Genomic DNA, 113,007 nt, shown 5'->3' with positions numbered 1-113,007 from the left:
GAAGAAGTTGGCGTGCTCGACACCGTTGAGCAGCGGGGCGAGCCAGGGGAGCGGGTGGTCCTCGACCATGTAGATACTCGGCAGGCCGAGCTGGCCGAGGCGCCAGTCCGCGATGTAGCGGATGTATTTCTTGATTTCCTTGGCCGTCATGCCGGGGACGGGGCCGTCCTCGAAGGCGAGGTCGATGAACGCGTCCTCGAGCCGCACCGTCTTCTGGCACATGTCGAGGATGTCTTCCTTGACCGACTTGGTCAGGCAGTCGCGCTCCTTGCAGAAGGCGTGGAACAGGCGGGTGATGCCTTCGCAATGGAGGCTCTCGTCGCGCACCGACCAGCTGACGATCTGGCCCATGCCCTTCATCTTGTTGAAGCGCGGGAAGTTCATCAGCATGGCGAAGCTGGCGAACAGCTGGAGGCCTTCGGTGAAGCCACCGAACATCGCCAGCGTGCGGGCGATATCCTCGTCATTGTCGACGCCGAATTCCTGCAGGTAGTCGTGCTTGTCCTTCATTTCCTCGTATTCGAGGAACATGCCGTATTCGCTCTCGGGCATGCCGATCGTGTCGAGCAGGTGCGAATAGGCCGCGATATGCACCGTCTCCATGTTGGAGAAGGCGGCGAGCATCATCTTGATCTCGGTCGGCTTGAACACGCGGCCGTATTTCTCGTGGTAGCAATCCTGCACCTCGACATCGGCCTGGGTGAAGAAGCGGAAGATCTGCGTGAGCAGGTTGCGCTCATGCGCGGAAAGCTTCTGCGCCCAGTCGCGGCAGTCCTCGCCGAGCGGCACTTCCTCGGGCATCCAGTGGATCTGCTGCTGGCGTTTCCAGAAGTCGTAAGCCCACGGATATTCGAACGGCTTGTAGGTCTTGCGGGCTTCGAGCAGCGACATGTTGTGATCCCCTTGCGTGTCAGACCTCCAGATATAGTGATTCGGCGCCGGTAATGAAACGGGCGATTTGGGGTTGCCAACAGGGCTGTCCACGGCTGCAGCACGGTTCGTCGCATGGTTAATCCCGCACGGCGAAAGCGCCGGAACGCGCCCCCTCGCGCGCGGTTGGGTGGGCACAGGGATGCGCAGATCCCAACCCGATGGAGAAAGACCAATGTCCGAACTCGAACCCACCGACAGCCGCGTCGTCCATGGCAATGCCGAGCCGAAGAAGGGCGACGAACGCTTCGCCGAGAAGCCGACCCAGGCCGAGCAGTTCGACCGTGCCCACGAGCGGCTCGACGACGATGCCATTCGCAATCCCGAACAGGCGCCGAGCAAACAGGATGACCACGTTGGCGAGGACGGCCTCCAGCAGGAGCAGTCACGCGACAACGACGCGCGGTTCGAAGCCTCCGACCTCGATCGCGGCGCGGCGCAGTACCAGTCCGAACCGCTGATCCAGCAGCAGCACCAGTCCGACGACTGGTCCGAGCACAACGATCGCGGCGAAACGCAGCTGCGCCAGCCGCAGCAGCAAGCCAAGCAATCGCCCGCCGATCCGTCGCCCCGCAAGGACGGCGAGTTCGAGACCGGCCAGGCCGATTACGGCAGCGCGCAGGCGAAGGCGGAAGAGGCATCGGACGATTTGTCGTCCGAGGACGCGCAGGTCCGCCAGCAACTGGTCGACGATGCGGCCGAGGGCGACCTCACCGACGACGATCTCGACGATGCCGCGCCCGAACAGGCGCAGCTCGACCGCGAAGGCCGCGACATCAACGACTGACCTGGGCTTCCCCCGCCGCGGTATGTGGACGCCGCGGCCATCGAGCGCCCCCTTCCTTCGCGGGAGGGGGCGTTTTCGTGTCCGTGTCCCGTGGCTCCGGCCTGACAGAAAACGACCCGTGCACGAGCGTCGACGAGCCGAGGAACGTCCGCCCCCGTTCAGCCGTTATTTAGACAAACTCCTCAACGGAAAGGATTTTATCATGCTCGAACGGTTTCGCATCAAGGAACATATGGAAGTCACCGACTGCAAGGGACAGCATCTCGGCACCGTCGACGAAGTCGACGATGGCAAGATCAAGCTGACCAAGTCGGACAGCAAGGACGACATGCATCACTTCCTGTCGATGGACGACGTGGAGAAGGTCGACGACAACCGCGTCTACATGAAGGAAGGGACGCGCCTCCCCGAAGGACTCGGGACCAAGGCCGTCGAAAGCGCCTGACCAAGCCTAAGCGTTTCTGCCGCTCCGCGAGGAGCGGGAGCAACAGGAGCCCGGCTCTCGCTGACGCGAGGCCGGGTTTCGTATGTCCGGGGCCCCTGGTCGGGGCGAACCGTTCAGAACGGCCAGTCGAAAATGCCCGGCCAGATGTGGCTCGCGATCTCGGCGCTGCGCAGGCCGAGCCAGATCGACAGCGCGAGCAGCACCACCCCGAAGCCGTAGCCGAAGAAGGGGCGCCGGCGCCCCGCGCCCAGCCCGATCGCATAGGCGAGGAACAAGGTAAGCGCGCAGCCGGTCGCGTAGAAGATCAGCCAGAGCATGGCGGCGGCTCAGGCCCCCGAACGCTGGAGCACGAGCAGCACGGCGGAAAAGGTCATCAGCGCGCCACCCAGCAGGAAGTACCGCCCCGCGCGGTCCCTGCGCTCGGGAATGCGCCGGATCCGCGCGCCGTGCGCGACCAACCCGAGCGCGAGCAGGCCGACGATGGCGATGGCGATGACGAGATACATGGTCGCGGGGCCTCCCGCCTGCAAATGTAGGAGCGGGGCGCCCGTGCGCAAGCGCGCTCAGTCACGCGGGGTGACGTTGCGCCGCGCGAGCATCGCCTTGCGCAGCTTGCGCTCGAGCCAGGTGACCGTGAGGAACGGAAAGCTCGCCAGCCACGCGATGTAGAACCAGCCGCGCGGCCCCGCCTCGAGCGAGCAGCGCAGGATTTCGGCCAGTTCCGCCCCGCGCCCGTAATAGCGCTCGTTATCGCATTGCGTGTCGATCGCGATCAGCGCGTCGAACTGGTTCACGCCGAACAGCCACACCGCCGCGGCGATTACGATGAAAATGACGGCGCCCCAACCGATCCGGATGGTCGGCGGGGCGCTGTCGTCTGGTCGAGCAGGGTCGCTCATCGTCGGGGCAGGATCACTGGCAAGCGAGGCATTCCTCGTAATCGGTCTGCCCGCCGGCACCGGCCTGCAGTTCGAACTTGGTCGCGTCCTTGGTATTGTCGGCTTCCACGCCGCCGGCGAAGCCCGCGCGCTGCACGCTCTTCGAGCGGAGGTAGTAGAGCGACTTGATGCCCTTCTCCCATGCCTGGAAGTGCAGCTGCATCAGGTCCCATTTTTCGACGTCGGCCGGGATGAACAGGTTCAGCGACTGCGCCTGGTCGATATAGGGCGCGCGATCGGCCGCGAATTCGAGCAGCCAGCGCTGGTCGATCTCGAAGCTGGTCTTGTAGGCGTCCTTCTCCTCCTGGCTGAGGAAGTCGAGATGCTGGACCGAGCCTTCGTGCTGGAGGATCGAGTTCCAGACGTTGTTGGTGTCCTTGCTCTTCTTCTTGAGCAGTTTCTCGAGATACGGGTTCTTGACCACGAAGCTGCCCGAGAGCGTCTTGTGGGTGTAGATGTTGGCCGGGATCGGCTCGATGCAGGCGCTGGTGCCGCCGCAGATGATCGAGATCGACGCGGTCGGCGCGATCGCCATCTTGCAGCTGAAGCGCTCCATCGCGCCCATTTCTTCCGCGTCGGGGCACGGCCCGCGTTCCTTGGCGAGCATCATGCTGGCTTCGTTCGCCTTGGCGCTGATGTGCTGGAACATCTTCATGTTCATCGCCTTGGCCATCGCGCTTTCGAAACCGATGCCTTTGGACTGGAGATAGGAGTGGAAGCCCATCACGCCCATGCCGACGCTGCGCTCGCGCTCCGCAGAATACTTGGCGCGGTGCATCTCGTCGGGCGCGCGGTCGATATAGTCCTGCAGGACGTTGTCGAGCATGCGCATCACGTCCTCGATGAACTGCTTGTCGCCGTTCCACTCGTCCCATTTTTCCAGGTTGAGCGAGGACAGGCAGCAGACCGCGGTGCGATCGTTGCCGAGATGGTCGATCCCGGTCGGCAGGGTAATTTCCGAGCACAGGTTCGAGGTCGAGACCTTGAGCCCCAGATCGCGGTGATGCTTGGGCATCATGCGGTTCACCGTGTCCGAGAACACGATGTAGGGCTCGCCCGTAGCGAGGCGGGTTTCGACCAGCTTCTGGAACAGCGAACGCGCATCGACGGTCGCGCGGACTTCGCCGGTCTTGGGCGACTTGAGCTCGAACTCGGAGCCCGCGCGGACGGCTTCCATGAACTCGTCGGTCAGCAACACGCCGTGGTGCAGGTTCAGCGCCTTGCGGTTGAAGTCGCCCGCCGGTTTGCGGATCTCGAGGAATTCCTCGATTTCCGGGTGCGAGACGTCGAGGTAGCAGGCCGCCGAGCCGCGCCGCAGCGAGCCCTGCGAGATCGCCAGCGTGAGCGAATCCATCACCCGCACGAACGGCACGATGCCGGAAGTCTTGCCGTTGAGGCCGACCGGCTCGCCGATGCCGCGGACATTGCCCCAGTAGGTGCCGATGCCGCCGCCCTTGGAGGCGAGCCAGACGTTCTCGTTCCAGGTGCCGACGATGCCTTCGAGGCTGTCCTCGACCGAGTTGAGATAGCACGAGATCGGCAGGCCGCGCCCGGTGCCGCCGTTCGACAGGACCGGCGTGGCGGGCATGAACCACAGGTTCGAGATGTAGTCGTAGAGCCTCTGCGCGTGCTCCTGGTCGTCGGCATAGGCATCGGCCACGCGCGCGAACAGGTCCTGGTAGCTCTCATCGGGCAGCAGGTAGCGATCGGTCAGCGTTTCCTTGCCGAATTCGGTCAGGTTCTCGTCGCGCGCGGGATCGGTGACGATGTTGAAGCGGCGCGCATTGACGCGCTTGGAATCGTTGCGATCGTCGGCCGCGGCCTTGGCCACTTCGGCCATCGCGTCGGTGGCGGCGAGGAGCGCGGCCTCTTCGGGCGCGGCTTCCTTGGTAGCGGTCACGGGCGTTTCCTTTGCTTTGGCGGCATCCTTGGCCTTCGCCTTGGGCGCGGCCTTTTCGACGGTGGGTGCGTCGTCGGTCATATTGTCCAGCTCGTCCATCGTCGGCTCGTCCCCGTTCCTGAATTCCATTTCGTGCCCGCTCCCTGTTCCGGCGGGCCTTGCCGCACCGCCTGTTCGACCGTCCTGTTCGAGTCGTCGGGCAGGCATGCAGCCTACCATTCCCAACCCCCGGAGACCCGCGAAACTTATCCGCAACTTGTCCCCAGCCGGCGCTTGCGAAGAGCATCCCGAAGGCCCGAATCCGCCCGCACACCGCCGAAACGCTGCCGATCCATGGATCAAGGTCTTGAGGGCTCCTCCCCGAAGAGCCACTATCCATAGTGCATATCGCGGGAATCGGGCGCAAGCGTTAAATCGCCGTTTACCCTTGCCGAGCCACCGTCAGGCGAGGTGTATTGCCTCGCTGCAACGCAGCGACGCGCCGGAATTGCTTGGCTGGCGCGCGGCGCAACCCCAAAAATCAATCTGTGAAGAAAAATATGGTGATTGAATCTTTCGAATCCAGCTTTGAATCATCATGAAGGGGGTGCGCAATTTTCATGCGGGGGAATCGCGATGGCGAACGAAGTGGGGGCCGCAGATCTGACCGGACGGGCGGCGCGTTTCGCAATCCGCCACAAGCGCGCGCTGACGATCGGCGGGGCGATCTGGTTCTGGGCGAGCATGGCTGTCTATGCCCGGTTGGTGTCGCTTCCCGACCTTCCGGACTGGGCACGGCAGGGCTTCTTCTGGACCGGAGTCGCCTACAACGCGATCTGGTGGGGCTTCGTCCAGCCGCGGATCGCCGGGCATGTGAAGACGATCGAGCAGAAGGGGAACACCTAAGACATGCTGAACATCATCGGAGCCATCATCGGCGGGCTGATCATCGGCGCCCTGGCGCGCTGGTTCTATCCCGGCGCGGTCGACATGACCCTGCTCGAAACGATCCTGCTCGGCATCGGCGGATCGCTGCTCGCCGGTTTGCTGACCCATCGCGGGGCGGCAGGCTTCCACCGTGCCGGCTGCCTAGCCAGCGTGCTCGGCGCGATGGCGTTGATCCTCGCGGGAAGCCTGCTGCTGAACTGACCGTCCGCGCGGTGCCAGATCAGACGCTGACCCGGCGCCCCTTGTTCTCGTAAAGCGCGCGATCGGCATGCGCCATCGCCTTGTCGAGCGCAGCGCGTCCGGGGCCCGAAAGCTCGGCAAAACCGGCACTGAAGGCGACCGGCTCGCCATCGAGCAGGGCCGGCGGGCGACGCAGCACCGCGGCATGGACACGCGTGACGACGGCTTCGGCCGCCTCGCGATCGAGCCCGTCGAAGAAGATCACGAATTCGTCGCCGCCCCAGCGCGCGGCGATATCGGTTTCGCGGATGCCGTCGCGGATCTTGTTCGCGATCGTCTTGAGCAGCCTGTCGCCTTCTCCATGGCCAAGCCGGTCGTTGACCTGCTTGAAGCGATCGCCGTCGAGCAGGGCAAGCGTGCCCCTGTCACCACGCCGCATGCTGGCCTGCAACGATTCGAGGAACCCGCGGCGATTGGCGAGGCCGGTGAGCGTGTCGGTCGACGCGACCCCCTTGAGGAGATCGATCCGCTGGTTGGCGGATTGGGCCGCTCCGGCCGTCGCACGCAGCAGGTCTCCGGCGAGGTCCTCCCCGCCGTCGGGGCACTCGTCGACCGGTTCGCCAGCCTGCAGTTGCGCGAGCCGCGCCATCGCCAGTTCGATCGGCGCGAGCAGGCCCGCCAGCCCGATCACCGCAACGATCGTGCCCACCAGCGTGGCGATCAGCAACGCGGCAAAGGTCGACCATTCCCACTCGCCCCGCAGCCCCTGGACGACGAGGAACGTGATCAGCGGGACGTGGACCGAACCGAAACAGATCGCGAAGACACGCAGGCGATAGCTGCGCGGAAACAGAAAACGGGTTGCATTGTAGATCCGCAATGGGGTTCCCTCTCACCGCCACAATCCTTGCGGTCTGTCATGCAATAGGTCCTGTTAAGAAAGGTTCCCCACACGCATAAGTCGATATTAACCAAGGTCGATCCTGCGTCTCGACCTAGGTCGCCCTGGCATGCTCCGCGATATCGTCGGCGATCTCGTCGATCAGTTCGAGCGGGAAGTCGTGGCCCATGCCCGGATAGGTCTTGAGCCGCGCGCCGGGAATACAGGCGGCGGTCGCGTGCCCGCCTTCGCAGCGCACCAGTGGGTCGTCCTCGCCATGAAGCACGAGCGTCGGCGCGGTGACCTTCGCCAACTCCTCAGTCCGGTCGCCATCGGCCATGATCGCGGCGAGCTGGCGCGGCATGCCCGGCGGATAGAAGCTGCGTTCGAAATCGCCCGTCGCCTGCTCGAGATAACGCCGTTCGGGCTGCGGGAAGCCGCGCCCCTCGATCGTGCGCAGGATCTTCACGCCATGCGCGACCACCGTGTCCTTGTCCGAAGACTTGGGCCGCTGGGTGAGCACCTGCATCGCTTCTTTCTTCGCCGGCGGGACCTTGCTCGATCCGGTGGTCGACATGATCGAGGTGAGCGAGAGCACCCGGTCCGGATGTTCGAGCGCGACGCGCTGCGCGATCATCCCGCCCATCGACGCGCCGACCGCATGCGCCCGGTCGATCCCCAGCGCATCGAGCAGCCCGACCGCGTCGGCCGCCATGTCCGAGAGCGTGTATGGCGCCTTGATCCTGAGCCCCAGCTTGTTCCAGATCACCATCTTGAGGATGCCCGGGGCCTTCGCGCCGTCCATCTTCTGCGACAGGCCGATATCGCGATTGTCGAAGCGGATGACGCGGAAGCCGCGCGCGACCAGCGCATCGATCAGTTCGTCGGGCCAAAGCGTCATCTGCGCGCCGAGCCCGTGGATCAACAGGATCGGCGGCGCGTCCTTCGCGCCGTTCTCGTCATATTCGAGCTTGATCCCGTTGGCTTCGATCTGCGGCATGCATTCCCCCTCGGCGCGGCGCGTCAAAATCTGGGCGAGCTTGTCCCAGCGCGCCCGGCTTCGCAAGCCCCGGCGATAAGGACCGCCGCCCACCCCGTATCCGGGAGGGCGGCGGTCACCTTGGGCGGACGCGATCGACTCAGCCGATCGCGATCACCGTGCCCGTTTCGGCAGTCGCGAGACGCGCGCTTTCCATCGCGGCCAGTTCGGCGGCGAAGGCATCGCGCTCACGCTCGTTGGCGGCGAAGATGATATTCGCCTGGAAGCGCACGCCGTCGGCGGACGCCAGCGGGACGCTGTCGAGATCGCGCAGCTGGCTCACCGCCCAGCGCGCGATCCGTTGCGACGCGACACCGGCCGAATTGTGGACGGTCTCGAGCCCGGTCGGCCGGCCGTCCTCGTCGAGCGTGAAGCTGACCTGGACGATGCCGGACAGCGGACGGCCGAAGGGATCGCGATCCGACTGCAGCAGCCGGTCGAGTTCCTTGGTCCGGTCGTTCTGCCACTGCTGCAGCGCCGATTGCGACACGACGAGGACACCGTCCTGCGCGAGCGCGGGTGCCGCCACCGGCAGGGTGCAGGCGAGGGCGATGAAGGCGAGGGGAAGTTTGAAGGTCTTGGTCATTGGATCATCCTCTTATTGTGTGGATGACCGGCCATTCCGGACCAGCAGGCCGAGCACAGTCCCTAATTACTCGTGCGTGGCTTCGATGGTCGATCCGGACACGACGGCGCCTGGGGGAAAGGAGCACCGCCGCGTCCGATTACAGGCGTAAGCGACGCGCAAGAATGCTTCAATTGCGATCCTGCAAACGTTCGAAAATTTCGGACGAATGTCGATCGCAGTCGACGGACGGCTTGCCTCAGGGCACCAGCACCGTGTCGACCGGGACCTCGTCGGTTTCGAGGTAGTCGAGCGTGTAGTGCAGCCCGCGGCTTTCATGCCGCTTCAGCGCACTGCGCACGATCAAATCGGCGGCCTGGAGCAGGTTGCGCAATTCGACGAGATCGGTGGTGACGCGGAACGAGCCGTAATAGTCCTCGACCTCGGCCTTCAACAACTGGATGCGGTTGGCGGCGCGTTCCAGCCTTTTGGTGGTGCGCACGATCCCGACATAGTTCCACATGAAGCGGCGGATCTCGGTCCAGTTCTGCTTGATCACGACCTCCTCGTCGGAATCGGTCACCCGGCTCTCGTCCCATTCGCGGATCGCGGGCGGATCGGGCAGTTCGTCCCAGCGCTGGCAGATGTCCTTCGCCGCGGCCTCGCCGAAGACGAAGCATTCGAGCAGCGAGTTGGAAGCGAGGCGGTTGGCACCGTGGAGCCCGCTCTCGGTCACCTCGCCCGCCGCCCACAGGCCGGGCAGGTCGGTGCGCCCGGCAAGGTCGATCACCACCCCGCCGCAGGTATAGTGCTGCGCCGGCACCACCGGGATCGGCTGCGTGGTCATGTCGATCCCCAGCCCGATCAGCTTGTCGTAGATCGTCGGGAAATGCTCGCGCACGAATTCGGGCGGCTTGTGGCTGATGTCGAGATGGACGAAATCGAGCCCGAAGCGCTTGATCTCGGCATCGATCGCGCGAGCGACGATATCGCGCGGGGCGAGCTCCAGTCGCTCGTCGTAATATTCCATGAAGCGCTTGCCGGTGCGCGGGTTGATCAGGTGCCCGCCCTCGCCGCGCACGGCCTCGGTGATAAGGAAGTTCTTGACCTCGAGGTTGTAGAGGCAAGTCGGGTGGAACTGCATCATCTCCATGTTTGAGACGCGCGCACCGGCACGCCAGCCCATCGCGATCCCGTCTCCGGTGGCACCACGCGGCGCCGTGCTGAACTGGTAGACCCGCCCCGCGCCCCCGGCGGCGAGCACGGTGGCCTTGGCGACATGCGCCTCGACCCGGCCGCTTTCCTCGTCGAGCGCGTAGACGCCCCAGACATGGCCCGATCCAGAGTAAGGCTCGGCATGGCGCCCGGTGATGAAGTCGATGCAGGAGCGGCCCGGCAGCAGGGTGATGTTGGGATTGGCGTTGGCGGCGTTGAGCAGGGCCTCCTGCACCGCCCAGCCGGTCGCGTCGTTCACATGGACGATGCGGCGGTGCGAATGGCCGCCCTCGCGGGTGAGATGGAGGTCGCCGCTTTCGCGGTTGAACGGGACGCCGAGCTCGCACAGCCGGTCGATCGCCTTGGGCGCGCCCTCGATCACGAACTCGACCGTCTCGCGATCGTTGAGACCCGCGCCCGCGATCATCGTGTCGCGGATATGGTTCTCGAACGTGTCGCCGGCATCGAGCACCGCCGCGATCCCGCCCTGCGCCCAGGCGGTCGATCCGCCGGTGAGCGAGCCCTTGGCGAGGACCAGCACCTTGCGGCTCTGCCCGAGCTCGAGCGCCGCGGTGAGTCCCGCCGCCCCCGAACCGATGATGATGACGTCGTACTTTTCCTGTCGCGCATTCATAATTCGCTTGAACACGCCCGCCCCCCGGTGTGCAAGCGGATTGAAGGAGTTGGCGAGTGGATGCCGAGAAACGCAAGCAGTTGGAAGCAAAGCGCGTCGCGCTGCACGAGCGGCTCGAGCGCCAGGTCGAGGGCACGATCATCCCGCGTCTGATCGAACGCGGCGTGCCGCACGAACCTCGTTTCGACGGAATCTGGACCCCAGACTATATCCGCGTGGCGGGCAACGGGCTGTGGTGGCCCGACAGCACCGGGCGGGTCGAAGATGAATGGTGCGGCACGACCGACCGCGAGGACCCCGACGGATCGAAGCAACGCGTGCTTCGCCAGCGGGTAATCGCGCGGATGATCGCACGCGCGACCGGACCGGAAACGGAAATCCGCTTCAGCTACGACGCGGGTTTCGAAACCAACCTGTCCATCAAGGCGCGCGACGCCATCGCAAATCTCGACGTGCTGCTCGATTTCGGCTGGACGATCTGGATCACCTCGCGCGCCGAGAACTGGCTGATCGAGCTCTCGCGCGATGGTGTCGCGCGGCTGGCGATGGAACCGTGCCCATAGGCGATCGGGGATGGCCCCGCTTGGCGAAAATCCGATTGCGGCTGGCAGCCGATTCGCATCACATTTCTATAAAACAGCAATAATCACGCGACATTAAATTGCGGAATTTCGCTAGGGCGCGAAATTTTTTCCGCAGATTTTGAATATGTTGCGCTGCAGCATGCCAGGATTTGGGGCAATTTTCCCCCAGGCACCGATTCCCGTGCTATCATGGTGTATCGCCTTAATTAACGGCGCATTCTCCTTATTCGGGTCAGGAGGCGGCGTCGCTTTGGCTAAGCGGGGTAAGCCATGATTATTCAGCGTGTCCGATGCCTTCTGGATCGCCATACTCCGGTGCGAAACCGGGTGCATTCGGAGGGCCGCCGCCTGACCGGCACCTGCGCCGCTTGCGGCGCGCCGATCTGGCGCAGGATGCACGGCGAATGGCGCAAGATTCTGGAACAGCAGGACCAGTCCGAACCGGTCTGAGCGACCGGCGGTCGTCCTGATCGGCTTCAGGCGCTTTCGGTCAGCTGGACGAACACGTCCTCGAGATCTGCCTCGCGCGTGGTCACGTCCTCGATCGCGTAGCCGTGCTGCTGGATTAGCGCGAGCACCTGTCCCGCGGTCGCCCTGTCGCGATCATAGGTCACCTCGAGCACGCGGTCGCCCACCGCCTCGCTCTTGGTGAAGACCTCTTCCATCGGCGGGCCGGCGAGGTCCTTGTCGACCGAGACGCGGACGATCTTCTCGCGCGCCATGTCGATCAGCTCGCGGGTCGGCTTGTTGGCGATCAGTTCGCCGTGGTTAATGATCGCGATCCGGTCGCACAATTGCTCGGCTTCCTCGAGATAGTGCGTGGTCAGCACCACCGTGACGCCCTGTTCGTTGAGCCCGGTGACCAGTTCCCATAGTTGGCGGCGAAGCTCGACATCGACGCCCGCAGTGGGCTCGTCCAGCACGAGGATCGGCGGCGAATGCACCATCGCCTTGCCGATCAGCAGGCGGCGCTTCATCCCGCCCGACAGCGTGCGCGCGTAGGCATCGCGCTTGTCGGCGAGGCGGAGCTGTTCGAGGATTTCCATCGAGCGGCGCTTCTCGGGCGGCACGCCGTAGAGCCCGGCCTGTATCTCGAGCACCTCGAACGGGGTGAAGAAAGGATCGAACACGATCTCCTGCGGGACGATCCCGATGCTCGCCTTCGCATTGCGGCGATGCTCATCGATATCGAAACCCCAGATCTCGGCGCTGCCCGATGTCTTCGACACCAGCCCGGCGAGGATGTTGATCAGGGTCGACTTGCCTGCACCATTGGGGCCGAGCAGCCCGAACACGCCGCCCTGCGGCACGTCGAAACTCACGCCCTTGAGCGCTTCCTTGGGCGGCGCATTGCCGCTGGCCGGATAGGTCTTGGCGAGATCGCGGATCGAGATGGCGGCATTGTCGGTCACGGATGCGCCCATGCCCGATGCAGGCGGGGGCGCGCAACACCAATAGGACTTTTCCGCCGCGCGCGCCGTTGCTAGAGCGCCTCCATGAGCCAGGTACCCGACGCCCCCGCCCGCAGCGATCTCGTCCCCGAAACCGTGCTGGTCGACACCCGCAGCGTGTGGTGCGACGGGTCGGACCATATTCGCGCGCCCAAGGGTGTTAAGCCGGTCGCGCTGGGCCATCCGCGAGTCTACATGCAGATCGACGAGCGCGGCTTCGTCGATTGCGGTTATTGCGACCGCCGCTTCGTGCTCGAAGGAACGCCTGCCGCGCGCGGACTGTCCGAAGCCGGCGCGGGAGACCTGCCGCCGCCCTCCGACGCCACCGTCGCCTGAGGAAAGGCGGACTCAGCGACGGTTCAGGATATTCGTGCTAGCTTGCGCGTTGTTCCAGTGAACAGTCGGAGAGAACCCATGCGCCGCATCATTTCCACGCTCGCCCCCGTCGCCGCCCTCGGGCTGTTGGCTGCACCTGCCGTCGCGCAGGACGACGAGGATATGACCCGCGGCGAGAAGCAGCTCGCGCGCATGCTCGACGGTCGTGAAGCCGGCGAGGCCGAGCGCTGCGTCCGCACCTTCCCGAGCGCCCGCATCACCATCGTCGATGGCGAAGGTATCATCGTGCGCACCGGCAACCGGGTCTATTTCAACCGCACGACCAATCCCGAAGCGCTCGACGACGACGATATCCTCGTGATCCGTCGCTATTCGGGCGATACGCGCCTGTGCGAGCGCGAAACGCTCGAAACCTATTCGCGCACGGGGATGTTCTTCACCGGGATCGTCTCGCTCGAAGAATTCGTGCCCTACGAACGCGCCGACAAGGACGACGCCTGATCGCGACAGCTGCGCCGCGATGACGAGCTTGGCCCAGTGACCGTCACGCCGTGACCAACGCCCTCAGGCCCTGGGCGGCGCAGCTCCTTTATTTCTGGTTCCACGAACTGACCCCGCGCGACTGGTATCGCGGCGGCAAGGCGGTCGATACGTTGATCGAGGCCCGCTTCGCCCGCTATTGGCATGCACTGCACCAGCAACCGGTCGAGAGCTTCCTCGGTTCGCCGCGCGATGCGCTCGGTGCGGTGCTGCTGTTCGACCAGGTGCCGCGCAACCTGTTCCGCGACGATCCGCGCGCATTCGCCAGCGACGGTCTGGCGCAGGCGATTACCCTGCGCGCGATCGCGCGCGGATGGGACATGCCGCTCACCCGCGATCAGCGCCAGTTCCTCTACATGCCGCTGATGCACGCCGAGGACATCCTCCTCCAGCGGCTGAGCCTCGCCAAATTCACCAAGCTGGGTTCGTCGCAGGGGTACGCCCGCAGCCATCACCGCATGATCGCGCGCTTCGGGCGCTTTCCGCATCGCAACGAGGTGCTCGGGCGCCGCTCGACCGCGGCCGAGAAGCGCGCGGTCGCCGCAGGCTTCAGCTGGTAGCGCCCGCGCGGCGGGAATTTACGAACCACAGCGCCACAACGACCGCCAACGCTCCGCCGAGCACATTGGCCGAAAGCTCGGCCGCGTAGATCGCGTCCTCCCCCCAAGCCGCGCGCAACAGCCACGCGACCGGGATCATGAACAGCGCGACGCGGACGATCGACTGGCCCAGCGCCCAGCCTGCATGGTCGATCGCATTGAGCGCGCCGTTCCCGACGATGAACATGCCGAAGCCGGCATAGCCCCAAGCGGCGATCGAGACGTAGCGCTCGAAACTGTCCTTCACCGCGGCGTCGTCCGTGAACAATGCGGCGAGCTCGGTGCGGAAAACCACGATCAGCCCCGCTACGGCAATTCCCCAAGCCAGCGAGAAGGCGAAACTCTGCAGCAGCGCCGAGCGCGCGCGTTCGATCCGGTTCGCACCCCAGTTCTGCCCGACGATCGCCCCGATCGAGCTCGACAGGCCGAGCAGCGGCACGACCGCGAAGGACTGCAGCCTCCCCGCCGCGCCGAACCCCGCGACTGCATCCTGCCCGGCGCTCGCGAGCAGCGCGGTGAGGATCGATAGCCCTACCGGGTTGATCGAATTGGCGAAGGCCGAAGGGATGGCCACGCGGCCAAGCGCCCTGCTGTCGCGCTTCACGATGCAATGCCTGATGGCAGAAGGAGCGAAGCGGATATCGGTCGTCTGCAGCAGCGCGAAGCCGACCGTCCCCGAGATCACCCAGCTCGCAAGAGTGGCATAGGCGGCCCCGGCGATCCCGAACCCTTCGAAACCGAACGCGCCGGTGATCAGGATCGGATCGAGGATCCAGTTGGTCACCGCCATGGTGATCAGGATCGCCATCGAGCGCTTGGCCGCACCCTGCGCCCGCAAGGCGCCGTTCAATCCCATCATGAAGGGCAGCGCGAAGAAACCCAGCGCATAGGGGGCCATGTAGGCGTCGATCAGCGGCAGCAGGTCGGCCTCCGCCTGCAACAGTTCGAACAGCGGTTGCCGCAGCAGGTAGAGCGTGATCGCCAGCACCACCCCCACACCGCCCGCAAGCAGGAATCCGAGATTGGCGAGCCCGCGCGCATGGTCGTCATCGCCCCGGCCCAATGCGCGGCTCACCACCGAGGCGATCCCCGCCATCACGCCCACGCCGAGGCTGGAAAGTGCCTGCGTGACCGGGAAGATGAAGGCGACCGCCGCCAGCTGCGCCGCGCCGAGCTGGCCGATGAAATAGGCGTCGACGATCCCGATCGACATGATTGCCGCGATCCCGACGATCATCGGCGCGGTTTGCGACACGAGATGGCCGCGGATCGAACCGCGTGTCAGTCTGGCATTGGACGGGCCGCCCTCATCGTCGGACGGTGCGGCGGGATTGCTGGCGGCCATGGCGGAAGCCTTAGCAGCCGCTCAGGCGCTGCCTAGCCCTGTCCCGCTTCGCTTGCGCCCGTCTCGCACAGCGACTGCGCGACGCAGTTTGAACAATCCATGGTGCGCGGGCGGCACCAGGTCTGGCCGACCTTCTTCATCAGCAGGTGGTGTTCGTCGTAATCCGCCGCCGACCATTCGGGCGGCATCGCGGGCATGATCGCTTCGTAGGCGCGCGCGGTGTCCGCCCTGGCCGGGACCAGCCCCATGCGCTGGAGGATGCGGCGGTGATGGCTGTCGAGCACCAGCACAGGCCGGTCGAGCGTCGAGGCGTTCATCACCCCGGCGGCGATCTTGCGCCCGATGCCGGGGAGCCGTTCGAGCCACGCCATCGCCTCACCCGTATCCATTGCCTCGAGATGCGACAGGTCGACCGAACCGCGCCGCGCGATCAGGTCGGTGAGGCACGCCTTCAATCGCTCGCCCGCCATATTGGGATAGGTCTGCGTCGCCAGCTCGGCCTGAAGCTCTTCGAGCGGCGCTTCGGCGACCTTCTCCCAGCTGCCATAGCGCGTGAGCAACCGATCGGTCGCCGCATTGGAAATCTCGGACTTGGTCCGCGCCCCGATCACGCCCTGCACCAGCACCCATTCGGGCGCGCGCCACGCCGCAGCCGCGCGTTCGATCCGCCCGAAGCGCTGGACCAGCAGCGGCTGCAGCCGGCGCAGGATTTCGGTGCGCGGATCGGGACCTAGCGGTAGCTCCAAATCACTCCCACTCGATCGTCCCCGGCGGTTTCGACGTGTAGTCGTAGACCACGCGGTTGATGCCCTGGACCTCGTTGACGATGCGCGTCGCGACATTGGTGAGGAAGCCTGCGTCGAAGGGATAGACGTCGGCCGTCATGCCGTCGGTGCTGGTGACGGCGCGCAGGCCGCAGACGCTGTCGTAGGTGCGGCCGTCGCCCATCACGCCGACGGTCTTGACCGGCAGCAGCACCGCGAAGGCCTGCCAGATCGCGTCGTAGAGGCCGGCATTGCGGATTTCCTCGAGATAGATCGCGTCGGCCTTGCGCAGGATGTCGCAACGCTCCTTGGTGACCTCGCCCGGAATGCGAATTGCGAGGCCGGGGCCGGGGAAGGGATGGCGGCCGACGAAGATGTCGGGCAGGCCGAGTTCGCGGCCGAGCTCGCGGACCTCGTCCTTGAACAGTTCGCGCAAGGGCTCGACCAGCTGCATGTTCATCCGCTCGGGCAGGCCGCCGACATTGTGGTGCGACTTGATCGTGACGCTCGGCCCGCCGGTGAAAGAGACGCTCTCGATCACGTCGGGATAGAGCGTGCCCTGCGCGAGGAAATCCGCGCCGCCGATCTTCTTCGCCTCTTCCTCGAACACGTCGATGAAGGTTTTGCCGATGAACTTGCGCTTCTTTTCGGGATCGGTCTCGCCCGCGAGCCCAGCCATGAAGCGTTCCTCGGCGTCGACCACCACCAGCGGGATGTTGTAGTGATCGCGGAACATCGTCTCGACCTGTTCGCGTTCGTTCAGCCGCAGCAGGCCGTGATCGACGAATACGCAGGTGAGCTGTTCGCCGATCGCCTCGTGGATCAGGATCGCGGCGACCGAGCTATCGACCCCGCCCGACAGGCCGCAGATCACCTTGCCGTCGCCGACCTGGTCGCGGATTTCGCGGATCTTGGTCTCGCGATATTCGGCCATCGTCCAGTCGCCCGCGAGGCCGCAGACCTTGTGCGCGAAATTGGCGATCAGCTTCGCGCCGTCGGGGGTGTGGACGACTTCGGGATGGAACTGCGTGCCGTAGAACCGGCGCTTCTCGTCGGCGATGACCGCGAAGGGCGCGCCGTCGGATACCGCAACGATCTCGAACCCTTCGGCGAAGCGGGTGACCTTGTCGCCATGGCTCATCCAGACCTGGTGGCGCTCGCCCTCTTCCCACAGCCCGTCGAACAGCGCGCAGCTTTTCGTGACGGTGAGGAAAGCACGACCGAACTCGCCGCCTTCGCCGGTCTCGTGGCCGGGCCGCACTTCGCCGCCGAGCTGGTGCGTCATGACCTGCTGGCCGTAACAGATGCCGAGGATCGGCAGGCCGGCTTCGAACAGCATCTCGGGCGCGCGCGGCGAACCTTCCTCGGGCACCCCGGCGGGAGAACCCGACAGGATGATGCCCTTGGGCTTGAGACGATGGAACGCCTCCTCCGCCTGGCTGAAGGGCGCGATCTCGGAATAGACCCCGGCCTCGCGCACGCGGCGCGCGATCAGCTGGGTCACCTGGCTGCCGAAATCGACGATGAGGATGGAATCGGGGAGATGGTCTGGCTGCATGGGCCCCGTTAAAGCGCCCTACGCGGTCCTGTCCAGCCGCGCGCGACGCGAGCCCGAGCATTCGCGTCAAATGTTGCATTTTGCGCAACCCATAGCGCAGTTATTGCGCTTGAGAGTTGCACCGAACTGAACCATTTGGCGGTCACTCCAAGCGGCCGTTCGGCAACCGTCCCCTCCCCCCTTCCCCCCAGGTACCGGACGGCCGCGACCCTTCCCCCACATCGCAGGATCGTCCCCGGACGGGAAAGCGTCAGCATTCGATGACGTTGACCGCGAGTCCGCCCTGGCTCGTCTCCTTGTACTTGGTGCTCATGTCGAGCCCCGTCTGGCGCATCGTCTCGATCACTTGGTCGAGGCTGACGCAGCTTTCCGCGCCGGTCCGATGGAGCGCGAGACGCGCGGCGTTGACCGCCTTGACCGCGCCGATCGCGTTGCGTTCGATGCACGGGACCTGCACCAGCCCGCCGACCGGATCGCAGGTCAGGCCGAGATTGTGCTCCATCCCGATCTCCGCCGCGCTGGCGACCTGCACCGGGGTCCCGCCCCACAGCGCCGCGAGCCCACCCGCCGCCATCGAACAGGCCACGCCGACTTCGCCCTGGCACCCCATTTCGGCACCCGAGATCGAGGCGCGCTGCTTGTAGAGCAGGCCGATCGCGCCCGCGGTAAGCAGGAACTTGCGGCGGCTGTCGCGGCACGCCTTCTCCTCGGCATCGCGACAATAGAAGCGGATCACCGCAGGAATGATGCCCGCCGCGCCGTTGGTGGGGGCGGTGACCACGCGGCCGCCCGCGGCGTTCTCCTCGTTCACCGCCATCGCGTAGCAATTGAGCCAGTCGAACAATTGCTCGCGCTCGTTCGATTGCGGGTTGGCGGAAAGCTTGTCCCACATGTCGGGGGCGCGTCGCTGGACCTTCAAGCCGCCGGGCAGCACGCCGCGCTTTTCGAGACCGCGATCGATGCAGCCGTCCATCGCCTCGAAAATGAGGTCGAGCCCGGCGAGCGTCTGCTCGCGCGGGCGGCGCGCATCCTCGTTGGCGAGCACGATCTCGCAGATCGCGGCACCTTCGCGCTCGCACAGCGCCAGCAGGTCAGCTGCCGAGGTGAATTCGTAAGGCGTCGAGGCGCTCTGGACGCGGTCGTTCTTGGGCGGGTTGCGCAGCTGCTTCTCGCTCGCGACGAAGCCGCCCCCGGTCGAGAAATAGGTCCGTTCGAGCACGAGCTCGCCCGCCGCGTCGTAGGCGCGCAAGGTCATGCCGTTGGGGTGGAGATCGGGAATGACATGCCCCGCAAGATCGATATCGCGCGCGCGCTCGAACGCGATCTCGCGGCTGCCGTCGAGCGCCAGCCGCCCGCTCTCGTCGAGCTTCGCCAGCGCTGCCTCGCCCGCATCGGGATCGAGCGTTTCCGGGCGATGCCCCATCAGCCCGAGGATCGTCGCGCCGACGGTGCCGTGTCCCACGCCGGTCAGCGCCAGCGAGCCCTGCAGCTCGACGGCGACCCGCGCCACCCGATCGAGCCGCCCGCTGCGCGCGAGTAGCCGCACGAACTTGCGCGTGATCCGCATCGGACCGACCGTGTGCGAGGAGGACGGACCGATCCCGATCCGGAAGATGTCGAGCACCGAAAGCATGCGCGGCGGCATGACATTTGTGGCGGCAATTGCAATCGCCAATTGGTCGCGTGCCCGCCATGCCGTAGGGTCCGCTCGCAAAGGAGAACCCGATGAAGAAACGCCTCGCCTTGTTCGTTGCGCTCGTTGCCACGCCCCTGTTCGGCATGGCCCAACAGGAAGAACGGGACGATCCGCGCAAGGCGCTCGCGATCTTCGCGCATCCCGACGACGAATTGTTCGTCGCCCCCGCGCTGGCCCGCGCCGCACGCGAGGGCGACGAGGTCACGCTGGTGCTCGCGACGAGCGGCGACCAAGGGCCGGGCGTCTCGGGGTTCGAACGCGGCGACGCCCTCGCCGCGGCGCGGCGGGACGAGGCGCGCTGCTCGGCTGAAGCGCTCGGCCTTCGAGAACCGGTGTTCCTGGGTCACGGCGACGGCACGCTTACCGCGACTCCGCGCGCGCCCGACAGCCCGGCGCGACGTCTCACTGCCGACCTCGCCGCCATCATTGCCGGGGAGCAGCCCGATATCGTCGTCACCTTCGGCCCCGACGGCGGGTACGGCCATGGCGATCATCGCATGGTCAGCGCGCTGGTGACGCAGGTGGTGCAGGCGATCGACGATGATCGCCCGAGCCTGTTTTATCCGGGTATCCGCAAGGGTACGCTGCCCCCACTCCCGCAGATGCAAGACTGGGCGGAGACCGCGCCGACCCTGCTGACCATCGCCTATCGCTATGCGGACGAAGACCTCGCCGCCGCCCGCGCGGCCACCCAATGCCACGCCACGCAGTTCGACGCCGCGACCCGCGCACAGATCGCCGACCTGTTCCACGCGACGATCTGGGGCGGCGCGGTGCATTTCCGGCCTGCCTTCGGCCAGCCTCGCTGAGGCGGCATCGGCGCGCCGTGACGGCGTCCTACCGGTGGTGGGCCGGATCTTCCTTGCCGTGAGGGGTGAAGGACAATCGCCCCAGCCGCCAGCTACGGCCCGGGTCCATCAGCTCTTCGGCCCGAGGAATTTCTCCCGGGGTCTCGATCCCGTCGACCGAAGCGAGGATATAGCGGCCTGATTCGCGCAATCGGATCCGGCCTTCCGGCCATCGCTGCTGCAGCCGATCCTGCAACCGGACGGCTTCCTCCGAAACGCCGCTGCCTTCGAGCCGTCGCGGGGCACCGTCGAGCAGCTCGGCCGATGCGCTCCTGGTGGCGGTGATGCCGTCCTTCACGATCGAAATGGAAATCAGCAACGCCGCGAGGCTGTCGGCCCACCACAGGCCCAGGCCGATGCCTACGACGCCGGCGATCCCTGCCAGCCCGGTCTGCCAATCGGCCTTCTGCATGAGCGAATCGGTGTACAGGACCTTGTCCGAAATGCGCTGCGCGATCGGCTGCTTGAGCCGGCCGAGAATGACTGGCGGCACCACCGAATAGACTAGCGCCGCGATCATCAGCCAGCCGAGCCAGATCGTCTCGCCGAACACCGTCACCGGTCCGACCGTCGGATGCTCGCCCTTCATCAGGCCCATCCCGTTGGTATAGGCCAGGAAGAGCCCGAGGAAGGTCAGCACCACCGACGAGCCGAGGAAGGCCAGCGAATTCGCCCGGAGGAAGCCGTAGGGAAACTTCTCGGTCGGTGCGCGTGGCTCGAGATGGGCGGAAACCAGGAAGGTCATCGCCGGAACCAGGCTGAGGACGTCCTCGAACAGCGCGGTCTTCATCGCCTGGCTGGCGCCCATGGTGAAATACATCACAACCACCACCGAGCCCATCCAGCCCAGCGTCCACCATTCGAGTTTCTTGGCGTTGCGAAAATCCTGTTTGATGGCCGAGGGAATCTCGCTCATTTGCTCGCCTCCGATACCAGCATCAGCCAGCCGTTTTCACCGTTCATCACGGCAAACCGGGGAACCGGTTCGCTTTTCGGCGCCTTGGCAAGCAGCCCCTGCGGCGCGCTGAAGGCGACCTCGCGGCTCCACGGAGAATCCATCGCGATCTCGCCATAAACGAGATCGATCTCGCCCTTCTTTAGAAGGGCAAGGACCACCTCGCTGTCGCCGCGCTGGATTTCGGGCCGGGACCCGGTGCGATCCAGCACCCGCGCGAGCGTCCGGCGGCTGGCCTCGTTCATTTCCGCGCCTTCGATCACGCCGAGGCGCAAGGTCCCGCTCTGTTCCACCCGATCCATGGTCCCGGATGGATCGCGCGGAATCGAACACGCTCCCAGCGACAGGGCGGAGGATAGCAGGACGATGGAGAAAAGGCGGTGAGCCCCGCCTGACAATGATGAAATCATGTGCGGTCCTCGAAATTCGGCCAGGACGGTTTTCCCGCCCTGTGGATTTCAATGGGCTGCGCTTCCTATCGTTCCCCTGGCTCCCTATATGGTATCCATGACAGATATTCAGGAAAACGGCGCGGCCGAGGGGCCCCGGATGGGCGAATACGGCGCGGATTCCATCAAGGTTCTCAAGGGCCTGGACGCTGTGCGCAAGCGGCCCGGCATGTATATCGGCGATACCGACGACGGATCGGGCCTCCACCACATGGTGTTCGAGGTCTCCGACAACGCGATCGACGAGGCGCTGGCGGGACATTGCGACCTCGTCCTGATCGAATTGAACGCCGACGGTTCGGTTTCGGTCGAAGACAATGGTCGCGGCATTCCGGTCGACATGCACAAGGAAGAAGGCGTGTCGGCGGCCGAGGTCATCATGACCCAGCTGCACGCCGGCGGTAAGTTCGAGAACACTTCGGACGACAACGCCTACAAGGTCTCGGGCGGCCTCCACGGGGTCGGCGTCTCGGTCGTCAACGCGCTGAGCGAATGGCTCGAGCTGGTGATCTGGCGCGATGGCAAGGAACACTGGATGCGGTTCGAGCACGGCGACGCGGTCGCCAGCCTCGAAGTGCGTGGCGATGCGCCGCCGGTCTCATCCAACGGCGACGAGAACGGCCTCAAAAAGGGCACCCGGGTGACCTTCATGCCGTCGACCGAGACCTTCAAGAACGTCACCGAGTTCGATTTCGACAAGCTCGAGCACCGCTACCGCGAGCTCGCCTTCCTCAATTCGGGCGTGCGCATCCTGTTGCGCGACAATCGCCACGAAGAGCCGCTCGAACACGACCTTTTCTACGAGGGCGGGATCGCTGCCTTCGTCAAATATCTCGACCGCAACAAGCAGGCGCTGGTCGCGGAGCCGATCTCGGTGTCGGCGAACAAGGACGGGATCGGTATCGACGTCGCGCTCGAGTGGAACGACTCCTATTACGAAAACGTCCTGTGCTTCACCAACAACATCCCGCAGCGCGACGGGGGCACGCATCTCGCGGCCTTCCGCTCGGCGCTGACGCGGACGCTCAATGGCTATGCCGACCGCTCGGGCCTGCTCAAGAAGGGCAAGGTCTCGCTCTCGGGCGAGGACATGCGCGAAGGACTCACCGCGATCGTCTCCGTCAAGCTGCCAGATCCGAAGTTCTCCTCGCAGACCAAGGACAAGCTGGTCTCCTCCGAGGTCCGCTCGCCGCTCGAATCGCTGATGGGCGAGAAGATGTCCGAGTGGCTCGAGGAAAACCCCAACGATGCCAAGGCGATCGTCCAGAAGATCATCGATGCCGCCGCCGCGCGCGAGGCCGCGCGCAGGGCCCGCGAAATGAGCCGCAAGGGCGCGATGAGCGTCGCCTCGCTGCCGGGCAAGCTGGCCGATTGCCAGAACCGCGACCCGGCGGCGTGCGAACTGTTCCTGGTCGAGGGTGACTCGGCCGGCGGCTCGGCCAAGCAGGGTCGCGATCGCAAGATCCAGGCGATCCTCCCGCTGAAGGGCAAGATCCTCAACGTCGAGCGCGCACGCTTCGACCGGATCATTTCGTCGAAGGAAGTCGGCACGCTGATCCAAGCGATGGGCACCGGCCTGCGCGACGAGTTCGACCTCGGCAAGCTGCGCTATCACAAGATCGTGATCATGACCGACGCCGACGTCGACGGCGCGCATATCCGCACGCTGCTGCTGACCTTCTTCCACCGCCAGATGCCCGAGATCATCAAGGCCGGACATCTCTTCATTGCCCAGCCGCCGCTCTACAAGGTCGCCAAGGGCAAGAGCGAGGTTTACCTGAAGGACCAGGCCGCGCTCGATCGTTACCTCGTCGACGGCGGACTGTCGGGCCGCGTGCTCGAAACCCGCGGCGGGACGCGCGCGGGCGACGACCTGCGCGCTCTCGTCGAGCACGCGCTGCGGATGCGCAACCTGCTCGCCTTCGTGCCGCGCAAGTACGACGAAGGATTGATCGAGCAGATGGCGCTGACCGGCGCGCTCGATCCGGCGGCCTCGCCCGAAGAACGCCAGCAGCGCCTGACGGATGCCGCCGAGCGGCTCCAGGCGGGCGACACCGAAGCCAGATGGTCGACCCATATCCGCTCCGACGGCGCGGTGATGTTCGAACGCGTCTGGCGCGGGGTGACCGACGCGCACGAGATCGAGGCCAAGTTCCTCGACAGCGCCGAGGCACGCAAGCTCCACACCATCGCCGCCCTGCACGCCGATGCCTATGAACACCCCTCGCAATTCGTGAAGGGCGACACCGGCGAGGTGGTCGAAACCGAAGAAGCGGAGGAAACCGATGCCGAGGCCTCGATCGTGGCCGCCGACGGCGCGATCACGACGCCGACGCAGCTGCTCGACGCGGTACTCGCGGCGGGGCGCAAGGGACTGTCGGTCCAGCGCTACAAGGGCCTCGGCGAGATGAATGCCGAGCAATTGTGGGAGACCACGCTCGATCCCGACAATCGCGAGTTGCTGCAGGTCAAGGTCGAGGATGCCGACGTGACCGACGAGATCTTCACCCGCCTGATGGGCGATGTCGTCGAACCTCGCCGCGAGTTCATCCAGCGCAATGCGTTGAACGTCGCGAATCTCGACGTTTGAGGCCTCTTTCGTCCTGACCATTTGTTAACCATCATCGGCGATACCCCACCGTGCACGATTGGGGGTACTGACTGGTGATGGAAGAACTGCTGGCGGATTTCGTAGCCGAAACCCGCGAGATGCTCGAAGCGGTGGGCGGCGAACTCGTCGCCTGGGAAGCCGAGCCCGAGACGGGCGAGCGGCTCGATGCGATTTTCCGCTTCGTGCATACCGTGAAGGGCAATTGCGGCTTCTTCGACTTTCCGCGACTCGAGAAACTCAGCCATGCCGCCGAGGATGCGCTGGCCGATTGCCGTAACGGCGATCGCCAGCCCGACCAGCAGCTCGTTTCGGCCGTGCTGGCCATAATCGACCGCATTTCCGACATGATCGACGCGATCGAGGCGGGCGAGGATTTCCACGCCGCCGACGACGAAGCGCTGATCGACGCGCTGTCCCCCGATGCCGCCCCGAGCGCCAGCCCTGCCCCCGCATCGTCGTCCGACGCCGCGACCAAGGGTGCCGCCAAAGCCGCCAGCGGGCCGCGCTCGATCCGGCTCCCGGTCAACCTTCTCGACCGCGTGATGAGCGGCGTTTCCGACATGGTGCTGGCGCGCAACGACCTTGCCCGCCGGCTGCGCGAAAACGGCGATCAGCCCACCATCGACGGCCCGTTCGAACGGCTCTCGGCGATCCTCGCCGATGTCCGCGACGCGATTACCCGCATGCGCATGCAGCGGATCGAGACGCTCTTCACCAGCTTCCCCCGCCTCGCACGAGACCTGTCGAACGAACTCGGCAAGCAGGTCATGATCGACGTCGAGGGCGGCGAGGTCGAGCTCGATCGCGAAATGATCGAGATGATCCGCGACCCGATGACGCACATCATCCGCAATGCGATCGACCATGGTATCGAAACGCCTTCCGAGCGCCTGTCGAAGGGCAAGCGCGAGATCGGCCTGCTCAAGATTTCGGCGCGCCAGGCAGGCAACCGCATCACGATCGCGATCGAGGACGACGGCAAGGGGATCGACGGAGAACGGGTACTCGCCAAGGCGATCGAGAAAGGCCTGATCGACAGCGAGGACGGTGCCCGCATGGCGCCTGCCGAACGCCGCAGGCTGATCTTCACCCCCGGCCTTTCGACCGCAGAAGAAGTGAGCGAGATCTCCGGCCGCGGCGTAGGCATGGATGTCGTGCGCGCCAATGTCGAACGGGTGGGCGGCTCGATCGAGCTCGATTCGACTATCGGCTCGGGCACCCGCATCCTGCTGCGCCTGCCGCTGACCCTCAGCATCATCCCCGCGCTCACCGTCGAATGCGGCGGCCAGCGCTTCGCCCTGCCCCGCGCCAGCGTTGAGGAACTGGTCAGTGGCAAGCGCGACCATGTCGAATTCGCGCAGGTCGGCGATTCGCTGCTCGCGACGCTGCGCGGACGCCGCGTCGCCTGCCTCTCGCTCGCCGACATCCTCGGCGTCGAGGCCCGCAAATCGGTCGAGGACGCCACGCTGGTGCTCCTGCGCCTGCCCGGCGGCGACCTGTTCGCGATTTCGGTCGACCAGATTCTCGATCACGAGGAACTGGTCGTCAAACCGATCGCTCCCGCGGTCATGGACACCGGGCTCTATGCCGGGACCACCCTGCTCGACGACGGATCACCGGTCCTGCTGCTCGACGTCGCCGGGCTCGCGCGCGACGCCGATATCAGCGTCGACACGCGCACCCCCAATGAAGCAGACGAGGACAAGGCGGCGACCGATGCCGACGCGCCGCGCGAACCGGTCCTGCTGTTCATCGGTCTCGACGGTCGCCGTCGCGCGATCCGGATGAACGTGGTCAGCCGCATCGAATCGCTCGATCCGTCGGCGATCGACATTTCCGGGGGCGGAGCCCAGGTCGTCATCGGCGAGCATATCCTGCCATTGGCCGGGCTCGGCGAGAGCATACCCGCCGACACTGCGGACTCGGCCAAGCTCGGCCTGTTCCGGATCGAGGACGGGCAGAGCGAGATGGCCTATGCCTTCAGCGAGATCATAGACACCGCCGCGATCGAGCAGGACATCATTCCCTCCGAATCGGTCGGCGAGATCGAAGGCCTCACCCTGATCGGCGGCGAAGCGACCGAACTGGTCGACAGCCACTGGCTTTTTGCCAGCCACGCCCGCGTCGCGCGGGTCGGGGAAGCACCGGTCTGCCGGCTCCCGCTCGACGATCCGTGGTCACGGCAATTGCTGCGCCCGCTGGTCGAGGCCGCGGGCTATCGCGTGATCGGGCAGGACGACGACGAAGACGCCGCGATCGCGCTTGCCGCGGTGGAATCGGGCGGCGAAACGCCGCGCGCCGGTCGGGTGATCTGGCTGCGGTCCAGCCCCGAAGCGGCCGTGGACGGCCCCGAATCAATCTATCGCTACGACCGGGCGGGGCTGATCGCCGCGCTCGGCGATGCTCGCAGCGGAGGCGGACGATGAACCAATTGCTCCTGATCGTGACGATCGCGGATCGCGAGGTCGGCATCTGCGCCGCCGAGGTCAATTCGGTGATCGCGCTCGACGGGGTCACTCCGGTGCCGCGCGCACCCGACTATATCCCAGGCCTCACCGCGCTGCGCAGCCGCGCCCTCACCGTGATCGATTGTGCGCGCTCGATGGAGCTGGCCGACCCGGTCGACCTGTCCGGGCCGGGCGAACGCAACGCCGTCGTCATCGAACACGACGAACACCTCTACGCGTTGCTGGTCGACGGGGTCTCCGACGTTATGGAGGCGCGGACGCAGGCCGCACCGATCCCCGGTCGCCTCGCCCCGGGATGGCAGCGCTGCGGCAACGGGATGATCGAAACCGATGCGGGTCCGGTACTCGTGCTCGATGTCGGCGCGGTGGTCGGTGGTCCGCTCGCAGTGGCAGCTTAAGGCGATAGTTACCGTCGGTGGCTAGGGCGGTTGTGCAACACATGTTTCGGGACACCAAATACCCATGAAAAAATGCCTGATAGTCGACGATTCGCGCGTGATCCGGAAAGTGTCGCGACACATTCTCGAATCGCTCGCCTTCGATGTTTCCGAGGCCGAAAACGGCCAGGAAGCGCTCGACGCCTGCGAGCAGTCGATGCCCGACCTCATCCTGCTCGACTGGAATATGCCGGTGATGAGTGGAATCGAGTTCATAACCAAGCTGCGCGCCCGCAATGGCGGCGATGGCCCCAAAGTGGTGTTCTGTACGACCGAGAACGACGTTGCGCACATTCGCGCCGCGATCGATGCCGGCGCCGACGAATATGTGATGAAGCCGTTCGATCACGAGACCCTGCAGATCAAGCTGCAACTCGTGGGCATGGCCTGAGCGGAGGGCGACCATGAGCCAGGCCACGATGGATCGTCGACCGAATTTCGGGCGGCGCAGCGGCAACCGCACGATCCGTATGATGATCGTCGACGATTCGGTCACCGCGCGCGCGGTGATGATGAAGATTCTCGCCGCCGAAGAGGATCTCGACGTGGTCGAAGTCGCGGGCACGGCCGAGGAGGCGATCGAGAAGCTAAAGCAGGTCAGGGTCGACCTGATCCTGCTCGATCTCGAAATGCCGGGCATGGGCGGGATCCGCGCGATGCCGCAGATCCTCGAACAGGCGCGCGGCGCGAAGGTCCTGGTCAACTCCGCGCTGACCGACAAGGGGGCCGAGGCTACGCTGACCGCGCTCTCGATGGGTGCCGCCGACACGCTGCTCAAGCCGCGGCCGGGCAAGTTCAACGACGACTACCGCGCCAATTTGATCGAGAAGATCCGGGTGATCGGCAGCGCGCTGTCGCGCACCGAGCCGGCGCGCTTCGAGCTCTCCGATCCGCCGGCCAAGGTCGATGCGGTCCGACATCGCTCGCGGATCATCGGGATCGGCGCCTCGACCGGCGGGATCCATGCGCTCACCCAGATGCTCAAGGCGCTGCCCCAGGGCCTCGGTGTGCCGATCATGGTCACCCAGCACCTTCCGACCAGCTTCATGTCGGTATTCGCGCGCCAACTCGAGCTCGCCTATGACGGCGAGGCGGTCGTCGCCGAGGACGGCATGCCCCTGGCGGCCGACCGCATCCTCATCGCGCCCGGCGAATCGCATCTCGGCGTGCGCCGGGTGGGCGATGACATCTACGTCGCCGCGCTGACCAAGGGGCCGGTTGCATCGGGCTGTCTTCCCTCCGTCGACCCTCTGTTCAGCTCGATGGCCGAGTGCTTCGGAGAACACGCGCTCGGCGTCGTGCTGTCGGGCATGGGCCGCGACGGGTCGGTCGGGGCCCGCAAGATCCATGATGCGGGCGGAATGCTGCTGGCGCAGGACCAGGAAAGCTCTGCCGTGTGGGGCATGCCCCGCGCCGTGGCCGAAGCCGGCATCGCGGCCGCTGTCGAAACCCCCGACAAGCTTGCAACGAGGATCGGCGAACTGGCGGATCGTTCGTTCTGGCAATGACGAATCTTTCCGAACAGATCATTGCCGACCTCCTGCTCGAATATACCGGACAGGAGCTGACCGACAGCCGTCGCTGGCGGATCGGATCGGCCCTGTCCGGACTGTTCCGCGAGCGCGGGCTCGACAATGTCGAGCAGTTGGTGGTGTTGCTGTCGGAACAGCGCGACAACGTGCTGGCGAAGGAAACCGTCGACGCGCTGCTGAACAACGAGACCTATTTCTTCCGCGACAAGCCGATGTTCGACCAGCTCGAAAACGACGTCCTGCCGCGCATCGCCAAGCAGAACGAGAAACAAAAGCGGATTTCGATCTGGTCGGCCGGCTGCTCGACCGGCCAGGAAGCACTGACCCTCGCGATGATGTTCGCGGACCAGCCGATGCGCTGGAAGGGGTGGACGATCGACATCCTCGCGACCGACGTCTCGAACAAGGCGATCAAGGCGGCCCGCAACGCCAGGTATACACAGTTCGAGATCCAGCGCGGTCTCGGTGTCGGGCAGATGCTCCAGCACTTCGAGGAAACCTCGCAGGGCTGGCAACCGGATCGCGCAATCCGCGACATGATCACCTTCCAGCAGCACAACATCCTCGAGCCGATGGTCCGCGCCACGCGCTTCGACCTGGTGCTTTGCCGCAACGTCCTGCTCTATTTCTGCGCCGACACGCGCCGCCGCGCCTTCGACCGGCTGGCCGAGGCGATGGCGCCCGACGGGTGGCTGATGCTCGGCGCCGGCGAGACCTCCGTCGGACATACCGACGCGTTCATTCCCGCCCGCAAGTTGCCCGGCCTGTATCGTCCGTTCGAGGCTGCCGAAGCGACCGAGGAGCAGGAGGGGACGAACCTTGCGGCTGCTCGATAAGGCTTCGGTAACCAGTTTCGGTCATTGTCTGCCGCGGGGAAGTTCCGGGGACGATCAGCGCAAATGAACGAAGAGAAACACCTCAGCCTGGGTGCCATCGTCCTAGCGCCGATGGTGTTCCTCGCCTGCGTCATGCTGGCCTGGGGGGCTTTCGTCGCGTGGCAGTTCGGTCACTACCAGTCCATTCTCACCGTCCCGAACATCGCCGCGACCGCAGGCTTTCTCGGCGTGGGCGGAATTCTCGCGCGCTCGGTGCTGCGCGGCTTGACGCGGCTCGAAGCCCTGAGCCTCACCGATACGCTGATCCCGCTTCCCAATCGCCGCGCATTGCACCGCGACATCGCGCGGACCGACCTGAATCCGGGGGAAGAATGTGCGCTCGCACTGCTCGATCTCGACGGCTTCAAGCTCATCAACGACCATTACGGGCACACTACCGGCGACCGGCTGCTGCATTCGGTCGCCAATATCATCGAGCAAGTCTGCGGCCGCGAGGCCCGCGCCTATCGCCTCGGCGGCGACGAATTCGCGCTGCTCGTCGAGGGTCCGATCGCCGGCAATCTGCTCGAAGGCATCTGTCGTTCGCTGTTGGCCCGTTTTCACAGCCCGGTGCCGATCGACGATCGCGAGCTTGCGATCAGCGCCAGCATCGGCCTGACGCGCCGCCGGGCGAGCCGGGCGCTGGAGCCGTCCGAGCTGCTGCGCGAAGCCGACGTCGCAATGTATGCCTCGAAACGTGGCGGCAAGGCGCGCTGCACCTGGTTCTCGGGTCATTTCGACCGCGATAGCGAGGCGATGCGCCGGATCGACGAGGAAATGCGCACCGCACTCTCCGAAGGCCAGTTCCGGGTCCACTACCAGCCGCTTGTCCATGCCACGACCCGCGAGATCGTCGCGGTCGAGGCATTGCTCCGCTGGGCGCGTCCGGACGGCAAGAATGTCGGCCCCAACGTGTTCATCCCGGTGGCCGAGAGCACCGGACTCATCAATCCGATCGGGCTATGGGTGCTGCGCCAGGCCTGCACCGATGCCCGCGCGTGGGGCGACATCACGCTTTCGGTCAACATTTCCGCCGCGCAGTTGCGCAACCCCGAATTCCCGATCCAGCTTGGCCAGATCCTCGAGGAAACGGGCTTCGAACCCGAGCGGCTCGAACTCGAGGTGACCGAAACCTGCCTCGTCGTCGATCCTGTCGTCGCCGGGCGCAGCCTCGACGTGATCCGGGGCTTCGGCGTGAACATCGCGCTCGACGATTTCGGGACCGGCTACGCCTCGATCGGTTTCCTCCGCCAGTTCCGCTTCGAAAAGCTCAAGCTCGATCGTTCGCTGATCGTCGAAAGCGCCAACGACGAAGGCTCCCGTGCCATGATGCTGTCGAGCATTTCGGTCGCACGGGCCCTCAAGATGGGCGTCACCGCCGAAGGCGTCGAAACCGAAGCGCAGGCCGATCTCGCGCGCACTGCAGGGTGCGACCAGATGCAGGGGTGGCTCTATTTCCGCCCGATGCCCGCCACCGATATCGAAGATCATCTCAACCTGCCCGCTCCCCGGGCCGGCCAATCCGGAAAGACCGCAGCATGACTGCCATGAGTGCCATCACCGCCGACGATGTCGCGGCCGACCGCCCGATCGAAGCGCAGGATCCGATTTCGCCGATCGACGATGGCGAAGAAACGTCGCGCCATCGCCGTGGCCTTTCGCAATGGCGGTCGCTGAACCTCTCGACCAGGCTCAAGCTCGTCAATTACGGGCTGATGGGGCTCGTGAGCGCGCTCATCGTTGCGATCCTGTTCGGCTTCTCGACCATGGCGAGCGATCTCAAACGCGCGGGCGAGTATCGTGCGGCGACTTATTCGGCGAATGCGCTGTCGGCCGACGTCGATCGTGCCGCACTCGAAACCCAGTTCCTCGCAGCCGGCCGCGAGGGCGCGTTGGAAGAAAAAGCGACCGAAGCGATCGCTTCGATGCGCGCAAATCTCGACGGGATGGGCGAATTGTCGACCAGCGACACCGAGTTCGCACGTCTCTCCGGGTTCGTCGCGACACAGATCGACCGGTTCGAGCAGGCGGTCGTGACGGGCGCCCCAGCGGGCCTCCAGCTCGAGCGCGCCGCCGCGTTGCGCGAAACGAGCGAGGCGCTTTCGTCGCACACGCGCGCGATCACCGAGGACTTCGTTGCAAGCGGTTCGGCGACCTTCAAGACCATCTTTTTCCTGATGATGGCGGTGCTCGGCCTGACCTTCCTGATTGCCGGATTCGGGCTTTTCCTCGCGCGCGACTTCGATCGCACGTTCAAGAACCTGCTCCGCAAGGTCCGCCGCCTCGGGCGCGAGATGCACTATGAAAGGGTCACGATCGACCATCAGGAGCGGCCCGACGAACTCGGCGACCTAGCGCGCAGCCTCGAGGTATTCCGCCAGGGCGGCATGAAGCTCGAGATCCTGCAGGCCGAACGCGATGCACAGGCGAAAGCCGAGCTCGAGGCCGAGAAAGCCCGCCATACCTCGCGTGCCGAACGAGCCCGCGACCGTATCGCCTTCATCGAGAAACTGTCGCACGATTTCGAAAGCGAAGTCGGACGGATCGTTTCGGGCGTGGCGACCGCCTCGTCGCAGCTCCGTGCGACCGCCACCGAAATGGCCGATTCCGCTCAGCTTACCAATCGCGAGACCGCCGAGGCGGGCGACGCGATGGAGCGCGCGTCGTCCGGCGCGACCGCTGCCGCCACCGCCTCCGACGAATTCGCGATGTCGATCGCCGAAATCAGCCGTCAGGCTGCCACCAGCGCCGAACTCGCGCGCCAGGCGACCGAAGCCGCCGATGGTGCCGACGGTACGATCTCCGCCCTCGCCGAGAGCGCGGCCCAGGTCAGCCAGATCGTCGAACTGATCCAGTCGATCGCGCAGAAGACCAACCTGCTCGCGCTCAATGCCTCGATCGAGGCGGCGCGCGGCGGCGAAGCAGGGCGCGGCTTCGCGGTCGTCGCGAGCGAGGTCAAGGAACTGGCGAAGCAGACCAGCCGAGCGACCGAGGACGTGGCCGAGCAGATCCGCGCAATCCAGGGTTCGACCGACGATAGCGTGACCGCCTTGCGCACCATCGGCCAGCAGATCCGCGAGCTCGAGGCGACCTCGATCTCGATCGCCAGCGCGGTCGACCAGCAATCGGTCGCCGGACGCGATCTCGCCCGCAGCATCGATGTGGCCGCGCGCAGCACCGACGAGGCGTCGCGTCACGTCAGCGAAGTGCGCGACGCATCGATCGCTACCGGCACGGCGTCCGACCAGGTCCTCGCGAGCGCGACCGAGCTCGAAGGCCAGGCCGCGACCCTCAAGCGCCAGCTGATCGCCTTCCTCGGCAATACCCGCCGCAATTTCGATCTCGGAACCCGCGAGGAAATGGAGACCGCGCAGGCCGCCTGATCGCTCAGCCCCTGGCGGGCGGCCACGGAATGAAGGACGACGTCCGCGCGACATATTCGGCATATTTGTCGCCGCGCTTTTTCCTCATGCCTTTTTCGAGCAAGGCCGCGCCCGACCATCTGGTGAGCGTGAAGGTCAGGAAGATCGGCCCGGCGACGGTGTAGAGCGCCCATTCCCAGCCGATTGCCGCGGTCACCAGCCAGATACCCCACCAAGCGCAGGCATCGCCGAAATAGTTCGGATGCCGGGTATAGCGCCACAGACCGGTGTCGAGGATCTCGCCCTCGTTTTCCGGATCGGCCTTGAAGCGCGCAAGCTGCCAGTCGCCGACCCATTCGAAGAAGATGCCGACGAGATAGAGCGCCAGTCCTGCCCAGGCGAGCGGCGGGATCGCCTGCGACATCCCGCTCGCGAGGATGCCGACCTGCGCCGGGCTGGAAACGAGGAACAGCAGAACCGCCTGCCCGAGCCAGATCTTGACCAGCGCGGCGAGCGCGAAGCGCCCCTTCTCCCGCGGTCCCTGCGAAGGATGCGTTCGTAGCGCTGGTCCTCGCCCTCGCGCCGCCAGCGGCGGAACAGGTGTATGCCGAGGCGAAAGCCCCAGGCGGTGGTCATCGCCAGCAACAGCCAGGCCAGCGGGCCGGGTGCATCGACCTGCGCGAAGCTCGCGATCGCGAGCATCGCCATCCCCGCACCCCAGAACGCGTCGATGAAGGAAACGTCTCCGATCCGCACCGACACCAGCCACAGGAGGATCACGACGGCGATCAACAGAATCGCGTTGAACAGCAGCGCATCAATCATCGGTCCGATTTCCTTCCAGCTCGTCGAGCGTCTGCGTGGTCTTCTCGAGGACCTCGAAACGCGCGCAATCGGGCATCCTTGCGCGATAGAACGCCGCAAGCTTCGCCAGGTCCGCACGGTAATCTCCGGTCGCCATGATCGGTTCGCCCATCCCGCCGCGCATCGTCTCGTTGTTGACCCAGGCGGGCACGATCGGAACCCCGGCGCCCAGCGCCATGTGATAGAACCCGCTGCGCCACTCTCCGTTGCTGCTCCGCGTTCCTTCCGGCGCGACCACCAGCGCCAGTTCGTCCACCGCCGCGAAGGCCTCGATCACCGACTGCACGTAGCCGCCGCGCTGGTGCCGCACCACCGGCACCCCGCCCATGTCGAGCATGAAGCGGCGCTGCGGCCCTTCGAACAGCGTGTGCTTGCCCATGAAGCTGGGCTTGATGCCGAGCTCGTGAGTCGCACCGATGAAGAAGACGAAATCCCAGTTCGATGTGTGCGGCGCGCCGACGATCAGGAATTTGTCGCAAGCGGGTCGCCCGCCCTCGAGCTTCCATCCCTTCCAGCGATAGAGCGCGACCAGCAACCGCCGCACTATGCGCGACAAAAGCGATGGTTTGCTATGCAAGAAAAATCCCTCCCCCGATGCGTCTAGCACCGAAGGAGGGATAAGCGGAAGCCGGAGGCTTACTGCTGGTCGCGGTCGACCGAGCTGCCGAGTTCGGGACGCCGCGAGGGCATCTCGCCGTCGTCGTCGTCGCGCTGGTAGCGATCACCGGTGATGGTCACGTCGGGGGTGACCTCGAAATCGGTCCGGATCAGGTCGAGCGCGTCGTTGCGATAGATGAACCAGCCGGGCGAACCGTAATAATCCGACAGGTAGATGCGATAGCCGTCGGGCGTGACGGTGTAGGTACCCGACTGCTCGACGCCCTCGTCGTCGGTGTAGCTATAGGTCGTGTCGGCCGCGTTGAGCGTGATCGAGCGGGTGGCCCCGTCCTCGCCGGTGAAGCTGTACGCCCCCGAGACATCGCCGGCATCGGCGATCTTCGTCGGCGCTACTTCGTCGGGCTCGGAAGTGTCGGTCGCCGTGGTTTCTGCGGCCATGTCGGTTTCGGCCACAGCTTCCTCGTCGGCGCCGTCGCCACAGGCGGCGAGCAGCGCGAGCGGGGCGGCGGCGAGCATGATCGTATGTTTACGCATGTCTGTTTTCTCCTTCGCCGTCACAACGAAGGCCGCCCCCGCCGGTTTCAAAAAAGGCGGAAAAATGGCAGCAATTACATGCGGAAGACGCCGAAGCGTGGCCTGTCGGCGATCGGTGCCTCGAGCGTGGCGGCAAATGCCAGGCCGAGCACGTCGCGCGTTTGCGCAGGATCGATCACACCGTCGTCCCACAGGCGGGCGGTGGCGTAATAGGGATTGCCCTCGTCCTCATATTTCTGGCGGATCGGTGCCTTGAAGGCCTCGGCCTCCTCCTCGGTCCACTTGTCGGCGTCGCGGTGGACGGTGGCGAGCACGCTCGCCGCCTGCTCGCCGCCCATCACGGAAATCCGCGCATTGGGCCAGGTGAACAGGAAGCGCGGGTCGTAGGCACGCCCACACATGCCGTAATTGCCCGCGCCGAAGCTGCCGCCGATCACCACGGTGACCTTGGGCACGGTCGCGGTGGCGACCGCGGTGACGAGCTTGGCGCCATGCTTGGCGATGCCCTCGGCCTCGTATTTCCCGCCGACCATGAAGCCCGAGATGTTCTGCAGGAACAGCAGCGGGATCCGGCGCTGGCAGGCGAGTTCGATGAAGTGCGCACCCTTGCGCGCGCTTTCGGAGAACAGCACGCCGTTATTGGCGAGGATCGCCACCGGCATGCCCCAGATATGCGCGAAACCGCAGACCAGGGTGCTGCCGTAATGCTGCTTGAACTCGTGGAATTCGCTGCCGTCGACCAGCCGCGCGATCACTTCCTTGACATCATAGGGCGCGCGAACGTCGTCGGGCACGATGGCGTAGAGGTCTTCCGGGTCGAATTTGGGGGGGCGCGGGTCCTTGAGCGCCACATCCCTTGCCGCATCGGTATTCGCGCCGAGCTGGCTGACGATATCGCGCACGATGGTGAGCGCGTGCTCGTCGTTCTCGGCGAGATGGTCGACCACGCCCGATTTCTTCGCGTGGAGGTCGCCGCCGCCCAAATCCTCGGCGCTGATCTCCTCTCCCGTCGCGGCCTTCACCAGCGGCGGGCCGGCGAGGAAGATCGTGCCCTGGTTGCGCACGATCACCGTCTCGTCCGACATGGCGGGGACATAGGCCCCACCCGCGGTGCAGCTGCCCATCACGCAGGCGATCTGCGGGATGCCCATCGCGCTCATATTGGCCTGGTTGAAGAAGATGCGCCCGAAATGGTCGCGGTCGGGGAAGACCTCGGCCTGGTGCGGCAGGTTCGCCCCGCCGCTGTCGACGAGGTAGATGCACGGGAGTCGGTTCTCCTGCGCGATTTCCTGCGCGCGGAGGTGCTTCTTGACCGTCATCGGGTAGTAGGTGCCGCCCTTCACGGTGGCGTCGTTGCAGACGAGCATCACCTGCCGACCCGAGACGCGCCCGATCCCGGCGATCATTCCTGCGCCGTTGATCTCGTCCTTGCCATACATGCCGTTGGCGGCGAGCTGGCCGATCTCGAGGAAGGGCGAGCCCGGATCGAGCAGGCGTTCGACCCGTTCGCGCGGGAGAAGCTTGCCGCGCGACACATGCCGCTCGCGGCTGCCTTCGGAGCCGCCCAGCGCGGCCGCCGCGACGGTCGAGCGCAAGTCCGTGGCGAGCGATGTGTTGTGCTCGAACCGCGCCTTGGCATCGGGCGCCTCGCGGTCGAGGGTGGAGGTGAGAACGGGTGCGGTCATCGATCTGCTTTCCTCACTGGGCCCCGATCAGTTCGCGGCCGATCAGCATGCGGCGGATCTCGTTGGTCCCGGCGCCGATATCGAGCAGCTTGGCATCGCGCATGTAGCGTTCGACCGGCCAGTCGAGCGTGTAGCCCGCGCCGCCCAGCGCCTGGACGCTTTCGGCGGCGACACGGAAGGCGTTTTCCGATGCCAGCAGGATCGCGCCCGCCGCGTCGAAACGCGTGGTCTTGCCGGTGTCGCACGCCTTCGCCACGGCGTAGGTGTAGGCGCGCGCCGATTGCAGCGCGACATACATGTCGGCAACCTTGGCCTGCATCAGCTGGAACGATCCGATCGGCTTACCGAACTGCTTGCGTTCGCGAAGATAGGGAATGACCGTGTCGAGGCAGGCCTGCATCACGCCGAGCTGCAAGCCGGCGAGCACCACGCGCTCGTAATCGAGCCCGCTCATCAGCACGCCGACGCCGCCGTTCACCGGCCCCATCACGCGCTCTTCGGGGATATGGCAATCGTCGAACACCAGCTCGGCGGTGGGCGAGCCCTTCATCCCGACCTTCTCGATCTTCTGGCCGATTGAAAAGCCTTCGTCGTCCTTCTCGACCAGGAAAGAAGTGATGCCGCGGCTCGCGGCGTCTGGCGTGGTCTTGGCATAGACCACCAGCGTGTCGGCATAGGGCGCGTTGGTGATCCAGAACTTGGTGCCGTTGAGCACATAGCCGCCCTGCACGCTTTCGGCCTTCAGCTTCATCGAGACGACGTCCGAGCCCGCATTGGCTTCGCTCATCGCGAGGCTGCCGACATGCTCGCCGCTGATCAGCTTGGGCAGGTACTTGGCCTTCTGCTCGTCATTCCCCCAGCGCGCGATCTGGTTGATACAGAGGTTCGAATGCGCGCCGTAGGAGAGCCCGACCGAGGCGCTCGCGCGGCTCACTTCCTCGACCGCGATCACATGTTCGAGATAGCCGAGGCCCAATCCGCCATCCTCTTCCGCCACGGTGATGCCGTGCAGGCCGAGCTCGCCCATCGCGGTCCACAATTCGTCGCGCGGGAACCAGTCCTCGCGGTCGACGCGATCGGCCAGCGGGGCGATCTGTTCGTCGGCGAAGCGGGCGGTGGTCTCGCGGATCATCTCGGCGGTCTCGCCGAGCTGGAAGTCGAAATCGGGGGTGGCACGCATGGTCGTTGTCTCTCCTTGGCAGGCGCCATAGCAACCGCGCCGGATCGCGCAAATGGTGCGGTAACGCCGCGAGTGTCATTTCCATGTGTTGCGTCGCAAAACCCTTGCGCTATGGGAGTGGGATCGCAGACAATCCACATCTCGAGAGCGAGACGATCGCCCCACCGCCGCCTCCGACCGCGATCGGCAAGGATACACGTCGCGAGCGGGCGCTGTCCGCCTTCGGGCTGGACGACCTCGCCGACGATGCGGAACTTTCCTCGATCGTGGAATTCGCCGGGAAGCTGTGCGGGGCGCCCGTAAGCCTGGTCACCACGCTCGACGGCTCGACGCAGCATTTCCTCGCCAAGACCGGCATCGAGGCGAACGAGACGCCGCGCGACGTCTCATTCTGTACCTATGCCATCCAGAGCACGGAAATGATGGAGGTGCGCGACACCACGGTGGACGAGCGTTTTCGCGACAACCCTTTCGTCACCGGAGAGGAGCACGTCCGCTATTATGCCGGGGTACCGCTGGTCAGCCAGCGCGGCGACATCCTCGGTACGCTGTGCGTGCTCGATCGCGAGGCGCGGCCCGACGGGCTCGACACGTTCCAGCGCGAAGGCATGGAGTTGCTTGCCAGGGCGGTGATGCGGCGGCTCGAATCGCATCGCAAGACGCTTGCCGGCAAGGTCGCGCGCGAACGCGGCGAAGCGATGTTCCGCATGCTTGCCAATTCGATCCCCGACCTCGCCTGGTCGGCCGATGCAAGCGGCAAGCGCGACTATTTCAACAAGAGGTGGCACGAGTTCACCGGTACGAAGGATGGCGGTGACGGCCACCTGATCCATCCCGACGACCGCGACGAGACCTACCGCAAGTGGGACGAGGCGGTGAAAGCGGGCACCCCCTACGAAGCGCAATATCGCCTGCGGCATCGCGATGGGAGCTATCGCTGGATGCTCGGTCGCGCGATGCCGGTCGAAGATGCCGATGGCAGCATCCTGCGCTGGTTCGGGACGATCACCGATATCGACAGCGCGCATCGCGAGGCCGAGGGCCGCGAGATCCTCGCCCGCGAGCTGTCGCACCGGATCAAGAACATCTTCGCGCTCGTCTCGGGCCTGGTGGCGTTGAAGGCGCGCGAATTTCCCGAGGCGGAAGATTATGCGATCGAACTCGGTCAGACGATCCAGGCACTGGGCCGCGCGCACGATTTCATCCGGCCCGGCCACATGCCCGGCGGCAAGGGCGGCCTGCGCGACCTGTTGAAAGAGTTGCTCGCCCCCTACGACGACAAGGATGGCGATCGCGTCACCATCGCGGGCGACGACGTTCCGGTCACCGCCCAGGTCAGCACGCCGTTCGCGCTGGTGTTCCACGAGCTGGCCACCAATGCGGCGAAATACGGCGCGCTGTCCGACCCCGACGGGAAAGTCGAAGTAACCGTGGCCCGGGGCGATGACGGCGTCTCCATCGATTGGGTCGAACAGGGCGGCCCGCCCGCACAAGAAGCGGAGCAGGAAGGTTTCGGCACCCGCCTGATCACGATGACGGTGGACAGCCAGCTCAACGGCAAGCTCGACCGCGAATGGCGTGACAGCGGGTTGCATGCCCGGCTGACCGTGCCAGAAAGCTCGCTCTAGAACCCCAAGACCGGAGGGCCCTTGCCCGAACCGATCCTCGAACTGCGCGATCTCGCCAAATCCTATGGCGCGGTCGAGGCGCTGCGCGGCGTGTCGCTCGACGTTGCGGAAGGGAGTTTCGTCGCGCTGGTCGGCGCGTCGGGATCGGGCAAATCGACGCTCCTCAAGACCGTCAACGCCCTGATCGTCCCGGGCACGGGCAGCGTCTCGTTCGAGGGCGAGGACGTCGCCGCGCTCCCGGGACCGGCGTTGCGCCGGAGGATCGGCTACGTCTTCCAGGCGATCGGCCTGTTCCCGCACATGAGCGTCGGCGAGAATGTCGGCATCGGATTGAAGCTCGCGGGCGAGCGCAACCGCGCGGCGCGGATCGCCGAAATGCTGGAACTGGTCGAACTCGATCCGGCCATGGCGTCGCGGATGCCGTCCGAGCTGTCGGGCGGGCAACGCCAGCGCGTCGGGGTTGCCCGCGCGCTCGCGCCGCAGCCCGACCTGCTGCTGATGGACGAACCATTTGGCGCGCTCGACCCCGTCACGCGCGACAGCCTCGGCGAACGCGTGCGCGAACTGCATAAGCGCCTCGGCCTCACGACGGTGATGGTCACCCATGACATGGCCGAAGCACTGCTGCTGGCCGATCGCGTGCTGGTGATGAGCGAAGGTCGTATCGTGGCCGACGAAACGCCCGCCGGGCTGCTCTCCGGAGCGGGCGGCGAAAAAGCGCAGGCGCTGGTCGCGGTGCCCCGCGCGCAGGCCGAAAGGCTGGCGAGGATCGACCGTTGAGCGCGGTGTGGGACGCCCTGCTCGGTCTCGGAGACAAGCTCGCAGCGCACGTCCTGCTCGCCGCCGCCGCGCTGGCGCTGGGCATCGCGGTGGCGCTGCCTCTCGCGGTCTGGGCAAGCCGTTCGGCAACCGTCTCGCGGATCGCATTGGGCTTCGCCAGTCTCCGTGCAGACGATCCCCGCGCTCGCCTTGCTCGCGCTGTTCTTTCCGATCCTGTTGAGCTTGCGCGCGGTGTTCGGCGAAGGGTTGCCGACGCTCGGCTTCCTGCCCGCGCTGCTGGCGCTGGCGCTCTACGCGTTGCTGCCGATCCTGCGCAACGCCGTGACCGCGCGCGAGCAGATGGCGCCGGGCGTGCTCGAAGCCGCCGACGGCGTCGGGATGACCCCGGGCCAGAAACTGCGGCTGGTCGAAGCCCCGCTCGCGGCGCCCTATATCATGGCCGGGATCCGCACCGCCGCGGTGTGGACGATCGGCGCGGCCACGCTTTCGACGACGATCGGCCAGCCGAGCCTCGGCGATCCGATCTTCGCCGGGTTGCAGACGCAGAACTGGTCACTGGTGTTGGCCGGTTGCATCGCTTCGGCCGGGCTTGCGCTGGTCGCGGATACGCTGCTCGGCGCGGTCGAACGTGGCTTCGCCAGCCGCAGGCCCGCGCTTCTGTGGGGCGGCCTCGCGGTAGCCCTGGCCGGGATCGCGGCGTCCGCCCTCGCGCTCTACGCACCGGATGATGACGAGACGGTCGTGATTGGGGCGAAGAGCTTTTCCGAACAATACATCCTCGGCCGCCTGATCGGCGAGCGGCTTGAGGCAGCCGGCTACGCGGTCGAATATCGCGAGGGTCTGGGGTCGGCGGTGGTGCACAGCGCGGTGACCACCGGCGCGATCGACATCTCGATCGACTATACCGGGACGCTGTGGACCAACCAATTGAAGCGCGAGGACAATCCCGGACGGGCGGAAATCTATCGTCGCCTCGTCGAATGGGAACGCGAGCAGACCGGCACGCTGATCCTCGGCCGGCTCGGCTTCGAGAACAATTACGGGCTCGCGATGCGCGCCGATCGCGCCCAAGAGCTGGGTCTTGCAGGCATCGCCGATCTCGCGCGGGTCGCGCCGCGGCTGACGATCGGCGGCGACCCCGAATTCTTCGAGCGCCCCGAATGGATCGCAGTGCGCGACGCCTATGGCCTGCGCTTCGGCGAGACGCGCAATTTCTCGCCGACCTTCATGTACAATGCGCTTCAATCGGGCGAGGCCGACGTGATCAGCGCCTATACCTCAGACGGGCGGATCGCGGCGGACGACCTGCAGGTGCTCGATGATCCGCGCGGGGCCTTCCCGAGCTATGACGCGATCATACTGCTGTCGCCCGAGGCGGCGCAGGACGAGCGGTTGATCGCGGCGCTCCGGCCGCTGGTCGGTGCGATCCCGGTCGAGGCGATGCGCGAGGCCAATTATGCGGTCGATCGCGAAGAGGACAAGCTCACCCCGGCCGAAGCCGCGCGAATGCTGACCGAGCGGATCGGGCTCTAGTCGCCCCTAGTCGCCCCAACCCTTGCCCGCGATCAGGAGCGCCTTGAATAGCCGCCCCATCTGATCCTCCGCGATCAGTCGCTCGAGCCCGGCGGCGATTTCATCGGCGCGATCGGGTGCAGCCTGCGCGAGCGCTTCGGCGCGGCGTTCGATGCCGATCGCGCGCAGCAAATCGCCCTGGGTTGCGATCCCCAGCACCTGCGCGCGAGCTTCGATCGCGGTGTCGGCCAGCGCGAGGAAATCGACATGCGCGGTCAAATCCGCCTCGCCGGGATGGGCGAAGGGATCGATCTTTTCATGCGCGCGCACCGCCTGGAGGGTCGAGCCGGTGTGTGGTCGCGCATAGCCGTAATCCACCACCAGCGCCGCGCCGCCCTGCCGCGCGAGCCGCGAGCCCAGTTCGCGCATCTGCGCGACCTGCGCGGGCGCGGTTTCGATCACCGTTCCCACCGGGGCGTCACGGCGCTCTTGCGGCAGCGCCGAATCCATCGGCTGCGATCCGGCGACCGGGACCAGCCGCTCGCCCTCGAGCCCGACCATCCGCTCGCGCCATCCATCGTCGGTGGCGACCAGCTGCCGCACCGGCAGCGCATCGAAGTACTCGTTGGCGACGACGATCAGCGGGCGATCTTCGGGCAGGCCGGTGAGGTCTTCGTGGAAGGTCGCGTCGGGCACCGCCGACCCTTGTGCTTTGCGCAGCACCGGCGACCCCTCGACGAAATGAACCTCCGGCTCCAGCCCCGCCGCCGCCATCGCGCGCAGTGCATCGGCGGCAAGCGTCCCGCGCCCCGGCCCCAGCTCGACATAGACCGCATCGGTCGGAGCGCCGGCCTTCTTCCAGCGATCGGCGAGCCAAAGCCCCAGCATTTCGCCGAACATCTGACTGATTTCGGGCGCGGTGGTGAAGTCGCCGCCATGCCCCGATGGGTTGCGCCCCAGCGGATCGCGGGTGGCGTAATAATGCGCGTTGCTTTCCGCCATGTAGCGCGCGACCGGGACCGGCCCGGTGGCGCGGATCAGCCGCCTCAGGCTGGCGGCGTAATGGGTCACGCCCCGGCGGCGGGTTTCTTCGCGCCGCTATCGGCCTTGTCCGCGCCCTTGGGCAGCTTCGCCTGCAACCCGTCGATCGGCGGCTTGCGCAGCGCGCGGATCACGAAGAACACGCCGACGAAGAACAGCGGGATCGTCAGCCACTGGCCCATCGACAGCCCGGTGCTTTCGGCGAACTCGGTCAGCTGCGCGTCGGGCTGGCGGAAGAATTCCATCACGAATCGCGAGGTCGCGATACCCGCGGCGAACACGCCGACCAGCAGCCCCGGGCGCCAGCGCGCCTTCGTCAACCAGAAGAGGCCTAGCATCACGAGCAGCAGGATCAGACCCTCGCTCGCCGCCTGGTAGAGCTGGCTCGGGTGGCGCGCCTCGTTGCCGGCACCTGGGAACACCATCGCCCAAGCCAGCGAGGGATCGGCCACGCGGCCCCACAATTCGCCGTTCACGAAATTGGCGAGACGGCCGAGCAGCATGCCCATCGGTACGCCGACCGCGATGTAGTCGCACACCCGCAGAAAGGAGAGTCCGCCACGTCGGGCGACGAACACGATCGCCAGCAACACGCCGACCAGCCCGCCATGGAAGCTCATCCCGCCATCCCACAGGCGCAGGAGGTTCCAGCTGACGAAGGTATCGGGCGTGAAGGTGGTGAACAGTTCGGGCTGGTAGAAGATCGCATAGCCCAGTCGTCCGCCGAGGATCACGCCGAGCATGCCGTAGAACAGCAGGTCGTCGACGTGCCGCTGCGCCATCGGCGCGCCGGGCTGCTTGATCGCCTTGAGCGTGTGCCAATAGGCGAAGAAGATGCCGAGCAGGTAGGCGAGCGAATAATAGCGCAGCATGAACAGGCCGAAGACGTCGATCCCTTCGCGCAGGCCGAGATCGACCCACTGGATCGGCTCGCCAGCCGCGGCGAAAAACGACGGTGCAAGGACGGGTGACAGGTCCATTCGAACTCCCTAAACCCCAAGGGGAATCATGCTTTAAAGTCCGGCGGCGCCCCGCCCCTTCTCGCCACGGCCCATGGCATATCGGGAAGGCAAGCGAAAGGCGCGACAGACACGGACCGGGCGGGATCGAACAGGAGAGCGACAGGAATGGCAACGGCACTCGACGACAAGCTGGCAGCAATCATGGACGCGCTGACCGCGCCCGGCGCTCCGCTGGAAACCGGCACTTACGAACGTTACGGAGTCGAGCTGACGACCCTGAAGGCCGCGCCGCCTTCGATGTTCCACCTGATGGCGCATTACTGCAACGAGCATAAGGACAAGGAATTCCTCGTCGACGGGGATGTCCGCATGACCTTCGGCGAGACCTTCCAGGCCGCGATGGCGGTGGCCAAGGCGCTCGTCGCCCGCGGTGTGAACAAGGGCGACCGCGTCGGCCTGGCGGCACGCAATTCGGCCAACTGGATCATCGCTTACATGGGCATCATCAGCGCCGGGGGTTGTGCCACGCTGCTCAACGGCTGGTGGTCGGGCGAGGAGCTCGCCGAAGGCATCGACCTCGTCGAGTGCAAGCTCCTGATCGCCGATCGCCAGCGCGCCGCGCGGCTCGACGGGATCGACCACGGCGCCGAAGTCCTGCTGTTCGATCACGACACCGCCTGGCAGCAGGGCCTCGGCCCGGTACTCGATGTCGAAGGCGCGGCCGATGCCACCCTGCCCGAGATCGGGCCCGACGACCTGGCGACCGTGCTCTACACCTCGGGTTCGACCGGCAAGTCGAAAGGGGCCTATTCGGATCATCGCGCGGTTGTCCACGGGACACTCAGCTATGCTGCGCAATCGCTGATGGTGCTGCAGCATTTCGAAAGCACCGGCCAGGCGACCGGCGTCCAGCCGAGCGCGCTCGTCAACGTGCCGCTGTTCCACGTCACCGGCGAAGTGCCGCTGTTCCTCCAGAGCTTCGCGATCGGGCGCAAGCTGGTCCTGACCCCGAAATGGGACCCGGTCGAGGCGATGCGCCTGATCCAGGACGAGAAGATCACCTATTTCGTCGGCGTGCCGCTGATGAGCTACGAGATGGCGACGCATCCCGATCGCGACAAATACGACCTCTCGAGCTGCCAGGGCTTCGCCGCCGGCGGCGCGCCGCGCCCGGTCGATCACGTCACCAAGATCAAGGAAAAGATGCCCGACGGCTTCCCGCTGCTGGGCTACGGCCTGACCGAGACCAACGGGGTGGGCTGCGGCAATTTCAACGAGAACTACCTCGCCAAACCCGGTTCGACAGGGCGCCCCTCGCGTCCGCTGGTCGACCTCGCGATCCTCGACGACGACGGCAATCCGCTGCCGCAGGGCGAGATGGGCGAGATCTCGATCCGCTCGATCTGCAATTTCCTCGGCTACTGGAACAACGAGAAGGCTACGAAAGAGGCGATCATGCCGGACGGGTATTTCCGCACCGGCGACCTCGGTTACCTCGATGAGGACGACTACCTCTTCATCGTCGATCGCAAGAAGGACATCATCATCCGCGGCGGCGAGAACATCTCGTGCCTCGAGGTCGAACAGGCGATCTACGGGCACGACGACATCGCCGAGTGCAGCTGCTTCGGCCTGCCCGACGATCGCTATGGTGAGCTGCCCTATGCGGTCTACCTTGCCAAGGACGGCAAGAGCCTGAGCGAGGAAGAGCTGCGCGAATACGTCGAAGGACGGATCGCCAAGTTCAAGGTGCCGGTACGCTTCTTCGAGGAGAGGCAAAGCCTTCCGCGCCTCGGCACCGCCAAGATCGATCGCCGCGTCCTGCGTGATCAATACGCCAAGGAAGTTCTGCCCGAATGAGCGATCCGCGCCCGGAATCCCCCCGGGCGATCGTCGATCGTCGTGCGTTGACCGCCCGCATCGGCGAGCTGGTCGCACGCGACGGCGTGCAGGACGCGCGGCCCGCCATCGTGTCTTCGCTCAAGGACGCGCTCGCCGCCGGGCAGGCCGAGCTCGCCCAGCGGCTGGAGGCCAATCCGGGCGCCGGGCACGCGATCGCCAACGACAATGCATACCTGATCGACCAGCTGTTGCGGATCGTGCACGATCACGTCACGCACGATCTCTATCCCGGTGAGCGCGACGCCGACGATCGCTTCACGATCATGGCCGTGGGCGGCTACGGGCGCGCCGAGATGGCACCGCATTCGGATGTCGACATCGCCTTCATCGTACCGACCGCCGAGTGCGAATGGTGCGCGAAGGCGATCGAGGCGATCCTCTATTTCCTGTGGGACCTCGGGCTCACCGTTGGCCAGTCGATCCGCACGCCGGGCGAGACGGTGGCGCTCGCGGCCGAAGACCTCACCATCCGCACCGCGCTGCTCGAGGCGCGCTTCGTCTGGGGCGAACGCGCATTATACGAGGAGACGCGGCGGCGCTTCTGGGCCGAGGTCGTCCACGGGACCGAGAAGGATTACGTCGCCGAGAAGCTCGCCGAACGCAATGCGCGGCACGAGCGGATGGGCGACAGTCGCTATGTCGTCGAACCCAACGTCAAGGAGGGCAAGGGAGGCCTGCGCGACCTCCAGACGCTGTACTGGATCGGCAAGTACATCCACCGCGTGCGGCATGGTGCGGACCTGGTCGAATCGGGCCTCTTCCGGCCCTCCGAATACCGCCAGTTCCGCCGCGCCGAAAACTTCTTCTGGGCGGTGCGCAGCCATCTCCACACGATCACCAGGCGCAATGAGGACCGGCTGACCTTCGACGTCCAGCGCGAAGTCGCCGCGCGGATGCATTTCGCCGATCGCCCCGGCAAGAGCGCGGTCGAGCGCTTCATGCAATACTACTTCCTGCAGGCGAAGCGGGTCGGCGCGCTCACCGGGACCTTCCTCGCGCAGCTCGACGAGCAGTTCAACGAACCGCCACGTCGCGGCTTGCTGGCCAATTTCCGCGCGCGCAAGCGCATCCTCCACGGTTTCGTGATCTACGGCGGCAAGATCGACGCCCCGACCGACGACTGGTTCAGGCAGGACCCGCACCGCCTGCTCGAGATCTTCCAGCTCGCGCTAGACCAGAACCTCGAGGTCCACCCCGCCGCGATGCGCCGCGCCGCCCGCGATGCTGCACTGGCGCGCGACCTGCGCGACGATCCGAAGGCGAACGCGACCTTCCTCGATATCCTGACCCATCGCGAAGGGCCCGAAACCGTCCTGCGGTGGATGAACGAGGCCGGCGTCTTCGGTCGCTTCGTGCCCGATTTCGGCAAGGTCAACGCGCAGATGCAGTTCGACATGTACCACCATTACACGGTCGATGAGCACACCATCCGCGCGATCGGCCTGCTCGCCAAGATCGAGCGCGGCGAGTTGCGGCGCGACCATCCGCGCGCCTCGGACCTGATCCACGAGCTCAAGCATCGTCGTGCGCTCTATGTCGCAGTGCTGCTGCACGATATCGCCAAGGGGCGGGGAGGCGATCATTCCGAGCTCGGAGCCGAGATCGCCGAAGAGCTCTGCCCGCGCTTCGGGCTCGACGAGGAGGAGACCGAACTCGTCGCCTGGCTGGTGCGCGAGCACCTGCTGATGAGCCGTACCGCCTTCAAGCGCGACCTCGCCGACCCGCGCACGGTCGAACAATTCGTCGGCGAGGTGCTGTCGCTCGAACGGCTGCGGCTGCTCACGATCCTGACCATGGTCGATATCCGCGCGGTCGGGCCGGGCACCTGGAACGACTGGAAGCGCCAGCTGATCGGATCGCTCTACGACCTGTCCGAACAGCGCATGCGGCTCGGCCACCAGCGGCAAGGGAGGCGCCAATCGGTCGCTCGCCAGAAGAGCCGGGTCGGCGAACTGCTCGGCCCGCAGCACCCGCTGGTCGAATATCCGGGCGAGACGCTGCCCGATAGCTATTGGATCGCCGAACCGGCCGACGTCATCGCCGACAACCTCCGCGCGCTGGCGGCCTCCGATCTCGGCGCGATCGCGATCTCGTGCCGGCCCGATCCCGAGCGCGGGGCGACGCTCGCCACTGTCATCGCACCCGACAATCCCGGGCTGTTCTACCGCATCGCCGGCGGCATCAACGTATCGGGCGGCAACATCATCGATGCGCGCATCCACACCACCGACAAGGGCGTCGCGCTCGACAATTTCCTGATCCAGGACCCCAACGAGCAGCCGATGGACGAGCCCGAACAGCTCGAGCGGCTGCGCGAGAATATCGAGGATGCACTATCGCCCGAGGGCGACCCGCTCGAACCGCAACTGGCGCGTAAACCCCAGACCCAGTGGCGCGCCGAAGCCTTCGACGTGCGGCCGCGCGTATTGTTCGACAACTCCGCCTCGAAGCGCTTCACCGTTGTCGAAGTGGTCGCGCGCGACCGGCCCGCACTGCTCTATCGCCTCGGCCGCGCCCTCTTTCGGGCGAAGCTGGTGGTCCATTCCGCCCATGTCGCGACCTATGGCGAGCGCGCCGCCGACGTATTCTACGTCACCGATCCCGACGGTGCGAAGGTCAAGGACAAGGCCCGCCTCAAGGACATCCAGAAGGCTCTGCTGACTGCCAGCAAGCCGAAGGAATTAGAAGCGGCCTAGCCCGCCGCAGCCCGCAGACGCTCGAGCGCGGTGTCGCGGCCGATCAGCGGCAGCAGCGCACCCATGTCCGGCCCGGCATCGCGCCCGGTCAGCGACTGCCGCAGGGGCAGGAACAGCGCGCGACCCTTGCGGCCGGTCTGCTCCTTCAAAGCCGCGGTCAGCGCGTGCCATGCATTCTCGTCCCACGAGATTCCCTCGGCGACCGATACTGCCTGCGTCAGGTATTCACGCTCTTCGGGATCCATCGTCGGCTGCACGACCGAACCGGTCACCACCGCCCACCACTCGCCGGCCTCGTCGACCCGCGTCAGGTTGGGCCGGATCGCCTCCCAGCCGGCCTGGTCCATCCCTTCAGGCACACGCTCCGCCACCTGCGCGAAGGGCAGACGGTGGACGATCTGGGCATTGAGCCGGTCGAGCTCGTCCTCGTCGAACTTCGCCGGCGCGCGACCAAACGTGGAGAGATCGAAGCTCTCGACCAGCACCTCGCGGCGGACGATCGCCTCGACCGGCAGCGAAGTGCCCAGCCGCGCGAGCAGCGACAGCAACGCTTCGGGTTCGAGCCCTCGTTCGCGCAGCGCGCGCGCCGAAAGCGATCCGTGCCGCTTCGACAGCTTGCCTTCCTTGCCCACCAGCAGCGCCTTGTGCGCGAAACGCGGCGCACTCGCCCCCATCGCCTCGAACATCTGCACCTGCGCCGCAGTGTTCGAGACGTGGTCCTCGCCGCGCAGCACGTCGGTGACGCCCATCTCGATATCGTCGACCGCGGAAGGCAGCATGTAGAGCCACGAGCCATCGCCGCGGCGGATTACGGGATCGGACAGTTGCGCCGGGTCGAACTTCACCGGGCCGCGAATGCCGTCATTCCAGCCGATCGGCTCGTCGTGGTCGAGCTTGAAGCGCCAGTGCGGTTCGATGCCCTGCGCTTCCTTGGTCGCGCGCTCGTCCTCCGAGAGCGCGAGCGCGCCGCGATCGTAGATCGGGGGCAGGCCGCGACCCAGCTGGACCTTGCGCTTGAGTTCGAGCTCCTGTGCGGTCTCATAACAGGGATAGACCCGGCCAGCCTCGCGCAGCTTGTCGAACGCCGCCTCGTAAAGCGCGAACCGCTCGGACTGGCGCTCCTCGCGATCGGGCACGATACCGAGCCAGGCGAGGTCTTCACGCGCGGCCTCGACGAAGGCTTCCTCGGAACGCTCGCGATCGGTGTCGTCGATCCGCAGCAGGAATTTCCCGTCCTGTTTCTTCGCCAGCAACCAGTTGTGCAGCGCGGTGCGCAAATTGCCCACATGGAGCAGTCCGGTGGGGGACGGGGCGAAGCGCGTGATCGTGGTCATGCCCTCCCAATTAGCGCGGGGGCGCGATTATTGCGAGAAGACAGTGACCGTATGCCCGCCGCCCGACAGTTCGATCGCGTTGGCGGGCGTCCGACCGGCGCGCTCGACCGCATCGATCGCCTTGCCCAGCGCGATGTCGGTCGGCCGCAGGCCCACGGCACAGGCCACCACCGAGCCGTCGGGTGACACTTCTCCGCCATAATCCGGGTGGCGCTCGGTGGTCAGCGTCCCGTCCGGCGCATAGGTGTAGGTCCAGACGAACCCCGCGCATTTGAGCTCGAACGAGATCTCGCTCTCGGTGATCGACAGCGCGACGCCGTAGGGCTGGTCCAAGGCTTCGCCATCGATCCCCGCGACACGATATTCGCCGATGATGGATGCGGGCGCGGGGAAGAGCGGGCGCTCGGTGCCCTCGCCGGAAGCGGTCGTAAGTTCCGGCTCCGGTGCCGCAGGTTCGTTGCTCTGCGAACAGGCCGCCAGCGCGGCCAGCGGCAGGAGCATCCAGCCCCTCACCGGCCCGTCCGGAAGCCGTGGGTGATCGGATAGCGCCGGTCGCGGCCGAAATTCTTGGTCCCGAGCTTCACCCCCGGCGCGCTCTGGCGGCGCTTGTACTCGGCGCGGTGGAGCAGGTTCTCGACATGGAGCACGGTCTCGCGGTCGAAACCCTGCGCGACCAGCTTGTCGACCCCCTGTTCGTGTTCGACGAGGCCGAGCAGGATCGCGTCGAGCACGTCGTAGGGGGGCAGCGAATCCTCGTCCTTCTGGTCGTGCCGCAATTCGGCGCTGGGCGGACGGTCGATGATTCCCTGCGGGATCACTTCGCCCGGCGGCCCCTTGGCGAGGCGCGGCACCGTCGTGTTGCGCCAGGCGGCGGCGCGGAACACGGTGGTCTTGTAGGCATCCTTCAGCGGATTGTAGCCGCCCGCCATGTCGCCGTAGATCGTGGCGTAGCCGACGCTCATCTCGCTCTTGTTGCCGGTGGTCAGGACCATCTGGCCGAACTTGTTCGACAGCGCCATCAGCGTCACCCCGCGGATGCGCGACTGGATGTTTTCCTCGGTCAGGTCGACCTCGGTATCGGCGAAATCGCTCGACAGCATTTCGTCGAAACCGTCGACCGCGGGCTGGATCGGGATCACCGAGTGCCGCACGCCGAGCGCATCGGCGCATTCCTCGGCCAGTGTCAGGCTGAGATCGGCGGTGTAGCGCGACGGCAGCATCACGCACCACACCCGCTCGGGCCCCAGCGCGTCGACCGCCAGCGCGGCGACCACCGCGCTGTCGATCCCGCCCGACAGGCCGATGATCACGCCCGGCATGTTGTTGCGCTCGATATAATCGCGGGTGGCGATCATCATCGCGCACCACGCATCCTCGGGGTGGTCGGCGAGTTCGTGCCGCTCGCCCTCATCGCAGGTCCAGCCGCCCTCACCGCGTCTCCAAATCGTGGTGACCTCTTCCTCGCTCCAGTCGCGCATCTGAAGCGCGAGCGCGCCGTCGCCGTTGACCACGAAGCTCGCCCCGTCGAACACCAGCTCGTCCTGGCCGCCGACGCGATTGACATAGGCGAGCGGGAGGCCGGTTTCCTCCGCCCGGCGCACGCAGACATTCTCGAGCCGCAGCGTGTCCTTCTCGATCTCATAGGGACTGCCATTGGGCGATAGGAGAATCTCGGCGCCGCGCGCTTTCAGGTGGGTGCAGACCTTCGGGTGCCAGATGTCCTCGCAGATCGGCAGGCCGAGCTTCACGCCCCTGAATTCGACCGGTTCGGGCAGCGGCCCGGCTGCAAAGTGGCGGCGTTCGTCGAAGGTGCCGTAATTGGGCAATTCGTGCTTGTAGCTGACCGCCGCGACCTTGCCGTCGCAGAGCAGCGCGACGCCGTTATAGAGCAGCCCGTCGTCGAGGAAGACGCTGCCGACCAGCATGGCCGGACCGCCATCGGCGGTTTCGGAAGCGAGCTCCTGCATCGCGCGTGCCGCGCGTTCGATCAGCGCCGGCTTCAATACCAGATCCTCGGGCGGGTAGCCGATCAGCTGCATCTCGGGATAGAGTACCAGGTCGCAATCGGATGCCCGCGACCGCGCCTCGCGCATCGCTTCGACGTTGCGGCGAATGTCGCCGACCCACTGGGTCGACTGGACGAGGCGGATCTTGAGCGTATCGACCATGGCTGCGCGCTTAGGCAAACCACGCGCGCTTGGGAAGCGCGTCCGAACGGACACAGCGGCGCAAAAGTCGCGCAGGGCGGTGGAATGGGGCTTGCCAGCCCCGAAGTTCTCGGCAGAATTGCCTGCCGACGGCACCCTGCCGTGGATCGCAAGGGGGAATACCAGAATGAAGAAATCGCTGTTGGGGGCCGTTGCGGCCGCCAGCCTCGTCCTGCCGCAAATCGCAGTCGCCGCCGACGGTCCGTCGCGCTACCTGCGCTGCGACGGCCAGCCGAACAACGTCACCGGAATGGAAGATTTCGCGCGTTTCCTGGGTGCGATCACGCTGCTGGGGCTGTTCGCCCCGGCCAAGGAATCGCCCAACCCCTCGGCGCGCGAATTCGGCGAGGCCGGGGTCGCGGTTTGCACCGGCCTGCTCGATTCGGCCGATCGCGAAGACAACCAGCTGCGCCGGATCCCGCTGTTCCTCGCGCGCGCCGCGCACCGGATCGAAATCGCCGACTATGACGGGGCGATCGAAGATGTCGGCCTGGCCCGCGCCCAGGCCGCCGAGGCCCAGCTGGTCGGCAACCCCTATTTCGAACGTTCGATGGGCCTCCATTTCGACAGGCTCGAATCGGTGGCGCTGCTGCGCCGGGGCCAGCCCGAGGAAGCCCAGCGCGTCGCGCTGCGCGGGACGGTCGACCGCCCGTTCTCGATCATGCCGCTGGTCGCGGTCGACACGTTCTCCGAATACCTTCCGGAAATGAGCGAAGAGGAGGAGCAATACCGGCTCCGCCTCGCGCGCGTGTGGCCGGGCGGACTCAATGCCTACGCCTCGCGGCTCGAGGAAGTCGGGCGTTACGCCGACGCTGCCAAGGCTCGAGACGACTGGCGCGCCGTGATCGAGGCGATGCAGCCGACCAAGCGTTCGGCGCAGATGTACGCCCACAGCGCGGTGAGCCACGCGCTCGCCGGCAATTTCGAGACCGCGCAGGCGCTGGCCGACGAGGCCGACCAGATTCTCCGGATCAACCGCAACAATGGCGACACCGAAGGCCAGACCGAAACGGTCGAGGTACTCGACCTGTTCGAAGTGTTGCGGCTCGCCAGCACGGGCGAGGAGGCCAAGGCGCGGCGCAGCTTCGCCTCGCGTTCGCGATGGCTGTCGCCGAGCTTCGGCGCGGTGATGGCGGCCAATGCGCTGCTGCGCGAAGGAGCGGAATCGGACGACATGTTCGGCGCGCTCGAATTGACGCCAGAAGCGATGTGGGAACAACGCCGCGACGATACGCGCGCCGCCGACCTCGCCCGCGACAAGGACAATGCCTCGCTCTTCTCGGGAATCTCGGGTTACGCCGAGACGCGCAAGTTCAACCGCGCGTCGGGCGACGTCTGGCGCCAGAAGAAATCAAAGATGATGAGCGAGAAACCCTCGGGCAAGAGCGGGCTCTACACCATCTATTCGGACGACGATGTGCTGGTCCGACCCGATGCGATCCTGCTGCATGCGGCGATCGAGGCGAAGAAACAGAAGCAGCCGGGCTTCCAGTTCATGCTCATTCCCTCGGGCCCGGTGGGCTTTGTTCGGTTCGGCAAGCCTGGCGACGAAGGCATCCCCGAAAGCCTGTTCGTCGATGCCGACCGCGTGATCGCCGAGCTCGGCCAGATCATCCCCGACCCGGACAGCAAGAAAAAGCGGCGGCGCTGATAGCGCCGCCGCAGCACGCGCAATAATAAAGAAAAAGGCCCGGCGGAGATGATCCGCCGGGCCTTTTCGTTTGCCTGGTGGCGCGAGGCTTATTCTTCCTCGCCACCATCCTTCTTGTCTTCGGCCGGAGCCTCGGTCGTTTCGCCCGAGGTTTCGCCCATCGCGTCGCCGATCGGCGTATCGCCGGTCGCCGCTTCGGGGCCCTGCTCGAGCTCGGCTTCGTGCTCTTCCTCGGCAGTCTGCGCGGCGACGATCGCTTCCTGCGCCTTCTTCCACTGGGCGCGGATCGCGGCGTCGCGGCTCGAGGCGGTGACGCGCAGGCGGTTCATGCCCGCACCGGTACCGGCCGGGATGAGGCGGCCCACGATCACGTTCTCCTTGAGACCGATCAGCGTGTCCTTCTTGCCCTCGACCGCGGCCTGCGTGAGCACGCGCGTGGTCTCCTGGAACGAGGCGGCGGAGATGAACGAACGCGTCTGCAGCGAAGCCTTGGTGATGCCGAGCAGCACCGGCTTGCCGGTCGCCTTCTTCTTGCGCGGGGCAAGCTTGGCGTTGGCCTCGTCCATTTCCTCGCGGTCGACCTGTTCGCCCGGCAGCAGGGTGGTGTCGCCACCGAAGGTGATCTCGACCTTCTGCAACATCTGGCGAACGATCACCTCGATGTGCTTGTCGTTGATCTTCACGCCCTGCAGTCGGTAGACTTCCTGGATCTCGGTGCAGAGATACTCGGCTAGCGCCTCCACGCCCATCACCTCGAGGATGTCGTGGGGGTTGGGCGAGCCGGAAATCAGGGTATCACCCTTCTTCACGAAGTCGCCTTCCTGCACGTCGATCACCTTGGTCTTGGGGATCAGGTACTCGACCGGTTCGCCCTCTTCCGGAACGATCGCGATCTTGCGCTTGGCCTTGTATTCGCGAACGAATTCGATCTTGCCCGAAATCTTGGCGATGATCGAATTGTCCTTCGGGATACGCGCCTCGAACAGCTCGGCAACACGCGGCAGACCGCCGGTGATGTCGCGGGTCTTGGCGGCTTCGCGCGAGGCACGGGCGAGGATGTCGCCTTCCTCAACTTCCTGGCCATCCTGGACCGAGAGCGTGGTGCCCGGAGCCAGCATGTAACGCGCGGCTTCGGTTTCCTCGCCCTTCTTCGCATCGGACTCTTCGCCGAGCAGGGTCATGCGCGGGCGCAGGTCTTCCTTCTTGCGTCCGGTCTGACGATACTCGGTGACGACACGCTGGGCGATGCCGGTGGCATCGTCGACGCGTTCCTCCATCGTCTTGCCTTCGACCAGGTCCTGGTAGCGGACCACGCCCGACTGCTCGGTGATGATCGGCAGGGTGAACGGATCCCACTCGGCGAGGCGATCGCCTTCCTTCACCTTGGCGCCGTCCTTGAACATCAGCACGGTACCGTAAGGCACCTTGTGGATCGCGCGTTCGCGGCCCTCGGCATCGACGATCACCATCTCGCCGTTGCGGGCCAGCGACAGGCGGCGGCCCTTCTTGTCGGTGATGGTCGGCATGTCGCGATAGACGACCTTGCCGTCGCTGATGCTTTCGAGGTGCGAAGTCTCGTTGACCTGCGCCGCACCGCCGATGTGGAAGGTCCGCATCGTCAGCTGCGTGCCGGGTTCACCGATCGACTGGGCGGCGATGACGCCGACGGCTTCGCCGATGTTCACCGGCGTACCGCGGGCGAGGTCACGCCCATAGCACTTGCCGCAGACGCCCTGTTCGGCTTCGCAGACCAGCGGCGAGCGGATCTTGGCGACCTGGACCTCGGCGTCCTCGATTTCCTTGACCATCGCTTCGTCGATCATGGTGCCGGCCTTGACGATCACCTCGTCGGTGGCGGCGTGGACGATGTCTTCGGCGACGGTGCGGCCGAGGATGCGCTCGCCGAGCGAGGCGATCACCGAGCCGCCCTGCACGATGGCACGCATTTCGAGCGCGTTCGAGGTCTTGCAGTCCTCGACCACGATCACGCAGTCCTGCGAGACGTCGACGAGACGACGGGTCAGGTAACCCGAGTTCGCCGTCTTCAACGCGGTGTCCGCGAGGCCCTTGCGGGCGCCGTGGGTCGAGTTGAAGTATTCGAGGACGTTGAGGCCTTCCTTGAAGTTCGAGATGATCGGGTTCTCGATGATCTCGCCCGACGGCTTGGCCATTAGGCCGCGCATGCCGGCGAGCTGCTTCATCTGCGCGGGGCTACCACGCGCGCCCGAATGGCTCATCATGTAGATCGAGTTGATCTCGGCCTCGCGACCGTCCTTGTCCTTCGGACGCGCCTTGATCTTTTCCATCATGGCGTCGGCGACCTGGTCGCCGCAACGCGACCACGCGTCGATCACCTTGTTGTACTTTTCCTGCTGGGTGATCAGGCCGTCCTGGTACTGCTGCTCGTAATCGGCGACGAGCGACTTGGTCGCCTCGACGAGTTCGATCTTCTCCTCGGGGATGATCATATCGTCCTTGCCGAACGAGATGCCCGCCTTGAACGCGTGGCGGAAGCCCAGCGTCATGATGGCGTCGGCGAACAGCACCGTGTCCTTCTGGCCGGTGTGGCGATAGACCTGGTCGATGACGTCGCCGATTTCCTTCTTGGTGAGGAGGCGGTTGATGACGTCGAACGGCACGGTGTGCTTCTTCGGCAGGCATTCGCCGATCAGCATGCGGCCCGGCGTCGTCTCGACGCGCATCATGTACTCCTTGCCCTTCTCGTCCGTCTGCGGGACGCGAGTGGTGATCTTGGAGTGCAGGGTGACCGCACCGACCTCGAGCGCCTGGTGCACCTCGGCGATGTCGGACAGCACACGGCCTTCGCCCGGCTCGCCTTCGCGGTCCATCGACAGGTAATAGAGACCCAGCACCATGTCCTGCGAGGGCACGATGATCGGCTTGCCGTTGGCGGGCGAGAGGATGTTGTTGGTGCTCATCATGAGCACGCGGGCCTCGAGCTGTGCTTCGAGCGACAGCGGCACGTGGACGGCCATCTGGTCACCGTCGAAGTCGGCGTTGAAGGCCGAGCAGACCAGCGGGTGCAGCTGGATCGCCTTGCCCTCGATCAGCACCGGCTCGAACGCCTGGATGCCGAGGCGGTGGAGCGTCGGAGCGCGGTTCAGGAGGACCGGGTGCTCGCGAATGACTTCGTCGAGGATGTCCCAGACTTCCTTGCGCTCCTTCTCGACCCACTTCTTGGCCTGCTTAAGGGTCATCGACAGACCCTTGGCGTCGAGGCGGGCGTAGATGAACGGCTTGAACAGTTCGAGCGCCATTTTCTTCGGCAGGCCGCACTGGTGCAGCTTGAGCTCGGGGCCGGTAACGATGACCGAACGGCCCGAATAGTCGACGCGCTTACCCAGAAGGTTCTGGCGGAAGCGGCCCTGCTTGCCCTTGAGCATGTCAGACAGCGACTTGAGCGGACGCTTGTTGGCGCCGGTGATCACGCGGCCGCGACGGCCGTTGTCGAACAGCGCGTCGACCGATTCCTGCAGCATGCGCTTTTCGTTGCGGACGATGATGTCCGGCGCACGCAGCTCGATCAGGCGCTTCAAACGGTTGTTGCGGTTGATCACGCGACGATAGAGATCGTTGAGGTCCGAGGTCGCGAAGCGGCCGCCGTCGAGCGGGACGAGCGGACGCAGTTCCGGCGGGATGACCGGCACGACTTCGAGGATCATCCATTCGGGACGATTGCCCGAATCGATGAAGCTCTCGACGACTTTCAGCCGCTTGATGATCTTGGCGGGCTTGAGCTTGGACTTGGTCTCCTCGAGCTCCTTGAGCAGGTCTTCCTTTTCCTGCTGCAGGTCGAGGTCCATCAGCATGATCTTGACCGCTTCCGCGCCGATCCCGGCGGTGAAGGCGTCTTCGCCATACTCGTCCTGGTATTCGTAGAGCTCGTCCTCGGTCAGCAGCTGGAATTTCTCCAGCGGCGTAAGGCCCGGTTCGGTGACGATGTAGCTTTCGAAATACAGCACGCGCTCGAGCTGCTTGAGCTGCATGTCGAGCAGCAGGCCGATGCGCGAGGGCAGCGACTTCAGGAACCAGATATGCGCGACCGGCGCGGCCAGTTCGATGTGGCCCATGCGCTCACGGCGCACCTTGGTCACGGTCACTTCGACGCCGCACTTCTCGCAGACGACGCCCTTGTACTTCATCCGCTTGTACTTGCCGCACAGGCATTCGTAGTCCTTCACCGGACCGAAGATGCGCGCGCAGAACAGGCCGTCACGCTCGGGCTTGAACGTGCGGTAGTTGATCGTTTCCGGCTTCTTGATCTCGCCGAAGGACCACGAGCGGATGCGCTCGGGCGACGCCAGGCCGATCTGGATCTGGTCGAAGGTTTCCGGCTTGGCCAGCTGGTTGGTGAATTTGGTCAGTTCGTTCATGACTTAAATCCCATTCAGGGTAATTTCTCGGGGCGGAAGCGGGAGGGAGCCGAAGCCCCCTACTCCGCCGCGATCTGCAGGCCGTCGCCGTCCTCGTCGTCCTCGCCGTCGCTGAGCGACGACAGGTCGACGTTGAGGCCGAGGCTGCGCATTTCCTTGACGAGCACGTTGAAGCTCTCGGGAATGCCGGCCTCGAACGCGTCGTCGCCCTTGACGATGCTTTCATAGACCTTGGTGCGGCCGATCACGTCGTCCGATTTCACCGTCAGCATTTCCTGCAGCGTGTAGGCCGCACCGTAGGCCTGGAGCGCCCAGACCTCCATTTCGCCGAAGCGCTGGCCGCCGAACTGCGCCTTGCCGCCCAGCGGCTGCTGGGTGACGAGCGAGTAGGGCCCGATCGAACGCGCGTGGATCTTGTCGTCGACCAGGTGGTGCAGCTTGAGCATGTAGATGATGCCCACCGTCACCTTGCGGTCGAACGCCTCGCCCGTGCGACCGTCGAACAGCACCGACTGGCCCGAGGAATCGAGCCCGGCCTTTACGAGTTCGGTCGTGACGTCGCCTTCGCGTGCGCCGTCGAACACCGGGGTGCCCATCGGGACGCCCGCGGTCAGGTTCGAGGCGAGTTCGAACAACTCTTCGCCCGAACGGCTCTCGATATCGGCGTGATACTGTTCGCCGTAGACGTCCTTGAGCTTGTCGACGAGCGCGGCAGGTGGCTTGCCCGGCTTGGCGTCGGGGTTCGCGGCCTTCCACTCTTCGAGCTGCTCGCCGATCTGGTGGCCGAGCGAACGCGCGGCAAAGCCGAGATGCGTCTCGAAGATCTGCCCGACGTTCATGCGGCTGGGCACGCCCAGCGGGTTGAGCACGATATCGACCGGCGTCCCGTCCTCGAGGAACGGCATGTCTTCAGCCGGCAGGATGCGCGAGATGACACCCTTGTTGCCGTGGCGGCCAGCCATCTTGTCGCCCGGCTGCAGCTTGCGCTTCACCGCGACGAAGACCTTGACCATCTTGAGCACGCCCGGGGCGAGTTCGTCACCGCGTTCGAGCTTTTCCTTGCGGTCCTCGAACTTGGCGTCGATCGCCTTGACGCTCTCGTCGTACTGGCTCTTGACCGCCTCGAGCTGCGCCTGGCGCCCGTCGTCGGCGACGGCGAACTTCCACCACAGGTGCTTGTCGACGCCTTCGAGCACGTCGGCCGTGATCTCGATGCCCTTCTTGACGCCCTTCGGCGTGGCCGAAGCGGTCTGGCCGAGCAGCATTTCCTCGAGGCGGTTGTAGTTCGCCCGGTTGAGGATGGCGCGCTCGTCCTCGCGGTCCTTCGCCAGGCGCTCGATTTCCTCGTTGAGGATCGCGCGCGTACGGTCGTCGATTTCGACGCCGTGGCGGTTGAACACGCGGACTTCGACGACCGTGCCCGAGGTGCCCGGGGGCAGCTTGAGCGAAGTGTCGCGAACGTCGCTGGCCTTCTCGCCGAAGATCGCGCGGAGGAGCTTTTCTTCCGGCGTCATCGGGCTTTCGCCTTTGGGCGTGATCTTGCCGACCAGGATATCGCCCGGGTGCACTTCGGCACCGATATAGACGATGCCCGCCTCGTCGAGGTTGCGGAGCGATTCCTCGCCCACATTCGGGATGTCGCGGGTGATGTCTTCCGGGCCGAGCTTCGTGTCGCGGGCCATGACTTCGAATTCCTCGATGTGGATCGAGGTGAAGACGTCGTCCTTCACGATGCGCTCGGAGATGAGGATACTATCCTCGTAGTTGTACCCGTTCCACGGCATGAACGCGACGAGGCTGTTCTTGCCCAGCGCGAGCTCGCCGAGATCGGTCGAGGGACCGTCGGCGATGACATCGCCCGGCTCGACCGGTTCGCCGACCTTCACCAGCGGACGCTGGTTGATGCAGGTCGACTGGTTCGAGCGCTGGAACTTCTGCAGCGTGTAGATGTCGACGCCCGACTGGCCGGGTTCGACGTCGCCCTGCGCACGGATGACGATGCGCGTGGCGTCGACCTGGTCGACAATGCCCCCGCGCTTGGCGGTGATCGCCGCGCCTGAATCCCGGGCCACGGTTTCTTCCATGCCGGTGCCGACCCACGGCGCTTCCGCCTTCACGAGCGGAACGGCCTGGCGCTGCATGTTCGAGCCCATCAGCGCGCGGTTGGCGTCATCGTTTTCCAGGAACGGAATGAGCGATGCGGCAACCGAGACCAGCTGCTTGGGGCTGACGTCCATCAGCGTGATGCTGTCGGACGGGGCCATCAGGTTGTCGCCGTTCTGGCGCGACGAGATCAGCTCTTCGGTGAAGGTGTTATTGTCGTCGAGCGAGGCCGAAGCCTGCGCCACGGTGTGCTTCTGCTCTTCCATCGCCGACAGGTAGATCACCTCGTCGGTGACCTTCATGTTCTCGACCTTGCGGTACGGCGTCTCGATGAAGCCGTACTTGTTGACGCGGGCGAAGGTCGAGAGCGAGTTGATCAGGCCGATGTTCGGGCCTTCCGGCGTCTCGATCGGACAGATGCGACCATAGTGCGTCGGGTGGACGTCGCGGACTTCGAAGCCGGCGCGCTCGCGGGTGAGGCCGCCCGGACCGAGCGCCGAAACGCGGCGCTTGTGGGTGACTTCCGAGAGCGGATTGGTCTGATCCATGAACTGCGAGAGCTGCGACGAACCGAAGAACTCGCGCACCGCGGCCACGGCGGGCTTGGCGTTGATCAGGTCGTTCGGCATCACGGTCGACACGTCGACCGAGCTCATGCGCTCCTTCACCGCGCGTTCCATGCGCAGCAGGCCGACACGGTACTGGTTTTCGAGCAGTTCGCCGACCGAACGCACACGGCGGTTGCCGAGGTTGTCGATGTCGTCGACTTCGCCCTTGCCGTCCTTGAGGTCGACCAGTTCCTTGACCACGGCGAGGATGTCTTCCTTGCGCAGCGTGGTGACGGTGTCTTCGGCGTCGAGATCGAGGCGCATGTTGAGCTTGACGCGGCCGACGGCCGACAGATCGTAGCGCTCGCCGTCGAAGAACAGGCCTTCGAACAGCGCTTCGGCGGTTTCGAGGGTCGGCGGTTCGCCCGGACGCATGACCTTGTAGATGGCCTCGAGGCCCTCTTCGCGGTTCTCGGCCTTGTCGGCCTTGAGCGTGTTGCGGATCCACGGGCCGGTGTTGACGTAGTCGATGTCGAGCAGCTCGAGCTGCTCGATACCGGCGCCGTCCATCGCCTCGAGATTGTCGGGCGTCACTTCGTCGCCCGCCTCGATGTAGATGCGGCCGGTCTTCTCGTCGATCAGGTCGCGCGCAGCGAAACGGCCGAACACTTCCTCGGTCGGCAGCAGGAGCTCCTTGAGGCCGTCCTTGGCCGCCTTGTTGGCGGCGCGGGGGCTGATCTTCTGGTTGGCGGGGAACACTTCCTCGCCGGTCTTGGCATCGACCAGCGCGAAGGCGGGCTTCTGGCCGCGCCACTGTTCGGGTTCGAAGCCGATCTTCCAGCCGTCGCCGGCCTTCCCGGAAACGCGGTCCCAGGTCATCAGCTTGTAGAAGTGGTGGAGGATTTCCTCGCTATCGAGGCCGAGCCCGTAAAGCAGCGACGTCACGGGCTGCTTGCGCTTGCGGTCGATGCGGACGTTGACGATGTCCTTGGCGTCGAATTCGAAATCGAGCCACGAACCGCGATACGGAATCACGCGCGCGGCAAACAGGTACTTGCCCGAAGCGTGGGTCTTGCCGCGGTCATGGTCGAACAGCACACCCGGCGAACGGTGCATCTGCGAGACGATGACGCGCTCGGTCCCGTTGATGATGAAGGTGCCGTTGTCGGTCATCAACGGCATGTCGCCCATATAGACGTCCTGCTCCTTGATATCGAGCACGGAGCGGGTCTCGGTTTCCTGGTCGACCTCGAACACGATCAGGCGCAGCGTGACCTTCATCGGGGCCGCGTAGGTGATGCCGCGCTGGCGGCATTCGGTGGTGTCGTATTTCGGCGGTTCGAGTTCGTAATGGACGAAGTCCAATTCGGCGGTGCCGGCGAAATCGCGGATCGGGAAGACCGAGCGCAGCGTCTTCTCGAGGCCCGAGACGTAGTCCTTTTCCGGTTCGGAGCGCAGGAACTGTTCGTAGCTCTCGCGCTGGACTTCGATCAGGTTCGGCATTTCCACCGCTTCGTGGATGTCGCCGAAGATCTTGCGGATACGCCGTTTCGCGGTGCCGGTGCGCGTGTTGCGCGCGGGCTTCGCGGTCTTGCTGTCGGACTTCGCCTTGGTCGCCATAAAGGTAACGCCTTTTCATTTTGCGCCGTCGTGGGTGCGGCGCGAATTCATCTACTCATGCGCGTGAGCGATACCGGGACGCGAAAAGGCCGCAGCGAAGGGCGCACCGATTCCGGTGGCCAGCTGCAGCTTACAAGCGTCGCGATATGGAAAGCCCGCTTCCATCCCTGACACGATTCCCGCGCATGAATCGGTCTTGCTCGAAGCGAGCGGTCGGGAAGCATGTAGGATCTGCGCCCCTGCGGGTCAAGCAAGGAAGGGACACTGGCGCCGTCAGAAACCGAGCATATCGCATTACGATAGGTATCATATCGTTTTTCGATATTATCGATTGACAATAAGTGGGACTCGAATTATTGAATATCGATATCACCTGAACTGGAGATCGATAAATGACCCATACCGCCAACCGTTTCGCCGCCGCCATCGCGGCTCTCTTCATTGTCCTCGGGACCGCGATTCCCGTGGTGACCGCGCCCGCCGATACCGCGGCCGGGGCGATCGCCGCGGCACCGATCCTCGCCTGACCGAATCGCAGCCTCAAAGACCAGAGGAAATTCCATGCCCATCCGACCCAACGACCCCCTGCTCGCGAGCGCGCGCATCGTTATCCTGGTTTTCCAAGCGATCCTCGGCCTCGCCGCGATCATCGTGACCCTCGTCATCCCCGTCGTGATCTTCGGTCGCGATTTCATCCTCGCCGAAATCCGTGAGGAAACCGGGAACGCCGCCGCGACCTTCCCTGTCTGGGACTTGTTGCCCGTCCTCGCCATCGCGCTGGCGGTCGTGGTGCTGGCCTTCCTGTTCCTCGGCAAGCTCCGCGCGATTGTCGATACCGTCGGCGAGGGCGATCCGTTCGTCCCCGTCAACGCCGACCGCCTGACCGCGATGGGCTGGATGATGGTCGCAACCCAGTTGCTCACGATTGCCGTCGTTCCCTTCATCGTCCGGGTGCAGGACGCGTTCGAGGAGACCAATGCGACCTTCAACACCGATATCGACCTCGGCGGGATCGTGCTGGCGATCACGCTCTTCATCCTCGCCCGCGTGTTTCGCCACGGCGCCGCGATGCGCGAAGACCTCGAAGGGACCGTATGATGCCTGCAGACGACACCGAAGGAACGATCGCGGTCAAGCTCGACGACCTGCTCCACGCGCGCCGCATGACACTGACCGAACTCGCCGATCGCGTGGGCCTGACCCTCGCCAACCTGTCGATCCTCAAGACCGGCAAGGCCAAGGCGATCCGCTTCTCGACCCTCGCCGCGATCTGCCGCGAACTCGAATGCCAGCCGGGCGACCTGCTGGGATACGAAGGCTGACGGTTTGCGACCGGCGATTTGCGCCGAACGGATGCAAAATCCGCTTGGCGCGAATCAGGAATAAGGCGATAATGTGACGGCCAATTGTGGCACAGGAAAAAGACTATCATGAAGAAGATTGCCCTTATCGCCCTCCTCCCCTTCGCGCTCGCGGCCTGCAACGAAGCAGCCGAAGAGCCGGCGGTCGAGGAAACCGCGGCTGCAATCGAAGCCGCTCCGGTCGACACCGTGTCGAGCGACCCCGTCGCCGCCGACCCGATGACTTCGGAAACCGCGGACGAAACGGCCACCGACACGCCGGAAACGGCCGAAACGCCGGAAGCCGTGCCGACCAACGCGCCGGGCTGATCGCCCCCACGAACCATCGTCGCGCTTGACAGGCGGCGAGAAATCCTTAGAGGCCCGCCACCGAATGGCGGGCCTTTTTGTGTCCGGCATTCATCCGTCCGAGACAGCTGCCGCGGATTCATCCGCTTAATCTGCAGCCGAGATGGGAAACGAGATTATCGCAGCCCGCAATTGCATGCGTCGCTGCTATCGGTGCCCGGCACCGCCTCCTTCCCTTCGACAAACGGACTCGTCCCGCGGGCGCCTCGGCGTGCGCGGAACTTTTGAGCCGGTCGCGCAAGGGTTCGCCCCTCGCGGCCATTTGTGAAGGAGTAAGCATGGATCGTTCGCAGAAAACCGATGCGGTCGCTCAGCTGAACCAAGTCTTCAACGAGGCGGGCGTGGTGGTCGTCACCCGCAACCTCGGCCTGACGGTGGCGGAATCCACCGACCTGCGCGCGAAGATGCGGGAAGCCGGCGCGACCTACAAGGTTGCGAAGAACCGTCTTGCCAAGATCGCCCTCAAGGACACCGACTATGCAGGTATCGACGAATACCTGACCGGTCCGACCGCCCTCGCATACAGCGAAGACCCGGTCGCCGCGGCCAAGGCCGTGGTGGAGTTCGCCAAGAGCAACGACCGCCTCGAAGTGGTCGGCGGCTCGATGGGCTCGCAGCTTCTCGACGAAGCCGGTGTGAGGTCTCTCGCCTCGATGCCGAGCCTCGACGAACTGCGTGGCAAGCTCGTTGGCCTGGTCAACGCCCCCGCGACGAAGATCGCGCAGGTCGTCAACGCCCCGGCAAACAAGCTCGCTCGCGTCTTCGGTGCCTATGGCGCCAAGGAAGCGGCATAAGACGTATTCGCAGCGACATTATCGCCGGCGCGCAGATCGCCGCCGGTGCCAAGCAATCTATCGGAGTGAAATATCATGGCTGACATCGCCAAGCTTGTTGAAGAACTTTCGAAACTGACCGTCCTCGAAGCCGCCGAACTGGCGACTGCGCTCGAAGAAGAGTGGGGCGTGAGCGCCGCAGCCGCCGTCGCGGTTGCCGGTCCGGCTGCCGGTGGCGACGCCCCGGCCGCGGAAGAAAAGGACGAATTCGACGTGATCCTCACCGGCGACGGTGGCAAGAAGATCCAGGTCATCAAGGAAGTCCGTGGCATCACGGGTCTCGGCCTGGGCGAAGCCAAGGCGCTCGTCGAAGGCGCGCCGAAGCCGCTCAAGGAAGGCGTCAACAAGGCCGAAGCCGAAGAAATCAAGGGCAAGATCGAAGCTGCCGGCGGTACCGTCGAGCTCAAGTAAGCTTCTTTCTCGCTTGCGAGATAATGAAAGGGCGGTGCCGCGAGGCGCCGCCCTTTTTGCTTGCCGATGCCGCGCGTGCCTAGCCTGTGGCGGCGTGTGCAATGCGGTATACCATGCGTCCTTCGAACTCTTCCCGCCGGAACACGACATGGTGGGCAGGCAGCCCCTCGCTTTTGCAGCCGTGCAACAGCGGCGCATGGTCCGCCTCAAGCGGGGATTCGGCCAGATATTCGTAGGCCGGGCCGTCGTCCGACACGTAGACGACGGCATGTTCCGCCAAGCCGCCGAGCCGGGCGAGGAAGGTCGCGCTGGTATCGGCCTGCATGTATCCAGACAGCACCAGCATAGTCGTGCTGCGCATGGTGAACTGGGCCGTGTTGTACCGTCCGTTGTGCCACGAACACAGCGGTACCAGATAGCAACTGCCCCCTGTCGCGACCGAACCGTCCGCAGCCGTAGTCATGTGCCCGCCCACGTCGAAGCCCGGATGCGACTTGCCCTTGCCCGGAGCAGGCAGCGGGGCGCTGGCATAGCAAGGCGCGCCGATGCCTTGGCTCAGCAGCAGGCTTTTCCAGCCGGTCACCTTGGTCGGCTTTTGCGGATAGGGATCGGGCGTGCTGCCTCGCACATTGTACAGCTTTGACGGCCCAGAAGTGGTCTTTGCGTAGAACGTGGATTCGACGATCCCGCCCCCCACCGTCTCGACGAAACGGCGCAGTTGCTCCTCCGGCGATTGCAGCATCTCTTCGGTCATCACGGCCTCCTTGCGTTCGTGAAGTACCCAAGGACATCGCCTCGCGGCCGATTCGAAAGAAGCCGGATCGGGTCCGAGACGGATGTTTAAGGCTGCCCACGCCGCGCGGGCCCCCGCGCTTTAGTCGCGACGGGCGTCGCGTTGGGACATGATCGTGTCCTTCTTCGCACGCAGGTCGCCGCTTGCGGTCTGCGCTTCGAGCCGGTCGCGGTCCCGGTCCCGGTAGCTCTCTTCGAGCTCGTCGACGAATTCGGGCTCCATCCCGAGGAAGTCGAGCGCCTCGCGCCCCATCGCAATGGCGGATTCGAACAGCTCGCGGACCATGTAGTCGACGTCGCTCTTGCCCAGCGTCATGACGGTGCGGCGGTCGAAGGCGCGAACCATCAATTGCGCCTGGGGAAAGGCCTCTCGCACGCTCGCCACGAGTTCCGGGGTCACCTTTTCGCCATCCATGCAGAAGGCGATGAGCTTGGTATTGGCCCCGCCCGCCTGGCGCAGGATGTCCATCCGCGTTCCGTCACCGTAATAGACCTTGAAGCCGAACTCCTCGGCTATATCGATCTGGTCGACCTTCCGGTCTATCAGCGTGACCCGCACCTGCGCGCCGATGAGCATCTGCGCGACCGTTTGCCCGAATCGGCCATAACCGATCACGATTGCATGGCTGCCCTCTTCGTGCGGCTCCTCGCGGGTGCGATCGTCGTCCGAGGGGCGCAAGGACTGTTCGATCCTCATCAGGAACGGGGTCGCGACCATCGACAGTGTCACGATCGCGCCGAACAGGCTGGCAATGTCGCCGTCGATCAGGTTCCCCGCCTGCGCCTGGGTGTAAAGCACGAAGGCGAATTCACCACCCTGGCTCAGCAGCAGGCCGAGCGCGAGCGCGCTGCGCCAGCCCATGCCGATCAAGCGCCCGATGCCGAAGATCAGCGCGGTCTTCACCGCGATCAGCGCCAGCGCCATGCCCGCGACGAAGAACGGCCGCTCGGCGATCGCGCCGAGATCGAGCATCATGCCGACGCCGAGGAAAAATAGCCCGAGCAGGATCGAGCGGAACGGCTCGATATCGGCTTCGAGTTCGTGGCGGTAAGGTGTGTCGGCGAGCATCACGCCCGCGATGAAGGCGCCCAATGCGGTCGACAGGCCGAGCCATTCCATCAGCGCGGCGGAACCGGTCACCACGGCGAGGCCTGCGACCACGAACATCTCGCGCTCGCGCAAGCCCCCGATCATGTTGAACAGCGGCCGGACCAGGAACCGGCCCGCCGCAACCAGCCCAAGGCTCGCGGCAACGGTCAACCCGGCCAGCGCCCAGCCCGATGGGCCGGTATCGGCCTGCCCGCCGACGCTGACGCTCAGGGCTACGACGATCGTGATCAGCGCGATGATCGAGAGGTCCTGGAACAGCAGGATCGAGAAGGCGCGTTCGCCGAACGGCGTGTTGAGCTTGCCCCCGCTCTGCAGCATCGGCAGCACCTGCGCGGTCGAGGACAGCCCGAGCGGCAGGCCGAGCGCGAGGACTACGGCCCAGGAATAGGGCGTGGCGAACCAGATGATCGCACTCACCGCGAGCCCGCAGACCACGACCTGCGCCAGCCCGACCCCGAAGATCGCTCGCCGCAACCGCCACAACCGCGCCGGGTTCAGTTCGAGCCCTACGATGAACAGCAGCAGGATGATGCCGATCTCGGCGAACCCGATGAACTCGTCGGCATTCCCCGCGAGTCCGAGCACCTGCGGCCCGACGACCGCACCCGCGACGAGATAACCCAGCGTCGCACCCAGCCCGAGGCGCCGGAACAGCAGCACGAAGAAGAGCGCCGATCCGATTAGGACCAGCCCGTCGCGCATCAGATGGGATTCATGCATGCCGCCGCTCTCCGCCTGTTGCGAACGGGCTTAGCCAGCCGCGCCATGCCGCGCTAGGTCAATCGAAGCGGCCGATCAGTCGAAGCGATAAGACAGCCGTACACCCATCATGTCGATCCCGGGATTCTGCTCCCAGTTGAACAGGCGGGCATGGCTGATGTGAACCCAGCTCGCCTCGGCGGCGACGCGTTCGCTCAACTGGACCCCGACGGCGATCTCGGGTTCGAACAGGACCCGGCTGCCGAGCTCGCGATGCTCGCCGGTGACCGGATCGATCTTGAGGTCGGGCCCGTCATGCACGACCAGGCCGATGCCCGGACGCACGAACACTGGCCCCGCCTCGATCCGCCAGCTCAGCCCCGCGCCCGCAAAACTGGTATCGCCCGCGGTATTGAGCGAGGCGACCAGGTAAGGCTGCGGCTTGCCGAGGAAGGAGAGCCCTTCGGCTTCGCCGAACCGATAGCCGAGCATCACATCGGTGCCGCTCTCGTCGACAGCGAAGGTGAACGGCGTTTCGACTTCGTGCGCGTAGACACCGCCGAAGACTTCCTGCGCGAAAGCCGGAGTGGTGGTGCAGGTGCCGAGCGCCGCGATGGCGAGCCAGAATGATCGCATAGGTCATGGTCCGTCGATGTTGGAATCGCCACACTGTGCGTGTTGCCGCCTTGCCGCAAGCTGAAGCCGATTTGCTGGGCGCATCGGAAACACGCTTTGCTGAGACTGGGTGCTGGCTTAACCGGGCCGGCTGCATGAACGACATCACGCATCTCGATCCCGGCACGAAGCCGTGGCGCACCGAGCTGCGCGAGACCTTCCGTCTCGCCTGGCCGCTGGCGCTCGCCAACCTGCTGCAGATGCTGACCTACGCGATCGACGTGGTGTTCATAGCACGGTTGGGCGAGGAGCCGCTCGCCGCCTCCTCGCTCGCGGTCTCGCTGTTCGGCCTCGTGGTGTGGGGCCTGATGGGACTGACCACCGCCTGCGCACCGATCATCGCCGAGGAACTGGGTGCGCGCGCGCCGGCGCTACGCCCGGTGCGGCGCGCGACCCGCATGGCCCTGTGGCTGTGCGTGGGCACCGGGATCATCGGCATGGGCGTTTGCGCGCTGCTGGTCCCGCTGATGCAGGTCACCGGCCAGCAGCAGGGCATCATCGCTTTGGCGGACGAGTATATGGCGCTCCTCTTGTGGTCGCTGATCCCGATGATCGCGGCGCAGGTACTTCGCGCCTACGTCTCGGCGCTCGGTCGCCCGATCTTCGCGACAGCGATCACCGCCGCCGGGATCGGGGTCAACGCGCTCGCCAACTACGCCTTCGTATTCGGCAATCTGGGCGCGCCCGCGCTCGGGCTCGAGGGGGCGGCGATCGCGACCAATATCACCGCGCTGCTCGTCCTCGCCGCCTATATCGTCGCGATCCGGCTCGATCCGCGGCTCCATCGCTACCATGTGTTCGGCTTCTTCTGGCGGCCCGACTGGCAGCGGCTGAGGCAAATCGTCGCGGTCGGCACGCCGATCATGTTCACGATCCTCGCCGAAGCCGGAATATTCGGCGCGGCGGCGTTCCTGATGGGGCGGATCGACGCGACCCAGCTCGCCGCGCACACGATCGCGTTGCAGATCGCCGCGCTCGCCTTCCAGATCCCGTTCGGGATCGGGCAGGCCGCGACGATCCGGGTCGGCTATTTCTACGGCGCGCGCAATCCCGCCGGGATGGGCCGCGCGGGCTGGACCGGGATCGGCATGGCTGCAGCCTTCATGTCGACCACGGCGCTGGCAATGATTGTCGCGCCCGAGCCGTTGCTGGCGATCTATCTCGATCCCTGGGCACCCGAAAACGCCGCGCTGGTCGCCTATGCCGTGCCCTTCCTGCTGGTCGCCGCCGCATTCCAGCTGGTCGACGGGGTGCAGGCGGTCGGACAGGGCGCGCTGCGTGGTCTGCAGGACACACGGGTGCCGATGTGGATCGCGATCTTCTCCTACTGGGTCCCGGGCTTTGGGCTGGCCACAGGACTCGGTCTCGGGACCGCGCTCGAAGGCGTGGGCGTGTGGATCGGGCTCGCCACCGGGCTGGTGTTCGCGGCGGTCCTGCTAACCTGGCGCTGGGCGCGACGAGATGCGCTGGGGCTGACCGAGCGCGGCGTGGCCTAGCCCGTCCTACGCGGCGCGCTGCGTGACCTCGCGCTGCGGGTACGGGATCGAGATACCGACGTCGTCGAAGCGCGCCTTGGCCCTCTCGGTCAGATCCCAGGACAGGCCGAGATAGTTCGGGGTCTCGCACCACACGCGCAACCCGATCCCGACCGAGCTGTCGTCGAGCGAATTGACGAAGGTCACCGGCGCCGGATCCTCGAGCACGCGCTCGTCCGCCCGCGCCAGTGCCATGAGTTCCTCGCGCGCTTGCGTCATGCTGTCTTGGTAGCCGATCCCCACGACCAGTTCGAAACGGCGGGTGGGGTGGCGATTGAAATTCACGATCGCCTGGTTCCAGAGCTCGGAATTGGGGACCATCACGAACAATCCGTCGAACTGCCTGACCTCGGTGGTGAACAGGCCGATCTGCTGGACCGTGCCAGTCACCGAGCCAGCGCTGATCCCCTCGCCGATCTTGAACGGCTTTTGCACGAGGATCATCACCCCCGAGGCGACATTGCTGAGCGTGCCCTGCAGCGCCAGCCCGATCGCTAGCGCCATGCCGCCCAGCGCGGCGAGGATGCTGGTGGTCTCGACCCCGAATTGCGACAGCACGGTCACGAGGACGAGCGCCCACAGCGCGTATTTGACGAGGTTCGAGAGGAAATTGGCGACGGTCGGCTCGAACCTCGGCGAGTTGGTCAGCGCGCGGTGGACCCAGCGCGACACCAGGCCCGCCACAAGCAGGCCGATCACGAGCACGGCGAAGGCACCCGCAATGTCGATCATGTTGAGCTTGAGCCACAGCATGGCCTGCTCGGGAACGCTCATCTCGGCGACGGTTTCTGAGGAGACGGTCGGGGTCGGGTTCATGCGGCGGCCCTTTGGGTTCGAGTGACGGTGACGGCGGCCCAATAGGGTCTCGACCACGCCCTGGCCACCCCACGCCACCGTTCGCCCGACGGCACGAAAAAATTTGCATGAACCCCAGTTGACTCACCGATCGCGCGTTACCAAATGCGGCTCGCTGGCACTCTCCGCCTGGAAGTGCCAACAGAGAAATTCACTCATACGAGAGGTACAAGCAATGGCATTTCGTCCGCTGCATGACCGCGTTCTGGTCCGTCGCATCGAAGCCGACGAGAAGACCGCCGGTGGCATCATCATTCCCGACAGCGCCCAGGAAAAGCCGAGCGAAGGCGAAGTCGTCGCCGTCGGCCCGGGGGCCAAGGGCGAAGACGGCAAGGTGACCCCGCTCGACGTCAAGGAAGGCGACCGCGTCCTGTTCGGTAAATGGGGCGGCACCGAAGTCAAGATCGACGGGGAAGACCTGCTGATCATGAAGGAAAGCGACATCATGGGCATCGTCTCCTGACGATCCGACCGCTTTTCGAAACAACCCAATTCAATTCCAGGAGATAATCTCATGGCAAAGGACGTGAAATTCGGGCGCAACGCGCGCGAAGGCATCCTCAAGGGCGTCGATACGCTCGCCAACGCCGTCAAGGTCACGCTCGGCCCCAAGGGCCGCAACGTCGTACTCGACAAGAGCTTCGGCGCCCCCCGCATCACCAAGGACGGCGTTACCGTCGCCAAGGAAATCGAACTCAAGGACAAGTTCGAGAACATGGGCGCGCAGATGATCAAGGAAGTCGCATCGAAGGCGAACGACGCCGCCGGTGACGGCACCACCACCGCCACCGTGCTCGCCCAGTCGATCGTGACCGAAGGCATGAAGTCGGTTGCCGCGGGCATGAACCCGATGGATCTGAAGCGCGGCATCGACATCGCCGTCTCCAAGGTCGTCGAAGACCTCAAGAGCCGCTCGAAGGACGTTTCGGGCAGCGAGGAAATCGCGCAGGTCGGGATCATTTCGGCCAATGGCGACCGCGAAGTCGGCGAGAAGATCGCCGAAGCGATGGAAAAGGTCGGCAAGGAAGGCGTGATCACCGTCGACGAATCGAAGGGCCTCGAATTCGAGCTCGAAACCGTCGAAGGCATGCAGTTCGACCGCGGCTACCTGTCGCCGTACTTCATCACCAACCCGGACAAGATGACGGTCGAACTCGAAAACCCGTACATCCTGATCCACGAAAAGAAGCTCTCGAACCTCCAGTCGATGCTGCCGGTGCTCGAAGCCGCGGTCCAGTCGGGCCGTCCGCTGCTGATCATCGCCGAAGACATCGAAGGCGAAGCGCTGGCCACCCTCGTGGTCAACAAGCTGCGCGGCGGCCTGAAGGTCGCGGCGGTCAAGGCGCCGGGCTTCGGCGATCGTCGCAAGGCGATGCTGCAGGACATCTCGATCCTGACCAAGGGCGAGATGATCAGCGAGGACCTCGGCATCAAGCTCGAGAACGTCACGCTCGGCATGCTCGGTGAAGCCAAGCGCGTCACCATCGACAAGGACAACACGACCATCGTCGACGGTGCGGGCTCGGAAGACGAGATCAAGAGCCGCGTCGAGCAGATCCGCTCGCAGATCGAGACGACCTCGTCCGACTACGACAAGGAAAAGCTGCAGGAACGCCTCGCCAAGTTGGCCGGCGGCGTCGCCGTCATCAAGGTCGGCGGTGCGACCGAAGTCGAGGTGAAGGAACGCAAGGACCGCGTCGACGACGCGCTACACGCCACCCGCGCCGCGGTCGAGGAAGGCATCGTCCCGGGCGGCGGTACCGCGCTGCTCTACGCCACCTCGGCGCTCGAAGGCCTGGCCGGTGAAAATGACGACCAGACGCGCGGCATCGACATCGTCCGCCGGGCGCTGCAGGCACCGGTCCGCCAGATCGCCCAGAACGCCGGCCATGACGGCGCGGTCGTCGCGGGCAAGCTGATCGACGGCAACGACGCCACGCTCGGCTTCAATGCTGCGACCGACACTTACGAAAACCTTGTCCAGGCTGGCGTGATCGACCCGACCAAGGTCGTTCGCACCGCGCTGCAGGATGCGGCCTCGGTGGCCGGCTTGCTGATCACCACCGAAGCGGCGGTCTGCGACATTCCCGAAGACAAGGGCTCGGCTCCCTCCATGCCCGATATGGGCGGCATGGGAGGCATGGGCGGCTTCTAAGCCTTCCGCGCCGAATCGCGAACATGAAGGGGCCCGGCGGAGCGATCCGCCGGGCCTTTTTGCATTTCGTCGCAGGAAAGAATCGCCTCGTCGCAGTCGCGTTCTTCCGAACTGCCTTGTTAAGCAATTTGCCAGCCGGAAGGTGGTAAACGGTTCGTATGACTTGGGGTAAGACGGTAATCGCCCTCGCGGCGGCATTCGCGGCGCTGGTTTCGGCGCCTTCGGCAGCACAGACGCAGATCGACACGCGCTTCGACGACGTGTTCGGCACCGAAGCGCTCGCACCGGTCGATTTCGACAGCAATCTGGGTGCCCGCATCGCCGCAATCGCGGACGGTTCGCGCGGACGCATCGGCGTCGCGGCCATGGACCTGACGACGGGGCAGACTCTCGGCGTGCTCGACGACCAGTTCTTCCCGCTCGCCTCGACCAGCAAGATCGCCGTCGCGGCGACCTTCCTCGAAGGGGTCGAGCAGGGCAAATGGAGCCTGACCAGCGAATTCCCGCTGCTCTGGCCGCTGCGTTCCAAGGCCTTTTCGACCCGCGTCGCCCCGGTCCGCGAGGGCAAGTACCTCCCCGCGAGCGAACTGATCGAATTGATGATCACCCGGTCGAGCAATCCGGCCACCGACGCCCTGCTGCGCGTGGTCGGCGGCCCCGATGCGGTCAACGCCTGGATGCGCCGCAACGGGATTTCGGAATTCAGCATCGATCGCGACATCGCGACGCTCGTGCGCGACGACGGTGAATACGATCCGGCGATCAAGGTCGACCGGCGCGACGCCGCCACCCCGCGCGCAATGATCAAGCTGCTGGCCATGCTCCACAATGGCGACGTGCTCACCCCCGTCCATCGCCGCGTGATCCTCGGCGCGATGGAACGCTGCCGCACCGGCACACGGCGGATTCCCGCGCTGATGCCCGCCGGCGCCACGGTCGCGCACAAGACCGGCTCGCTCAACAACACCTCGAGCGATATCGGCTTCATCACCGCGCCCGACGGCCACACCTATGCAGTGGCGATCTACGTCACCGGGCAAGGCAGCCGTTCGAACCGCGAGCGTCGCATCGCCGAGATCGCGCGCGAACTGCTCGACGGCTACGAGGAGGTCAGCCACGCCGCTTACGGCGGCTGATACGGCGACCGATTTCAGCGACAACCCGGTGAACCCTTCGCCGCTTCGCCCGTTGGTGAAGTGATACGAAGGAGTACCCTATGAGATTACCCAAGAACGCCCATGTCGCCGTGGTCGACGGCACCCGTTTCGTGCTGCTGCGCAATGACGGCGCACCGCTCGAACCCAAGCTCGGCCAAGCCGAGGAAATCGACGTCCGCGCGACCAATTTCAGCGCCGGGGTCAAGCACCAGGACGAGGCGGGCCAGCGGATGGGCCGGACCGACCTCAACGAACTCGCGCACGGCGCGGCCGCAGCCGAATGCCTCAACCAGAAGGCGATCGGCAACGAGATCGAGGACCTGCTCGTGATCGCCGATCCCAAGACGCTGGGCGAGATGCGAAGGCATTATCACAGCGAGCTGGAAAAACGCCTCGTCGGCGAGATTGCCAAGACCATGACCGGCGAACCGGCGGATCGCATCGCGCAGGCGATCGCCGCCGCCTGATCGAACCGGCCCACCGGCATTTCGCACACAAAAAAGGGCGCGCCGCAATGGCGCGCCCTTCTCTGTTCGTATCGAAACGAAGCTTAGTCGGCCTGAGCTTCGGCTTCGGTTTCGCCTTCGACTTCGGCTTCGACTTCAGCGGCAGCTTCGTCGGTTTCGGCGGCGACTTCTTCGGCACCGGCTTCGATGGCTTCGCCGGTCGCGTCGAGGTTTTCGGCGGTGTCTTCGGCGGCTTCGTCAGCGGTGGTCGCGGCGGCGTCTTCGGTCTGCTCCGAGCAAGCGGCGAGCGAGAGAGCGGCGCCGGCGGCGGCGACGAGAACGAGCTTACGCATAATGATATTCCTTGCAGTCTGTGGACTTCCATCGAGGGTCAGCCCCCAATGGGAGGCCGCGCCGATCGGGCAGCGGCTTCGCGGTCTTAAATAGTGGCGGGAATGTGGCGACGCAAGCCCTATTTTCGTCATAATTGCGACATCGGTCGCCCGATACGGATGGAGCCTTGCAAAATTGCGGCGTCTGGCGAGCGGGCGCAACCTTCGCAAAGCGGCTGCGGACAGGCCACATTTCGCGCGCGACGAAGCGCGCGACCGCTGCTAGCACTGCCCGCATGCCAGACAGTGATCAAGCGCAGCAGCACCTCTATCTCGTGGACGGCTCGTCCTACATCTTTCGCGCCTATCATCGCCTTCCGCCGCTAACCAATCCGGAGGGTACGCCGGTCGGCGCGGTCTACGGTTACACGACGATGCTGTGGAAGCTCGCCGACCAGCTCGACAAGGAAGACGGTCCGACGCATCTCGCGGTGATCCTCGACAAGGATTCGCAGAGCTTCCGCAACGAGATCTACGCCGAATACAAGGCCAACCGGCCCGAACCGCCCGAGGACCTGCGCCCGCAATTCCCGTTGATTCGCGATGCCACGCGGGCCTTTTCGCTGCCCTGCATCGAGGAGCAGGGCCTCGAGGCAGACGACCTCATCGCAAGCTATGCCGTGGCCGCCGCGAAACTGGGCTGGAACGTCACCATCGTCAGTTCGGACAAGGACCTGATGCAGTTGGTCGGCAACGAGCACGGCGGCACGATCGACATGCTCGACACGATGAAGAACGCGCGAATCGGCCCCGCGGAGGTCGAGGAAAAGTTCGGCGTCCCGCCCGGAAAGGTCGGCGACGTGCTCGCACTGATGGGCGACAGCGTCGACAACATTCCGGGAATCTACGGCATCGGGCCCAAGACCGCATCGAAGCTGATCGCCGAGCACGGCTCGCTCGCCGGGGCGCTCGACGCGGCCCCCGAGATGAAGAAGTCCAAGCTCAAGGAACGCCTGCTCGAGGGGCGCGACATGGCCGAGCTGAGCCGCGTCCTGGTCACGCTCAAGGAGGATTGCGACCTCCCCCAGCCGCTCGACGAGATGAAGCTCGACGGCATCCCGCCCGAACCGCTCGGCGAATTCCTCGAGACGCACGGCTTTTCTTCGCTACGCAAACGGCTCGAAACCGCGCCCGCGACGCAGAGCGAGGTCGCGCAGGCAAACGACGAGAGCGAGGGCGATCGCCAGCCGCTCCCCGAACTGCCAGCATGCGACCGGTCGAAATTCGAAACGGTCCAGACGATCGAAGCGCTCGAGCGATGGATCGCGCGCGCGCGATCCGCCCGCCTCGTCGCCTTCGACACCGAGACCTCGAGCCTCGACGCGATGCGCGCCGACCTCGTCGGCGTGAGTCTCGCGACCGGGCCCAACGAGGCGTGCTACATCCCGCTCGCGCATGGCGGTTCGGACATGTTCGACGAAAAACCCGAGCAAGTCCCGATCGACGAAGCGATCGCGCTGTTGAAGCCGCTGCTCGAGGACGATGCCGTCCTCAAGATCGCGCATAACGGGAAATACGATCTCAACGTGCTCGCACGCCACGACATCCATGTCACACCGCTCGACGACACGATGGTGATCAGCTTCGATCTCGACGCCGGGCGCGCGAGCGAGGGGATCGGCGGCGGGCACGGGATGGACGAGCTCGCGCAGCGCCATCTCGGCCACGAATGCATCCCCTACAAGCAGGTCTGCGGGACGGGCAAGAAGGCCATCCCCTTCGGCGAGGTCGCGCTCGACAAGGCGACCGAATACGCCGCCGAGGATGCCGACGTGACTTGGCGCCTCCACCACTTGCTCAAGCCACGCCTCTCCGAGGAAGGCGGCACGCGGATCTACGAACGCGTCGATCGCCCGCTGATCCCGGTGGTCGCGGCCATGGAGCGCGAGGGCATCAGGGTCGATCGCGAACGGCTCGCCGAGCTGTCGAAAAGCTTCGCCGAGACCGTCGCCGGGCTCGAAAAGGAAATCCATCGGCTCGCGGGCGGGGAATTCACCGTCGGCAGCCCCAAGCAGCTAGGCGACGTGCTGTTCGACAAGCTCGGCCACAAGGGTGGGCGCAAGGGCAAGAGCGGGCAGTATTCGACCGATCAGACGATCCTCGAACGGCTCTCGAACGAAGGTGCGGAGATCGCCGACAAGGTGCTCGAATGGCGCCAGCTGACCAAGCTCAAATCGACCTACACCGACGCGCTGCAGGAGGCGATCAATCCCGATACCGGTCGGGTGCACACGAGCTACAGCCTCGTCGGCGCGCAGACCGGGCGCCTGTCGTCGACCGATCCGAACCTGCAGAACATTCCGATCCGCACCGAGATCGGGCGCCAGATCCGCCGCGCCTTCGTGCCCGAAAAGGGCAATGTCATCCTCGCCGCCGACTATTCGCAGATCGAATTGCGCCTCGCCGCGCACATGGCCGACGTCGCGCCGCTCAAGGAAGCCTTCCGCGCGGGCGAGGACATCCACAATCGCACCGCCGAGGAAATGTTCGGCAACGTCGATCGCGACAACCGCGCCAAGGCCAAGACGATCAATTTCGCGATCCTCTACGGCATCTCGCGCTGGGGCCTGGCAGGTCGCCTCAAGATTGAGGCCGACGAGGCACAGGCGCTGATCGACACCTATTTCGCGCGCTTCCCGGGCATCCAGAAGTTCATCGTCCGCACCCTCGAGAGCGTGCGCGAGAATGGCTATTCGGAGACCCTTTTCGGTCGCAAGACGTGGTTCCCGCGGATCAATGCGAAGAACCCGAACGAACGCGCCGGATCCGAGCGTGCCGCGGTCAACGCGCCGATCCAGGGCACCAGCGCCGATATAATCAAGCGCGCTATGGTGCGGATGGTACCGGCCCTGCGCGAGGCCGGCCTCCACGACACGCGCATGCTGTTGCAGGTGCACGACGAACTGGTGTTCGAATGCCCCGAGGCGCAGGCCGAGGAAGCGGGCAAGGTCATCGCGCGCGTCATGTCCTCTGCCGCCGAGCCCGCCGTCACGCTCGACGTTCCGCTCGATATCGAGGTCGGCATCGGGCCGAGCTGGGACGACGCGCATTGACGCGACAGGTTCCGACTGTTGCATTGCCGGGCCTGCGCGTTAGGTCCCGGGCATGATGCAGACGATCCGCCAACAGCTCGAGCTCCTGCCCGACCAGACCCAGGACTGGCTCGTCGCCGCGCTGGCGGCAGGGCTGGCGGTCCTGCTCGCCCTGGTCATCCATCGCATCCTCCTCAAGGGACTGCGCAAGATCGTCGAACAGAGCGAAAGCGAGAGCGACGACGTGCTGGTGCGCAACATCGCCCGTCCATCGCGCTATGCGATGGTCGCGCTGGCGCTGGTGCTGGTCGCGCGCGAAGTGCCGATGCTCGAGACGGTGTGGGACAAGATCGCCGGCTTCGTGATGCCGCTGATCGTAGGCTGGATGGTGCTCGCGGTGTTCCGCGCGCTGATCCATGCGGCCGAGGAGCGCGGCGGGGGCGACATTGCCTTCGATATTGCGGCACGCCGCCGCCGGACCCGGCTGACGATCATCTCGCGGCTGGTCTCGGCAATCATCATCTTCATCACCGTCGGGCTGATGCTGCTGTCGATCCCGGGGGTGCGCGATATCGGCATCACGCTGATGGCCTCGGCCGGTCTCGCCGCCCTCGCAGTCGGCGCCGCCGCGCAGCCCGCGCTCAAATCGCTGATCGCGGGGATCCAGATGGTGCTGACCGAACCGATCCGGATCGGCGACATGGTCAAGGTCGACGGACATGTCGGGCGGGTCGAGGAGATCCGCATGAACTTCGTGCTCGTACGCACCTGGGACGAACGGCTGATCGTAGTCCCGACCGCTCAGTTCTTCGACCAGAGCTTCGAGAACTGGTCGCGCGGCAGCGAGATGCTGACCGGGCCGGTCTACCTGCATCTCGACCCGGCGAGCGAGGTCGACCCGATCCGCGCGGAGCTCGAGCGCTATGTCGAAGGCCACGAGCTGTGGGACGGTCGTACCGCCGCCATGCTGATGACCGAGGCTTATCCCGAAAGCATCGAATTGCGCATCGCCGTCAGCGCGGCGACCATTGGCGATCTTTGGAACCTGCGTTGCGCGGTGCGCGAGCACATGCTCGACTGGATCCGCAACAACCAGCCCGACGCGCTGATCCGCCATCGGCTCGAAGTGCCGCGCGGCCACCCCAAGGCCGGAGAGCCCTGATCCGGAGCACCGGAGGACCCTTCCAGAGAGGCGGTGCGACGACCGTCCGAACGCTCCTGTGCGGCCTCTTCCTCCTGTTCTCGTTGCTCGCCGCGCCGACGTCGGCGGTGGCGAAAGATCGCTGGCCGATCGACCGCGCGCTCTCGCAGCGGATCCTGGTGATGTCGGACACCTACATGCTGGCCGAACTCACCGTGCTGCTCGCCGATGTCGACAGCGAGATTGCCAAGTGTTCGGCGCGTCATCGCGATCTCGAACCGTGCCAGGACCTGATCTTCTATGCCGCAGCCCTTTCGGCGCGGACACTGGAGACACCGGCGCAAATCCAGCGGCGCTTCCAGCGGGCGATCGTGCTGGCAGAGCGCCTGTACGGCCCACTCAGCGACGAGTTCACGATCGAATTGATCGATCATTTGGCAACGCACTACCAGTCGATCGGACGCGACGACCTGGCCGAACCACTCGAGCGCTTGGTCCTCGAACGCCGCGAGCGCATCCGCAGCCCGCATCTCATCGCGGCGACGGGCGATCTGGGATCACTCCTGATGCGCAGGGGAAAATACAGGGAGGCGCGCGCGCTGCTCGAACGATCGAACGAACTCGCACTGGCCGCGGACCCCGGCGAACGACTCAATTATGTTGTCGGCCTGGCCAATCTTGCCCAACTCGAATACCGGGCGGGCAACTTCGCGACGGCCGACCGCCTCTACGAACAGGCCTGCCCAATTCTCGTTCGCGAACTGACCGGCAGCACGGCCGAGCTCACCTGCTGGCTCGACATCGGGATCCTGACGATGGAGTACCGCACGATCGCGGATGCCCGAAAGCTTTTCGAGGTCGCGCTCGCCCGGTCCACCGCCGTACTCGGGGCAAAGAATCTCTGGACGCTTAATGCGCGCAGCATGGCCGCCAAGGCGGCGAGCATTGAGGGCGACGAGCAGCGCGCGGAAGCCCTGTTCAGCGACAACCGGGCCGCGCTGGCCGATGCCCCGCCGACGACGCCTGCCTCGCAGCGAGGTCCGATCTATTTCGAGGAGGGGGCACATTACCTCCGCCATGCGAAGCAGCTGGCGCGAGCCCGCACGCTGCTGCGCCGGTCGACCGAGGAATTCCTCACTGCGATGGCCGGCTTCCCCGAATATGATGGCGAGGCGCGCAAGGTCATGCAGAAGGCGCAGCCGGCCTTTCTCGCGACCGTCGCAGCAGACTGGCGATTAGCGAAAGGCCCGGGCGCACGGTGATCGGGCTGCTCGCCGCGCTGGCCCTCGCGTCGGGTATGCCCGACCAAGTCGCGCGCTGGGAAATGCCGCCCGAGATCTATGCCGCGATCGATGAGGCCGGCGAGTCCCCCGACCTCGCTACGCTGCGTGCGCTACTCGCGCGGATCGACGCTGAAGCCGAACGCTGCGAGCGGATCGAGACCGACCAAGCGGTGTGCGAGGAAGCGTTCAACCTGTCCGCCGCCCTCTCGGGCGAGGCGCTGCTCGATGCAGAACAGGTCGGCGCGCGATATGAGCGCGCGATCGCGGTTGCCGAAGCGAAGCACGGCTTCATCGCCGAAACGCCGCTCCACCTGCACCGCACCTACGGGCTCTACCTCGCGCGGATCGGTCGGGCGCAGGCGGCGGAGGATCGACTGCGGCTCGTGGTCGAGCGCTCTGCCGGGCTCGACGCGATGACCGAGATGAGCGCGCTCGGCCACCTTGCTGTGCTGATGCTCGGCCTAGGCCGGCTCGACGAGGCCGAGGCCTATTTAGCCCCGGTGCTCGCCTTCATCGCGGATGGCGAATGGCGGCAGAACCCGTTCGCGATCTCGGTCAGGAGCACCGAAGCCGCGCTCGCCGCCGCGCGCGGCGACCATGACGAGGCAGCGTCACTCTATGCCGACACCTGCGTGGCGATGTACCGGACGATGGGCGAAACCTGGGGCGTCGCGACCTGCTCGCTCGCCTGGGGTCAGTCGCTGATCGAGATCGGTGACCTCGAGCGGGCCGAAGGCGTCTTGCGGATCGCAACCGACGCGCACGACAAGCTGATGGGGCCCGAACACGTGAATTCGCTGCTCGCCCGCGCGCAGGCCGCGCGCGTGCTTTCGCTGCGCGGAAAGGAGGCGGAGGCCGACGAACTCTTCGCCCGCAATCGCGCGCTCTTGGCGAGCGCCCCGCAATCGTTTCCGGCGGAATTGCGGACCTTGCTCTATCGGCTCGATGCCGCGCCGCTGGTGCGCGAACAGCGCGCGTTGCCACTCGCGCGGAGCCTGTTGATGGCGGCGCAGCAAGCCGCACTCGAGGCAATGGCGATGACCGGTGCGGCCGACGCGCTCGCGCGCCGGAGCCTCGAAAGCGCACGTCCTGCCTTCCTGCTTCGGGTCGAGGCCAGCTGGCGGCTGGCGAACCGCTAACCGCACCAGAACGCGCTATTCGATCCCGGGCGGGGTCGGGCTCGGATGCTTCTCGTCGCGTTCGGGTTCGAGTGTGTCGGGCCAGACGAAGCCGATCGGACGCACCGCGTTGGCGCGCTTCTTCAGTTCGCCCTTCATCTTCGAATATTCCTTCTCCATCTGCGCGGTGACGGTGGCGCGCGAATCCTCGAGCGCCTCGGCGAAGTTCTCCGCGGTCACCTCATTCACCTCCGAGCCTTCCTTGCGGATCGCGATCAGGCCGGCGCGGCGGACCACGTCTTCGAGATCGGCCCCGGTGAAGCGCGCGGTCTTCTTGGCGATCGCGGCAAGATCCACATCCTTGGCGAGAGGCATCTTCTTGGTGTGGATCCTGAGAATGTGCTCGCGTCCCTCGAGGTCGGGCGGGCCGACATAGACCAGCTCGTCGAAGCGCCCGGGGCGCAGCAGCGCGGGATCGACCAGCGTCGGGCGATTGGTCGCGCCGACCACCACCACCGACTGCAATTCCTCCATCCCGTCCATCTCGGCGAGCAGCGTGTTGACCACGCGCGCGGTAACCTGCGGTTCGCCGCTCCCGCTGCCGCGCGCGGGCACGAGGCTGTCGATCTCGTCGATAAAGACGATGCAGGGCGCGACCGCGCGGGCGCGGGCGAACATGCGGGCGATTTGCTGCTCGCTCTCGCCGTACCACTTGCTGAGCAGGTCCGAGCTCTTCATCGAGATGAAATTGGCCTGCGCCTCGCGCGCCGCGGCCTTCGCCAGCAGGGTCTTGCCGGTGCCGGGCGGGCCGTAGAGCAGCACGCCCTTGGCCGGACGGATGCCGAGCCGGTGGAAGCTCTCGGGATCCTTGAGCGGCAGTTCGACGGTTTCGCGCAAGCGGTCGGCCGCCTCGTCGACCCCGCCGACATCCTTCCAGCCGACCTGCGGGACCTGGACCATCACCTCACGCATCGCCGAGGGGCTGACGCGCTTCAGCGCCTCGAGGAAATCGTCGCGCTCGACCTGCAGCTTCTCGAGGACGTCCTCGGGGATCGCCTGCGCCTCGAGATCGAGCTCGGGCATGATCCGGCGGACCGCTTCGATCGCCGCCTCGCGCGCGAGCGCGGCAAGGTCGGCGCCGACGAAACCATGCGTCCCGCGCGCCAGCTCGTCGAGATCGACTTCGTCGCCGAGCGGCATGCCGCGGGTGTGGATCGCGAGGATTTCGCGGCGCCCGTTCTCGTCGGGCACACCGATAACGATCTCGCGATCGAAGCGGCCGGGTCGCCGCAGCGCCTCGTCGACCGCATCGGGGCGGTTTGTGGCTGCGATCACCACGACGTTGGCGCGGTTCGACAACCCGTCCATCAGCGTCAGCAACTGGGCGACGAGGCGCTTTTCGGCTTCGCCCTGCACCCGGTCGCGCTTGGGGGCGATCGAATCGATCTCGTCGATGAAGACGATGGCGGGCTGGCTGCGCGCCGCCTCCTCGAACACGTCGCGCAGGCGCTTTTCGCTCTCGCCATAGGCCGAGCCCATGATTTCGGGACCGTTGATGGTGAAGAACGCCGCTTCACTCTCATTCGCGACCGCCTGCGCGAGCCGGGTCTTGCCGGTGCCCGGCGGACCGTGGAGCAGCACACCCTTGGGCGGGTCCACGCCGAGCCGGGTGAACAGCTCGGGATAACGCAGCGGGAGTTCGACCATCTCGCGCAATTGCTGGATAGTCTCCTCCATCCCGCCCACATCGTCGTAATTGACCGCCGCGCCGGGGCCTTGCGCTTCGGCGAACTCTGTTCGCAATTCGACTTCGGTCGTCTCGTCGATATGGACCACGCCGCGCGGCGCGGTCGACACCACGGACAGGCGGATCTCGGTCAGCGCGAAGGCCGGCGCGTTGACCATCCGCGCGAGTTCGGGGGGCATGTTCTGCACCGGCTGGCGGCCACGCGTCGCGACCAAATCGCCGGTCAGCAAGGGACGACCGAAGAAATTGCGTTTCAATGCCTCGCCTGGCCCCTGGAGCTTCATCTCGCGCTGGGCGGGAGCGAAGATCACCCGCTTGGCGGGACGCGATTCGACCTTGCGGATGGTGACGTGGTCGCCCGCACGCGCCTCGGCATTCGAGCGCTGGAGACCATCGAGCCGGATCAGTTCGAGCCCCTCGTCGTCGGCATAGGGCGCAAGCACGCGTGCGACGGTAGTATCCTTGCCCTCGATCTCGATCACGTCGCCTTCGGTGACTCCGAGCGCGCTCATCGCCGAGCGCGCGATGCGGGCCATGCCGCTGCCGCTTTCCTCCTGCTTGGCGTTCGCGACCTGTAGTTTGACGGTCTTCTCTTCGACCGCCGTCTTCGCATCCGCCATGGAAAGCCCGCTCCGTTATCGTTCTCGTTTGCCGGGGAGAGCTAGGAACGCCCTCCCTCCAATGCAAATGAACGAGCCAGGCAAAGGTGCCTTGGGGGCCCTGCAGTTCCAGCGAGCGAGCAAGAAAAAAGCCCGGGAGCCGAAGCTCCCGGGCTGGGAAGTTTTGGGAGAGGATGCCTAATAGGCGCAGTCTTTATGTGCGGTGCAGCAAATTTGTGCAAGTGCGAAATGCGGGCCGCGTGTTGCGTCTTGCGCAACACTCCGCCGCGGAATGCCCACAATTCGCCCCGTGACAATCGCGTTCGTGCCGCTTAATCCGCGCGGCATGCAGAAACTCTATCCCGATGCCGCCGCCGCCCTCGAAGGATTGCTCGAAGACGGCCTGACCATCGCCGCCGGGGGCTTCGGCCTGTGCGGCATTCCCGAACGCCTCCTCGACGCGGTGCGCGACAGCGGGGTCAAGGACCTGACCTTCGCCAGCAACAATGCCGGAATCGACAATGAAGGCATCGGCAAGCTGCTGCGCACCAAGCAGGTCAGGAAGATGATCTCCTCCTATGTCGGCGAGAACAAGGAGTTCGAACGCCAGTTTCTCGCCGGCGAACTCGAAGTCGAATTCTGTCCGCAGGGAACGCTCGCCGAGCGCATGCGCGCCGGGGGCGCGGGCATCCCCGCCTTCTTCACCAAGACCGGGGTCGGAACGCAGGTCGCCGAAGGCAAGGAAGTTCGCAGCTTCGACGGCGAGGACTATGTGATGGAGCGGGGCATCTTCGCCGATCTCGCACTGGTGAAGGCATGGAAGGCCGACGAGACCGGCAACCTCGTGTTCCGCAAGACCGCACGCAATTTCAACCAGCCGGCCGCGACCTGCGGCAAGGTCTGCGTGGTCGAGGTCGAGGAAGTGGTGCCCGCGGGCGAACTCGATCCCGACTGCATCCACCTGCCGGGCGTCTACGTCCAGCGGATGATCGTCGGCGCGCCTTACGACAAGAAGATCGAGTTCCGCACCACGCGCGAGCGCGCCGAGGCTTGATCCGCGCGGGCCGCCTCGGTCTGGCGACGCTGCTGGGGGCCGCCCTGTCGGGCTGCGTCGCGGCGGCGATCCCGGTGCTGGCCGGCGGCGCGATCGCCGGGTCCACCGCGCGCGGCGGCACCGCGAAGACAGCACCCGAGACGGTTGCCACGCGACCGACGCCCCCCGCCACGACGGCCACTCGCGCCGCGACCGGCCTCGAGGCGTCGACACCCCTCCCGCAACAGGCTGCGCTGTCGGGGCCGACGCCCTACGACGCGTTCGTGGCCTACGCGCTGGCCGAGGCGCGTGCCTACTTGCCCAACGAGACCCGCCGCTCGACCGTGCTGGCGAATCCCGACGCGCTTTCGCCCGAGACGCGCGCCTGCGCCGACCAGGCCCCCGCCGTGATGATCGATCTCGATCCGCAGGACGAGGTGCTCGATCCGGATGCGGTGGCGAAAATCGCGGTCGAGCTTGCGCCCGCGCTGTCGCGACTGCGCGCCAAGGGGCTGACGATCGTGTGGCTGAGCGGTGCCGACCGCAGCCGGACCGAGGCGATCCGCCAGCTGCTCGCGCGCACCATGCTCGATCCGGCAGGGCGCGACGTGCTCGCATTGCCCGCGCCGAGCGAACGCAAGCAGGGCCTTCGCCGCCGTCTCGGCGAGGAATTCTGCATCGAGGCGATCGCGGGCGACCGACGCGCCGATTTCGACGAGCTTTACGATTTCCTGCGCGACGAAAGCGCGGCATTCGCACTCGAACCGCTGATCGGCCAAGGGTGGTTCCTCGTTCCCCCGGTGCTCGCGGAGGGAGACTGACATGCGATATCTGATCCTCGCCATTGCAATGCTGCCGCTGGCGGCGTGCTCGACCAGCACATACAACACCTACGAGGCGGCACCGGCCACGCCCCGCGCCGAGGCGCCCGCGGCCGACGTCGCAGCGATCGATGCGCTGCTCGAAGATGTCTACGCCGTCATCAGCGGCCCCGTCGGCAGCCTGCGCGAATTCGACCGGATGCGCTCGCTGTTCACCCCCGATGCGCGGCTCTCCTCGATCGGGCCCGATGGCGTTTCGGGCGGGACGGTCGACGATTACATCGCGCGCAGCGGCCCGTTCCTCGTCGAGCGCGGCTTCACCGAACGCCAGCTTTCGCGGCGAATCGAGGTATGGGGCGACCTCGCCCATGCATGGTCGTCCTACGAAGGCACATTCACCAATCCCGACGGCACGCCTGGCAGCGTGCGCGGGATCAATTCCTTCCAGTTCGCCCGCATCGACGGGATTTGGAAGGTACAATCGATTTTCTGGCAGGCGACCGGCCCCGGCCGCGCGCTGCCGACTGACATGAGCGGAGAGTAATTCATGCCCTGGGATCGCAATCAAATGGCCGCGCGCGCCGCGCAGGAGCTCGAAGACGGCTATTACGTCAATCTCGGCATCGGCATCCCCACGCTGGTCGCCAACCACATACCCGAAGGGATGCACGTAACGCTGCAGAGCGAGAACGGCATGCTCGGCATCGGCCCCTTCCCCTATGAGGGCGAGGAGGATGCCGACCTGATCAATGCCGGCAAGCAGACCATCAGCGAACTGGAGCACAGCGCCTATTTCGACAGTGCGCAGAGCTTCGCGATGATCCGCGGCGGGCATATCGACCTGACCGTGCTCGGCGCGATGGAAGTCGCCGAAAACGGCGACATCGCCAACTGGATGATCCCGGGCAAGATGATCAAGGGCATGGGCGGGGCGATGGACCTCGTCGCGGGCGTCAAGAAGATCATCGTGGTGATGGATCACACCGCCAAGGACGGTTCGCCCAAGTTTATCCCCGAATGCACGCTGCCGCTCACCGGCACCAACGTGGTCGACATGATCGTGACCAATATGGGCGTGTTCCGTCGCAAGGATCACGACAGCAAGTTCCAGCTGATCGAACTCGCGCCCGGCGTGACCGAGGAGGAGATCGCCGCGGCGACCACCGCCGAGTACGAGGTCGCTCTCGGCTGATATTGTAGGGCTGACCGGCCATGTGGCTCGATAATCCGCGCAAGCCGAACGCCCCGCTCGCGGGGGTGAAGGTGCTCGACCTGTCGCGGGTTCTGGCCGGGCCGTTCGCCGGACAGATTCTCGCGGACCTCGGCGCGGACGTGATCAAGGTCGAAAGCCCCGAAGGCGATACGACGCGCCAGTGGGGGCCGCCCTTCGTCGAGCGCGAAGGCGAGACCACCGCCGCCTATTACCATGCCTGCAATCGCGGCAAGCGCGGGATCGTTGCCGATTTTCGCGACGAGGGCGACCTTGCTCGCGTGCGCGAGCTCGCCGCGGGCGCGGACGTCGTGCTCGAGAACTTCAAACCGGATGCGTTGGCGAAATTCGGGCTCGACTACGCCGCGCTCTCGGACGCCAATCCGTCGCTAGTCTATTGCTCGATCACCGGCTTCGGGCAGGACGGGCCGCGGCGCGACGAGCCGGGCTACGATTTCATGATCCAGGCGATGAGCGGATTCATGGGGTTGACCGGCGAGCCCGATGGCGAACCGATGAAGGCGGGGGTCTCGATCTCGGACCTGTCCTGCGCGCTGTGGTCGGTGATCGCGATCCAGTCGACACTGCTGATGCGCGAACGCACGGGGAAGGGCCAGTGGATCGACATGGCGCTGCTCGATTGCTCGGTCTCGCTGCTCGCCAACCAGGCGATGAGCCTCTTCGCGACCGGGTGGAACCCGCCACGCATGGGCAACAGTCACGCGCAGGTCAGCGCCTATGGCGTATTCCCGACCCAAGACGGGCCGGTGGTGCTCGCCCCCGCCAACGACAAACTGTTCCGCAAATTGCTCGAAGTGCTCGACCGCCACGACCTGCTCAAGGAACGACGCTTCGCCACCAACGCCGATCGCCTCGCCAACCGCGACGAACTCGACGCGCTGATCGCGGCCGAGACCGCGTCGCGCGGCCGCGACACGCTTCTCTCCGCCTGCGCCGAGGCGGGCATCCCGGCAGGCCCGATCAACGATCTCGACGAGGTCTTCGCCGACCCCCAGGTGATCGCGCGCGGCATGAAGCTCGATTGCGACGGGGTGCCCGGCCTGCGCAGCCCGTTCCGCTTCTCCGATGCCGAGCTGGCGCTCGACCAGCCCTCTCCGCGCCAGGGCGAGCACGGCGACTGAAACGAAAAAGGGCGGCTCCCTGCCGGGGCCGCCCTCTTCGTATGCGTGAGACTGAAGCTTACGCCAGCGCGGCCTTGAGATCGTCGACCAGGTCGGTCCGTTCCCACGGGAAGTGATCGCCGTCGACGTCGCGGCCGAAATGGCCGTAGGCGGCGCTCTTGCGGTAGATCGGCTTGTTGAGACCCAGATGCGTGCGGATGCCGCGCGGGGTCAGGCCGCCGAGCTTGGCGATGCCGCGGATCGCATCCTCGATCGCCGCGTCGTCGACCGTCCCGGTGCCGTGCGTGTCGACATAGAGCGACAGCGGTTCGGACACGCCGATCGCATAGGCGAGCTGGATCGTGACGCGCGAGGCGAGACCCGCTGCAACGATGTTCTTGGCGAGGTAACGGGTGATATAGGCCGCGCTGCGATCGACCTTGGTCGGATCCTTGCCGCTGAACGCGCCGCCGCCATGCGGGGCCGCGCCGCCATAGGTGTCGACGATGATCTTGCGACCGGTGAGGCCCGCATCTCCGTCCGGTCCGCCGATCTCGAAGGTGCCGGTCGGGTTGATGTGCCACACGGTGTCGTCCGAGACGAAGCCGTCGGGCAGGATCTCGGTCACCACGCCCTTCACATAGGCGTGGAGCTCGGCTTCCTTCTCGCCCTCGTCATAGCCCGGCGCGTGCTGGGTGCTGACCACCACCGCGGTGCACGCGACCGGCTTGCCATCCTTGTAACGCAGCGTGACCTGGCTCTTGCTGTCGGGCTCGAGGAACGGCGCGACGCCGTTCTTGCGGTCCTCGGCCAGTCGGTGGAGGATCTTGTGGCTGTAATCGATCGGTGCCGGCATCAGGTCGGGCGTCTCGTCGCAGGCGAAGCCGAACATGATGCCCTGGTCGCCCGCGCCTTCGTCCTTGTTGCCGCTCGCATCAACGCCCTGTGCGATGTGGACGCTCTGTCCGTGCAGGTGGTTTTCGAACACCAGCGTCTGCCAGTGGAAGCCGTCCTGTTCGTAGCCGATCTCGCGCACGACGCCGCGCACGGTTTCCTCGATCTCCTGTTCGACGCCGGGTGCCCAGTTTCCATCGGCGTCCATGATGCCCTGGCCGCGAATCTCGCCCGACAGGATCACGCGCTGGGTGGTCGTCATCGTCTCGCAGGCGACCCGTGCCTCGGGATCCTTCGCGAGGAACAGGTCGACGATCGCATCCGAAATCTGGTCCGACACCTTGTCGGGATGGCCTTCGGACACGCTTTCGGAGGTAAACAGGTAATCGGAGCGCATTTGAGCCTCATATAAAGAAAGCTTTATGTGTGGGGCGCGTGTTAGCCCCGCGCGCGGCGGCTGGCAACCAGCGCAATCACGCAAAATAGCACCGCCCACACCATCGCCAGCCAATTCCCCAGCCGCGCGAACAAGGTCGGCGCGTGGGCGGGTGGGACGAACCCATCGCGCCGCTCCGCGCTGTGGCGCGGGATGTATTCGCGCACCACGCCCCGCGCGTCGATCACCGCGCTGATCCCGGTGGTCGTCGAGCGCAGCACCGGCAGGCCTTCCTCGATCGCGCGCATCCGCGCCTGCGCGAGATGCTGCGGCGGTCCCGATGGGCCGAACCAGCCGTCGTTCGAAGGGTTGAAGATGTAATCGGGCCGGTCCGAACGATCGACCACCTGTCCGCTGAACACGATCTCGTAGCAGACCTGCACGCCCGCGCGACCGTATTCGCCGAGCTCGAGCGTGCGCGGCCCCGGTCCGGGGAAAAAGTCCACCGCGCCCGGCACCAGCCGCGAGAGCCCGAGCGGCTCGAGCACGTCGCGCATCGGAAGGTATTCGCCGTAGGGGACGAGGTGCGCCTTGTTGTAGCTCGCGCGGATCTGCCCGCTGCCGTCGATCGCGGTAACGGAATTGCGCGCCCCGGCGAGCGCGCCATCCTCGAATTCGAGATCCTGCGTACCGCTCAGCAACAGCGCGTTGGCGCCGATCGTGCGTGCGATCCGGCGCTTCGAGGCGAGCGGGTCGGCGAGGTAGTTGAAGCGCAGGTAGTAGCGGAAGGGATAGCCTTCGCGCAGGAAGTCCTGGATGCCCGATTCGGGCCACAGCACCAGCCGCGGCTCATCGTCGCGCGGGCGCGAAAGCGCCGCGGTGCGCGCGAAATTCTCTTCGAAATACTCGCGCTCGTTGAGCTTTTCCTGGCGGATATCGGGCTGGACCAGCGTGTAGCGCAGCGTCCCTTCGCGCGGCTCTCCCAACGGGCGCGGGACGAGCAGCGCCAACACCGGCAGCAGCGCGAGCGCGATCGCGAGTCCGCGCCGTTCGCGCCAGCGCGCCGCCAGCCACCAGCAACCGCCCAATGCGATCACCATGCCCGACAGCGCATAGGTCCCGGTGAACTGCGCGATCACGGCGAGCCCCGGTCGTTCGAACGGCCCGAGTGCGATCATCGCGAGCGGGTTCCAGGCATAGCCGGTAAAAGCCCAGCTGCGCAGCCATTCGGCGACGATCCAGCCTCCCGCCAATGCGGGAACCATCACCCAGCCGGTGCGCGCCCGGCCCGCCAGCCACCAGCCGGCAAGCGCGGCAAGCGCAGGAAATACGGCGAGATAAACCGCGAGTAGCAAAACCGCGATCGAGCCGAGCCAGGCAGGCATGTTCGCCTGGTAGCCGAAGGCGACCGCGATCCAGCTATTGCCGAGCGTGAAATGGCCGAACCCGAACATCCAGCCACGCCAGGCGGCGGACTTCCCGTTCGGTGCGTGGGCGACCAGCGCCACGAACAGCGCCAGCGCCGCGAGCGCCAGCGGCCACAAATTGTAAGGGGAGAAGCCGAGCGCGGCGAGCGGCCCGGCCGCCAGCGCGCTCAATCGCGGGTGAGCGACGAGCCAGCGACCGATCGCGTTCGCGCCGGTGCGGGCGCGCCTGTCGAGCGAGCCCACCCGTCAATTCCTAGGCAGCGGCTTCTTCGCCGTCTTCGCTGGCGGCGCGACGGGTTCGGCGACGCGGCTTGGGCGCCTCGTCCGCGTCGTCGCCGATAGCGGGCGGCAGCGCGCTGGGATCGAGCCCGTGGGGGCCGTTGTCCTTGGCCGGCTTCGCCTTGCCGTTGGCCTTCGCCTTGGCCGGCTTGCGCTTGGCCACGAAGGGGTTTTCCTCGCCGTCGGCATCGGAACCTTCGTTCTGTTCGCGCCCCTGGGTGGCTTCCTGCCCTTCGTTCTTGCGCGAGCGGCGCGGCTTCTTCGGGCGATCGTCGCGACCGTCGTTGTCGTGATCGTCCCGGCGATCGTCGTCGTCATCGTCGGAGCCGTGCTTGCCGCCGCGATTGTCGTCGCGCTTGGCGCGTTGTTCGTCCTGCCGGGCCTTGTTGTCGGCGATGACGCGGAAATAGTGATCGGCAAATTGCAGGTAGTATTCCGCCTGCACCCGATCGCCGTTCATCTGCGCGTCGTTCGCCAGCTTCTTGTACTTGTCGAGAAGCTGGGGTGCGTTGCCGCGCGCGCGACTGTCGATCCGGTTCGGAAACTGATTGCCCTGCGACCGGTTGTTGCCGCCGCGACCGCGACGACGGTTGTTACCACGATTGTTGCTCAAGGATTCGTGTTCCTTTGTGACGCCGTCATACGCGGCGGTATCCCTCCTCCGCACGCTCTTCGCGCGGGGCCAATCCCGGTATCCTTTCCGGTTCCTGCACGTCGACGAGCGGCGCGCTGGTATCCGGTCTGGTCTGGGACTTGTCTCCGGCGAACCCTCTGGTTCCCGCCGGAGCAACTCCAGAGGTAGCGGTTGTAGGACGCCTTGCCAAGCCCCCTATGGTTTCGGGCGAAGGATAAGTGCGCGTGGCCGCCCCGCGAGATCACGCCGCAATTCGCTCGAGAACCCGGCCTCGGAGGCGATCTGCGCCACCGATTCGGCCTGTTGGTGGCCGATTTCGAAGATCGCGACACCGTTTTCGGCAAGCAGTTCGGGCAATTTCGGGATCAAGACGCGGTAGTCATCGAGGCCTTCGGGGCCGGCGAACAGCGCCTCGCCCGGCTCGTAATCGTGGACATCGGCATCGAGCAAGGCATCGGCCTCGACATAGGGCGGGTTGCACACCACCAGGTCGAACCGCCCGAGATCGTCTTGCCAGCCGTCGTCGAGCCAGCTGCGCCGCTCGAACCGCCAGTCGTTCGCCAGATCGAGCGCCCGTGCATTCTCGGTCGCGGTTTCGATCGCCCGGGACGAAGCATCGATCCCGACGCCCGCTGCCGCGGGGCGCTCCGAAAGCAGGGTCAGCAAGAGCGCACCGCTGCCCGTTCCGAGGTCGAGCACCCGGCGCGGCGACGAACAGGATTCGAGTGCGGCGCGCACCAGCGTTTCGCTGTCGCCGCGAGGGATCAGAACGCCCGGTCGTACCGCGAAGCAACGCCCGTAGAATTCCTGCTCGCCGGTAATGTAGGCGATCGGCTCGTGCCGGGCGCGGCGATCGACCAGCGCCTCGAAGCCGTCCGGCGCCGGATCGCGCTGATGCCGGAGCAGCATGTCCGAGCGCGAGCAATCGAGCGCATGCGCCATCAGCAATTCGGCGTCGAGCCGCGCGCTGTCGCTAGTGGCGGACAGGTGATCCGCCGCGGCGCGCAGGGCTTCGCCGACGGTCATTCCTCCATCGCGGCGAGGCGCTTGGCTTCGTCCTCGGCGATAAGGGTGTCGATCACTTCGCCAAGCCCGGGCCCTTCGAGGATCTGCGGCAGCTTCTGCAGCGTCAGCCCGATGCGGTGATCGGTCACGCGGCCCTGCGGGAAATTGTAGGTGCGGATGCGTTCGGAGCGGTCGCCCGAGCCGACCATCGCCTTGCGCGCCTCGGCCTCGGCCCCCTCGACCGCATCGCGCTGCTTCTCGAACAGCCGCGCACGCAGGACCTGCATCGCCTTCTCGCGATTCTTGTGCTGGCTGCGCCCGTCCTGGCAGGTCACCACCGTATCGGTGGGCAGGTGGGTGATGCGGATTGCGCTGTCGGTGGTGTTGACGTGCTGACCACCCGCACCGCTGGCGCGATAGGTATCGATCTTGAGGTCGGTCGGGTCGATCTGCACGTCGACATCGTCGGCCTCGGGCAGCACCGCGACGGTCGCCGCGGAGGTGTGGATGCGCCCGCCGCTCTCGGTCACCGGCACGCGCTGCACCCGGTGCACGCCGCTCTCGAACTTGAGCTTGGCGAACACGCCGGTGCCTTTCACGTTGGCGATGATTTCCTTGTAGCCGCCGACGTCCGACGCGCTGATCGAGACCGGCTCGACCTTCCAGCCGCGTTCGGCGGCATAGCCTTCGTACATGCGGTAGAGATCGCCCGCGAACAGCGCGGCCTCGTCGCCGCCCGTCCCGGCGCGGATTTCGAGCATGGCGGGCTTGGCATCGGCTTTGTCGCGCGGCAGCATCGCCGCGGCGAGCCGGCGTTCGGCCTCGGGCAGCTTTGCCTTGAGTTCGACCAGCTCCTCTTCGGCGAGCGCCTTCATTTCGGGATCGGAGACGAGCTCGGACAGCTCGGCGATCTCGGCGCGCATCGCCTTTACCTCGTTGGCTATCTTGGCCACCGGTTCGAGCTCGGCATAGTCGCGGCTCGCCTGCACGAAAGCCTCGCCCTCGAGTGTGCCCGAGGCCATCCGCGCTTCGAGCTCGGCGAAGCGATTGGCAATCTGGTCGAGGCGTTCGGCGGGGATGGTCAAGGAACTAAACTCTCAATCTCGTCATCCCGGCCTCCGAGCCGGGATCCCGCTTATTGCAGCGGCGCTGAAAGAACGGAAGCGGGACCCCGGATCAAGTCGAGGGTGACGGATTGCGGGCCCCTAGGACCGAGATGATCCTGCTCGCGTCTCCTTCACCGGAAATTCCGTGGTAGCCGCGCTCGTCGACCCGGAGGATGTGTTGCGGATTTTGCTTCACCGCCTTGTCGTAGCGTTTCTTCGGAGAACCTGTCGCCATGATGTCGGCGATCACGCCTCCCTTCCGAAGATCGGACAGCAGCTCTATTGCGGCCGCCATGCCTTCGTCGCATTCGACCAGGACCATGGCTTCGAGGCGTTCGGGCGCACGGTCCCCCACCAGCATCGCCAATCGCTCGATCCCCGCGGCCCAGCCGACTGCGGGCGTCGGCGCGCCGCCGAGGCTTTCCATCAACCCATCATAGCGACCGCCGCCAAGGATCGTGCTCTGGCTGCCCAGCCTTCCGGCCGCCTCGCTGCCCTCGTCGGGAATGAATTCGAACGCGGTGTGGCGATAATAATCGAGCCCGCGCACGAGGCTTTCGGCGCGCGTCCATTTCACGCCCGCCGCGTCGAGCCCGGCGGTGACCGCATCGAAGAAGGCGCGCGCATCGTCGGACAGGAACTGGTCGATCTTCGGCGCATCGGCGACGAATTGCCGATCGCGGCGATCCTTGCTGTCGAGGATGCGCAGCGGGTTCTTTTCGAGCCGCTCCTGCGAATCCTCGCTCAACTCGTCCTTCACCGCACGGAAATGCTCCACCAGCGCGGCGCGCCAGGCTTCGCGGCTGTCGCCGTCGCCGAGCGTGTTGAGGTGCAGCGTCACGCCCTCGATGCCGAGCTCCTTCAAGAGCTGGTCTGCCATCGCGAGCAATTCGACATCGGCCTGCGGTTCGGCCGCGCCGATGATCTCGGCATCGATCTGGTGGAACTGGCGATAGCGGCCCTTCTGCGGGCGCTCGTAACGGAACAGCGGGCCGTGCGTGGCGAGCTTCAGCGGCGCGTGCTGCTGCCAGCCGTTCGAAAGAAAGGCGCGGGCGATGCCCGCGGTGAATTCGGGGCGCAAGGTCAGCGATTCGCCGCCGCGATCCTCGAACGAATACATTTCCTTCGATACGATATCGGTGGTCTCTCCGATCGAACGGGCGAACACCTCGGTCTTTTCGAACACCGGCATTTCGGCCCGCCGGAAGCGGTAGAGCCTGCGCACGCGCTCGAAGGTCTCGACCACGAAGGCGAAGGCCTCGGCATCGGCTCCGAAGATGTCCTGCGTCCCGCGGATGGCTTGTGGCGTTTTTGGCATGGGTCGCGCGATTAAGGCGAACTGCCCCCTTCCGCAATCCTCCGCCCTTCGCTATCGGCCCGCCAAGTCTTTCTGGGGAGGGGGACCGAACATTTTCAGCAAGGACGCATGATGCGCATCGACAAGATCCCCACCGGCGACAATCCGCCCGAAAGCCTCAACGTCATCATCGAAGTGCCGACCGGCGGCGAACCGGTGAAATACGAGTTCGACAAGGATTCGGGCGCGCTGTTCGTCGACCGCATCCTCCACACGCCGATGCGTTATCCGGCCAATTACGGCTTCATTCCCCACACGCTGTCGCCCGATGGCGATCCGCTCGACGCGCTGGTGATCGCGCGCTCGCCCTTCATCGCCGGCTGCGTGGTGCGCGCCCGCCCGATCGGCGTGCTCAACCTCGAAGACGAGCATGGCGGCGACGAGAAGCTGATCTGCGTGCCCATCGACACGACCTTCCCCTATTATTCGGACGTCGCCGAGACGAAGGACCTGCCCTCGATCATCTTCCAGCAGATCGAGCACTTCTTCACCCACTACAAGGATCTCGAAGCCGAGAAGTGGGTGCGCGTGGGCAATTGGGGCGACGCCGCCGAGGCCAAGCAGATCGTCAAGGAAGCGATCGAGCGGGCGAAGGGCTGAGCTAGCGTTCCGCTTCGAGCTCGGAGCGGAAGCACAGGATCGCGCGGTTTTCGGAGTTGGGCGGCGGGTCGGCGCGGTCGATCGCGTCGCGCAGCAGCAGCTCGACCTCGGTATCGCGGACGTCGCCCGCGCCCTCGATCACGTAGTGCCGCATCGAGCCCAGCGTGCCGCGCAGCAGCTCGTCCAGATCGTACATCCGGTCCCCGCGCGGAAAATCGTAGCTCACCCAGAAGGCGTGGAACGACACCGTGACGATCGTCGCGGCCAGGTCCACGCCGGGCGCGAAATGCACCCGCAGCAGACCGTCGCTGTCGTCGACGATACGGTTCGCGGTCGGCATGGCGGCGGTCGCGGCGGTGATCGCCTCGCGTCCGATCGCGGCGAGTTCGGGCCCCTGCCGGTCGATCGCATCGTCGAGCCGCAATTGCGCCGGGCGCTGCGGTTCCTTCACTCCACCGGGCGCCCTTCGTCGAGCAGGTCTTTGGCCTGCTCGGAATCGGTCCGGCGTTCCTTGTCGACCAGCTCGGCGATCTCGTTCTGCGGCGCGACGTCCGCGTCTTCGGCGCTCATGGTCACGGTCGCCGCCTTGGGGACGGGCGGCGGCTTGCCCGCAGACCCTTCCGCGACCTGCGCCATAGGCAGCGGGTCGGTGCGCGAATCGAACCGCAGGCGGTAAATCGGTTCGGGCAGCGCGAAGCCTGCTTCCTCTATAGCCGCCTTGACCGCACCGATCGCGCGGCTTCTGGCCTTGTGCCAGTCGCTCTCCTCCTGATCGACCCAGCCGAGGAAGCTCAACACGATGTTCGAATCGCCGACTTCGACCGTGCGGACCTCGGGCGGCGGATCCGCGAGCACGAAGGGCAGCGCCTCGAGCGCCTCCCGGCCGACCTTGCGCGCCGCCTCGGGATTGTCGTCGGCATCGATGCCGAGCTTGAACTCGAAGCGGCGTTGCGGATTGCGCGTATAGTTCAGGATTACCGCCTTGAAGACGGTCGAATTGGGAATCCGCAAGTGATTGCCCTCGAGCGTCATCAGCACGGTCGCACGGCTGGTCAGGCGGATCACGCGGCCCTCGAGATCGTCTATCACGACATGGTCGTTGGCGCGGAACGGCTGGCGCAAGCTCAACATCAACGAGGCGACGTAATTCTCGATCGTATCGCGCATCGCGAAACCCAGCGCGATGCCGATCACCCCAGCCCCGCCGAGCACTGCCCCGAGCAAGGCCCCCGCGCCGAGCATGTCGAGCGCGATGACCAGGCCGAGCACCACGAACACGAAGCGGATCGCCGAGGCGATCAGTTCGGCGAGGAAGGAGTTGGGGGCGACCCGGCGCCACAACCCGGTCAGTCCGGCGAGCAGGTATCCGAACGCCGCGATCGCGATCGCAACCACCAGTGCGAGTCCCCCCAACGGCGCGAGCGCGCGCGCATCGGCCAGCTTGCTTTCGAGCGAGGTCAGGACCCCGCCTGCCTGTCCGACCGATAGGTCGCGTTCGAGCCCGTTTTCGACCGTCACCACCCCGGTGATGCGCGAAGCTATTTCCTCGGCCCGCGCGATATCGCCTTCCTCAGGCACTGTCCCCGACAGGGCGACCACCCCCTCGTTCACCGTCACCGCCACCTCGGCGAAAGCCGGCAGTTGCGAGAGGATCCCACGGAGGCGTCGCGCGATCTGCTCGTCGTCGGAGGCGCCGGTCTCGGCTTCGATCGCCTGCGCGGTCGGCGTCGGCGCGGGTGCCGCGGTTTCGCTCGCCGCTCCCGGAACGAGCGCCGTGGCAGGCATCGCGGCGACGCCCACCAGGAGCGCCAGCGCAAATTTCAGCAATTCCGACAAATGGGAGATGGTCAGTTCAGCGCGTAAAGCGCCTTGAACAGTCCGGCGAGCAGGAAGGGCAGGCCGATCGCGACGACCCACAACCCGATCACCGACTTGCGATAGCGCGGTTCGTAGGACGGGTCGGCGGCCTGCTCGTCGCTCATCTTCATCCAGCAGGATTCGTAGGTCTTGCAGGCGGGAATGACGAGCGCGACGAGGATGGCCAGCGCGATATAGGGGGCGATCGAAGTGCCCGGCGACTGCATCGCATCGACGGTGACGAAGATCTGCAGCGCGGTATAGACCATCAGCGCATAGGCGATGTGGTCGCTCATCCGCTTGCGCCAGTCGAGCTTCTTGCCCTCGGTGCGGGCCTCGGTTTCCTCGTCGTACGCAGCCTGTGCCATCAGTCGGTCTCTCCCCAGTTCCCGAAGCTTGCAGTTAATCACGAACGCGGCGCTGCTGCAAGGACGATCGCCACCCGCCCGGTGCGAAAAGCCGCGCCTGATCGACCAAGGCATGCACGAAGTCTGCCAATCGTTTCCGGCGGGGGTGGATCACGCGCGTCGGAATGCTATGGCGGCATCATGGATATGCCCGCCGCCTCGGCCGAAACTTCGGACGACGTATCGCCAGCCCACGCCTCCGAGCCGATCCCGCAGGGCGGGCTCGAAGTGGTGTCGATCGCGAAAAGCTACGACAAGAAGCAGGTGCTGTCCGATATCTCGCTGACGGTGGGCAAGGGCGAGGTGCTGGGCCTGCTGGGTCCCAACGGCGCGGGCAAGACGACCTGCTTCTATTCGATCATGGGCCTCGTCAAACCCGATGCCGGCCGGATCATGATGGACGGCGTCGACGTCACCAACCTGCCGATGTATCGCCGCGCGATCCTCGGCCTCGGTTACCTGCCGCAGGAAACCTCGATCTTCCGTGGGCTGACGGTTGAACAGAACATCAATGCCGTGCTCGAGCTGGTCGAGCCCGACAAGGACGTGCGCGCCGCCGAGCTCGAGCGGCTGCTCGAAGAATTCGGGCTTACCCGGCTGCGCGATTCCGCCGCCATGGCGCTGTCGGGCGGTGAACGCCGCCGCTGCGAGATCGCCCGCGCGCTCGCGGCCAAGCCCTCGATCATGTTGCTCGACGAACCCTTCGCGGGGATCGACCCGCTCTCGATCAGCGACATCCGCGATCTTGTCGCCGACCTGAAGACGCGCGGGATCGGTGTGCTGATCACCGATCACAATGTCCGCGAGACGCTCGAAATCGTCGATCGCGCCTGCATCATCTATGGCGGGCAGGTCCTGTTCGCGGGCAGCCCCGAGGACCTCGTCGCCGACGAGAACGTGAGGCGGCTCTACCTCGGCGAGAATTTCGAGTTGTAGGATCGAGGTTGGGGGGAACGGTGCTTCAGGGTCAGGGTCGTAAGGGTACGATAGAATAATGGCGCTCGGGCCACGCCTCGACCTGCGCCAGTCGCAATCGCTGGTGATGACGCCGCAGCTCCAGCAGGCGATCAAGCTGCTGGCGCTGTCCAACCTCGAAATCGAGACCTTCGTCGGAGATGCGCTCGACAACAACCCGTTGCTCGAGATGGGCGAGACCAGCCGCGAGAACGAAGACGGCGATGCCGCGACCGAAGCCGAGCCCGCGCAGGCCGACGCGATGGACGGCGATGGCGGCGCGCTCGACATAGACGAGAGCGCGCTCGACCGTGATCGCGACACCGGCGACTGGTCGGCTTCCGGCAGTATCGCCTCGGGCGAGGACCTGCCCGGGATCGAAAACGAGAGCAGCGACGGACCGACGCTGGCGGAGCATCTCCATGCGCAGGTCGGCCCGGCCTCCGCCGACGAGCGCGAAGCGCTGGTCGCGCATGCGATCGTCGATGCGCTGGACGAGGCCGGCTACCTGACCGTGACGCTGGAGGAACTCGCCGGGATGCTCGGGATCGGCGAGGCCGAGGCCGAACAGGCGCTGGCGCTGGTCCAGTCCTTCGATCCGACGGGTGTCGGCGCCCGCTCACTGTCCGAATGCCTCGCATTGCAGGCGAAGGAGGCCGATCGCCACGATCCGTGCATGGCGCGGCTGATCGACAACCTCGAACTGCTCGGCAAGGGCGAGTTTGCGCGGCTCCGGCGGCTGTGCGACGTCGACGACGAGGATTTCGCCGACATGCTCGCCGAACTGCGCGGCTACGACCCCAAGCCCGGCCTCAAATATGGCGGGGGGGCGGGCGCGGCGGTGGTGCCCGACGTACTGCTCTCGCCGAGCGATGAGGGCGGCTGGAAGATCCGCATCAACCGCGACACGCTGCCCCGGCTGGTGGTCAATCGCGACTATTACGTCGAGCTCAAATCGGATTGCACCGACAAGGCTTCGCGCGGCTGGCTCTCGGAAAAGCTGGCCGACGCCAAGTGGCTGATCAAGGCGCTCGATCAGCGACAGAAGACGATCCTCAAGGTCGCGAGCGCGATCGTGAAGGCGCAGGACGGCTTCTTCCGCCGCGGCGTCTCGCACCTGAAACCGCTGACCTTGCGCACCGTCGCCGAACAGATCGACATGCACGAGAGCACGGTCAGCCGCGTGACCTCGAACAAGTACCTGTCCTGCCCGCGCGGGACGTTCGAGCTGAAATATTTCTTCTCGAGCGGCGTCTCCTCGGCCGACGGCGAGGGCGCGAGCGCCGAGGCGGTCAAGGCCGCGATCCGCGAGCTGACCGACGCCGAGGACCCGAAGAAGATCCTCTCCGACGACGCGCTGGTGACGCTGCTCAAGGAACGCGGTTTCGACGTCGCGCGGCGGACGGTGGCCAAATACCGCGAGGCTGCGGGAATCGGCAGTTCGGTCCAGCGGCGGCGGGCGAAGAAGCTGGCGGGCAGGTGACGCCTTATCCTCCTAGGTGAAGATCTCGCCTTCTGAACGCTTTCCTACTCCGCTTGCGACGGAGTAATCTGGCGGGATGCCTGTTCGTCACCCTCAGCATGCCGGATCCGGAAGATTACAACGCGCGCGGGAATATACTCCGCAAAATCTTGAAATCGGGGATCAATTCACCCGCTGCCGGTTTTTCAAAACCCCGGCATCGGTGTCACACCGACTCCGCCTATTCCTCCAGCTCGATGTCCCAGTAGAGCCAGTCGCGCCAGGTTTCGTGGAGGTAGTTGGGCGGGAACGCCTTGCCGTGCTGCTGCAGCTGCCAGTGGGTCGGCCGGATCGGTTCGGCATAGAGCTGCATCCCCGCCTGCTTGGGCGTGCGACCGCCCTTCTTCATGTTGCAGGGCGCGCAGGCGGTGGCGATGTTCTCCCACGTCGTCTTGCCGCCGAGCCGGCGCGGGACGACGTGATCGAAGGTCAGGTGATCCATCTTGCCACAGAACTGGCACGAGAAGCGATCGCGCAGGAACAGGTTGAAGCGGGTGAAGGCGGGAAATTCGCTCGGGCGCACATATTGCTTCAGCGCGATCACGCTGGGAATCTTCATGTCGAGATTGGGAGAGTGGACCTCGCGCTCGTAGCTCGCGATCACGTCGACCCGGTCGAGGAAGATCGCTTTGATCGCGGTCTGCCACGGCCACAGGCTCAGCGGGTAGTAGGACAGCGGGGTGTAATCGGCGTTGAGCACCAGCGCCGGGCAGCTTTCGAGCTTCCGGCAGGGATCCTCGTCCGCGCTCCGAAAGCGCGCCGCCCGTTCCAGAAGTTCGGCCTTGAACACGTGTTGCGTCCTCCCCGATCGATCTGGAAGGGAGCAAAAGCGAAAAATTGCGTCAAGTCCATGACATTGTGCGGGTCGCGCTATTCCACAGTCATCGTTAGGAAGGGCGCGTGAGCACCGTGACCCGCTTCGCCCCCAGCCCCAACGGCCCGCTGCACCTGGGGCATGCATATTCGGCGGTGGTCGCGCATGACCTCGCGCGCGAGGCGGGCGGCACCTTCCTGATCCGGATCGAGGATATCGACGGCGCGCGGTCGCGCCCCGAATGGATCGCGGAGCACCTCGCCGACCTTGCCTGGCTCGGTATCGAGAGCGATCGTCCGGTCGTTCGCCAATCAGAGCGCCTTGCGACCTACGATGCTGCGCTCGAGCGGCTGAAGGCCGACGGGCTGCTTTATCCGTGCCGCTGCACCCGCGCCGAGATCGCCGCGGCGGCGCGCGAGGAGGGACCCGAGGGCCCGGTCTATCCCGGCACCTGCAAAGGGCGCGAGATTCCTTCCGATCGTCCGTGGGCGTGGCGGCTCGATATGGACGCGGCGATCGAGCGCGCGGGCGAACTCGACTGGGAGGATGCGCTCGCCGGCACGATCGTGGCGCGTCCCGTACGCTTCGGCGACGTGGTGCTGGCGCGAAAGGATGCGCCGGCCAGCTATCACCTCGCCGCCACGCTCGACGATGCGGCGCAGGGGGTGACGCTGGTGACGCGCGGGGCGGACCTGTTCGATGCCACCGACATCCACCGCCTGCTGCAGGAATTGCTCGGCCTGCCGGTGCCGCGCTGGCACCATCACGCGCTGCTGGTCGAGGAGGACGGGCGCAAGCTCGCCAAGCGGCGCGGTTCCGGCGAGGAAGGCTTCGGCCTCGCCGACCGCCGCCGCGCGGGCGAAGACGGGCAGACTGTTGCGGCCGCGCTGCGCGCGGGCCACTTCCCCGCTGGCATTACCCTCTCGCAATCCCTATCTGGTGCGCCATGAACACCTTCCTCACCATCCTCATCGTCCTCCTCGCGATCATGGTCGTCGTCAGCCTCGTGCGCGGGATCGTCGCCTTCATGCAGAGCACCAAGATGGAGCTCGAGGCCGACGACGAACGCGCGGGCAAGATGCAGAAGCGCCAGAACGAGATGATGTTCGCGCGCATCAAGTACCAGGCGCTGGCGGTCGTGGTCGTCGCCGTGCTGCTGATGATCAACCGCTGAGCGGGGCCGGTCGGGGGAGGACATGGTCAAGCTCAACAAGATCTACACTCGCACCGGCGACGACGGCACCACCGGGCTGGTCGACGGTTCGCGCTGTCCGAAACACTCGGCGCGGATCGCCGCGATCGGTTCGGTCGACGAGGCCAACAGCGCGATCGGGCTCGCGATTGTCGCGGTGGGCAGCGAAGCGGCGAGCGATCTCACCCGGATCCAGAACGACTTGTTCGATTGCGGTGCCGACCTCGCCACCCCCGCCGAGGATGGCGAGGACTTCGGCCCGTCGGAAATGACACTGCGGATCGTGCCCGCGCAGGTCGAATGGCTCGAAAGCGCGATCGACGCGCTCAACGAGACGCTCAAGCCGCTGACCAGCTTCATCCTGCCCGGCGGCGGCGAGGCCGCGGCGCGCATCCACCTCGCCCGCGCAATCGTGCGCCGAGCCGAGCGCGACATGGTCGCATTGCATCGCGAGGAACCGATCAACCCGGCCGCGCTGCAATATGTCAATCGGCTGTCGGACTATCTTTTCACCCTCGCCCGCGCGATCAATGCCGGCGGCTCGGGCGACGTGCTGTGGGTCCCCGGTGCCAACAGGTAACCGGCGACTCGCCCAAACAAAGTTCTACAATTCGAGGAAATTCGCATGACCACCATCGCTGTCATCGGCGCGGGCCAGATGGGTACCGGCATCGCGCAGACCGTCGCCCAGCACGGGATGAAGGTGCTGCTCGCCGATCTCGATCTTGCGCATGCAGAGGCCGGCAAGGCCAAGGTCGACAAGGCGCTCGCCAAATTGGTCGGCCGCGGCAAGATCGAGGCCGATACGGTCGAAGCGGTACTCGGCCGGATCGAGCCGGTCGCCGATTATACGCCGATGTCCGAGGCGAGCTTCATCATAGAAGCCGCGACCGAGCGCGAAGAGGTCAAGGCCAAGATCTTCGAGAAGGCGAGCGAAGTGCTCGCCGAGGACGCGATCATGGCGTCGAACACCAGCTCGATCCCGATCACCCGGATGGCCAACCACTCGCCCGATCCCAAGCGCTTCATCGGGCTGCACTTCTTCAACCCGGTCCCGGTCATGGGGCTCATCGAGGTGATCCCCGGCCTCGCCACTGCGCAGGACACGACCGACCGCACCACCGCCTTCGCCGAAAGTCTCGGCAAGCAGGTCGTGCTGTCGCAGGACGAACCCGGCTTCGTGGTCAACCGCATCCTGCTGCCGATGATCAACGAAGCGATCTTCGTGCTCGGCCAGTCGACCGCCAGCATCGCCGATATCGACAAGGGCTGTCGCCTGGGGCTCAATCACCCGATGGGGCCGCTGGAACTGGCCGATTTCGTCGGCCTCGACACCTGCTTCGAGATCATCAAGGTGCTGTTCGAGACCACCGGCGACAGCAAGTATCGCCCCGCGCCGCTGCTGGTGAAATATGTCGAGGCGGGCTGGCTGGGCCGCAAGGCCGGCCGCGGCTTCTACGATTACGGCGGCGAGGAGCCGGTTCCGACTCGCTAATCTCGGAACAAACGGCTTCCTCCCTTGATTTTTCAGCTAATCGCGCGCATCGCGCGGCGAGCATTTTCGCGCCGCCGCACCCTCATCCGCGCGCGCCATAACAACAGGAAAGTTGACGCATGACCCAGGTCGGCCAGGATACTCTCGGCACCCGTTCCACCCTCGAAGTCGGGGGCAAGGAATACGCGTACTACTCGCTCGCCAAGGCGGCGGAAAAGCTCGGCGATGTGTCGAAGCTGCCCTTCAGCCTGAAGGTCCTGCTCGAGAACATGCTGCGGTTCGAGGATGGCGGGCACACCGTCGCTACCGACCACGCGCAGAACATCGTCGACTGGGTCAAGAACCCCACCACCGGCGACGAGATCCAGTACCGCCCCGCGCGCGTGCTGCTGCAGGATTTCACCGGCGTTCCCTGCGTGGTCGACCTCGCCGCCATGCGCGATGCGATCGCCAAGCTCGGTGGCGACACCGCCAAGATCAACCCGCAGGTTCCCGTGAACCTCGTCATCGACCACTCGGTGATGGTCGACGAGTTCGGCCACCCCAAGGCGTTCGAGCATAACGTCGAGATGGAATACCAGCGCAACGAGGAACGCTACGACTTCCTCAAGTGGGGCTCGAAGAGCTTCGAGAATTTCTCCGCGGTGCCTCCGGGCACCGGCATCTGCCACCAGGTGAATCTCGAGCATATCGGTCGCGGCGTGTGGTCGACCGAGGATCCCGACGGCAACCTCACCGCCTATCCCGACACCTGCGTGGGCACCGATAGCCACACCACGATGATCAACGGTCTCGGCGTGCTAGGCTGGGGCGTCGGCGGGATCGAGGCCGAAGCCGCGATGCTCGGCCAACCGATCTCGATGTTGATCCCGCGCGTCGTCGGCTTCCGGTTCGACGGCAAGCTTTCCGAGGGCGTCACCGCGACCGATCTCGTGCTCACCGCCGTGGAAATGCTGCGCGAAGTGGGTGTGGTCGGCAGCTTCGTCGAATTCTACGGACCGGGCGTCTCCAATCTCAGCCTCGCCGACCGCGCGACGATCGCGAACATGGCGCCCGAATACGGCGCGACCTGCGGCTTCTTCGGGATCGACGACAAGACGCTCGAATATATGCGCCTGACCGGGCGCGACGAGCATCAGATCGAACTGGTCGAAGCCTATTCGCGCGAACAGGGCCTGTGGCTGGAGCCGGATAATGAGCCGGTGTTCTCCGAAACCCTACAGCTCGACCTGTCCAAGGTCGTTCCGTCGCTTGCCGGGCCCAAGCGTCCCCAGGATCGGGTGATCCTCCCCGAGGTCGACGAAGAATTCAATCGCGACCTCAAGAAGCTCTACGGCAAGGATTCCCCGCACCGTATCGATGTCGAGGGCAAGGACCACGATATCGGCGACGGCGACGTCGTGATCGCGGCCATCACGTCGTGCACCAACACCTCAAATCCCGATGTGATGATCGCCGCCGGACTCGTCGCAGAAAAGGCGGTGGCCAAGGGCCTCACCCCCAAGCCGTGGGTCAAGACCAGCCTTGCTCCGGGATCGCAGGTCGTCACCGACTATCTCGAAAAGTCCGGCTTGCAGGATAGCCTCGACAAGATCGGCTTCGATCTGGTCGGCTATGGCTGCACCACCTGCATCGGCAATTCGGGCCCCCTCGCCCCGCCGATCTCGCAGGCGATCAACGGCAACGATCTGGTGGCCGCCGCCGTGCTGTCGGGCAATCGCAACTTCGAAGGCCGCGTGTCGCCCGATGTGCGCGCGAACTACCTCGCTTCGCCGCCGCTCGTGGTGGCCTATGCGCTGAAGGGCTCGGTCACGACCGACATGGTCGACACCCCGCTGGGGCAGGATCGCGACGGTAACGACGTGTTCCTCAAGGACCTGTGGCCGACCAACCAGGAAATCGCCGATCACCGCGCGGCCAATATCGACCGCCAGATGTTCGAGAAGCGCTATGCCGACGTCTACAAGGGCGACGAGCACTGGCAGAAGATCAACGTCGTCGGTTCGGACACATACCAGTGGAAGGCTGGTTCGACCTATGTCGCCAGCCCGCCCTTCTTCGACGGGATGGAATTGGAGCCCAAGCCGGTCGAAGACATCGAGGGCGCCAAGCCGCTCGCCATCCTCGGCGATTCGACCACCACCGACCACATCTCGCCGGCCGGTTCGATCAAGGAAGACAGCCCCGCGGGCGAGTACCTGAAATCGCACCAGGTCGCGAAGGCGGACTTCAACTCCTACGGCTCGCGCCGCGGCAACCACGAAGTGATGATGCGCGGCACCTTTGCCAATATCCGCATCAAGAACGAGATGGTCCCCGGCGTCGAAGGTGGCGAAACGCTCTATAAGGGCGAGCAGATGCCGATCTACGACGCGGCGATGAAGCACAAGGAAGATGGCACCCCGCTGGTCGTCATCGGCGGCAAGGAATACGGCACCGGCTCGAGCCGCGACTGGGCGGCCAAGGGCACGATCCTGCTCGGCGTGCGCGCGGTGATCGTCGAAAGCTACGAGCGTATTCACCGCTCCAACCTGATCGGCATGGGCGTGCTTCCGTTGCAGTTCCAGGACGGCGAAGGCCGCGAGAGCCTGGGCCTGACGGGCGACGACAGCTTCACGATCAAGGGCCTCGACAGCCTTACCCCGCGCTCGGACATCGAAGTCGAAGTAACCCGCAAGGACGGCTCGACCTTCAGCTTCACCGCCAAGTGCCGGATCGATACCGCCAACGAGATGGATTACTACCGCAACGGCGGCATCCTCCATTACGTGCTGCGCAAACTGGCTGCATGACGCTCGACTTCTCCAACATCCGCGTCTCTTACGGCATGCAGACGGCGTTCACCGACGCCGATCCCAAGGCCGATGCGGCGAAGATGGCGATGGTGGGCGCGCAGGTGCGTGCGCGCCTCCACGCGATGGAGGAGGCCGAGGACCTCGGCGGAGAAAAGGCCGACCTGTTCCGCATTCCGGGCTTTCTCAGCCAGGAGGAATGCGCGCGCATCTGCAGGGTGATCGATCGAAAGATCGGTCCCTCGACACTGTTCGAAGGAACCCAGATCGAGGGCTTCCGCACCAGTTCGACGCATTATTTCGACCGCCTCGATCCTGAAACCTGCAAACTCGAAGAAAAGATCGACGCGGTGCTGGGGCTAGACCACCGCTTCGCCGAGACCACGCAGGGCCAGCGCTACGAGGTCGGGCAGCAGTTCAAGCACCACTACGACTATTTCTTCGAAAGCGAATCCTACTGGCAGACCGAACGTCGACGCGGCGGTCAGCGGACATGGACCGCGATGGTGTTCCTCAACGAGCCGGAACAGGGCGGCGAGACCGATTTCAAGGAGCTCGGCTTGTCGATCCCGCCCGAGACCGGGACTTTGCTGACCTGGAACAACATGGATCGCGACGGGCGCAAGAACCCCAATACCTTCCACGCCGGCACACCGGTCATAGAAGGAAAGAAATACGTGATCACCCAGTGGTACCGGCAGGATCCCTGGGACATCGCCGGCGGCGGCTGATCCGTCCCCGAAAGCGCCCATGAAAAAGGCCGGGATCGCTCCCGGCCTTTTCGTTTTTCGATTGGTTGAAAGAGCTCAATCGAAGTCGAAACTCACCTTCACCTTGCGACGCCGGCGACTCTGCAGGCCGACCGCGCCGAGCGCGGCAAGGCCGAACAGGCCGAGCATGCCCGGTTCCGGCACCGGGGTCGGCGGCGGGGGCGGAGGCGGCGGCGGGCAATTGCCCGTCGTCGTGCAAGGCGGCGGAGGCGGGGGCGGCGGCGGGCAAGTCATGCAGCCGTTCGAACTCGTGCTGGTCGAGGACGAAGTCGATGTCGACGTGCTCGAGGACGTGCTGGTGCTGACATTGCCAGAGGTCGACGAACTGGTCGACGTGCTGACATTGCCCGACGTCGACGAACTGGTGGAACTCGAGACGTTGCCCGAGGTCGAGCTCGAAACATTGCCGGACGACGAACTCGAGACGTTCCCCGAAGACGTCGAAGTGACGTTGCCCGACGAACTGGTCGACGAGACGTTGCCCGAGCTGGTCGAGGTCGTGCTCGTGACTCCGCCGGTCGTGCTGGTCGAGGTGATACCGCCGGTGGTGCTGGTGACACCGCCGGTGCTCGACGAGGTCGAGGAAGAACCGCCCGAAGTCGACGTGGACGACGAGCCGCCAGACGTGCTGGTGGTGGTCGAATTGTCGATATCGATGATGATATCCTGGTTCTGGCCCTGGTCCTGGCCTTGGTCCTGCTGCTGTCCGAAACTGTTGTTGACGACGACGCTGCCGCCTCCGCTCGAACCGATGAAGCCGCCGAAGAAGCCGCCGCCGAACCCGCCGAAGCCGCCGCTCGAGCCCCCGATGATGACCGGGGTCGAACCGCCGCCGCTGGGCGGGATCGAACGTGCGCGGGTGACCGGCTGCTCGTAGGGTACGAGGATGACCTGCGTCTCGGGCTCTTCCTGGCGCGCCGGGATCGCGCGGGCCCGCGGGGGTGGCGTTTGCTTGCGCGGGATGGTGCGCGCGCGCTTGATCGGGCGCTTCACCTGCTTGACCGTCTTGGTGCCCTTGGCCTGTTTGCCGGATTTGTAGGATGGCGCATCGGTGGCCGGAGCTTCCGCCACGTGCACCGCGCCGCCGCCAACGAGCGCACCGCCCGCAGCCGCCGCCGCCAGTTTCGCCAAAGCCATTTTTACCGACATATTGCCCTCTTGGTGTCCACCGGACGCGAATCGGCGTTAACCGCTCCGTGTCCCATTTGGTCATGGATCAGAAAGGCAAAGGAAGGATGTACGCGCAATCGCGTTAACCCTCCCAATCCGTCCCAATCCGGGATTCGGACCCCAAGCGCCTGCCTTATAACGCTGCGCGTCCACGATTGACACGGTTTTTTGGTTAATTTCGGGTTGCGGGCTACTTGCCCGGGCCGAACAGCCCCGCCTGTCCTCCGGCCCCGCCCTTGGGCGGCGCCATGTCGAGGTGCTTCCAACCGTCCTCGTTGAGGCAGCGCCCGCGCGCGGTTCGCGCGACGAGGCCGAGCTGGATCAGGAAGGGCTCGATCACCTCCTCGATCGTGTCGCGCGGCTCGGAAAGACCCGCCGCCAGCGTTTCGACGCCCACCGGCCCGCCCTTGTAGGTCTCGGCGATCATGCGGAGATAGCGGCGATCCTGCGCGTCGAGACCCAGCCGGTCGATCTCGAGCTTCGTCAGCGCCTCGTCCGCTACCGCACGGGTCACCGTGCCGCTGTCCTTCACCTGCGCGAAGTCGCGCACACGGCGCAGCAGTCGCCCGGCGACGCGCGGCGTGCCGCGGGCTCGCCCGGCGATCTCGCGCGCGCCGTCGCTGTCGATCGCCAGGCCGAGCTTGCCTGCCCCGCGCGTCACCACGCGTTCGAGCTCGTCGACGGTATAGAAATTGAGCCGTACCGGGATGCCGAAACGATCGCGCAGCGGCGTGGTCAACAACCCCTGCCGCGTGGTCGCACCGACCAGCGTGAAGGGCGGCAGGTCGATCCGCACGCTGCGCGCCGAGGGCCCCTCGCCGATGATGATATCGAGCGCGCGGTCCTCCATCGCCGGATAGAGCACCTCCTCTACCACCGGATTGAGCCGGTGGATCTCGTCGATGAACAGCACGTCGTTGGCTTCGAGATTGGTGAGGATCGCGGCGAGATCGCCCGCCTTGGCGATTACCGGCCCGCTGGTGGCGCGGAACCCCACGCCCAGCTCGCGCGCAACGATCTGCGCCAGCGTGGTCTTGCCCAGCCCCGGCGGGCCGAAGAACAGCACGTGGTCCATCGCCTCGGCGCGACCCTTCGCGGCCTCGACGAACACCCGCAAGTTCTCACGCGCGGCTTCCTGCCCGATGAACTCGGCCAGCGATTTCGGTCGCAGCGCCGCATCGGGATCGTCCGGTTGGCGGTCGGGGGTGTGGAGGGGGGCGGGTTCGGTCACCATTTCTTCTCGCCTTGGCGTATTTGCTCGCAGCGACCGTCAAGCACTCTCAGCATGCCTATGCGAAGCGGCATTGCGCCGATCCATACACCACCTTCCGATGCGCATTCCTGCATTTCGTCTTGAGCACTAAGAACCTTCGAAACCACTCCCCAGACCATCAAGACGACGAGCAAGCCCAACCCACCCCATAATTTAATGGCGGGGTTCAATTTGAGGTTACCCTTAATGCCTCGAACCAAGATCATACGTCGACACTCAAAACGGGTTTACCGTATAGCCTTGCTGCTGGAGCAGGGCGTGGGCGGTCATGGCGGAGAGGGCGACTTCGATCCCCGGCAGCAGGTCCTCGTTGGCGACGCCCTGCGCGGTCGCACTCTGGCCGCAGACGATGATTCGCACCCCGTGTTCGACCAGCGCAGCGACCAGCGGCGCATTGGCATTCTCGGCGCCGTCCTTGCGCGCGGCATAGGGTTCGGCGCGCAACAGGTCGAGCACTGCGCCACCATGCACCACCACCGCGACGTCGATCCGCTCTTCGGGGACCCCGGCCCGGACATGCATGTTGATGAAGCGCGCGGCGCCATTGAGCGTGGAATTGAGCTTGCCGTCCTCGGCCCCCTTGGCAGCGTCGAACGCGACCCGGAAATAGGCGTTGTCGGGCAGGTCCATGTCCGCCTCGACATCGGCCACCGGCCCGAATTCCTCGAACACCGGTCCCATGGTGAAATTCGACATGTCCTGCGCCGCGGCGGGCGTCGCAAGCGCGAGCGACAGCAGCATGATTGCGTATTTCATTCTCGGTCCTCCGCTAGGCGAGCATGGTCCGGCTCAGTCATAATGCTCGACCCCGTCGCCGACGATCTGCACCCAGCCGTGCTTGCGCTCTTCATAGACCGAATATTCGGGCGGCGGGAACGCGGGATCGGCGAAGCGGCCGATGGGGATCGCCATCATGTCGCGGAAGGGTTCGGCGACGTACCAGAGCTCGCCGCCGCAGGTCGGGCAGAAATGGTGGTCGCTGGTCTTGCCGCTGTCAGCGGTGCGGACCCAGACCTTCGCCTCGCCGGTCACCGTCACCTGCTTCGCCGGAAAGCGCGCCTGCGCGGCGAAGGAGGAGCCGCTGCGCTTCTGGCAGTCGAGGCAGTGGCAGACCGAGATGCGGAACGGATCGCCCTCGCAGGTGACCGACAGCGCGCCGCACAGGCAGGAGGCGGTGCGCGGGGTCAACCCGCAGCTCGCTTGAGCGCGACGCGGATCAGCTCGCTTTCGCCGGCGTCCTCGCCCAGCTCCTCCTGCGCGCGGGCGACGGCCTGCGCGGCCACGGCGGGTTTGAAGCCTAGGTTCTGCAGTGCGCTGACCGCATCGGCGCTGGCGCTGCCCGCAGGCGAGGCGGCGACACCGGCGATCCCCCCGCCACCGGGCAGCGCGCCTGCCTTGTCCTTCAACTCGTTGACGATCCGGCCCGCCAGCTTCGGCCCCACGCCCTGCGCGCGGGCGACCATCGCGGCGTCGCCGCTCGCGCAGGCATCGCGCAATTCTCCGGTGGTCAGCGCCGAGAGGATCGCCAGCGCGACCTTGCTGCCCACGCCCTGCACCTGGGTCAGCAGGCGGAACCAGTCGCGCTCGCCCGCATCGGCGAAACCGAGCAGGCGCATGTCGTTCTCGCTCACCTGGAGGTCGGTGAACACCGTCACCGCATCGCCGCGCGCGCCGAGCGCCTCGAGCGTGCGGACGGAACAATGGACGAGATAGCCGACGCCGCCGACGTCGACGATCGCCCAGTCGGCGCCGAAATCGTCGAGCGTGCCGGTGAGTTTCGCGATCATGGCGAGGACCCTGCCACAGCCCTCCGCGCCAAGGAAGGGACCGCCTCGCTCCGCCAACTGGAAATTCGCGACCGAAACCCCATATATCTGAGGAACAAGCAATTTCGAGGATCCGACATGGCAGGCGGATGGACCCGCGACGGCGCGGTACAGGACCAGATCGACGACACCGTGCGCGATGCGGTCGACGCCGCGCGTGCGCGCCTCAATCGCGGGCCGAGCGCGACCCATTGCGACGAATGCGGCGAGCCGATCCCCGAGAAGCGTCGCGAGCTGGTGCCCGGTGTGCGCAAATGCGTCGAGTGCCAGTCGGGCGAGGACCGTTCAGTCCGCCATTCCGCGATCAATCGCCGCGGCTCGAAGGACAGCCAGCTGCGCTAGTTCAGGTGCGCGTCGGCGATCGCAACTGCCAAGGCGTCGGCGGCGTCGGCACCGGCGATCTCGGCCCCCGGCAACAGTACCTTGAGCATCGCCTGGACTTGGCGCTTGTCGGCACCGCCGGTCCCGACCACCGCCTTCTTGACCAGTCGCGCGGCATGTTCGCGGACGTCGAGACCCGCCGCACCACAAGCCGCGAGCACCACCCCGCGCGCCTGCGCGAGCTTCAATGTCGATTGCGGGTTCTTGTTGACGAAGACTTCCTCCGCCGCGGCGCGGGTCGGCCCATGAGTGGCGATTACCTCGGCCAGCGCGGCTTGCAACGTCGCAAGCCGCGCGGCCATCGGCGCATTTGCATCGGTCGGCACCTGCCCGTTGGCGATATGCGCGATGCGCGATCCCTCGACCCGGATCACGCCCCAGCCAGTGCAGCTGAGCGAAGGATCGAGGCCGAGGATGATCACTGTCAATCCTGCGCGTTACGCGTCGAGCTTGTCCATCACCTCGTCGGAGATGTCGTAATTGCCCCACACGGTCTGGACGTCGTCATCGTCGTCGAGTGCGTCGATCAGCTTGAGCAGCGTGCCGGCGTCCTTTTCGTCCATCTCGACGGTGAGGTTGGGCTTCCACGCAAGCTTGACCGTCTCGGCCTCGCCCAGCGCCTTTTCGAGGTCGCTGGCGACCTGGTGGAGGTCGTCCGCCGCAGTCCAGATCTCGTGCCCGTCCTCGGTGCTGGTGATGTCCTCCGCGCCCGCTTCCATCGCTGCCTCGAGCACCTTGTCCTCGCTTCCGGCATCGGCCGGGTAGAGGATGAAGCCCAGGCGTTCGAAGCCGTGGACGACGCTGCCCTCGGTGCCGAGATTGCCGCCGTTCTTCGAGAACGCGGTGCGCACCGCAGTGGCGGTGCGGTTGCGGTTGTCGGTCAGCGCCTCGA

At 65.6% G+C, this 113,007-nt stretch carries 105 protein-coding genes and 2 pseudogenes (2 of these 107 only partly in view); 55 read left to right on the top strand and 52 right to left on the bottom strand.

Annotated features, from left to right (window positions below):
- A protein-coding gene (locus T8S45_RS13570) for a ribonucleotide-diphosphate reductase subunit beta (RefSeq protein ID WP_322294103.1) crosses the window boundary here: on the bottom strand, window positions 1-891 show its 5' portion. 177 nt of this gene lie to the left of the window's left edge; only the first 891 of its 1,068 coding nucleotides appear in the window; the start codon lies at window positions 889-891; the stop codon falls past the left edge of the window.
- 214 nt (window positions 892-1,105) lie between these two features.
- Here T8S45_RS13570 and T8S45_RS13565 point away from each other — a divergent pair, with 214 nt between their 5' ends.
- Window positions 1,106-1,717 carry a hypothetical protein gene (locus T8S45_RS13565; RefSeq protein WP_322294102.1) on the top strand — a complete coding sequence of 204 codons (612 nt, stop codon included), beginning with the start codon at window positions 1,106-1,108 and terminating at the stop codon, window positions 1,715-1,717.
- A gap of 202 nt (window positions 1,718-1,919) precedes the next feature.
- Window positions 1,920-2,162 carry a DUF2171 domain-containing protein gene (locus tag T8S45_RS13560; protein WP_188640968.1) on the top strand — a complete coding sequence of 81 codons (243 nt, stop codon included), beginning with the start codon at window positions 1,920-1,922 and terminating at the stop codon, window positions 2,160-2,162.
- Between the two features lie 113 nt (window positions 2,163-2,275).
- On the opposite strand, the gene T8S45_RS13555 is transcribed toward T8S45_RS13560, so the two are convergent.
- Genes T8S45_RS13555 through T8S45_RS13540 form a run of 4 tightly spaced genes read right to left on the bottom strand, consistent with a single transcriptional unit; the run spans window position 2,276 to window position 5,129 of the window.
- Complete coding sequence (locus T8S45_RS13555) at window positions 2,276-2,479, bottom strand: hypothetical protein (RefSeq protein WP_188640967.1); 204 nt, start codon at window positions 2,477-2,479, stop codon at window positions 2,276-2,278.
- 9 nt (window positions 2,480-2,488) lie between these two features.
- On the bottom strand, window positions 2,489-2,668 hold the full coding sequence (locus T8S45_RS13550) for a hypothetical protein (RefSeq protein WP_188640966.1): 180 nt from the start codon (window positions 2,666-2,668) through the stop codon (window positions 2,489-2,491).
- Window positions 2,669-2,725: 57 nt separating this feature from the next.
- Complete coding sequence (locus T8S45_RS13545) at window positions 2,726-3,061, bottom strand: hypothetical protein (RefSeq protein WP_322294101.1); 336 nt, start codon at window positions 3,059-3,061, stop codon at window positions 2,726-2,728.
- 13 nt (window positions 3,062-3,074) lie between these two features.
- Window positions 3,075-5,129, bottom strand: a complete 2,055-nt coding sequence (locus tag T8S45_RS13540) for a ribonucleoside-diphosphate reductase subunit alpha (RefSeq protein WP_373282451.1) — start codon at window positions 5,127-5,129, stop codon at window positions 3,075-3,077.
- A gap of 486 nt (window positions 5,130-5,615) precedes the next feature.
- Here T8S45_RS13540 and T8S45_RS13535 point away from each other — a divergent pair, with 486 nt between their 5' ends.
- Both T8S45_RS13535 and T8S45_RS13530 read left to right on the top strand, forming a co-directional pair.
- On the top strand, window positions 5,616-5,885 hold the full coding sequence (locus T8S45_RS13535) for a hypothetical protein (RefSeq protein WP_188640964.1): 270 nt from the start codon (window positions 5,616-5,618) through the stop codon (window positions 5,883-5,885).
- A gap of 3 nt (window positions 5,886-5,888) precedes the next feature.
- On the top strand, window positions 5,889-6,128 hold the full coding sequence (locus tag T8S45_RS13530) for a GlsB/YeaQ/YmgE family stress response membrane protein (protein WP_188640963.1): 240 nt from the start codon (window positions 5,889-5,891) through the stop codon (window positions 6,126-6,128).
- A 19-nt stretch (window positions 6,129-6,147) separates the two neighbouring features.
- On the opposite strand, the gene T8S45_RS13525 is transcribed toward T8S45_RS13530, so the two are convergent.
- The 4 genes from T8S45_RS13525 to nadB all read right to left on the bottom strand — a co-directional run bounded on the left by T8S45_RS13525 (window position 6,148) and on the right by nadB (window position 10,440).
- Window positions 6,148-6,987, bottom strand: coding sequence for a GGDEF domain-containing protein (locus T8S45_RS13525; protein WP_322294100.1), 840 nt, complete (start codon window positions 6,985-6,987; stop codon window positions 6,148-6,150).
- 115 nt (window positions 6,988-7,102) lie between these two features.
- On the bottom strand, window positions 7,103-7,987 hold the full coding sequence (locus T8S45_RS13520; protein WP_188640961.1) for an alpha/beta fold hydrolase: 885 nt from the start codon (window positions 7,985-7,987) through the stop codon (window positions 7,103-7,105).
- A 139-nt stretch (window positions 7,988-8,126) separates the two neighbouring features.
- On the bottom strand, window positions 8,127-8,612 hold the full coding sequence (locus T8S45_RS13515) for a hypothetical protein (RefSeq protein ID WP_188640960.1): 486 nt from the start codon (window positions 8,610-8,612) through the stop codon (window positions 8,127-8,129).
- 238 nt (window positions 8,613-8,850) lie between these two features.
- Complete coding sequence (gene nadB / locus T8S45_RS13510; protein WP_322295241.1) at window positions 8,851-10,440, bottom strand: L-aspartate oxidase; 1,590 nt, start codon at window positions 10,438-10,440, stop codon at window positions 8,851-8,853.
- A gap of 56 nt (window positions 10,441-10,496) precedes the next feature.
- On the opposite strand from nadB, the gene T8S45_RS13505 reads away from it, so the two are divergent.
- Window positions 10,497-11,003 carry a hypothetical protein gene (locus T8S45_RS13505; RefSeq protein ID WP_322294099.1) on the top strand — a complete coding sequence of 169 codons (507 nt, stop codon included), beginning with the start codon at window positions 10,497-10,499 and terminating at the stop codon, window positions 11,001-11,003.
- A 336-nt stretch (window positions 11,004-11,339) separates the two neighbouring features.
- Window positions 11,340-11,474, top strand: a complete 135-nt coding sequence (locus T8S45_RS13500) for a hypothetical protein (protein WP_322294098.1) — start codon at window positions 11,340-11,342, stop codon at window positions 11,472-11,474.
- A gap of 26 nt (window positions 11,475-11,500) precedes the next feature.
- Here T8S45_RS13500 and T8S45_RS13495 read toward each other — a convergent pair whose 3' ends face one another.
- Window positions 11,501-12,448: an ABC transporter ATP-binding protein gene (locus T8S45_RS13495; protein ID WP_188640957.1), complete on the bottom strand. Its 948-nt coding sequence runs from the start codon at window positions 12,446-12,448 to the stop codon at window positions 11,501-11,503.
- Window positions 12,449-12,520: 72 nt separating this feature from the next.
- Between T8S45_RS13495 and T8S45_RS13490 the strand changes: the two genes are divergently transcribed.
- From T8S45_RS13490 to T8S45_RS13480, 3 genes are all read left to right on the top strand, one after another.
- Window positions 12,521-12,811 carry a zinc-finger domain-containing protein gene (locus tag T8S45_RS13490; RefSeq protein ID WP_188640956.1) on the top strand — a complete coding sequence of 97 codons (291 nt, stop codon included), beginning with the start codon at window positions 12,521-12,523 and terminating at the stop codon, window positions 12,809-12,811.
- Between the two features lie 78 nt (window positions 12,812-12,889).
- Window positions 12,890-13,312, top strand: a complete 423-nt coding sequence (locus tag T8S45_RS13485; RefSeq protein ID WP_229658029.1) for a hypothetical protein — start codon at window positions 12,890-12,892, stop codon at window positions 13,310-13,312.
- Window positions 13,313-13,362: 50 nt separating this feature from the next.
- Window positions 13,363-13,911, top strand: a complete 549-nt coding sequence (locus tag T8S45_RS13480; protein ID WP_322294097.1) for a DUF924 family protein — start codon at window positions 13,363-13,365, stop codon at window positions 13,909-13,911.
- Here T8S45_RS13480 and T8S45_RS13475 read toward each other — a convergent pair.
- The 4 genes from T8S45_RS13475 to T8S45_RS13460 form a co-directional block, all read right to left on the bottom strand.
- A complete protein-coding gene (locus tag T8S45_RS13475) occupies window positions 13,901-15,295 on the bottom strand; it encodes an MATE family efflux transporter (RefSeq protein ID WP_322294096.1) in 1,395 nt (464 codons plus the stop codon). The genes T8S45_RS13480 and T8S45_RS13475 overlap by 11 nt on opposite strands.
- Window positions 15,296-15,327: 32 nt before the next feature.
- Window positions 15,328-16,041, bottom strand: a complete 714-nt coding sequence (locus tag T8S45_RS13470) for an endonuclease III domain-containing protein (RefSeq protein WP_322294095.1) — start codon at window positions 16,039-16,041, stop codon at window positions 15,328-15,330.
- Window position 16,042: 1 nt separating this feature from the next.
- Complete coding sequence (guaA, locus tag T8S45_RS13465; protein ID WP_322294094.1) at window positions 16,043-17,617, bottom strand: glutamine-hydrolyzing GMP synthase; 1,575 nt, start codon at window positions 17,615-17,617, stop codon at window positions 16,043-16,045.
- 250 nt (window positions 17,618-17,867) lie between these two features.
- Window positions 17,868-19,250, bottom strand: coding sequence for an L-serine ammonia-lyase (locus T8S45_RS13460; protein ID WP_322295240.1), 1,383 nt, complete (start codon window positions 19,248-19,250; stop codon window positions 17,868-17,870).
- Window positions 19,251-19,342: 92 nt separating this feature from the next.
- On the opposite strand from T8S45_RS13460, the gene T8S45_RS13455 reads away from it, so the two are divergent.
- Window positions 19,343-20,122, top strand: coding sequence for a PIG-L family deacetylase (locus T8S45_RS13455; protein ID WP_322294093.1), 780 nt, complete (start codon window positions 19,343-19,345; stop codon window positions 20,120-20,122).
- A 28-nt stretch (window positions 20,123-20,150) separates the two neighbouring features.
- Here T8S45_RS13455 and T8S45_RS13450 read toward each other — a convergent pair whose 3' ends face one another.
- The gene (locus T8S45_RS13450) at window positions 20,151-21,077 is read right to left on the bottom strand and encodes a cation efflux transmembrane domain-containing protein (protein WP_322294092.1); all 927 of its coding nucleotides are present in this window, start codon (window positions 21,075-21,077) and stop codon (window positions 20,151-20,153) included.
- Window positions 21,074-21,418, bottom strand: a complete 345-nt coding sequence (locus T8S45_RS13445) for a hypothetical protein (protein ID WP_322294091.1) — start codon at window positions 21,416-21,418, stop codon at window positions 21,074-21,076. The genes T8S45_RS13450 and T8S45_RS13445 overlap by 4 nt, the downstream gene beginning before the upstream one ends.
- 205 nt (window positions 21,419-21,623) lie before the next feature.
- Between T8S45_RS13445 and gyrB the strand changes: the two genes are divergently transcribed.
- From gyrB to T8S45_RS13405, 8 genes are all read left to right on the top strand, one after another.
- Window positions 21,624-24,155, top strand: a complete 2,532-nt coding sequence (gene gyrB / locus T8S45_RS13440; protein ID WP_322294090.1) for a DNA topoisomerase (ATP-hydrolyzing) subunit B — start codon at window positions 21,624-21,626, stop codon at window positions 24,153-24,155.
- Window positions 24,156-24,232: 77 nt separating this feature from the next.
- Window positions 24,233-26,602 carry a chemotaxis protein CheA gene (locus tag T8S45_RS13435; protein ID WP_322295239.1) on the top strand — a complete coding sequence of 790 codons (2,370 nt, stop codon included), beginning with the start codon at window positions 24,233-24,235 and terminating at the stop codon, window positions 26,600-26,602.
- Window positions 26,599-27,042 carry a chemotaxis protein CheW gene (locus T8S45_RS13430; RefSeq protein WP_322294089.1) on the top strand — a complete coding sequence of 148 codons (444 nt, stop codon included), beginning with the start codon at window positions 26,599-26,601 and terminating at the stop codon, window positions 27,040-27,042. Before T8S45_RS13435 ends, T8S45_RS13430 begins: the two co-directional genes overlap by 4 nt.
- Before the next feature lie 64 nt (window positions 27,043-27,106).
- Window positions 27,107-27,472: a response regulator gene (locus T8S45_RS13425; protein ID WP_188640944.1), complete on the top strand. Its 366-nt coding sequence runs from the start codon at window positions 27,107-27,109 to the stop codon at window positions 27,470-27,472.
- A gap of 13 nt (window positions 27,473-27,485) precedes the next feature.
- Window positions 27,486-28,589: a chemotaxis-specific protein-glutamate methyltransferase CheB gene (gene cheB, locus T8S45_RS13420; RefSeq protein ID WP_188640943.1), complete on the top strand. Its 1,104-nt coding sequence runs from the start codon at window positions 27,486-27,488 to the stop codon at window positions 28,587-28,589.
- Window positions 28,586-29,449: a CheR family methyltransferase gene (locus T8S45_RS13415; RefSeq protein WP_322294088.1), complete on the top strand. Its 864-nt coding sequence runs from the start codon at window positions 28,586-28,588 to the stop codon at window positions 29,447-29,449. Before cheB ends, T8S45_RS13415 begins: the two co-directional genes overlap by 4 nt.
- Window positions 29,450-29,512: 63 nt before the next feature.
- Window positions 29,513-31,030, top strand: coding sequence for a putative bifunctional diguanylate cyclase/phosphodiesterase (locus tag T8S45_RS13410; protein WP_322294087.1), 1,518 nt, complete (start codon window positions 29,513-29,515; stop codon window positions 31,028-31,030).
- The gene (locus tag T8S45_RS13405) at window positions 31,027-32,871 is read left to right on the top strand and encodes a methyl-accepting chemotaxis protein (protein ID WP_322294086.1); all 1,845 of its coding nucleotides are present in this window, start codon (window positions 31,027-31,029) and stop codon (window positions 32,869-32,871) included. The genes T8S45_RS13410 and T8S45_RS13405 overlap by 4 nt, the downstream gene beginning before the upstream one ends.
- A gap of 4 nt (window positions 32,872-32,875) precedes the next feature.
- Here T8S45_RS13405 and T8S45_RS13400 read toward each other — a convergent pair whose 3' ends face one another.
- From T8S45_RS13400 to T8S45_RS13375, 6 genes and pseudogenes are all read right to left on the bottom strand, one after another.
- The gene (locus T8S45_RS13400) at window positions 32,876-33,322 is read right to left on the bottom strand and encodes a DUF1295 domain-containing protein (protein ID WP_322295238.1); all 447 of its coding nucleotides are present in this window, start codon (window positions 33,320-33,322) and stop codon (window positions 32,876-32,878) included.
- A gap of 128 nt (window positions 33,323-33,450) precedes the next feature.
- Window positions 33,451-33,675 (bottom strand): annotated as a pseudogene (locus T8S45_RS13395) (DUF1295 domain-containing protein); the annotation flags it as partial.
- Window positions 33,668-34,291 carry a 1-acyl-sn-glycerol-3-phosphate acyltransferase gene (locus T8S45_RS13390; RefSeq protein ID WP_322294085.1) on the bottom strand — a complete coding sequence of 208 codons (624 nt, stop codon included), beginning with the start codon at window positions 34,289-34,291 and terminating at the stop codon, window positions 33,668-33,670. The gene T8S45_RS13390 and the pseudogene T8S45_RS13395, both read right to left, overlap by 8 nt.
- Before the next feature lie 59 nt (window positions 34,292-34,350).
- Window positions 34,351-34,866, bottom strand: coding sequence for a hypothetical protein (locus T8S45_RS13385; protein ID WP_322294084.1), 516 nt, complete (start codon window positions 34,864-34,866; stop codon window positions 34,351-34,353).
- 74 nt (window positions 34,867-34,940) lie between these two features.
- Window positions 34,941-36,551, bottom strand: a complete 1,611-nt coding sequence (locus tag T8S45_RS13380; RefSeq protein WP_322294083.1) for a carboxyl transferase domain-containing protein — start codon at window positions 36,549-36,551, stop codon at window positions 34,941-34,943.
- A gap of 13 nt (window positions 36,552-36,564) precedes the next feature.
- Window positions 36,565-37,731 (bottom strand): isovaleryl-CoA dehydrogenase, encoded by a 1,167-nt coding sequence (locus tag T8S45_RS13375; protein ID WP_188640938.1) that lies wholly within the window; start codon window positions 37,729-37,731, stop codon window positions 36,565-36,567.
- Between the two features lie 104 nt (window positions 37,732-37,835).
- Between T8S45_RS13375 and T8S45_RS13370 the strand changes: the two genes are divergently transcribed.
- The 3 genes and pseudogenes from T8S45_RS13370 to T8S45_RS13360 all read left to right on the top strand — a co-directional run bounded on the left by T8S45_RS13370 (window position 37,836) and on the right by T8S45_RS13360 (window position 41,672).
- On the top strand, window positions 37,836-39,359 hold the full coding sequence (locus T8S45_RS13370) for a PAS domain-containing protein (protein WP_188640937.1): 1,524 nt from the start codon (window positions 37,836-37,838) through the stop codon (window positions 39,357-39,359).
- Between the two features lie 21 nt (window positions 39,360-39,380).
- The gene (locus T8S45_RS13365) at window positions 39,381-40,139 is read left to right on the top strand and encodes an ATP-binding cassette domain-containing protein (protein ID WP_322294082.1); all 759 of its coding nucleotides are present in this window, start codon (window positions 39,381-39,383) and stop codon (window positions 40,137-40,139) included.
- Window positions 40,136-41,672, top strand: a pseudogene (locus T8S45_RS13360) (glycine betaine ABC transporter substrate-binding protein). Before T8S45_RS13365 ends, T8S45_RS13360 begins: the two are co-directional and overlap by 4 nt.
- 6 nt (window positions 41,673-41,678) lie before the next feature.
- Here T8S45_RS13360 and T8S45_RS13355 read toward each other — a convergent pair.
- Together T8S45_RS13355 and lgt are read right to left on the bottom strand one after the other, a co-directional pair.
- Complete coding sequence (locus tag T8S45_RS13355) at window positions 41,679-42,722, bottom strand: class I SAM-dependent methyltransferase (protein ID WP_322294081.1); 1,044 nt, start codon at window positions 42,720-42,722, stop codon at window positions 41,679-41,681.
- Window positions 42,719-43,672, bottom strand: coding sequence for a prolipoprotein diacylglyceryl transferase (gene lgt, locus T8S45_RS13350; RefSeq protein ID WP_188640935.1), 954 nt, complete (start codon window positions 43,670-43,672; stop codon window positions 42,719-42,721). The genes T8S45_RS13355 and lgt overlap by 4 nt, the downstream gene beginning before the upstream one ends.
- Window positions 43,673-43,819: 147 nt before the next feature.
- On the opposite strand from lgt, the gene T8S45_RS13345 reads away from it, so the two are divergent.
- Together T8S45_RS13345 and T8S45_RS13340 are read left to right on the top strand one after the other, a co-directional pair.
- Window positions 43,820-45,514 carry a class I adenylate-forming enzyme family protein gene (locus T8S45_RS13345; protein WP_322294080.1) on the top strand — a complete coding sequence of 565 codons (1,695 nt, stop codon included), beginning with the start codon at window positions 43,820-43,822 and terminating at the stop codon, window positions 45,512-45,514.
- Window positions 45,511-48,252, top strand: a complete 2,742-nt coding sequence (locus tag T8S45_RS13340; protein WP_322294079.1) for a [protein-PII] uridylyltransferase — start codon at window positions 45,511-45,513, stop codon at window positions 48,250-48,252. Before T8S45_RS13345 ends, T8S45_RS13340 begins: the two co-directional genes overlap by 4 nt.
- Here the strand turns inward: T8S45_RS13340 and gltX are convergent.
- Genes gltX through T8S45_RS13325 form a run of 3 tightly spaced genes read right to left on the bottom strand, consistent with a single transcriptional unit; the run spans window position 48,249 to window position 51,754 of the window.
- Entirely contained in the window at window positions 48,249-49,586 is a 1,338-nt protein-coding gene (gltX, locus tag T8S45_RS13335) for a glutamate--tRNA ligase (protein WP_322294078.1), read from the bottom strand. The two genes, T8S45_RS13340 and gltX, sit on opposite strands and share 4 nt — an antisense overlap.
- Window positions 49,587-49,613: 27 nt before the next feature.
- Entirely contained in the window at window positions 49,614-50,099 is a 486-nt protein-coding gene (locus T8S45_RS13330) for a hypothetical protein (RefSeq protein WP_322294077.1), read from the bottom strand.
- Window positions 50,096-51,754: an NAD+ synthase gene (locus tag T8S45_RS13325; protein ID WP_322294076.1), complete on the bottom strand. Its 1,659-nt coding sequence runs from the start codon at window positions 51,752-51,754 to the stop codon at window positions 50,096-50,098. Before T8S45_RS13325 ends, T8S45_RS13330 begins: the two co-directional genes overlap by 4 nt.
- A gap of 166 nt (window positions 51,755-51,920) precedes the next feature.
- Here T8S45_RS13325 and T8S45_RS13320 point away from each other — a divergent pair, with 166 nt between their 5' ends.
- A complete protein-coding gene (locus T8S45_RS13320; RefSeq protein WP_322294075.1) occupies window positions 51,921-53,444 on the top strand; it encodes a hypothetical protein in 1,524 nt (507 codons plus the stop codon).
- Window positions 53,445-53,533: 89 nt separating this feature from the next.
- Here the strand turns inward: T8S45_RS13320 and rpoC are convergent, their stop codons facing one another.
- Together rpoC and rpoB are read right to left on the bottom strand one after the other, a co-directional pair.
- The gene (gene rpoC, locus T8S45_RS13315) at window positions 53,534-57,838 is read right to left on the bottom strand and encodes a DNA-directed RNA polymerase subunit beta' (RefSeq protein ID WP_322294074.1); all 4,305 of its coding nucleotides are present in this window, start codon (window positions 57,836-57,838) and stop codon (window positions 53,534-53,536) included.
- Window positions 57,839-57,897: 59 nt separating this feature from the next.
- A complete protein-coding gene (rpoB, locus tag T8S45_RS13310) occupies window positions 57,898-62,109 on the bottom strand; it encodes a DNA-directed RNA polymerase subunit beta (protein ID WP_322294073.1) in 4,212 nt (1,403 codons plus the stop codon).
- A gap of 392 nt (window positions 62,110-62,501) precedes the next feature.
- Between rpoB and T8S45_RS13305 the strand changes: the two genes are divergently transcribed.
- The 6 genes from T8S45_RS13305 (at window position 62,502) to rplL (ending at window position 65,062) form a co-directional block, all read left to right on the top strand.
- On the top strand, window positions 62,502-62,636 hold the full coding sequence (locus tag T8S45_RS13305; protein ID WP_322294072.1) for a hypothetical protein: 135 nt from the start codon (window positions 62,502-62,504) through the stop codon (window positions 62,634-62,636).
- A gap of 34 nt (window positions 62,637-62,670) precedes the next feature.
- A complete protein-coding gene (locus T8S45_RS13300; RefSeq protein WP_322294071.1) occupies window positions 62,671-63,207 on the top strand; it encodes a DUF2975 domain-containing protein in 537 nt (178 codons plus the stop codon).
- The gene (locus T8S45_RS13295) at window positions 63,207-63,431 is read left to right on the top strand and encodes a helix-turn-helix domain-containing protein (protein WP_322294070.1); all 225 of its coding nucleotides are present in this window, start codon (window positions 63,207-63,209) and stop codon (window positions 63,429-63,431) included. Before T8S45_RS13300 ends, T8S45_RS13295 begins: the two co-directional genes overlap by 1 nt.
- Window positions 63,432-63,539: 108 nt before the next feature.
- The gene (locus tag T8S45_RS13290) at window positions 63,540-63,779 is read left to right on the top strand and encodes a hypothetical protein (RefSeq protein ID WP_188640924.1); all 240 of its coding nucleotides are present in this window, start codon (window positions 63,540-63,542) and stop codon (window positions 63,777-63,779) included.
- Window positions 63,780-64,096: 317 nt separating this feature from the next.
- Window positions 64,097-64,612, top strand: coding sequence for a 50S ribosomal protein L10 (gene rplJ, locus T8S45_RS13285; RefSeq protein ID WP_188640923.1), 516 nt, complete (start codon window positions 64,097-64,099; stop codon window positions 64,610-64,612).
- A gap of 75 nt (window positions 64,613-64,687) precedes the next feature.
- A complete protein-coding gene (rplL, locus tag T8S45_RS13280; protein ID WP_188640922.1) occupies window positions 64,688-65,062 on the top strand; it encodes a 50S ribosomal protein L7/L12 in 375 nt (124 codons plus the stop codon).
- Window positions 65,063-65,141: 79 nt separating this feature from the next.
- Here the strand turns inward: rplL and T8S45_RS13275 are convergent, their stop codons facing one another.
- From T8S45_RS13275 to T8S45_RS13265, 3 genes are all read right to left on the bottom strand, one after another.
- Entirely contained in the window at window positions 65,142-65,816 is a 675-nt protein-coding gene (locus tag T8S45_RS13275; RefSeq protein WP_188640921.1) for a hypothetical protein, read from the bottom strand.
- Window positions 65,817-65,936: 120 nt separating this feature from the next.
- Entirely contained in the window at window positions 65,937-67,685 is a 1,749-nt protein-coding gene (locus T8S45_RS13270; RefSeq protein WP_188640920.1) for a cation:proton antiporter domain-containing protein, read from the bottom strand.
- Window positions 67,686-67,760: 75 nt separating this feature from the next.
- Complete coding sequence (locus T8S45_RS13265) at window positions 67,761-68,300, bottom strand: acyloxyacyl hydrolase (protein ID WP_188640919.1); 540 nt, start codon at window positions 68,298-68,300, stop codon at window positions 67,761-67,763.
- 134 nt (window positions 68,301-68,434) lie between these two features.
- Here T8S45_RS13265 and T8S45_RS13260 point away from each other — a divergent pair, with 134 nt between their 5' ends.
- On the top strand, window positions 68,435-69,835 hold the full coding sequence (locus T8S45_RS13260; RefSeq protein WP_322294069.1) for an MATE family efflux transporter: 1,401 nt from the start codon (window positions 68,435-68,437) through the stop codon (window positions 69,833-69,835).
- Window positions 69,836-69,841: 6 nt separating this feature from the next.
- Here the strand turns inward: T8S45_RS13260 and T8S45_RS13255 are convergent, their stop codons facing one another.
- The gene (locus T8S45_RS13255) at window positions 69,842-70,690 is read right to left on the bottom strand and encodes a mechanosensitive ion channel family protein (protein WP_322294068.1); all 849 of its coding nucleotides are present in this window, start codon (window positions 70,688-70,690) and stop codon (window positions 69,842-69,844) included.
- A 214-nt stretch (window positions 70,691-70,904) separates the two neighbouring features.
- Between T8S45_RS13255 and groES the strand changes: the two genes are divergently transcribed.
- From groES to T8S45_RS13235, 4 genes are all read left to right on the top strand, one after another.
- Window positions 70,905-71,192, top strand: a complete 288-nt coding sequence (groES, locus tag T8S45_RS13250; protein ID WP_188640916.1) for a co-chaperone GroES — start codon at window positions 70,905-70,907, stop codon at window positions 71,190-71,192.
- Window positions 71,193-71,243: 51 nt separating this feature from the next.
- On the top strand, window positions 71,244-72,884 hold the full coding sequence (groL, locus tag T8S45_RS13245) for a chaperonin GroEL (protein ID WP_188640915.1): 1,641 nt from the start codon (window positions 71,244-71,246) through the stop codon (window positions 72,882-72,884).
- Window positions 72,885-73,042: 158 nt separating this feature from the next.
- Entirely contained in the window at window positions 73,043-74,020 is a 978-nt protein-coding gene (locus tag T8S45_RS13240; protein WP_322294067.1) for a serine hydrolase, read from the top strand.
- A gap of 80 nt (window positions 74,021-74,100) precedes the next feature.
- Complete coding sequence (locus tag T8S45_RS13235; protein ID WP_188640913.1) at window positions 74,101-74,508, top strand: baeRF12 domain-containing protein; 408 nt, start codon at window positions 74,101-74,103, stop codon at window positions 74,506-74,508.
- Between the two features lie 83 nt (window positions 74,509-74,591).
- On the opposite strand, the gene T8S45_RS13230 is transcribed toward T8S45_RS13235, so the two are convergent.
- Window positions 74,592-74,840: a hypothetical protein gene (locus tag T8S45_RS13230; protein ID WP_188640912.1), complete on the bottom strand. Its 249-nt coding sequence runs from the start codon at window positions 74,838-74,840 to the stop codon at window positions 74,592-74,594.
- A 275-nt stretch (window positions 74,841-75,115) separates the two neighbouring features.
- On the opposite strand from T8S45_RS13230, the gene polA reads away from it, so the two are divergent.
- The 4 genes from polA (at window position 75,116) to T8S45_RS13210 (ending at window position 81,474) form a co-directional block, all read left to right on the top strand.
- Window positions 75,116-77,932 (top strand): DNA polymerase I, encoded by a 2,817-nt coding sequence (polA, locus tag T8S45_RS13225; protein WP_322294066.1) that lies wholly within the window; start codon window positions 75,116-75,118, stop codon window positions 77,930-77,932.
- A 52-nt stretch (window positions 77,933-77,984) separates the two neighbouring features.
- Window positions 77,985-79,073 (top strand): mechanosensitive ion channel family protein, encoded by a 1,089-nt coding sequence (locus tag T8S45_RS13220; protein WP_229658023.1) that lies wholly within the window; start codon window positions 77,985-77,987, stop codon window positions 79,071-79,073.
- 107 nt (window positions 79,074-79,180) lie between these two features.
- A complete protein-coding gene (locus T8S45_RS13215; protein ID WP_322294065.1) occupies window positions 79,181-80,314 on the top strand; it encodes a tetratricopeptide repeat protein in 1,134 nt (377 codons plus the stop codon).
- Window positions 80,311-81,474 carry a tetratricopeptide repeat-containing protein gene (locus tag T8S45_RS13210; protein ID WP_322294064.1) on the top strand — a complete coding sequence of 388 codons (1,164 nt, stop codon included), beginning with the start codon at window positions 80,311-80,313 and terminating at the stop codon, window positions 81,472-81,474. The genes T8S45_RS13215 and T8S45_RS13210 overlap by 4 nt, the downstream gene beginning before the upstream one ends.
- Window positions 81,475-81,489: 15 nt before the next feature.
- On the opposite strand, the gene T8S45_RS13205 is transcribed toward T8S45_RS13210, so the two are convergent.
- The gene (locus tag T8S45_RS13205; protein ID WP_322294063.1) at window positions 81,490-83,820 is read right to left on the bottom strand and encodes a CDC48 family AAA ATPase; all 2,331 of its coding nucleotides are present in this window, start codon (window positions 83,818-83,820) and stop codon (window positions 81,490-81,492) included.
- Between the two features lie 325 nt (window positions 83,821-84,145).
- Here T8S45_RS13205 and T8S45_RS13200 point away from each other — a divergent pair, with 325 nt between their 5' ends.
- The 5 genes from T8S45_RS13200 to T8S45_RS13180 are packed head-to-tail and all read left to right on the top strand — an operon-like array spanning window position 84,146 to window position 88,005.
- Window positions 84,146-84,853, top strand: a complete 708-nt coding sequence (locus T8S45_RS13200; RefSeq protein ID WP_322294062.1) for a CoA transferase subunit A — start codon at window positions 84,146-84,148, stop codon at window positions 84,851-84,853.
- Window positions 84,850-85,653, top strand: a complete 804-nt coding sequence (locus tag T8S45_RS13195) for a hypothetical protein (RefSeq protein WP_322294061.1) — start codon at window positions 84,850-84,852, stop codon at window positions 85,651-85,653. Before T8S45_RS13200 ends, T8S45_RS13195 begins: the two co-directional genes overlap by 4 nt.
- A gap of 1 nt (window position 85,654) precedes the next feature.
- On the top strand, window positions 85,655-86,197 hold the full coding sequence (locus T8S45_RS13190; RefSeq protein WP_322294060.1) for a nuclear transport factor 2 family protein: 543 nt from the start codon (window positions 85,655-85,657) through the stop codon (window positions 86,195-86,197).
- A gap of 3 nt (window positions 86,198-86,200) precedes the next feature.
- Entirely contained in the window at window positions 86,201-86,845 is a 645-nt protein-coding gene (locus T8S45_RS13185; RefSeq protein WP_188640904.1) for a CoA transferase subunit B, read from the top strand.
- A gap of 20 nt (window positions 86,846-86,865) precedes the next feature.
- Window positions 86,866-88,005 carry a CaiB/BaiF CoA transferase family protein gene (locus T8S45_RS13180; protein ID WP_322294059.1) on the top strand — a complete coding sequence of 380 codons (1,140 nt, stop codon included), beginning with the start codon at window positions 86,866-86,868 and terminating at the stop codon, window positions 88,003-88,005.
- Between the two features lie 58 nt (window positions 88,006-88,063).
- On the opposite strand, the gene metK is transcribed toward T8S45_RS13180, so the two are convergent.
- The 6 genes from metK to hisS form a co-directional block, all read right to left on the bottom strand.
- Window positions 88,064-89,275: a methionine adenosyltransferase gene (metK, locus tag T8S45_RS13175; RefSeq protein WP_322294058.1), complete on the bottom strand. Its 1,212-nt coding sequence runs from the start codon at window positions 89,273-89,275 to the stop codon at window positions 88,064-88,066.
- A gap of 41 nt (window positions 89,276-89,316) precedes the next feature.
- Window positions 89,317-90,924 carry an apolipoprotein N-acyltransferase gene (gene lnt / locus T8S45_RS13170; protein WP_322294057.1) on the bottom strand — a complete coding sequence of 536 codons (1,608 nt, stop codon included), beginning with the start codon at window positions 90,922-90,924 and terminating at the stop codon, window positions 89,317-89,319.
- A gap of 10 nt (window positions 90,925-90,934) precedes the next feature.
- Window positions 90,935-91,573, bottom strand: a complete 639-nt coding sequence (locus T8S45_RS13165; protein ID WP_322294056.1) for a DUF4167 domain-containing protein — start codon at window positions 91,571-91,573, stop codon at window positions 90,935-90,937.
- A 216-nt stretch (window positions 91,574-91,789) separates the two neighbouring features.
- Complete coding sequence (gene prmC, locus T8S45_RS13160) at window positions 91,790-92,620, bottom strand: peptide chain release factor N(5)-glutamine methyltransferase (protein WP_322294055.1); 831 nt, start codon at window positions 92,618-92,620, stop codon at window positions 91,790-91,792.
- Window positions 92,617-93,684: a peptide chain release factor 1 gene (prfA, locus tag T8S45_RS13155; RefSeq protein ID WP_322294054.1), complete on the bottom strand. Its 1,068-nt coding sequence runs from the start codon at window positions 93,682-93,684 to the stop codon at window positions 92,617-92,619. Before prfA ends, prmC begins: the two co-directional genes overlap by 4 nt.
- 91 nt (window positions 93,685-93,775) lie before the next feature.
- A complete protein-coding gene (hisS, locus tag T8S45_RS13150; protein ID WP_322294053.1) occupies window positions 93,776-95,023 on the bottom strand; it encodes a histidine--tRNA ligase in 1,248 nt (415 codons plus the stop codon).
- A gap of 111 nt (window positions 95,024-95,134) precedes the next feature.
- On the opposite strand from hisS, the gene ppa reads away from it, so the two are divergent.
- A complete protein-coding gene (ppa, locus tag T8S45_RS13145; protein WP_188643029.1) occupies window positions 95,135-95,662 on the top strand; it encodes an inorganic diphosphatase in 528 nt (175 codons plus the stop codon).
- 1 nt (window position 95,663) lies between these two features.
- On the opposite strand, the gene T8S45_RS13140 is transcribed toward ppa, so the two are convergent.
- From T8S45_RS13140 to T8S45_RS13130, 3 genes are read right to left on the bottom strand one after another with little or no spacing between them, the layout of a single operon-like run.
- On the bottom strand, window positions 95,664-96,113 hold the full coding sequence (locus T8S45_RS13140) for a hypothetical protein (RefSeq protein ID WP_322294052.1): 450 nt from the start codon (window positions 96,111-96,113) through the stop codon (window positions 95,664-95,666).
- Window positions 96,110-97,489 carry a mechanosensitive ion channel domain-containing protein gene (locus T8S45_RS13135; RefSeq protein WP_322294051.1) on the bottom strand — a complete coding sequence of 460 codons (1,380 nt, stop codon included), beginning with the start codon at window positions 97,487-97,489 and terminating at the stop codon, window positions 96,110-96,112. Before T8S45_RS13135 ends, T8S45_RS13140 begins: the two co-directional genes overlap by 4 nt.
- 20 nt (window positions 97,490-97,509) lie before the next feature.
- On the bottom strand, window positions 97,510-97,887 hold the full coding sequence (locus tag T8S45_RS13130; protein WP_188640896.1) for a hypothetical protein: 378 nt from the start codon (window positions 97,885-97,887) through the stop codon (window positions 97,510-97,512).
- 186 nt (window positions 97,888-98,073) lie between these two features.
- On the opposite strand from T8S45_RS13130, the gene lptB reads away from it, so the two are divergent.
- On the top strand, window positions 98,074-98,862 hold the full coding sequence (gene lptB, locus T8S45_RS13125; protein WP_407654937.1) for an LPS export ABC transporter ATP-binding protein: 789 nt from the start codon (window positions 98,074-98,076) through the stop codon (window positions 98,860-98,862).
- A 58-nt stretch (window positions 98,863-98,920) separates the two neighbouring features.
- A complete protein-coding gene (gene rpoN / locus T8S45_RS13120) occupies window positions 98,921-100,363 on the top strand; it encodes an RNA polymerase factor sigma-54 (protein ID WP_322294049.1) in 1,443 nt (480 codons plus the stop codon).
- A gap of 220 nt (window positions 100,364-100,583) precedes the next feature.
- On the opposite strand, the gene T8S45_RS13115 is transcribed toward rpoN, so the two are convergent.
- Complete coding sequence (locus T8S45_RS13115) at window positions 100,584-101,192, bottom strand: HNH endonuclease (protein WP_322294048.1); 609 nt, start codon at window positions 101,190-101,192, stop codon at window positions 100,584-100,586.
- Between the two features lie 110 nt (window positions 101,193-101,302).
- On the opposite strand from T8S45_RS13115, the gene gluQRS reads away from it, so the two are divergent.
- The 6 genes from gluQRS (at window position 101,303) to T8S45_RS13085 (ending at window position 107,426) form a co-directional block, all read left to right on the top strand.
- The gene (gluQRS, locus tag T8S45_RS13110) at window positions 101,303-102,166 is read left to right on the top strand and encodes a tRNA glutamyl-Q(34) synthetase GluQRS (RefSeq protein WP_188640892.1); all 864 of its coding nucleotides are present in this window, start codon (window positions 101,303-101,305) and stop codon (window positions 102,164-102,166) included.
- On the top strand, window positions 102,163-102,390 hold the full coding sequence (locus T8S45_RS13105) for an HIG1 domain-containing protein (protein WP_188640891.1): 228 nt from the start codon (window positions 102,163-102,165) through the stop codon (window positions 102,388-102,390). The genes gluQRS and T8S45_RS13105 overlap by 4 nt, the downstream gene beginning before the upstream one ends.
- A gap of 22 nt (window positions 102,391-102,412) precedes the next feature.
- Entirely contained in the window at window positions 102,413-102,988 is a 576-nt protein-coding gene (locus tag T8S45_RS13100) for a cob(I)yrinic acid a,c-diamide adenosyltransferase (RefSeq protein ID WP_322294047.1), read from the top strand.
- Between the two features lie 45 nt (window positions 102,989-103,033).
- Window positions 103,034-103,903 (top strand): 3-hydroxyacyl-CoA dehydrogenase family protein, encoded by an 870-nt coding sequence (locus tag T8S45_RS13095; RefSeq protein ID WP_322294046.1) that lies wholly within the window; start codon window positions 103,034-103,036, stop codon window positions 103,901-103,903.
- A 119-nt stretch (window positions 103,904-104,022) separates the two neighbouring features.
- Window positions 104,023-106,695 (top strand): aconitate hydratase AcnA, encoded by a 2,673-nt coding sequence (gene acnA / locus T8S45_RS13090; protein WP_322294045.1) that lies wholly within the window; start codon window positions 104,023-104,025, stop codon window positions 106,693-106,695.
- Window positions 106,692-107,426 (top strand): 2OG-Fe(II) oxygenase, encoded by a 735-nt coding sequence (locus T8S45_RS13085; RefSeq protein WP_229658021.1) that lies wholly within the window; start codon window positions 106,692-106,694, stop codon window positions 107,424-107,426. Before acnA ends, T8S45_RS13085 begins: the two co-directional genes overlap by 4 nt.
- Before the next feature lie 75 nt (window positions 107,427-107,501).
- On the opposite strand, the gene T8S45_RS13080 is transcribed toward T8S45_RS13085, so the two are convergent.
- Window positions 107,502-107,594: a hypothetical protein gene (locus tag T8S45_RS13080; RefSeq protein WP_322294044.1), complete on the bottom strand. Its 93-nt coding sequence runs from the start codon at window positions 107,592-107,594 to the stop codon at window positions 107,502-107,504.
- Here T8S45_RS13080 and T8S45_RS13075 point away from each other — a divergent pair.
- A complete protein-coding gene (locus T8S45_RS13075) occupies window positions 107,593-108,342 on the top strand; it encodes a hypothetical protein (protein ID WP_229658019.1) in 750 nt (249 codons plus the stop codon). The two genes, T8S45_RS13080 and T8S45_RS13075, sit on opposite strands and share 2 nt — an antisense overlap.
- 483 nt (window positions 108,343-108,825) lie before the next feature.
- Here the strand turns inward: T8S45_RS13075 and ruvB are convergent, their stop codons facing one another.
- The 4 genes from ruvB to ruvA form a co-directional block, all read right to left on the bottom strand.
- A complete protein-coding gene (ruvB, locus tag T8S45_RS13070) occupies window positions 108,826-109,869 on the bottom strand; it encodes a Holliday junction branch migration DNA helicase RuvB (RefSeq protein WP_188640886.1) in 1,044 nt (347 codons plus the stop codon).
- Between the two features lie 255 nt (window positions 109,870-110,124).
- Window positions 110,125-110,664, bottom strand: a complete 540-nt coding sequence (locus T8S45_RS13065; protein ID WP_322294043.1) for a DsrE family protein — start codon at window positions 110,662-110,664, stop codon at window positions 110,125-110,127.
- Window positions 110,665-110,697: 33 nt separating this feature from the next.
- Window positions 110,698-111,096: a GFA family protein gene (locus T8S45_RS13060; RefSeq protein ID WP_322294042.1), complete on the bottom strand. Its 399-nt coding sequence runs from the start codon at window positions 111,094-111,096 to the stop codon at window positions 110,698-110,700.
- Window positions 111,093-111,695, bottom strand: a complete 603-nt coding sequence (ruvA, locus tag T8S45_RS13055; protein WP_188640883.1) for a Holliday junction branch migration protein RuvA — start codon at window positions 111,693-111,695, stop codon at window positions 111,093-111,095. The genes T8S45_RS13060 and ruvA overlap by 4 nt, the downstream gene beginning before the upstream one ends.
- Before the next feature lie 117 nt (window positions 111,696-111,812).
- Here ruvA and T8S45_RS13050 point away from each other — a divergent pair, with 117 nt between their 5' ends.
- Window positions 111,813-112,076: a DksA/TraR family C4-type zinc finger protein gene (locus tag T8S45_RS13050; RefSeq protein WP_188640882.1), complete on the top strand. Its 264-nt coding sequence runs from the start codon at window positions 111,813-111,815 to the stop codon at window positions 112,074-112,076.
- Here T8S45_RS13050 and ruvC read toward each other — a convergent pair.
- The gene (gene ruvC / locus T8S45_RS13045) at window positions 112,073-112,537 is read right to left on the bottom strand and encodes a crossover junction endodeoxyribonuclease RuvC (RefSeq protein ID WP_322295237.1); all 465 of its coding nucleotides are present in this window, start codon (window positions 112,535-112,537) and stop codon (window positions 112,073-112,075) included. The genes T8S45_RS13050 and ruvC overlap by 4 nt on opposite strands.
- A gap of 15 nt (window positions 112,538-112,552) precedes the next feature.
- Window positions 112,553-113,007, bottom strand: partial view of a YebC/PmpR family DNA-binding transcriptional regulator gene (locus T8S45_RS13040; protein WP_188640880.1) — the 3' portion only. The gene runs 292 nt beyond the window's last position; the window shows 455 of its 747 coding nt (coding positions 293-747); its start codon lies off the right edge, out of view — the gene reads right to left on this strand; the stop codon is at window positions 112,553-112,555.

Origin of the sequence: Pseudoblastomonas marina, from assembly GCF_034374265.1 — a bacterium.
In the GTDB taxonomy this organism is placed as follows: Bacteria; Pseudomonadota; Alphaproteobacteria; order Sphingomonadales; family Sphingomonadaceae; genus Alteriqipengyuania_A; species Alteriqipengyuania_A marina.
This window is presented reverse-complemented; position numbering and strand designations above follow the sequence as displayed.

Excerpts from the sequence above, each read along its gene's own strand:
- T8S45_RS13050 (WP_188640882.1), top strand. The coding sequence starts at position 111,813 with ATGGCAGGCGGATGGACCCGCGACGGCGCGGTACAGGACCAGATCGAC.
- T8S45_RS13255 (WP_322294068.1), bottom strand. The coding sequence starts at position 70,690 with ATGAACCCGACCCCGACCGTCTCCTCAGAAACCGTCGCCGAGATGAGC.
- T8S45_RS13340 (WP_322294079.1), top strand. The coding sequence starts at position 45,511 with ATGAGCGATCCGCGCCCGGAATCCCCCCGGGCGATCGTCGATCGTCGT.
- T8S45_RS13260 (WP_322294069.1), top strand. The coding sequence starts at position 68,435 with ATGAACGACATCACGCATCTCGATCCCGGCACGAAGCCGTGGCGCACC.
- T8S45_RS13095 (WP_322294046.1), top strand. The coding sequence starts at position 103,034 with ATGACCACCATCGCTGTCATCGGCGCGGGCCAGATGGGTACCGGCATC.
- T8S45_RS13085 (WP_229658021.1), top strand. The coding sequence starts at position 106,692 with ATGACGCTCGACTTCTCCAACATCCGCGTCTCTTACGGCATGCAGACG.
- ruvA (WP_188640883.1), bottom strand. The coding sequence starts at position 111,695 with ATGATCGCGAAACTCACCGGCACGCTCGACGATTTCGGCGCCGACTGG.
- ppa (WP_188643029.1), top strand. The coding sequence starts at position 95,135 with ATGCGCATCGACAAGATCCCCACCGGCGACAATCCGCCCGAAAGCCTC.
- T8S45_RS13535 (WP_188640964.1), top strand. The coding sequence starts at position 5,616 with ATGGCGAACGAAGTGGGGGCCGCAGATCTGACCGGACGGGCGGCGCGT.
- rplL (WP_188640922.1), top strand. The coding sequence starts at position 64,688 with ATGGCTGACATCGCCAAGCTTGTTGAAGAACTTTCGAAACTGACCGTC.
- T8S45_RS13080 (WP_322294044.1), bottom strand. The coding sequence starts at position 107,594 with ATGCTCGGCCTGTTCGGCCTTGCCGCGCTCGGCGCGGTCGGCCTGCAG.
- T8S45_RS13290 (WP_188640924.1), top strand. The coding sequence starts at position 63,540 with ATGAAGAAGATTGCCCTTATCGCCCTCCTCCCCTTCGCGCTCGCGGCC.
- T8S45_RS13495 (WP_188640957.1), bottom strand. The coding sequence starts at position 12,448 with ATGGGCGCATCCGTGACCGACAATGCCGCCATCTCGATCCGCGATCTC.
- rpoB (WP_322294073.1), bottom strand. The coding sequence starts at position 62,109 with ATGGCGACCAAGGCGAAGTCCGACAGCAAGACCGCGAAGCCCGCGCGC.
- T8S45_RS13405 (WP_322294086.1), top strand. The coding sequence starts at position 31,027 with ATGACTGCCATGAGTGCCATCACCGCCGACGATGTCGCGGCCGACCGC.
- T8S45_RS13545 (WP_322294101.1), bottom strand. The coding sequence starts at position 3,061 with ATGAGCGACCCTGCTCGACCAGACGACAGCGCCCCGCCGACCATCCGG.
- T8S45_RS13530 (WP_188640963.1), top strand. The coding sequence starts at position 5,889 with ATGCTGAACATCATCGGAGCCATCATCGGCGGGCTGATCATCGGCGCC.
- T8S45_RS13105 (WP_188640891.1), top strand. The coding sequence starts at position 102,163 with ATGAACACCTTCCTCACCATCCTCATCGTCCTCCTCGCGATCATGGTC.
- T8S45_RS13385 (WP_322294084.1), bottom strand. The coding sequence starts at position 34,866 with ATGCGTAAACATACGATCATGCTCGCCGCCGCCCCGCTCGCGCTGCTC.
- T8S45_RS13200 (WP_322294062.1), top strand. The coding sequence starts at position 84,146 with ATGCAGAAACTCTATCCCGATGCCGCCGCCGCCCTCGAAGGATTGCTC.
- T8S45_RS13065 (WP_322294043.1), bottom strand. The coding sequence starts at position 110,664 with ATGAAATACGCAATCATGCTGCTGTCGCTCGCGCTTGCGACGCCCGCC.
- T8S45_RS13185 (WP_188640904.1), top strand. The coding sequence starts at position 86,201 with ATGCCCTGGGATCGCAATCAAATGGCCGCGCGCGCCGCGCAGGAGCTC.
- rpoN (WP_322294049.1), top strand. The coding sequence starts at position 98,921 with ATGGCGCTCGGGCCACGCCTCGACCTGCGCCAGTCGCAATCGCTGGTG.
- ruvB (WP_188640886.1), bottom strand. The coding sequence starts at position 109,869 with ATGGTGACCGAACCCGCCCCCCTCCACACCCCCGACCGCCAACCGGAC.
- T8S45_RS13435 (WP_322295239.1), top strand. The coding sequence starts at position 24,233 with ATGGAAGAACTGCTGGCGGATTTCGTAGCCGAAACCCGCGAGATGCTC.
- T8S45_RS13180 (WP_322294059.1), top strand. The coding sequence starts at position 86,866 with ATGTGGCTCGATAATCCGCGCAAGCCGAACGCCCCGCTCGCGGGGGTG.
- T8S45_RS13130 (WP_188640896.1), bottom strand. The coding sequence starts at position 97,887 with ATGGCACAGGCTGCGTACGACGAGGAAACCGAGGCCCGCACCGAGGGC.
- nadB (WP_322295241.1), bottom strand. The coding sequence starts at position 10,440 with ATGAATGCGCGACAGGAAAAGTACGACGTCATCATCATCGGTTCGGGG.
- T8S45_RS13300 (WP_322294071.1), top strand. The coding sequence starts at position 62,671 with ATGCCCATCCGACCCAACGACCCCCTGCTCGCGAGCGCGCGCATCGTT.
- T8S45_RS13190 (WP_322294060.1), top strand. The coding sequence starts at position 85,655 with ATGCGATATCTGATCCTCGCCATTGCAATGCTGCCGCTGGCGGCGTGC.
- lptB (WP_407654937.1), top strand. The coding sequence starts at position 98,074 with ATGCCCGCCGCCTCGGCCGAAACTTCGGACGACGTATCGCCAGCCCAC.
- T8S45_RS13540 (WP_373282451.1), bottom strand. The coding sequence starts at position 5,129 with ATGGAATTCAGGAACGGGGACGAGCCGACGATGGACGAGCTGGACAAT.
- guaA (WP_322294094.1), bottom strand. The coding sequence starts at position 17,617 with ATGCAGCCAGACCATCTCCCCGATTCCATCCTCATCGTCGATTTCGGC.
- T8S45_RS13455 (WP_322294093.1), top strand. The coding sequence starts at position 19,343 with ATGAAGAAACGCCTCGCCTTGTTCGTTGCGCTCGTTGCCACGCCCCTG.
- T8S45_RS13320 (WP_322294075.1), top strand. The coding sequence starts at position 51,921 with ATGAAGAAATCGCTGTTGGGGGCCGTTGCGGCCGCCAGCCTCGTCCTG.
- T8S45_RS13345 (WP_322294080.1), top strand. The coding sequence starts at position 43,820 with ATGGCAACGGCACTCGACGACAAGCTGGCAGCAATCATGGACGCGCTG.
- gyrB (WP_322294090.1), top strand. The coding sequence starts at position 21,624 with ATGACAGATATTCAGGAAAACGGCGCGGCCGAGGGGCCCCGGATGGGC.
- rplJ (WP_188640923.1), top strand. The coding sequence starts at position 64,097 with ATGGATCGTTCGCAGAAAACCGATGCGGTCGCTCAGCTGAACCAAGTC.
- T8S45_RS13415 (WP_322294088.1), top strand. The coding sequence starts at position 28,586 with ATGACGAATCTTTCCGAACAGATCATTGCCGACCTCCTGCTCGAATAT.
- groL (WP_188640915.1), top strand. The coding sequence starts at position 71,244 with ATGGCAAAGGACGTGAAATTCGGGCGCAACGCGCGCGAAGGCATCCTC.
- T8S45_RS13240 (WP_322294067.1), top strand. The coding sequence starts at position 73,043 with ATGACTTGGGGTAAGACGGTAATCGCCCTCGCGGCGGCATTCGCGGCG.
- acnA (WP_322294045.1), top strand. The coding sequence starts at position 104,023 with ATGACCCAGGTCGGCCAGGATACTCTCGGCACCCGTTCCACCCTCGAA.
- T8S45_RS13515 (WP_188640960.1), bottom strand. The coding sequence starts at position 8,612 with ATGACCAAGACCTTCAAACTTCCCCTCGCCTTCATCGCCCTCGCCTGC.
- T8S45_RS13430 (WP_322294089.1), top strand. The coding sequence starts at position 26,599 with ATGAACCAATTGCTCCTGATCGTGACGATCGCGGATCGCGAGGTCGGC.
- T8S45_RS13485 (WP_229658029.1), top strand. The coding sequence starts at position 12,890 with ATGCGCCGCATCATTTCCACGCTCGCCCCCGTCGCCGCCCTCGGGCTG.
- hisS (WP_322294053.1), bottom strand. The coding sequence starts at position 95,023 with ATGCCAAAAACGCCACAAGCCATCCGCGGGACGCAGGACATCTTCGGA.
- T8S45_RS13380 (WP_322294083.1), bottom strand. The coding sequence starts at position 36,551 with ATGACCGCACCCGTTCTCACCTCCACCCTCGACCGCGAGGCGCCCGAT.
- T8S45_RS13560 (WP_188640968.1), top strand. The coding sequence starts at position 1,920 with ATGCTCGAACGGTTTCGCATCAAGGAACATATGGAAGTCACCGACTGC.
- T8S45_RS13230 (WP_188640912.1), bottom strand. The coding sequence starts at position 74,840 with ATGCGTAAGCTCGTTCTCGTCGCCGCCGCCGGCGCCGCTCTCTCGCTC.
- T8S45_RS13100 (WP_322294047.1), top strand. The coding sequence starts at position 102,413 with ATGGTCAAGCTCAACAAGATCTACACTCGCACCGGCGACGACGGCACC.
- T8S45_RS13220 (WP_229658023.1), top strand. The coding sequence starts at position 77,985 with ATGATGCAGACGATCCGCCAACAGCTCGAGCTCCTGCCCGACCAGACC.
- T8S45_RS13460 (WP_322295240.1), bottom strand. The coding sequence starts at position 19,250 with ATGCTTTCGGTGCTCGACATCTTCCGGATCGGGATCGGTCCGTCCTCC.
- prmC (WP_322294055.1), bottom strand. The coding sequence starts at position 92,620 with ATGACCGTCGGCGAAGCCCTGCGCGCCGCGGCGGATCACCTGTCCGCC.
- rpoC (WP_322294074.1), bottom strand. The coding sequence starts at position 57,838 with ATGAACGAACTGACCAAATTCACCAACCAGCTGGCCAAGCCGGAAACC.
- T8S45_RS13410 (WP_322294087.1), top strand. The coding sequence starts at position 29,513 with ATGAACGAAGAGAAACACCTCAGCCTGGGTGCCATCGTCCTAGCGCCG.
- gltX (WP_322294078.1), bottom strand. The coding sequence starts at position 49,586 with ATGACCACGATCACGCGCTTCGCCCCGTCCCCCACCGGACTGCTCCAT.
- T8S45_RS13235 (WP_188640913.1), top strand. The coding sequence starts at position 74,101 with ATGAGATTACCCAAGAACGCCCATGTCGCCGTGGTCGACGGCACCCGT.
- T8S45_RS13565 (WP_322294102.1), top strand. The coding sequence starts at position 1,106 with ATGTCCGAACTCGAACCCACCGACAGCCGCGTCGTCCATGGCAATGCC.
- T8S45_RS13555 (WP_188640967.1), bottom strand. The coding sequence starts at position 2,479 with ATGCTCTGGCTGATCTTCTACGCGACCGGCTGCGCGCTTACCTTGTTC.
- T8S45_RS13265 (WP_188640919.1), bottom strand. The coding sequence starts at position 68,300 with ATGCGATCATTCTGGCTCGCCATCGCGGCGCTCGGCACCTGCACCACC.
- T8S45_RS13295 (WP_322294070.1), top strand. The coding sequence starts at position 63,207 with ATGCCTGCAGACGACACCGAAGGAACGATCGCGGTCAAGCTCGACGAC.
- T8S45_RS13445 (WP_322294091.1), bottom strand. The coding sequence starts at position 21,418 with ATGGATCGGGTGGAACAGAGCGGGACCTTGCGCCTCGGCGTGATCGAA.
- T8S45_RS13075 (WP_229658019.1), top strand. The coding sequence starts at position 107,593 with ATGCCCGGTTCCGGCACCGGGGTCGGCGGCGGGGGCGGAGGCGGCGGC.
- T8S45_RS13450 (WP_322294092.1), bottom strand. The coding sequence starts at position 21,077 with ATGAGCGAGATTCCCTCGGCCATCAAACAGGATTTTCGCAACGCCAAG.
- groES (WP_188640916.1), top strand. The coding sequence starts at position 70,905 with ATGGCATTTCGTCCGCTGCATGACCGCGTTCTGGTCCGTCGCATCGAA.
- T8S45_RS13425 (WP_188640944.1), top strand. The coding sequence starts at position 27,107 with ATGAAAAAATGCCTGATAGTCGACGATTCGCGCGTGATCCGGAAAGTG.
- metK (WP_322294058.1), bottom strand. The coding sequence starts at position 89,275 with ATGCGCTCCGATTACCTGTTTACCTCCGAAAGCGTGTCCGAAGGCCAT.
- T8S45_RS13520 (WP_188640961.1), bottom strand. The coding sequence starts at position 7,987 with ATGCCGCAGATCGAAGCCAACGGGATCAAGCTCGAATATGACGAGAAC.
- T8S45_RS13550 (WP_188640966.1), bottom strand. The coding sequence starts at position 2,668 with ATGTATCTCGTCATCGCCATCGCCATCGTCGGCCTGCTCGCGCTCGGG.
- T8S45_RS13305 (WP_322294072.1), top strand. The coding sequence starts at position 62,502 with ATGACCCATACCGCCAACCGTTTCGCCGCCGCCATCGCGGCTCTCTTC.
- T8S45_RS13325 (WP_322294076.1), bottom strand. The coding sequence starts at position 51,754 with ATGGTCGATACGCTCAAGATCCGCCTCGTCCAGTCGACCCAGTGGGTC.
- T8S45_RS13275 (WP_188640921.1), bottom strand. The coding sequence starts at position 65,816 with ATGACCGAAGAGATGCTGCAATCGCCGGAGGAGCAACTGCGCCGTTTC.
- polA (WP_322294066.1), top strand. The coding sequence starts at position 75,116 with ATGCCAGACAGTGATCAAGCGCAGCAGCACCTCTATCTCGTGGACGGC.
- cheB (WP_188640943.1), top strand. The coding sequence starts at position 27,486 with ATGAGCCAGGCCACGATGGATCGTCGACCGAATTTCGGGCGGCGCAGC.
- T8S45_RS13270 (WP_188640920.1), bottom strand. The coding sequence starts at position 67,685 with ATGCATGAATCCCATCTGATGCGCGACGGGCTGGTCCTAATCGGATCG.
- T8S45_RS13490 (WP_188640956.1), top strand. The coding sequence starts at position 12,521 with ATGAGCCAGGTACCCGACGCCCCCGCCCGCAGCGATCTCGTCCCCGAA.
- T8S45_RS13205 (WP_322294063.1), bottom strand. The coding sequence starts at position 83,820 with ATGGCGGATGCGAAGACGGCGGTCGAAGAGAAGACCGTCAAACTACAG.
- T8S45_RS13375 (WP_188640938.1), bottom strand. The coding sequence starts at position 37,731 with ATGCGTGCCACCCCCGATTTCGACTTCCAGCTCGGCGAGACCGCCGAG.
- T8S45_RS13475 (WP_322294096.1), bottom strand. The coding sequence starts at position 15,295 with ATGGCCGCCAGCAATCCCGCCGCACCGTCCGACGATGAGGGCGGCCCG.
- lgt (WP_188640935.1), bottom strand. The coding sequence starts at position 43,672 with ATGGACCTGTCACCCGTCCTTGCACCGTCGTTTTTCGCCGCGGCTGGC.